The organism is Phycisphaerales bacterium (genome assembly GCA_040221175.1).
In the GTDB taxonomy this organism is placed as follows: Bacteria; Planctomycetota; Phycisphaerae; order Phycisphaerales; family UBA1924; genus JAHCJI01.
In genome coordinates, this window is record JAVJVK010000001.1 from 345,158 (window position 1) to 460,500 (window position 115,343).

The 115,343-nt window shown below is 65.2% G+C and carries 93 protein-coding genes, 3 tRNA genes and 1 pseudogene (2 of these 97 running past the window's edge); 33 read left to right on the forward strand and 64 right to left on the reverse strand.

What is annotated here, in order from left to right:
• Both RIE32_01465 and RIE32_01470 read right to left on the reverse strand, forming a co-directional pair.
• Positions 1–66, reverse strand: partial view of a cysteine dioxygenase family protein gene (locus tag RIE32_01465; GenBank protein ID MEQ9094913.1) — the 5' end (the start) only. 474 nt of this gene lie to the left of the window's left edge; the window shows 66 of its 540 coding nt (coding positions 1–66); the start codon lies at positions 64–66; its stop codon lies beyond the left edge, outside the window.
• 26 nt (positions 67–92) lie between these two features.
• Positions 93–1,448 (reverse strand): aminotransferase class V-fold PLP-dependent enzyme, encoded by a 1,356-nt coding sequence (locus RIE32_01470; GenBank protein MEQ9094914.1) that lies wholly within the window; start codon positions 1,446–1,448, stop codon positions 93–95.
• A 19-nt stretch (positions 1,449–1,467) separates the two neighbouring features.
• Between RIE32_01470 and RIE32_01475 the strand changes: the two genes are divergently transcribed.
• The gene (locus RIE32_01475) at positions 1,468–2,052 is read left to right on the forward strand and encodes a hypothetical protein (GenBank protein MEQ9094915.1); all 585 of its coding nucleotides are present in this window, start codon (positions 1,468–1,470) and stop codon (positions 2,050–2,052) included.
• Positions 2,053–2,055: 3 nt separating this feature from the next.
• On the opposite strand, the gene RIE32_01480 is transcribed toward RIE32_01475, so the two are convergent.
• The 5 genes from RIE32_01480 to RIE32_01500 are packed head-to-tail and all read right to left on the reverse strand — an operon-like array spanning position 2,056 to position 10,401.
• Complete coding sequence (locus RIE32_01480; GenBank protein MEQ9094916.1) at positions 2,056–3,402, reverse strand: amidohydrolase family protein; 1,347 nt, start codon at positions 3,400–3,402, stop codon at positions 2,056–2,058.
• Positions 3,402–6,623: an amidohydrolase family protein gene (locus RIE32_01485; GenBank protein ID MEQ9094917.1), complete on the reverse strand. Its 3,222-nt coding sequence runs from the start codon at positions 6,621–6,623 to the stop codon at positions 3,402–3,404. The genes RIE32_01480 and RIE32_01485 overlap by 1 nt, the downstream gene beginning before the upstream one ends.
• Positions 6,624–6,683: 60 nt before the next feature.
• On the reverse strand, positions 6,684–8,132 hold the full coding sequence (locus tag RIE32_01490; GenBank protein ID MEQ9094918.1) for an MFS transporter: 1,449 nt from the start codon (positions 8,130–8,132) through the stop codon (positions 6,684–6,686).
• Complete coding sequence (locus RIE32_01495) at positions 8,129–8,965, reverse strand: alpha/beta fold hydrolase (protein ID MEQ9094919.1); 837 nt, start codon at positions 8,963–8,965, stop codon at positions 8,129–8,131. The genes RIE32_01490 and RIE32_01495 overlap by 4 nt, the downstream gene beginning before the upstream one ends.
• Positions 8,965–10,401, reverse strand: a complete 1,437-nt coding sequence (locus RIE32_01500) for a UDPGP type 1 family protein (protein MEQ9094920.1) — start codon at positions 10,399–10,401, stop codon at positions 8,965–8,967. The genes RIE32_01495 and RIE32_01500 overlap by 1 nt, the downstream gene beginning before the upstream one ends.
• Before the next feature lie 83 nt (positions 10,402–10,484).
• Here RIE32_01500 and RIE32_01505 point away from each other — a divergent pair, with 83 nt between their 5' ends.
• From RIE32_01505 to RIE32_01540, 8 genes are all read left to right on the forward strand, one after another.
• Positions 10,485–11,210, forward strand: coding sequence for a ribulose-phosphate 3-epimerase (locus tag RIE32_01505; GenBank protein MEQ9094921.1), 726 nt, complete (start codon positions 10,485–10,487; stop codon positions 11,208–11,210).
• Between the two features lie 201 nt (positions 11,211–11,411).
• Positions 11,412–12,020 (forward strand): histidine phosphatase family protein, encoded by a 609-nt coding sequence (locus RIE32_01510; protein MEQ9094922.1) that lies wholly within the window; start codon positions 11,412–11,414, stop codon positions 12,018–12,020.
• A 70-nt stretch (positions 12,021–12,090) separates the two neighbouring features.
• Positions 12,091–12,942, forward strand: a complete 852-nt coding sequence (gene accD, locus RIE32_01515) for an acetyl-CoA carboxylase, carboxyltransferase subunit beta (GenBank protein MEQ9094923.1) — start codon at positions 12,091–12,093, stop codon at positions 12,940–12,942.
• Positions 12,939–14,702 (forward strand): apolipoprotein N-acyltransferase, encoded by a 1,764-nt coding sequence (gene lnt, locus RIE32_01520; GenBank protein ID MEQ9094924.1) that lies wholly within the window; start codon positions 12,939–12,941, stop codon positions 14,700–14,702. Before accD ends, lnt begins: the two co-directional genes overlap by 4 nt.
• 86 nt (positions 14,703–14,788) lie before the next feature.
• Positions 14,789–15,823, forward strand: a complete 1,035-nt coding sequence (locus RIE32_01525; GenBank protein ID MEQ9094925.1) for a HEAT repeat domain-containing protein — start codon at positions 14,789–14,791, stop codon at positions 15,821–15,823.
• A gap of 426 nt (positions 15,824–16,249) precedes the next feature.
• On the forward strand, positions 16,250–17,095 hold the full coding sequence (locus RIE32_01530; GenBank protein ID MEQ9094926.1) for a hypothetical protein: 846 nt from the start codon (positions 16,250–16,252) through the stop codon (positions 17,093–17,095).
• A gap of 23 nt (positions 17,096–17,118) precedes the next feature.
• Positions 17,119–17,319: a hypothetical protein gene (locus RIE32_01535; GenBank protein ID MEQ9094927.1), complete on the forward strand. Its 201-nt coding sequence runs from the start codon at positions 17,119–17,121 to the stop codon at positions 17,317–17,319.
• A 111-nt stretch (positions 17,320–17,430) separates the two neighbouring features.
• Positions 17,431–17,504 (forward strand) — tRNA-Asp (locus tag RIE32_01540).
• Between the two features lie 1,327 nt (positions 17,505–18,831).
• Here RIE32_01540 and RIE32_01545 read toward each other — a convergent pair.
• Genes RIE32_01545 through RIE32_01560 form a run of 4 tightly spaced genes read right to left on the reverse strand, consistent with a single transcriptional unit; the run spans position 18,832 to position 20,836 of the window.
• Positions 18,832–19,149 carry a helix-turn-helix domain-containing protein gene (locus RIE32_01545; protein ID MEQ9094928.1) on the reverse strand — a complete coding sequence of 106 codons (318 nt, stop codon included), beginning with the start codon at positions 19,147–19,149 and terminating at the stop codon, positions 18,832–18,834.
• Entirely contained in the window at positions 19,146–19,634 is a 489-nt protein-coding gene (locus tag RIE32_01550; GenBank protein ID MEQ9094929.1) for a phage N-6-adenine-methyltransferase, read from the reverse strand. The genes RIE32_01545 and RIE32_01550 overlap by 4 nt, the downstream gene beginning before the upstream one ends.
• A gap of 54 nt (positions 19,635–19,688) precedes the next feature.
• Positions 19,689–20,438 (reverse strand): ImmA/IrrE family metallo-endopeptidase, encoded by a 750-nt coding sequence (locus RIE32_01555; protein MEQ9094930.1) that lies wholly within the window; start codon positions 20,436–20,438, stop codon positions 19,689–19,691.
• Positions 20,435–20,836 (reverse strand): helix-turn-helix domain-containing protein, encoded by a 402-nt coding sequence (locus RIE32_01560; protein ID MEQ9094931.1) that lies wholly within the window; start codon positions 20,834–20,836, stop codon positions 20,435–20,437. The genes RIE32_01555 and RIE32_01560 overlap by 4 nt, the downstream gene beginning before the upstream one ends.
• 1,414 nt (positions 20,837–22,250) lie before the next feature.
• Between RIE32_01560 and RIE32_01565 the strand changes: the two genes are divergently transcribed.
• Entirely contained in the window at positions 22,251–22,880 is a 630-nt protein-coding gene (locus RIE32_01565; protein MEQ9094932.1) for a hypothetical protein, read from the forward strand.
• Between the two features lie 1,752 nt (positions 22,881–24,632).
• On the opposite strand, the gene drmC is transcribed toward RIE32_01565, so the two are convergent.
• From drmC to RIE32_01590, 5 genes are read right to left on the reverse strand one after another with little or no spacing between them, the layout of a single operon-like run.
• Positions 24,633–25,430: a DISARM system phospholipase D-like protein DrmC gene (gene drmC, locus RIE32_01570; GenBank protein ID MEQ9094933.1), complete on the reverse strand. Its 798-nt coding sequence runs from the start codon at positions 25,428–25,430 to the stop codon at positions 24,633–24,635.
• Between the two features lie 2 nt (positions 25,431–25,432).
• Entirely contained in the window at positions 25,433–27,319 is a 1,887-nt protein-coding gene (locus tag RIE32_01575; GenBank protein MEQ9094934.1) for a DUF1998 domain-containing protein, read from the reverse strand.
• An 11-nt stretch (positions 27,320–27,330) separates the two neighbouring features.
• The gene (drmA, locus tag RIE32_01580; GenBank protein ID MEQ9094935.1) at positions 27,331–30,837 is read right to left on the reverse strand and encodes a DISARM system helicase DrmA; all 3,507 of its coding nucleotides are present in this window, start codon (positions 30,835–30,837) and stop codon (positions 27,331–27,333) included.
• A gap of 9 nt (positions 30,838–30,846) precedes the next feature.
• A complete protein-coding gene (locus tag RIE32_01585) occupies positions 30,847–31,590 on the reverse strand; it encodes an MAE_28990/MAE_18760 family HEPN-like nuclease (GenBank protein MEQ9094936.1) in 744 nt (247 codons plus the stop codon).
• Positions 31,562–32,614, reverse strand: coding sequence for a DUF262 domain-containing protein (locus tag RIE32_01590; protein MEQ9094937.1), 1,053 nt, complete (start codon positions 32,612–32,614; stop codon positions 31,562–31,564). Before RIE32_01590 ends, RIE32_01585 begins: the two co-directional genes overlap by 29 nt.
• Before the next feature lie 84 nt (positions 32,615–32,698).
• On the opposite strand from RIE32_01590, the gene RIE32_01595 reads away from it, so the two are divergent.
• Positions 32,699–33,535: an HNH endonuclease gene (locus tag RIE32_01595; GenBank protein MEQ9094938.1), complete on the forward strand. Its 837-nt coding sequence runs from the start codon at positions 32,699–32,701 to the stop codon at positions 33,533–33,535.
• Between the two features lie 50 nt (positions 33,536–33,585).
• Here the strand turns inward: RIE32_01595 and RIE32_01600 are convergent, their stop codons facing one another.
• The 9 genes from RIE32_01600 to RIE32_01640 form a co-directional block, all read right to left on the reverse strand.
• Positions 33,586–34,371 carry a hypothetical protein gene (locus RIE32_01600; GenBank protein MEQ9094939.1) on the reverse strand — a complete coding sequence of 262 codons (786 nt, stop codon included), beginning with the start codon at positions 34,369–34,371 and terminating at the stop codon, positions 33,586–33,588.
• 35 nt (positions 34,372–34,406) lie between these two features.
• Positions 34,407–38,630, reverse strand: a complete 4,224-nt coding sequence (locus RIE32_01605) for a hypothetical protein (protein ID MEQ9094940.1) — start codon at positions 38,628–38,630, stop codon at positions 34,407–34,409.
• A complete protein-coding gene (drmD, locus tag RIE32_01610) occupies positions 38,623–41,760 on the reverse strand; it encodes a DISARM system SNF2-like helicase DrmD (protein ID MEQ9094941.1) in 3,138 nt (1,045 codons plus the stop codon). Before drmD ends, RIE32_01605 begins: the two co-directional genes overlap by 8 nt.
• A 59-nt stretch (positions 41,761–41,819) precedes the next feature.
• Complete coding sequence (locus RIE32_01615) at positions 41,820–42,053, reverse strand: helix-turn-helix domain-containing protein (GenBank protein ID MEQ9094942.1); 234 nt, start codon at positions 42,051–42,053, stop codon at positions 41,820–41,822.
• Between the two features lie 93 nt (positions 42,054–42,146).
• The gene (locus tag RIE32_01620; protein MEQ9094943.1) at positions 42,147–42,401 is read right to left on the reverse strand and encodes a hypothetical protein; all 255 of its coding nucleotides are present in this window, start codon (positions 42,399–42,401) and stop codon (positions 42,147–42,149) included.
• Positions 42,402–42,429: 28 nt separating this feature from the next.
• Positions 42,430–43,452 carry a hypothetical protein gene (locus RIE32_01625; protein ID MEQ9094944.1) on the reverse strand — a complete coding sequence of 341 codons (1,023 nt, stop codon included), beginning with the start codon at positions 43,450–43,452 and terminating at the stop codon, positions 42,430–42,432.
• Between the two features lie 233 nt (positions 43,453–43,685).
• Positions 43,686–47,942 carry a DUF3883 domain-containing protein gene (locus RIE32_01630; protein MEQ9094945.1) on the reverse strand — a complete coding sequence of 1,419 codons (4,257 nt, stop codon included), beginning with the start codon at positions 47,940–47,942 and terminating at the stop codon, positions 43,686–43,688.
• Between the two features lie 252 nt (positions 47,943–48,194).
• Positions 48,195–48,521, reverse strand: coding sequence for a hypothetical protein (locus tag RIE32_01635; GenBank protein MEQ9094946.1), 327 nt, complete (start codon positions 48,519–48,521; stop codon positions 48,195–48,197).
• Positions 48,522–48,595: 74 nt separating this feature from the next.
• Entirely contained in the window at positions 48,596–49,510 is a 915-nt protein-coding gene (locus tag RIE32_01640; protein ID MEQ9094947.1) for a ParA family protein, read from the reverse strand.
• Positions 49,511–51,238: 1,728 nt separating this feature from the next.
• Between RIE32_01640 and RIE32_01645 the strand changes: the two genes are divergently transcribed.
• From RIE32_01645 to RIE32_01670, 6 genes are all read left to right on the forward strand, one after another.
• Complete coding sequence (locus tag RIE32_01645; GenBank protein ID MEQ9094948.1) at positions 51,239–51,415, forward strand: hypothetical protein; 177 nt, start codon at positions 51,239–51,241, stop codon at positions 51,413–51,415.
• 435 nt (positions 51,416–51,850) lie between these two features.
• Positions 51,851–52,882: an N-acetylneuraminate synthase family protein gene (locus RIE32_01650; GenBank protein ID MEQ9094949.1), complete on the forward strand. Its 1,032-nt coding sequence runs from the start codon at positions 51,851–51,853 to the stop codon at positions 52,880–52,882.
• Positions 52,879–53,709, forward strand: a complete 831-nt coding sequence (locus tag RIE32_01655; protein ID MEQ9094950.1) for a glycosyltransferase — start codon at positions 52,879–52,881, stop codon at positions 53,707–53,709. Before RIE32_01650 ends, RIE32_01655 begins: the two co-directional genes overlap by 4 nt.
• Positions 53,710–54,084: 375 nt before the next feature.
• Positions 54,085–54,492: a galactosyltransferase-related protein gene (locus tag RIE32_01660; protein MEQ9094951.1), complete on the forward strand. Its 408-nt coding sequence runs from the start codon at positions 54,085–54,087 to the stop codon at positions 54,490–54,492.
• Complete coding sequence (locus RIE32_01665; protein MEQ9094952.1) at positions 54,489–55,268, forward strand: glycosyltransferase; 780 nt, start codon at positions 54,489–54,491, stop codon at positions 55,266–55,268. The genes RIE32_01660 and RIE32_01665 overlap by 4 nt, the downstream gene beginning before the upstream one ends.
• Positions 55,269–56,138, forward strand: coding sequence for a hypothetical protein (locus RIE32_01670; GenBank protein ID MEQ9094953.1), 870 nt, complete (start codon positions 55,269–55,271; stop codon positions 56,136–56,138).
• 1,452 nt (positions 56,139–57,590) lie between these two features.
• Here the strand turns inward: RIE32_01670 and RIE32_01675 are convergent.
• From RIE32_01675 to RIE32_01705, 7 genes are all read right to left on the reverse strand, one after another.
• Positions 57,591–58,199: a hypothetical protein gene (locus RIE32_01675; protein ID MEQ9094954.1), complete on the reverse strand. Its 609-nt coding sequence runs from the start codon at positions 58,197–58,199 to the stop codon at positions 57,591–57,593.
• A 188-nt stretch (positions 58,200–58,387) separates the two neighbouring features.
• Positions 58,388–59,608 (reverse strand): hypothetical protein, encoded by a 1,221-nt coding sequence (locus RIE32_01680; GenBank protein MEQ9094955.1) that lies wholly within the window; start codon positions 59,606–59,608, stop codon positions 58,388–58,390.
• A 698-nt stretch (positions 59,609–60,306) separates the two neighbouring features.
• A complete protein-coding gene (locus RIE32_01685) occupies positions 60,307–63,330 on the reverse strand; it encodes a TraM recognition domain-containing protein (protein MEQ9094956.1) in 3,024 nt (1,007 codons plus the stop codon).
• A gap of 40 nt (positions 63,331–63,370) precedes the next feature.
• Positions 63,371–64,099, reverse strand: a complete 729-nt coding sequence (locus RIE32_01690) for a hypothetical protein (GenBank protein ID MEQ9094957.1) — start codon at positions 64,097–64,099, stop codon at positions 63,371–63,373.
• Positions 64,099–64,635 carry a hypothetical protein gene (locus tag RIE32_01695; GenBank protein MEQ9094958.1) on the reverse strand — a complete coding sequence of 179 codons (537 nt, stop codon included), beginning with the start codon at positions 64,633–64,635 and terminating at the stop codon, positions 64,099–64,101. Before RIE32_01695 ends, RIE32_01690 begins: the two co-directional genes overlap by 1 nt.
• A gap of 963 nt (positions 64,636–65,598) precedes the next feature.
• Positions 65,599–65,844: a hypothetical protein gene (locus RIE32_01700; protein MEQ9094959.1), complete on the reverse strand. Its 246-nt coding sequence runs from the start codon at positions 65,842–65,844 to the stop codon at positions 65,599–65,601.
• 334 nt (positions 65,845–66,178) lie between these two features.
• Entirely contained in the window at positions 66,179–66,487 is a 309-nt protein-coding gene (locus RIE32_01705) for a hypothetical protein (GenBank protein MEQ9094960.1), read from the reverse strand.
• A gap of 479 nt (positions 66,488–66,966) precedes the next feature.
• Between RIE32_01705 and RIE32_01710 the strand changes: the two genes are divergently transcribed.
• From RIE32_01710 to RIE32_01720, 3 genes are all read left to right on the forward strand, one after another.
• Positions 66,967–67,035: transfer RNA gene (locus RIE32_01710), tRNA-Ser, on the forward strand.
• A gap of 98 nt (positions 67,036–67,133) precedes the next feature.
• Positions 67,134–67,718 (forward strand): exopolysaccharide biosynthesis protein, encoded by a 585-nt coding sequence (locus tag RIE32_01715; protein MEQ9094961.1) that lies wholly within the window; start codon positions 67,134–67,136, stop codon positions 67,716–67,718.
• Between the two features lie 80 nt (positions 67,719–67,798).
• Positions 67,799–69,478: a glycosyltransferase family 39 protein gene (locus tag RIE32_01720; GenBank protein ID MEQ9094962.1), complete on the forward strand. Its 1,680-nt coding sequence runs from the start codon at positions 67,799–67,801 to the stop codon at positions 69,476–69,478.
• Here the strand turns inward: RIE32_01720 and RIE32_01725 are convergent.
• From RIE32_01725 to RIE32_01740, 4 genes are all read right to left on the reverse strand, one after another.
• The gene (locus tag RIE32_01725) at positions 69,475–70,206 is read right to left on the reverse strand and encodes an alpha/beta hydrolase (GenBank protein MEQ9094963.1); all 732 of its coding nucleotides are present in this window, start codon (positions 70,204–70,206) and stop codon (positions 69,475–69,477) included. The genes RIE32_01720 and RIE32_01725 overlap by 4 nt on opposite strands.
• A gap of 6 nt (positions 70,207–70,212) precedes the next feature.
• Positions 70,213–72,090 (reverse strand): aspartate--tRNA ligase, encoded by a 1,878-nt coding sequence (gene aspS / locus RIE32_01730; protein ID MEQ9094964.1) that lies wholly within the window; start codon positions 72,088–72,090, stop codon positions 70,213–70,215.
• A gap of 376 nt (positions 72,091–72,466) precedes the next feature.
• Entirely contained in the window at positions 72,467–73,663 is a 1,197-nt protein-coding gene (locus RIE32_01735) for a hypothetical protein (GenBank protein ID MEQ9094965.1), read from the reverse strand.
• Between the two features lie 3 nt (positions 73,664–73,666).
• A complete protein-coding gene (locus RIE32_01740) occupies positions 73,667–74,695 on the reverse strand; it encodes a diacylglycerol kinase family protein (GenBank protein ID MEQ9094966.1) in 1,029 nt (342 codons plus the stop codon).
• Between the two features lie 55 nt (positions 74,696–74,750).
• Between RIE32_01740 and mntR the strand changes: the two genes are divergently transcribed.
• From mntR to RIE32_01770, 6 genes are all read left to right on the forward strand, one after another.
• Positions 74,751–75,245, forward strand: coding sequence for a manganese-binding transcriptional regulator MntR (mntR, locus tag RIE32_01745; GenBank protein ID MEQ9094967.1), 495 nt, complete (start codon positions 74,751–74,753; stop codon positions 75,243–75,245).
• A 45-nt stretch (positions 75,246–75,290) separates the two neighbouring features.
• Entirely contained in the window at positions 75,291–76,271 is a 981-nt protein-coding gene (locus tag RIE32_01750) for a zinc ABC transporter substrate-binding protein (protein MEQ9094968.1), read from the forward strand.
• Positions 76,268–77,113, forward strand: a complete 846-nt coding sequence (locus RIE32_01755; protein ID MEQ9094969.1) for a metal ABC transporter ATP-binding protein — start codon at positions 76,268–76,270, stop codon at positions 77,111–77,113. The genes RIE32_01750 and RIE32_01755 overlap by 4 nt, the downstream gene beginning before the upstream one ends.
• Complete coding sequence (locus RIE32_01760; protein MEQ9094970.1) at positions 77,114–78,442, forward strand: metal ABC transporter permease; 1,329 nt, start codon at positions 77,114–77,116, stop codon at positions 78,440–78,442.
• Entirely contained in the window at positions 78,439–79,701 is a 1,263-nt protein-coding gene (locus RIE32_01765; protein ID MEQ9094971.1) for a metal ABC transporter permease, read from the forward strand. The genes RIE32_01760 and RIE32_01765 overlap by 4 nt, the downstream gene beginning before the upstream one ends.
• Positions 79,702–79,866: 165 nt before the next feature.
• Entirely contained in the window at positions 79,867–81,624 is a 1,758-nt protein-coding gene (locus tag RIE32_01770; GenBank protein MEQ9094972.1) for an NAD(P)/FAD-dependent oxidoreductase, read from the forward strand.
• A 76-nt stretch (positions 81,625–81,700) separates the two neighbouring features.
• On the opposite strand, the gene pckA is transcribed toward RIE32_01770, so the two are convergent.
• Complete coding sequence (gene pckA / locus RIE32_01775) at positions 81,701–83,296, reverse strand: phosphoenolpyruvate carboxykinase (ATP) (protein ID MEQ9094973.1); 1,596 nt, start codon at positions 83,294–83,296, stop codon at positions 81,701–81,703.
• 176 nt (positions 83,297–83,472) lie between these two features.
• Here pckA and RIE32_01780 point away from each other — a divergent pair.
• Positions 83,473–83,546, forward strand: a tRNA-His gene (locus tag RIE32_01780).
• A gap of 39 nt (positions 83,547–83,585) precedes the next feature.
• Here the strand turns inward: RIE32_01780 and RIE32_01785 are convergent.
• From RIE32_01785 to RIE32_01835, 11 genes are all read right to left on the reverse strand, one after another.
• A complete protein-coding gene (locus RIE32_01785) occupies positions 83,586–84,452 on the reverse strand; it encodes a fructosamine kinase family protein (protein MEQ9094974.1) in 867 nt (288 codons plus the stop codon).
• A gap of 37 nt (positions 84,453–84,489) precedes the next feature.
• Positions 84,490–85,161, reverse strand: coding sequence for a response regulator (locus RIE32_01790; protein ID MEQ9094975.1), 672 nt, complete (start codon positions 85,159–85,161; stop codon positions 84,490–84,492).
• A gap of 141 nt (positions 85,162–85,302) precedes the next feature.
• A complete protein-coding gene (locus RIE32_01795; GenBank protein MEQ9094976.1) occupies positions 85,303–85,638 on the reverse strand; it encodes a PilZ domain-containing protein in 336 nt (111 codons plus the stop codon).
• A gap of 114 nt (positions 85,639–85,752) precedes the next feature.
• Complete coding sequence (locus RIE32_01800; GenBank protein MEQ9094977.1) at positions 85,753–88,437, reverse strand: DNA gyrase subunit B; 2,685 nt, start codon at positions 88,435–88,437, stop codon at positions 85,753–85,755.
• 176 nt (positions 88,438–88,613) lie between these two features.
• The gene (locus tag RIE32_01805; protein ID MEQ9094978.1) at positions 88,614–89,855 is read right to left on the reverse strand and encodes a L,D-transpeptidase family protein; all 1,242 of its coding nucleotides are present in this window, start codon (positions 89,853–89,855) and stop codon (positions 88,614–88,616) included.
• A gap of 65 nt (positions 89,856–89,920) precedes the next feature.
• Entirely contained in the window at positions 89,921–90,589 is a 669-nt protein-coding gene (locus tag RIE32_01810; protein MEQ9094979.1) for a 5-formyltetrahydrofolate cyclo-ligase, read from the reverse strand.
• A 421-nt stretch (positions 90,590–91,010) separates the two neighbouring features.
• The gene (locus RIE32_01815; protein MEQ9094980.1) at positions 91,011–92,693 is read right to left on the reverse strand and encodes a S26 family signal peptidase; all 1,683 of its coding nucleotides are present in this window, start codon (positions 92,691–92,693) and stop codon (positions 91,011–91,013) included.
• 33 nt (positions 92,694–92,726) lie between these two features.
• A complete protein-coding gene (gene ricT / locus RIE32_01820; GenBank protein ID MEQ9094981.1) occupies positions 92,727–94,034 on the reverse strand; it encodes a regulatory iron-sulfur-containing complex subunit RicT in 1,308 nt (435 codons plus the stop codon).
• Positions 94,035–94,113: 79 nt separating this feature from the next.
• The gene (locus tag RIE32_01825) at positions 94,114–94,473 is read right to left on the reverse strand and encodes a hypothetical protein (protein MEQ9094982.1); all 360 of its coding nucleotides are present in this window, start codon (positions 94,471–94,473) and stop codon (positions 94,114–94,116) included.
• A complete protein-coding gene (locus RIE32_01830) occupies positions 94,470–94,808 on the reverse strand; it encodes a hypothetical protein (GenBank protein MEQ9094983.1) in 339 nt (112 codons plus the stop codon). The genes RIE32_01825 and RIE32_01830 overlap by 4 nt, the downstream gene beginning before the upstream one ends.
• 25 nt (positions 94,809–94,833) lie before the next feature.
• The gene (locus RIE32_01835) at positions 94,834–95,100 is read right to left on the reverse strand and encodes a hypothetical protein (protein ID MEQ9094984.1); all 267 of its coding nucleotides are present in this window, start codon (positions 95,098–95,100) and stop codon (positions 94,834–94,836) included.
• A gap of 136 nt (positions 95,101–95,236) precedes the next feature.
• Here RIE32_01835 and RIE32_01840 point away from each other — a divergent pair, with 136 nt between their 5' ends.
• Positions 95,237–95,695: a hypothetical protein gene (locus RIE32_01840; GenBank protein MEQ9094985.1), complete on the forward strand. Its 459-nt coding sequence runs from the start codon at positions 95,237–95,239 to the stop codon at positions 95,693–95,695.
• On the opposite strand, the gene RIE32_01845 is transcribed toward RIE32_01840, so the two are convergent.
• The 5 genes from RIE32_01845 to RIE32_01865 form a co-directional block, all read right to left on the reverse strand.
• The gene (locus RIE32_01845) at positions 95,692–96,147 is read right to left on the reverse strand and encodes a cupin domain-containing protein (GenBank protein ID MEQ9094986.1); all 456 of its coding nucleotides are present in this window, start codon (positions 96,145–96,147) and stop codon (positions 95,692–95,694) included. The genes RIE32_01840 and RIE32_01845 overlap by 4 nt on opposite strands.
• Positions 96,148–96,259: 112 nt before the next feature.
• A complete protein-coding gene (locus RIE32_01850) occupies positions 96,260–97,060 on the reverse strand; it encodes a TIGR00266 family protein (protein ID MEQ9094987.1) in 801 nt (266 codons plus the stop codon).
• A gap of 142 nt (positions 97,061–97,202) precedes the next feature.
• Entirely contained in the window at positions 97,203–97,919 is a 717-nt protein-coding gene (locus RIE32_01855) for a hypothetical protein (GenBank protein ID MEQ9094988.1), read from the reverse strand.
• 254 nt (positions 97,920–98,173) lie between these two features.
• Positions 98,174–101,119 (reverse strand): pentapeptide repeat-containing protein, encoded by a 2,946-nt coding sequence (locus RIE32_01860; GenBank protein MEQ9094989.1) that lies wholly within the window; start codon positions 101,117–101,119, stop codon positions 98,174–98,176.
• A gap of 259 nt (positions 101,120–101,378) precedes the next feature.
• Positions 101,379–101,648, reverse strand: a complete 270-nt coding sequence (locus RIE32_01865; GenBank protein ID MEQ9094990.1) for a hypothetical protein — start codon at positions 101,646–101,648, stop codon at positions 101,379–101,381.
• Positions 101,649–101,843: 195 nt separating this feature from the next.
• Between RIE32_01865 and RIE32_01870 the strand changes: the two genes are divergently transcribed.
• On the forward strand, positions 101,844–102,239 hold the full coding sequence (locus tag RIE32_01870; protein ID MEQ9094991.1) for a hypothetical protein: 396 nt from the start codon (positions 101,844–101,846) through the stop codon (positions 102,237–102,239).
• A gap of 870 nt (positions 102,240–103,109) precedes the next feature.
• Here the strand turns inward: RIE32_01870 and RIE32_01875 are convergent.
• Both RIE32_01875 and RIE32_01880 read right to left on the reverse strand, forming a co-directional pair.
• Positions 103,110–103,517, reverse strand: a complete 408-nt coding sequence (locus tag RIE32_01875; protein MEQ9094992.1) for a VOC family protein — start codon at positions 103,515–103,517, stop codon at positions 103,110–103,112.
• 42 nt (positions 103,518–103,559) lie between these two features.
• A complete protein-coding gene (locus tag RIE32_01880; protein ID MEQ9094993.1) occupies positions 103,560–104,648 on the reverse strand; it encodes a formate/nitrite transporter family protein in 1,089 nt (362 codons plus the stop codon).
• Between RIE32_01880 and RIE32_01885 the strand changes: the two genes are divergently transcribed.
• A complete protein-coding gene (locus RIE32_01885) occupies positions 104,647–105,321 on the forward strand; it encodes an NAD(P)H-binding protein (protein ID MEQ9094994.1) in 675 nt (224 codons plus the stop codon). The genes RIE32_01880 and RIE32_01885 overlap by 2 nt on opposite strands.
• A gap of 16 nt (positions 105,322–105,337) precedes the next feature.
• Here the strand turns inward: RIE32_01885 and RIE32_01890 are convergent, their stop codons facing one another.
• From RIE32_01890 to RIE32_01910, 5 genes are read right to left on the reverse strand one after another with little or no spacing between them, the layout of a single operon-like run.
• Positions 105,338–106,099, reverse strand: coding sequence for an SDR family oxidoreductase (locus RIE32_01890; GenBank protein MEQ9094995.1), 762 nt, complete (start codon positions 106,097–106,099; stop codon positions 105,338–105,340).
• Positions 106,089–106,364 (reverse strand): hypothetical protein, encoded by a 276-nt coding sequence (locus tag RIE32_01895; protein MEQ9094996.1) that lies wholly within the window; start codon positions 106,362–106,364, stop codon positions 106,089–106,091. Before RIE32_01895 ends, RIE32_01890 begins: the two co-directional genes overlap by 11 nt.
• Positions 106,361–106,921 carry a hypothetical protein gene (locus RIE32_01900; protein ID MEQ9094997.1) on the reverse strand — a complete coding sequence of 187 codons (561 nt, stop codon included), beginning with the start codon at positions 106,919–106,921 and terminating at the stop codon, positions 106,361–106,363. Before RIE32_01900 ends, RIE32_01895 begins: the two co-directional genes overlap by 4 nt.
• Complete coding sequence (locus RIE32_01905; protein ID MEQ9094998.1) at positions 106,914–107,498, reverse strand: sigma-70 family RNA polymerase sigma factor; 585 nt, start codon at positions 107,496–107,498, stop codon at positions 106,914–106,916. The genes RIE32_01900 and RIE32_01905 overlap by 8 nt, the downstream gene beginning before the upstream one ends.
• Before the next feature lie 7 nt (positions 107,499–107,505).
• Positions 107,506–108,444 (reverse strand): hypothetical protein, encoded by a 939-nt coding sequence (locus tag RIE32_01910; GenBank protein ID MEQ9094999.1) that lies wholly within the window; start codon positions 108,442–108,444, stop codon positions 107,506–107,508.
• A gap of 236 nt (positions 108,445–108,680) precedes the next feature.
• On the opposite strand from RIE32_01910, the pseudogene prfB reads away from it, so the two are divergent.
• A pseudogene (gene prfB, locus RIE32_01915) lies at positions 108,681–109,709 on the forward strand (peptide chain release factor 2).
• An 18-nt stretch (positions 109,710–109,727) separates the two neighbouring features.
• On the opposite strand, the gene rfbB reads toward prfB, so the two are convergent.
• From rfbB to RIE32_01935, 4 genes are read right to left on the reverse strand one after another with little or no spacing between them, the layout of a single operon-like run.
• Entirely contained in the window at positions 109,728–110,786 is a 1,059-nt protein-coding gene (gene rfbB, locus RIE32_01920) for a dTDP-glucose 4,6-dehydratase (GenBank protein MEQ9095000.1), read from the reverse strand.
• Positions 110,779–111,642 carry a dTDP-4-dehydrorhamnose reductase gene (rfbD, locus tag RIE32_01925; protein ID MEQ9095001.1) on the reverse strand — a complete coding sequence of 288 codons (864 nt, stop codon included), beginning with the start codon at positions 111,640–111,642 and terminating at the stop codon, positions 110,779–110,781. Before rfbD ends, rfbB begins: the two co-directional genes overlap by 8 nt.
• On the reverse strand, positions 111,639–112,175 hold the full coding sequence (locus RIE32_01930; GenBank protein ID MEQ9095002.1) for a hypothetical protein: 537 nt from the start codon (positions 112,173–112,175) through the stop codon (positions 111,639–111,641). The genes rfbD and RIE32_01930 overlap by 4 nt, the downstream gene beginning before the upstream one ends.
• Positions 112,172–112,936 (reverse strand): sugar phosphate nucleotidyltransferase, encoded by a 765-nt coding sequence (locus tag RIE32_01935; protein MEQ9095003.1) that lies wholly within the window; start codon positions 112,934–112,936, stop codon positions 112,172–112,174. Before RIE32_01935 ends, RIE32_01930 begins: the two co-directional genes overlap by 4 nt.
• 279 nt (positions 112,937–113,215) lie before the next feature.
• On the opposite strand from RIE32_01935, the gene RIE32_01940 reads away from it, so the two are divergent.
• Both RIE32_01940 and RIE32_01945 read left to right on the forward strand, forming a co-directional pair.
• On the forward strand, positions 113,216–114,973 hold the full coding sequence (locus RIE32_01940; protein MEQ9095004.1) for an ABC transporter substrate-binding protein: 1,758 nt from the start codon (positions 113,216–113,218) through the stop codon (positions 114,971–114,973).
• A gap of 35 nt (positions 114,974–115,008) precedes the next feature.
• Positions 115,009–115,343, forward strand: the beginning of a protein-coding gene (locus tag RIE32_01945; GenBank protein MEQ9095005.1) for an ABC transporter permease subunit. It continues 1,255 nt past the right edge of the window; 335 of the gene's 1,590 nt are visible here — the first part of the coding sequence; the start codon lies at positions 115,009–115,011; its stop codon lies beyond the right edge, outside the window.

A 115,343-nucleotide genomic window follows, 5' to 3' on the forward strand; every position in this document is an offset into this window, starting at 1 on the left:
TGCCAGATAGCCCGCCAGATCGGCGAGCTTGGGCGGCACGGGGCATGTGGCTTCGGGCGTACTCATGGGTCAGACGCGTCAGTATACGGGGCTTATGCCACCGTGCGGTCCTCTGCGGCAAGCTCGGCCTTCAGTGCGTCGGCCAAGTATCCGTATTGTTCGGGGCTGTTGTAGAGCTGGGCCGAAACCCGGACGCAACGAAGCGGGCCCTGGGACGAGTTGTCGCCCGGGGGGTGGATGACGGGCACCTGTACGCGCCAATTGGCGATTAATGCGTCCTGGAGCGCGTCGGCATGCTTCGTCGGCCGCTGCGAAAGCCGCGACCATGCTTCCGAAGACAACGAGGGCAGCGAGACCATGGCGATGCACGCGGTCATCGACTCGGGAACGGGAGCCGAAGTCCCAAGTGCATCGCTCAGAAGTTGCTGGGCTTCAAGTGCGAGCGTGCGATTCCGCTTGCGAATCGTTCCCCACGCCGCATCCAGCGCGTCGGTCTCCCGGGACGTATCGAAGGGCTCGGCTGCGAAGCGCCTTGGCGGGTCCCCCTGCGCGATCCTTGCCATCACACGAAGCGCGGCGGGCACGGTCAACACGGCTGTGGGGTCGTTGGTTCCGACGTAGTCGAACTCGGTGTGCAGGTGCGGCCGTCCTTCGATGGGCTTGTTGGCCAGATTCGACAGGATCATCGGTCGGCATCGAGCTCGTTGCTCGGGATGCACCCAGAGCACGGCCGAACCCTTGGGCGAGCACACCCACTTGTGGAGGTTGGCCGCGTAGTAGCTGGGCGAGAGCGCGCCGACGTCTAGCTCGACGTGCCCGGGTGCATGGGCGCCATCGACAACGACGCGCACGCCGCGAGATTCGAGCGCCTCGACCAACTCGGCGATCGGCATCACCATCGCGCTTGCGCTGGTGATGTGGCTCAGCAGGGCGATCCGGGTCTGCGGCGTGACGGCCGCGAGCACCGCATCGATGACGCCTTGCTCGGTGGCGTCGGGGAACGGCAACGCCGCCATGACCACGCCCAGCCCGGCGGCCTTTGCCATGTGACGCACGTTGTTGAGGCACGCGGGATACTCGTGATCGGTCACCAATATCTCGCTACCCTGGGCCGCCTGCCCGCTGGCGATGAGGTTATGGATGGCCGTGGCCACCCCGGTCGTCGCGTTGGGCACGAAGACCAGGCCGTCCCCGTCGCACCGCAGGAACCGCGCAACATCGGCGCGGGCCCAATCGATCAGGCCGAACAGGTCCTCGGCGAAGAACCGCACCGCTTCGCCCTCCAGCCGGGCCCGCCACGCGGCCTGGGACTCGAGCACGGCCTGCGGGCACCCTCCGAACGAGCCATGATTGAGGAAGGTGACGCCCGGCTCGTGGATCCACCATCGAGCGGCGGGCGCTGGTGGTGGTGGGGACTCTTGGGACTGCCGTGGATCGTCGTGAGTCATACGCGGGTATCGTTGCGGCGTGAGAGGCCGTGGTCTTGCAACGTGGCTGATGATCTCCGGGGGCAGCGCCGCCTGCCTGGTAGGCTGTGCCGCGCCCGAGCAGCCGTGGAGCGAAGGGCTCTGGACCAAGGCTCCACCCGATTACCCCTTCGTGCCCAACCGCGTGCTGGTGCATCCGCTGACCCGAGCCGCGACATCGCGCAATGGCGATTGGCGACTGCGCGTCCACTTCCTCTTCCTGGATGCGTGGGACGACCAAGTAAAGGGGCTGGGCCTGGTGCAGGTCCAACTGCTCGCCTCGGGAGACGTGGACGGAGAGCGCATCTCGCCCGTGGCGTGGGAAGAGATCAACCTCAATGATCTGGCCACTAACCGGAGCCACTACGACAACGTGACCCGAACCTACGTGCTGGAGGTGCCCCAGCAGGCCATGCCCGCCTGGCTGCCGCAAGCCCTCGACGAACTCGAAGCCGCCCGGCAGGACGGCAACGTGGCCTACCGCAGCTTCGCGGGCAAGCTCACGATCCGCGTGGTCTACCGCGCCACGATGGCCGACGGGCAGGAGGTCGTGGCCAGCAACGACTTCGTGCTGGCCCCGGGCTGACGTTCAGTTGTCGTCACCGTCGATGATGCCCTCGCGGCGATACTTCTCGCGGTAACGGTCCCGCAGCACGGTCTGCTTGTTGCCAAGGTCGACCGGGGCGCCGTCGATGAACGCCGCCTCGATCGTCGTGGTCATCTCCAGCGGCGTGCCGTCGGTCAGCAGCAGCGTGGCGCTCTTGCCCACCTCGATCGTGCCATAGTCCTCGCCGATGCCCAGGATTTCGGCCGCGTCGCACGTGATCGAGGCCATGGCGTCGGCTTCGTCGAAGCCCAAGTCTCGGCCATACGCCACGGCCATCGCCGCCTCGTAGGGCAGGTTGCGGACGTTCTCGTCGACGTTGCCCGGCGCCAGGCACCACCGCAGGCCCGCGGCATCGAGCCTGGCCGGCAGCGTGAACGCTTCGTCGTAGTCGCTGTCGTTGCGACGCGGGAAGGTGTGCACGCCCTCGGCGATGACCGCCACGTCGTGCTTCTTGAGCAACTCGGCCAGCAGCGGCGCATCGCGACCACCCTGGATGATGACCTTCAGCCCGCGTCCGGCCGCCCACGAGACCGCCGACTGGATCCGCTCGACGCTATCGGCGTTGATGATCAGCGGCTTCTGGTCCTCGGCGCCGGGCAAGACGGCCTGCATCGCCTCGAGCCTCAGATCCACGGGCGTGGCCGGGTCGGCAGCCCGCGCGTCGCGGTAAGCCTCGGCCGTGTCGAACAACTCGTCGACGCGGAGGATTCGCTCGCGGATGTCGTCCTGGGAGAGATTTCGACCGCCGCCGAAGGGGCTGTGTCGATCGCGCACGCTTGGCCAGTTGAGGATGATGCCCGCGTTGGCGTTGGCGGTCATGTCCTCCCACGTCCAGCCGTCGAGCTTGATCACGCCCGCCTGCCCGCTCACCAGCCCGCCGGTGGGAAAAGTACCCGCCAGCAGGATGCCGTTGCTACGCGCGACGGGCAAGAGGGTCGAATCGGGATTGACCGCGACAACGGCACGAACCTCGGGCTTCACGCTGCCGGTCTCGTTGTAGTCTCGCATGGCGCGGACCGAGCCGATCTCGGTCAGCCCCAGCCGCGTGACGGCGGCAATCATGCCGGGGTACACGTGCTTGCCCGTGCCGTCGATGATCCGAGTCGTCGCGATGAACATGCGCTCGCCCGAACCCACGCCGGTGATCTTGCCGTCCTGGAACATCACCCAGCCGTCCTCGATCGGCGCCTCACCCTCGACCATCGTGTGAATGGTCGCACCCGTGATGGCGATGGGGTGGTCGGGCACCTCGCCGCGGGGCGTGAGGTCCTGGGCCAAGCCGGCGGCCGCCAGCGCGAGGGTCGTCAGTGTTGCGATAGCCGTGCGCATTAGCGGGCCTCCCGTTCCATCATCTCGAGGTACTCGGTGGGAATCACCCCGCACGCGCCGCACATGCTCGCGCCCGCGCCGGCGTGCCCGTTCTGGCCGTAGAACCAGGCGTAGATGCCCGGCCGGCCCGGCTCGTCTTCCTGCCGCTGGGGCTCGTCTTCCTTGGGATCCAGGCCCTCGACATCGTCATCGCCGTCGGCCTGCTTCTTCTTCAGCCTGGCCTGCTCGCGCATCAGCTTCTGGATCAGCCGCTCGCGCTCGCTGGCAATGCGCTCGCGGTGGGCCTTGTCCTTCTCGATGCTGAAGTACTCGCGCCCATCGACGAAGACACGCTCGGCCCGGCTCATGGTCGAGAGCGGATCGCCGCTCCAGATCACCAGGTCGGCATCCTTGCCCTTCTCCAGCGAACCGACGCGGTCGTCGATGGCCAACTGGATGGCCGGATTGATCGTGACGAACTTGATGGCTTCCTCGGGCGACAGCCCGCCATACTTGACGGCCTTGGCCGCCTCGACGTTCATGCGCCGCGCCAGTTCGTCGCTGTCGCTGTTGAAGCTGACGTTCACGCCCGCCTCGTGCAGGATCGGCCCCGCGTACGGAATGGCGTCCTGCACCTCGACCTTGTACGCCCACCAATCAGTAAAGATGCTCGCGCCGATGGCGTGCTCCTTCACAGCCTCGGCCACCTTGTAGCACTCCAGCCCGTGCTGGAACGTGCCGATCTTGAAGCCGAACTCCTCGGCCACGCGGCAGAGCATCAGGATCTCGTCCTGCCGGTAGCTGTGGCAGTGGATCAATCGCTCACCCTTCAGGATCTCGGCCAGCGCTTCCAGCTCGGTGTCGGTGCGGCCGCTGGCGGTCTTCATGCCGTTGTCGGCATACTCCTTCGCCGCCACGAACCGATCGCGGATGAGCGTCTCGACGCCCATGCGCGTCTGCGGGTAGCGGCTGTTGAAGTCGCTGCCCCAGTTGCTCTGCTTGACGTTTTCGCCAAGGGCGAACTTGATGCCCGGCTTGGCGCCTTCGAAGTGCATGTCGGTCGGGTGCACCGCGCCCCAGCGGACCTTTTGGATGACGTTCTGCCCGCCAATGGGATTGGCCGAGCCGTGCAACGTGTTCACGGTCGTCACCCCGCCGGCAAGCTGGCGGTACCAGTTCACCGGGTTCGGGTCGGTCGTGTCGCCCATGCGGACCTCGGCGGTCACCGCCTGGCCGCTCTCGTTCGTGCCGGCGCTCCACGTGCCGGTGTGGCTGTGGGCGTCGATGAGCCCGGGCGTGACGTGCTTGCCCTTGGCGTCGATCACCGTGGGGTTGCCACGCCTGGGCGCCAGGCCCTGGCCGACCGCCAGGATCTCGCCGCCTTCGATGGCGATCCACCCGTTCTCGATGATGCCGCGGTCGCTGGCAGTCCAGATCGTGGCGTTGGTAATGAGCACCGCGCCTTGTTCGGGAATCTCGGCCACCGAATACGCGCCAAACGGATAGCCGCCCAGGTCCTCGGGCGGCCACTCGGTTTCGTCGGCCTCGTCCTTCTTCGCTTCTTCCTCGCCGTTCTCGGCTTGGTCATCGGTCGCCAGGCGCGAACCAGAAAATTCGAACGGCCGGCCGTCGGGCCGGGCGCCTGCGCCCATGATCTCGTCGCCGCTGACCGTGCCCGTCAGCGTGAACACGCCCTCCATGCCGAAGGGTTCGTGATCGAACAGTACCGTCAGCGTGTCGACCGACCGCTCCAGCACGGCCTTGGTGCTGGGCTTGTCCTCGCCCTCGGCCACCTCGGCTCCCGGGTCGGTGATGGTGCCCTTGCCCTTGTCGTCGATGGTCAGGTCAAGCCGGAACCGGCCGGCGAGCGTCAGTTCCCACGTGCCTTCCAGCGTGTCGGCCTCGGGCAGGCTGATCTGGTGACGCCGCCCCTCGACCCACAGGTCCAAAATCTTCGAATCCTGCTCGAAGATCGGCCCGGTCGAGACGATGACGTTGGCCAGCTTCTCGGGCTCGATCGTGCCAACCTCGTCGGCAATGCCGAGCAGATCGGCAGGACGCGTGGTGATGGCGGCCAGCGCGTCTTGCTCGCTCAGCCCCATCTCGATGGCCTGGCGAAGCAGCTTGTGGAAGCCGTTGCGGCCGCCGATGCCGCCAGGAATCTTGCTGCTGGTCAGCACGATGTCGAAGCCCGCTTCCTGCAACCGACGCGGATTGGTGGGCGCCTGCTCCCACTCCATCAGCGTGTTGAGGTCGATCGCCTCGGTGTCGGCAATCGCTTTCACGGTGGGCGCCTTGGGGAACCGCAAGGGCACGACGAGCGTCAAGTCGCCTTCTTCGGCTTCATGCTTCAACGCATCGAGCCGCTGGTACTCGGTGCCGCTACCGATGATGACGGCCGGTCGGTCGAACTCTCGCGCCATCGAAATCCCGCGCAGCGCTTCGAGCTCGCCGGGCACGTCAAACCAGAGCGCCACGCCGGCATCCTCCAAGGGTGTCAGCGCGTTGGCGGGCGCATCGTCCTGTTCGGCCTGCCAACGCGCGTCCAGCAGCGTCTGCCGGACGAGCGCAATCGAGCCCATCTGGCTCGTTGGGTACGCTCGGCTGCCCCAGCCGCTGCTCTCGAAGGCCAGCACCTGACCGATGTTCTCGCGGAGCACGCTGGGCCGGTATCCGCTCGCGTCGCCCTGCGGCTCTGCCAGCGAGACTGCCGAGTTCGAGCCGCGGAAGATGCCGCGCTGCGGAGCAATGCCCACGGCGCCGAATCCCAGCTTCCGCAAGCTCTCCCGAGAGCCCGAGTCGATCCAGGGCGCATCGAGTGCCGATCGCTGGGGCGTCACCAACGAACTCCAGTGCACGCCCGGCGTGCCCGGTTCGCCCGGCGACGGAACGTCGACCTCGTAGTAGGCCTCGACGAATGCCGGATACAGGTGCAATCCCTCGGCATCCACGATCGCAAAGCCCGCGGGTGGCGCTCCGCCGTCCCGATCGACCAGCGTGATCCGCCCGTTCTCGATGTACACCGTGCCCTTGAAGGGCGCCTCGTCCGGCCGGGCATGCACTGTGCCGCCAACCAGCGCAAATCGGCCAGGCTCAGCATGCCGCGGACCGTTGGGCCGGTCGGCAAGGGGTGAGTCACTCGTGGTTTGCTGGGTCGGCTGTGCCAAGGCCGCTGCGCCGGTGGCAAGCGCCACGCCCGCGGCGACCAGGCGATGAAAGGCAAGTCGCAGGGTTCTGTTCATGCGGCCAGCATAGCAAGACCACGCACGTCCGGTGTTCCACGATTTCCCGTATACCCGTCGCTAACCCGCGACGCCCGGATCCGCCGGAAGCTCCCGGGCAAACCGCCGCTCGGCCTTGCGCGCCTGGCGAACCCCGCAGGTCTCGCTCACCCTGAGCGTGAGCAGCAGGCCGCCGGCAAAGAAGCCGGCCAGCAGCAGCAGCGACCATGCATCGCCCAGGAATCGTGCGACCAGCCCGAAGCTGACGATGCCGATGCCCCCGGCCAGCTTGTACACCATGCCCCAGAGCCCGAAGAACTCCGCCGTGCGGTGCGCCGGGGTCAGCCGCCCGACCATCGACCGCGATGCCGTCCCGATGCCGCCCAGGGCAAAACCAAGACCGTTGCCCACGACCCACAAGGGCCACTTGGGTCCGCCGTGTGGCCAGACCACCGCGATGCCGACCATGGCCAGGCAACTGACCACCCAGACGATCAGGTAGATCACCACGGTCACCTTGGCGCCCACGCGATCCTGGAACGTGCTGGTCGCGATGGCGGCAATGCCCGCCGTGACGGTAATCTGCGCCACGAACAGCACCAGGTCCACGTCGGTGAAGCCGAAGTCCCGCGCAATGATCGACGCAAAGCCGATGATCGTCTGGACGCCAAACGCGTAGACGAGGAAGGCGATCAGGAACCGCCGCAATTCGCCAAACTCGCCCGCGCCCGCCAGCGACGAGCGTACACGCCGTGCCGCCTCGCGGATCGGATCGGTCAAGTCGGACGCTGGCTGCTGGTCCTTGCGAAGGAACAACCCCGCCGGCACGATGCCAAGCAGGAACCACACCCCCGCGAACACGAAGAACGCCCGCCACGACTGCGGCTCCTTCAGCCCGGCGGCGAGCATCACGCCGAACACCACCACCAGCAGCGCCAGCGCCCCGACGTAGCCCATCGTCCACCCCAGCGCACTGATGCGGCCGATCGTCCTTCGGCTGGAGACGTCGGGCAGGAACGACGCCAGGAAGTTCTCCCCGACCTGGTAACAGATGTTCGCCGGAACGTACAGCAAAGCCGCCAGGAGCACCATGCCAGGCCCCACGAGCCCGAGCGCACACGTCAGCGTGCCGGCGATCACGCCCGTGCTCATGAGCAGCAGCTTCCGCCTGGCGCGAACGTCCCCGTAGGCGCCAATCAGCGGGCTCACCATCACCACCACGAACATCGAACCGCCGTGCATGAGCGACCACACGAACTTGCCGCGTCTCTCGGCCGCCTGCGCCTGGTCGTGGGCAGCTTGCACCTCGGGCGGAGCGTCGGCGTGGTCCAAAGAGCCCTGCTCGATCGCCTGCACGGCTTGTGTCGTCGATTCGTCAAACACCGGCTGCGGCACGACGACCCGCGTCACGTAGATGCTGAACAGCAGCGTGATAATCAGCAGCGTGAAGCTCTGATTGGCGAAATCGAACATGCCCCAAGCCCACACCTCGCGCGGGTTGGGCAGGCCATGGAACGGATTGAACTTCATTCGCCCGGGCCCAGCAGGTGCTTCTTGAAGAAGTCAACCTGGATGTTCTTGGCCTCGTGCGCGTGGCGGCCGAAGCCCAGGTGCTCCTGCGGCGCACCAGTCTCAGGCCACGTCACAAGTTCGACCAGACTCGGATCGGCGCCCCTGGCTTCATAGTGCTTCCGCAGTTGCTCGATGAATTCCCGCTGCACCGAAAAGGGCACCAACTCGTCCGCTTCGCTGTGCATCGCCATGAGCGGCAAGGGCTCGAAACCATCCAGATGCGCCATCGGGTCAACCGCTTCGACGGCCGCTTGGGAGTGATCGACCGGCCACCTTCCGCCGTTGCCTCCCTTAGGAAAGTACAGGCCTTCGAGCCACCCCGTCGTCGCCTCGACGGCCGCGCACGAGAACCCGTGTGGCTCGCACAGCCGCCGCAACGTCACCATGCCGCCGGCCGAGATCCCGCCGATGCCCAGCTTGTCGCGATCGAATACGCCGCCGTGCTCGCCATCCAGCAACGCTTCGATCGCGACGTCAACTTCCGGCTGAGCGAGCCGCAACATCTCGACGGTGCCGTCGGCGGCCTGCAGCGCCGCGTCGGGCCTGTCGCCGTGCCCGGGCAGGTCGATCGCACACACGGCAATGCCCGCCCTGATGAGCCGCAGGTACCGCCCCGAGTCAATCTCCTTGCGGCTCGTTCGCCCGTGCATCCAAAGCACGAGCGGTGCGGCCGCTTCCCAGTCTGGGTGGGCCACCAGCGCCGGAATGCTCTCGGCCAGCGTCACGCGCGTGGTGCGCTCCTCGAGCGCGCTGGCAAGCTTGAGTGCCGAGCCCGGAAACGATGCGCTCATCAGAGCACCACGGCCTGACCGGCCTGCAGCGGAGTGGCCGGGGTGTAGTCGAGCCCCGCGGCGTCCGCCCATGCCGCAGCGCCAGAGAGTTCGAGCGTGCAACCAGCCGGCACGTCGTGACCGCGCTCACGCAGCCATGCCTCGGCCCGCTTGCTCTGCATGTGCCTGGCGCTCTCCACGCTATCGACGCCGGTGGGGTTCTTCGTGGGCGCAAACTCGCGGTCGCGCTCCACCCGCAGCACCATCGACGTCTTGGCGACCGGGATGGCGTCAAAAACGAATCGCTCGAGCTTCACCGCGTTCGGCTCGCCCGGTTCGATATGTTCACCCGTCTGCACGTCGATGTGCGGCACCTTCTTGAAGGCGCGATGGAAGGGCAACGCCGCCTCGCCCGCGTCCTCGACCGAGCGGAGGAACGCCACCGAAGCCGCGTGGATCGCCACCGATCCGGCCTCGAACCGGAGCCGGCCCTGCACGTCGGTTGCGCTGGCCAGTTCCTCGGGCAGGTCGGAGTACTCGACCACACGCGTCCGACCATCGCTGCGGGCAAAGACGCCGACCTTCTCGCCTGGGTTGGCCTTGGCCACCATCTTGCTCGAAAACTCGCCCGAGCTCACGGTGCCGCCGGCGCCCGCGTGGCCGCCAAGAAACACGGGGTCGATCGGCGTGACCAGCGGGTTGTCGACCTGGAAGTAGCTCAGGTGCTCCACGCCTTCACGCTCCAAGCGGTCGAGTTCCTGGCTTCGGACCAGCGCCCGAATGACGCCGCCGTGGCCGTCCGGATTCGTCGCCAATTCGCCCTTGCCGGCAAGCAGCAGGCGGCCTGTTTGCGGGCAAAAGCTCGGCATGACGCCCTGCTGGAAGAAACGTAGCTGGTCGCGATCGAGCCCCAGCCAGTCACGATCCTCGAAGAACGAGAGCGTCTGCTGGTGGTTCTGTGGGCTGGTCATGATCAACCAGGGGATCGGCCGCCCCGACCATTCGCCGGCGGCGCGGAGCTGGTCGGCAAAGATCTCGAACAGCGTTCGGCCGCTGGCCGGCCCGATTGGCAGCGTGCCCTTGGGCCCCTCGAAGCCCAGCCGCGTGCCCTGACCGCCCGCCACCGTCAGCGCCGCAACCTTGCCGGCCTTCACCATCTCGAGCCCGGCGGCTCGAGCTTCGGCGGCGTCCAGTGCGTGGTCGCCAGAGATCCCATTCACCCCACACACCAGCGGCGGCTCGAGCCCGTCCAGCACCTCTGCCGCCCCGGCTTGTCGATACCGCTCGATGACCCCTGGGAGCGCTTCCCAGTCCACGCCGGACAGCTGACATGCAAACGCTGCCTTGCCCTCACGGCTTAACTCGCCCACGAACGTCAACAGGTGGCCCTGCCCGGCCGACTCGATGGCCGGGGCAAGGTCTTCGAGCGTGGTCTGCGCAGGCGGGGAGGTGGTCATCGCGTCGGTCTTCCTCTCTCGTCGGGGTCACTTTGCTCGGCTCGGGCGATGGTAGAGCCCCGTGGGTGGTTTACGATCTTCGCATGCCCACCCACGCCCACACGCAGACCCAGGCCACCAACCCCATCACGCATCCCTCGCGGCTGCCCCTGATCGCCCCGTCCATCCTGGCCGCCAACTACGCCAGGCTCGGGGACGAGTGCCGAAACGCCCTGGAGGCCGGCGGTGACCTGCTGCACTACGACGTCATGGATGGGCACCTGGTGCCCAATCTCGCCCTGGGCGTCGACATGCTCGCCTCGCTCAAGGCCGACCTTCCCGACGCCTTCTTCGACGTCCACCTGATGATCGAGCGTCCGGACTTGTTCGCAGAACCCTTCGCCAGGGCCGGCGCGGGTCACCTGACCTTCCACATCGAGGCCTTCGACGGCAACGAGGCGCGGGCGCTCTTCGACAAGGTCCGCGGCCTGGGCATGTCCGTCGGGCTGGCCATCGACGGGCCCACGGCGATCGAGAAGGCCGACGATTTGCTGCCGCATTGCGATCTGGTGCTGATCATGGCGATCCGGGCGGGCTTTGCCGGCCAGGCATTCGATCCCGCAGCCCTTCAGAAGATCCGCTACGTGCGTGAGCGGGTGCCCGAGGCGACCCGGATCGAGGTCGACGGCGGCGTGGGGCCGGCTCAGGCTCTGGACCTCTTGGAAGCGGGGGCCGACGTGCTCGCCGCGGCCTCAGCGGTGTTCCGGGTTTCCCCGGATCGTCGGTCGGCGGTCATTACCCAGATGCGGGAGCCAAAAGGCAAGCCGTAACGATCAAAACGACGGCCGACGAGGTTATACGGTCGTACGCACCGCATTCGGCGATCAGGAATCGCGAGGAATGCGATGCTTGAACACTGGGCCGAGCGTATTGACACGGTACAGTTTGGGTTCCCGAGGTTGCGATCGGGACCCCGCCGGGGACGGCATCGGGCGCGTGCCCGCGGCCACCACCGGCTCTGCGAGGAATGCATGGCTACGCCATCGGAAGTGCAACTGCTGCTGGTGCGGTGCTCTCGGACCGAATGGGACGAGAACGGCCGCTTGGGCGGTGATTGCGACCTGCCCGCCTGCAAGGCCTGGGGTGAGGAACTCACCGCCGCGCTGCGGGACCAGGACCTCAGCGCCATCACCGGCATCCTGACCAGCCCCGACGAGGCCTCGAGCCAGACGGCCCACCACATCGGGAAGCTGACCGACCGCAAGGTCCGCACCATCGACGACTTGCGCGAGATCGACCTGGGCCTGTGGGAAGGCCAGCGGATGGACGAGTTGAAGGACCGATTCCCGGGCGCCTTCAAGCAGTGGAAGGAAGACCCCACGTCGGTGGTCGCCCCCGAGGGCGAGTCCTTTGCTGATGCCGAGATCCGACTGCTCAACGCGCTGGCCAAGGGCCTGGACAAGCTCAACGGCAAGGGGCGCAACGTCGCGGTGGTGGTCCGGCCGATGGCCTTCCACGTGTTGCTTAACCGACTCCAGGGCCGCGACGTCGTGGAAGGGTGGGACTCGACCGCCGCCGGCCCCAAGCTGGCGTCGCTGCGGGTCAGGCGAGACGAGATCGTGCCCGCCAAGGCGGTGTAGCACGACCCGCCCGGGCACGTCCGAGAACAAAAACTGAATCTCCGGAGCCTCGATGGCCAACAATCGGTCCATGGCATCTTCCACGACCGCCAAGCCGCGCACCTGGTCTGACCTGAGACCCGAACGCCGCAGCCAGGTGCCCGAGGGCCTCTGGCTGCGCTGCCCGGGCTGCGAGCAACTGATCTATCGCAAGCAGATGGAGGCCAACCTCCATGTCTGCCCCGAGTGCGGACACCACTACCGCATCCAGGCCGGCGAGCGCATCAGCCAGCTGGCCGACCAGGGCAGCTTCGAGGCCATGTTCGAGGACCTGCTGCCCAAGGACCCATTGAAGTTCGAAGACCTCAAGCCTTATGCCGGCCGGTTGCAGGCCGAGCAGAAGCGCACGGGCCGGCACGACGCGGTGGTGGCCGGGGTTGGCTTCATCAAGGGCCGTCAGGCGGTGCTTTGCTCGCTCGACCTTGGCTTCATGATGGGCTCGATGGGCAGCGTCGTGGGCGAGACCGTGACGCGGTCGATCGAACTGGCTACCGAGCGCAAACTTCCGGTGATCGTGGTAAGCTGCTCGGGCGGCGCCCGCATGCAAGAGAGCACGCTGAGCCTGATGCAGATGGCCAAGAGCAGCGCCGCCCTGGCGCGCCACGACAAGGCGGGCGGGCTGTTCATCAGCGTGCTGGCCGACCCGACGACCGGTGGCGTCACGGCGTCGTTCGCCATGCTGGGCGACGTCATCATCGCCGAGCCGGGCGCGCTCATCGGGTTTGCCGGTCCCCGCGTCATCAGGCAGACCATCCGCCAGGAATTGCCCGAGGGCTTCCAGCGGTCGGAGTTCTGCCTGGCGCACGGGCTGATCGACAAGATCGTGCACCGGGCCGAGCTGCGCAACGAACTCGCACGCCTGATTGACTACGCCGGCCTGTGACCGCCCAGGCTCGCAGCGCCGCACTCGTGCGCCCGAGCAAGGGGTTGCACTGGGCGCTCTTTGGCGGCGCCGCCGGACTCGCGTACGCCATCTTCGGCTTGATGGCCGGCGAGCCCCTGGCATGGTGGCCGTTCGCGCTGCTCGCGCCCGTGCCGCTGATGGCCATCGCCATGTTCGCGGCCAAGGCTGGACGACGGGCCGTGTGGCGCACCGCGGCGGGCGCGTGGGTGGGCTCGCTCCCGCTCTGGGTCATCACGCACGCCTGGATGTTCCAGGTGTCGCCGGTGGGTTTCTTCCCTGGCATGCTGCTGCAAGGCGCCTGGACGGGCGTCTTCGTGCTCCTGGCGGCCATCGCCGTGCGCGGCCGAGGCGGACTGGTATGGACGTCGTTTGCGCTTGCGGTGACGTGGTCGTTCGTGGAGGTGTTCCGCGGCAGCGTGCTCTTCGGCGGCTATGCGTGGTTGCTCCTGGGCCATCCGATCATCGACGCACCATTTGTTTCGGCAAGCGGTGCGGTGGTGGGGGCCTACGGCGTGGGCTTCGCCCTTGCGCTGAGTGCCGCGGCGTTGACGCTGCTCTTGCGTTCCCGGGAAGAATGGCCCCGGCTCGCAACGGTCGCGCTCGGCCCGTGGGTGGCATTGGTGCTCCTGGCTTTCCTGGCTCCCCAACCAGGCTCGCCCCTTGACGCCCGCGTGGCCATCATCCAGACCAACGTGCCGCAGGACAATCGGATGGCCTGGTCGATGGAGGACCAGGTCCGGCTGTTCGACGAGTTCGCGGCCATGACCGCGTCGGCGCGAGACCGGGCGGACCTGGTCGTGTGGCCCGAGACCATGCTGCCCGGCCCGCCGCTCAGCCCGCAGGCCCTCGACGAGATGCGTCGCTTCGGGCTGGTGTACGTGGTTGATCTTCCCGGCCGGGACCGACTGGAGGCGACCTACTTCGCCGATGAAGCCATCGCGCTGCACAGGGCGTTGGGCGTCCCCATGATCGTGGGCGCCACCGGCATCGACAGCCTCAGGCTCTCGACGGCCCCAGATGGTTCGGTCATGCAGGAAGACGACGGTCTGTACAACAGCGCCCATCTGCTCGTCGGTGGTGGGCTCGCCGCATCACGATACGACAAGCTGCGTCTGACTATTTTCGGAGAAGTCCTGCCGCTGGTCTCGCGTTGGGACTGGCTCGAGGAGAAGCTGCTGCTCATCGGCGCCGGCGGCATGCGATTCGACCTCGATGCGGGGAAGCAGCCGACGTGGTTCGACGTACCCATGCAGGATGGCAGCCTGCGCATGGGCACGCCGATCTGCTTCGAGGTGGCGTACGCGGGCGTGTGCCGGAAGTTGGCGCGCGGCAACGGCGATCGGGTGGATGCATTGGTCAACCTGACCAACGACGGCTGGTTTGCGACCAGCGATGCCGGCCGGGCGATGCACCTCAAGCTTGCCCGGTGGAGAGCGCTCGAGAACGGCGTTCCCATCGTGCGGGCTGCCAACACGGGCATCTCGGCGATCATTGATGCCCGGGGCGGCATCGCAGACGCGCAGATCGACTACCCGGGCGGTCTCGGGCGGCATTCGGTCGCCACGGCCGGGCAGACGTTCGCGACGCGGACGCCGCAGATTGTGATCGGTCAGATGCCCGGCCGGACGGTTCGGGCCACGCCCTTTTCTGGGCTGGGGTTCCTGACGCCGTGGCTCTTGTTCCTCCTGGGGGTCGTGGTGCAGGTGCGCGGCCTGGGTTCGGGGCGTCGGCCCGCATGAACGGCTGAACCGGGTGGGGCGCCAGGCCGTAGGGTCGGGTTCGTGGACTCAAGAACGACTGCACGTGCGAAGGGACGGTGAACTCGATGGGGCGGACGGCGACGCTGGCAGCGTGTATCGGGATCTCGGTGGCCATCGGCGTGGGCGGTTGTGCCGGCGGAGGCGGTGGGCGGGCCGCAGATCAAGGCGTTGCGCCGGACTCGGTCGAGCTGTCACAGGCACGTGAGGCCGCCATCGAGCAACTCGAGCAACTTGCCGCGCATGCTGACCCCGTCATCCGAGGCAACGCCCTCGAAGCGTTATTGGATGCTCCGGGACGAGCCTCGCCCTTGCTCGAACGGGCGCTCGGCGACCCCAGCCCCGGCGTCCGGGCGACGGCGCTGACGGGCATTGGCCGTGCCCAGCGAGCTGAATTGGCCCAGTCGGCCAAGCCCCTTTTGCGGGATCAATCGCCGTGGGTTCGCCTCAGCGCGGCCTATGCGCTGGCGGCCAATGGGGACTCGAGCGGCACGCAGGAGATCGTGCGAGCGTTGATGAACTCAGACGACCCTCGCCTGCGCGCTCAGGCGGCGTTCGTGCTGGGCGAGTTGGGCAATCCGTCAGCCCTGCCCCTGCTTCGCGAAGCGGCCGCTCGCCCGATGCCCCTGGCCCCGGAGGGTCGGGTGCGATTGATGAGCCTCCAGTTGAGCGAGGCGATGGTGAAGCTGGGAGACCAAGAGCAGATCCAGCCGATCCGGGCGGCGCTCTATCCGGCTAGCGCCCAGGAACTGGAAGCCACGGCGTTGGCGGCTCGGATCCTGGGCGAAGTGGGCGACCATGCGTCGGAGACGCAGTTGGCATTCCTGACTGCCCGGCTGGACGAGCGAGGCAACATGCTCCCGCCTGAGGTTCGTCTGGCGGCGGTGTATGCCTTGGCGCAGCTCGGCAAAACGCAGGGCGACGCCATCGCCATCGCGTACCTGGATGATCCACGGGCATCGGTTCGGGGTTTGTCGGTACTCGCGCTGGGCGAGATTGGTAAGACCCGTCACCTGGACAAGATGGGGTTGCTGCTGGCAGACCCAGATCCCTCCGTGCGGGTTCATGCCGCGGCTGCTGTTGTCCGGCTGACACGACCGTGATAACCTGTGCCCTCTCCGGGCGAACCACGTGGTGAGTGCCGGGGGCATGGGTAGCGCCGGAAACGGCCCTGCCGGCCTGCTCGGATGGAGCCGCAGGCAACCTTGCAGGCCCCGGGGGCGTATCGACGCTCACCTCGGGCCTTGTGGGTGCGGAAGCGTCGGCTCGCTCGTTCGGGCGGGCCTATGAGGAATTGGTTGGCAAGACACGGGCTTGCATTCGATCTGGATCGAATCGAGAGTTGAGCGAGCAAGCGAAGGGCGTGGGATTGCGCCCGAGGGAATGGGACCGACGGAAACGGTCGCCGAAGAACGAACGTAGCGGGCGAACACGGCACGAATCTCGGTGGCCGGTCACACGGAAACGCCGGGCGAGCACATCGGCCATCACACGGGCCTACGAACGGCCAAAACACGGGTTTTCACACGATGCACACTGTCACGAAGTTCCTCGTACTCCTGGCCGCGGTTGCGGGCATCGCGCTTTCCTCGCTGACCATCGCCTTTGCGGTGAATAACCGCGGGGTGCTGGCCGACTACGACCGCCTGCAAGCCGCCAACGAGGCGTTGCAGGCACGTGAGCAGGAAGCGGCCGCCAGCGCTCAGGCTGAGGCCGATCGCTTGCGTCGCGAGCAGGACGCCCTTCGTCAGCAGATCAGTGCGAGCGAGAGCGAGTTGCTCCGCCTCCGCGGTGAGGTCGGTGAACTGCGTCGCGATAAGCTGACGGCCAACCAGCAGGTGACCACCCTGCAGAACCAGATCTCGCAGCTGAACGAGACCACCCGCATGCTCACCGAGCTGAGCGATCGCTTCGCCGAAGAGGTCAATGAGCTCCGCGGCACCGAGCTTGCCCTGCGTCAGAACGAGATCGACCTGCTGGACCGCATCGCCGACCTGCAGAGCAACAACGAGTCGCTGACGGCCACCGTTCGCGGCCTGCGTGAGCAGATTGCCCGCATGGAGAACGACGAGGGCGGCCAGGGCGAGGCTCTCGCTGGCGCCGACGTAACTACGTTCGTTACCGGCCAGATCATGGAAACCGAGCGTGACGCCTCGGGCGCCACGCTGGCCCGCGTTGACCTGGGCTCGCAAGACGGCCTGGCCCGTGGCAAGCGTCTCTTCATCATCCGCAACGAGGGCGGCAACCGTCGCCTGGTGGGTCACTTCAACGTCCAGTCGGCCGACCTCCAGTTCGCCGAGGGCGTGGTGGACACGCTGGGCCTGGGCCTGACCCCGCGTCGCGGCGACATCGTCGTGTCGGACATCCGCCGCTAACGAAACCTGCAGGGAGCACACGCATGAGTCAGTACGGAATGCAGATGCCCGGCGGGCGTTCGTCTCGCGGTCCCAGCCTTGGCGTCATCGACGCGCTACTGCTGCTTGCGGTCGTGGCGATGGGCTTTGCCATCTTCTTTATGTGGACCGCCGCAGCCGCTGTGAGCCCCGATGGCAAGCCCTGGCAAACCCACGGCGACGGCCCCATCGTCTTGCCGGAATAACCGGTAGAATTGGCCGGTGTGGGCGTTCGGGCAAGGCCTCGGTCTTGACCGCCGAAGCCTAACGGCTATTCTTGTCTCGCTCGTGAGAGCAGCGGGAAACCGCGACAATCTGGGGCGGTAGCTCAATTGGTTAGAGTACCGGACTGTCGATCCGGTGGTTGCGGGTTCGAGTCCCGTCCGCCTCGCTTGATAAGCCCTGCGTTTGCAGGGCTTTATCATTTGGTGCGTCCGGCGTCTCCGGCTCGGAACCGGAAAGTGCGTCTAAAGTGCGTCTTGACTGACCGTCCGACAGGAAGCCACTGAGCGTCTCCCGCGCGACATCGGCGTCGCGCGTCTCGGCCGCGAGGTAGAAGGCCTGCGTCGTGTCGATCTTTGAGTGGCCCATGTACTCCTTGAGCACGTGAATGGGAACCACCCTCGCCATGAACGTGCCATACGTGCGTCGCAGATCGTGGAGCGAGCCGGTCGGCCACTTGACGTCCTTCACCTCGACGCCTCGTCGGTCGGCCAGCAGCTTCCGGGCCTCACGTTGGAGGGTCCGGAACCGCTTGGCGAGGTTGTTCATCAGTTCGTAGTTCGCGCCGAGTCCGTTGCCGGTCAACTCCGCATCGATCTTCTCAAGGCGGTCCAGGGACAGGAACACGTAGGCTGACTCGTCGGCGCGAGCCTGGAGTTGGGTCAGTGTCGCGAGGGTTTCCTCCGGCACCGGAACTGTCCGCTCGCTGTACGACTTCGAGGTCCATTCGAGGATGCGGAACTCGCCGCGGTCGGGCACTGTGAAGGCCCCCGGACGCTTCGCGGCGACCCGGACAGTGCCTCGTTCGAAATCGACGTCCTGCCAAAGCAGGTTGAGCAGTTCGCCCTTGCGGAGCCCGCTGGTGACGGCGAGCTGCACGAATGAGCGGAGCCAGATGTCTGATGCACAGTCGAGCATGGCCCCGACTTCGGCCGCTGTGAACACCCTCTTGGCCCGTGACTGAGTCCTCGGCATCCGGATCTTGGCGAGGGGGTTCTCGTGCAGGAACCCATACTCGATCGCGCGGTTGAACATGGCCTTGAGTGTTCGGAGCGTCTTGGCGAGCGTCGCCGGCGCACAGCCCCGCTCTTCGATGACATACCGCTTGATTCGGCCGACCGATGCCTGATTGATCGCGGTCAGCCGAGTGTTCTCCCCAAGTGCCTTCTTCGCGTGCATGCCGGCGTGACGAATGCTCTCCAGCGTGTCCCGCTTCAGGTCGAGCGCGACAGCGTCGAGGTCGTGCTCGATGAAGGCGGCGAGCGTGATCTCCCGGGGCTTGTCTCTCGGCGTTTGCCCCGCGTTGATCTTGGCTTCCTTCTCCCGGCGCACGGACTCGGCCGCGTTTCGAGTCATCTTGCCGACGGTGCCGATCGACTCGGAGTACCGCTTGCCGTCGGTGCCATACCAACGGAGCGTCCAGTACTGGGTTCGGCCGTCCTTGTTCTCACGCGTTCGCTTCTGGAGTTGGACTCGGATCATCGCTGGTCCTCAGGCTATCGGGATCCGCCCTCCTGATCCACGTCCGAGGCGGACGGGCGGCGGTATCGCTCGGTCTGCTCGATCACGAACCGATGCAGCTCGGCACGTGCGAATCGGTTGCTTCTGCCCACGCGACAGGGTCGGATGCGGCCGGCTTTGACCAGGTACTCAAGTGACTTGAGGGCGTCGGCCATGTCGCGATCGCCCTCATCGAGCCTGAGGTAGACGACCGCCTCCTGTGCGGTCATCAATGTCGGCGCAACACGTGGCGGCTCCGTCGGCAGCCATTCGGTGGAGCCGAGGTGGGCGAGGTGTCCCCGTGCCTCGGTCATGCGGGCCACCGTTTGCTGCGTCGGAAGAAGGCGGCGCGAGACCAGTTGGTCGACCTCGGAGGCTTGCCTCGGAAGATCACGATCGCTGAGGGGAATGGTGCCGAGTTGCTCGCGTCGCCGAAGCGAAGCCTTCCACGAACGAATCTGATCTCGTCGGCATGCACGATGTCGGCGTGCCACCACGAGGTATCCGTGCGTGCTGGGATGAGGCAGACCACTGTGGCGCCGCACGCCGCGCTCTCACGCGCCTTACGGACCCACTGGCCGATCTCGCGACCATACGGCGGGTTCATCCAACACACGCCGGACCAGTCTTGATCGAGGCCGTTCTCACGTTTCGTGAAGTACGCGTTGCACTTGGCGTTCGCCTTCGTCGCGCATACGTCGAGCGTGAAGCCAAACTCCGCGTCGAGCTCTGCGAAGAGATGGTCCGGAGTGGCCCAGAGGTCGGTCTCAGAACTGAAGTGGACGGACATTCTTGCCATCGTGCTTCTCCGTGTCAGCGGACATGTGAACAGTGCTGGGAAAAAGGGGGCCGACTACGCGTCGGTGCCCGCTCGGGTGGTCCTGGGGACTGGAAGGCCGCCTCGAACAGTGAAGTCGTCGGGAGAGGTGGCGTCTGTGCGCAAAAGGCGCTGCTGGAAACGCGGCGGGAGCACCGGCCGGCCGTCGGGCAAGCGGAGCTCGGTCAATCGATGCACCATCGCGGCAAGTGACACTTCAAAGGCGGTCGTGAGCCGGGGAAGCACGCGGTGCCGCCAAAGCCATTCGGACTCGCTGCAATCCTCTGAGAGAATGACGGTGCAGACAAAGGGGTCGAGATCGAAGTAGTTCAACGCTTGAGTGACCGAGGGCATCACATGGTCCAGAGGCATCAGGAATGCCGCGGCGAACCGGTCGGCCTGCCGCTCGATCTGCAGCGGTGAGCCCGGACCGACTGTTGCCGTCTCGTGGAAGCTGGTTCGAATGCTGCCGTGCAACCTGAAGTGGCCCAGTTCGTGTGCCGCTGTGAACCGGAGACGAGCCGGTGACTTCAACAGAGTCTCGCTCACGAGGATCTCATTCGACTCGATGAACGTCGCGCCGAGCACGTCGGGTCCGTACGCCGAGAGGTCGGAGATTCCATACTGGATACCCAGCGGATGCTCGATCCAACGCTCTACCGGGACCGGAAGAGCAACGCTGTCCGCTCCGAGTTGTTCGACGCACTCTTCGATGCACTCACGAGCCGCCTGCTCGACCCGGCGAACCGTCGGACTCGGCTCAAGCTGCACATTGATGCCGCTCACCGAGCACCTCCTTGGGGCTCACCACCGTCTGCTCTTCGCTTCGCTTCGGCGATGAGCGCATCCCAGTCCTCAGCCGACAGGCTCCTGGCGGTGCGGAGGAACTCGGGGACCTTGGCCGCAGACGTCGCGTCTTGCGTTGCGATCTCACCGACGACGGCATCCGGTCGCTGCCAGCCCGCGCGGAGGATCGCCTCATCGATGCGGTAAACCTGAGCGATTCGGAGCAAGAGGGCTTCCGACGGGGTCCTTCGGCCCTTCTCGAGATCGGTGATGTAGGCTGGGGCGACGTCCAGGATCCGGGCGACATCGCGGAGTCCCAAATCGAGGACTTCGATCCGCTGTTTCCGGAGCACGTCGCCGATGGCGGGTGAGTTCTGCTGTGAGCGTTCTGCGGGCACGCGAAACTCCCTGTGTACGCTGACATGTTAACAGCCATTCTCGGTCCAGGCAAGCGTCAATCGTCTGGAATTCGAGTACGGGTCCTGATAGGATCGGCCGTCGCCTCGGGAGGGGCGATGGCGTCGTCCTGACGCCGACGCTTACAGCGTCGTCAGAACGAGGCAGCACACCCGGTAAACCAGCGCCAACTGGCTAAGGGCGAGGACTTCATCAACCTCGGCGTGCTGTTCTCGTAGAGCCGGATGCGTGGAGACGCGCTTGTCCGGTTCGACGGAGGCTCGTCAGCGTAATCCCCTCCCGCCACGGCATATGCCCGTGAGTCTGCGAGGGAGTAATCCTGGCGTTCGATCCGATGGTCGCGTCCGGTGAGGCCGGGCGACAGGGACACACGAAGGGCTGGGTATAGCAATGCGTTGCCGCTCTTCGCCGTGATGGATCGAAGCGGGTGTGAATCCCGTCCGTGGGGCTCGGTCTACGGGCGAAGGCCTAAGACCGTTCAACGCGGCTGGCGTGGGGAGCTCTCGAACTGGTGACAGTCGGGACCGCGTCCGTGACCGGACGCGGCGATCGGCCGAAACAGCCGACGGTGAAAAGCTCAACCATGAGAGGCCCGAAAGGGCTTGCCAGTGAGTCTTGACAGAGACGGTGCCGAACCGCGAAGAACCGTTGCCGACGGGTAGAGGGGAGCTTTCGGTTTCTGCCCCTCGAAATCCGAGTGTTCAACTCGGGAAACTATGCCGTTGCGGGAGCACGGACATACGGCAAGGGTCCGCCGGGTCACACCGGCTAGCGACGTGACTGTCAACACGAAGACCATCATTAACCTGGGAACCTCTGCGGCCGCCGGGGTGATGCCCGGTGCCTGACGCTCGCAAGAGTTGGTCAGTCAGGTGCTTGAAACGCCGCAGAGGGGGAGTGTGCTCCAAGTAGAAGCCGGCTCGAAGCCGGGCGGAATCCGCTGCAAGGCAGTGGCGGGTCGTTCGCGCGCTCCGGGTGGCACCGGAGGGTCTTGCGACGACGAAAGGAGCGACGAGATGACTCGTTCTGACGATCGCAGACGCTCGGGGGAGGAGACTCCCCCGGCGTCGATCGACGAGTCGGGTAATGCGGCCAGGCCTGACCGATTCGGGAGAATCGGTTGGGCGTGGCGGCGAACGGACGGCTCGTGCATCGGCAAGACTGTAAAGGGTGCTCGATGCACGGCCAGGGGTTCGACTCGCCGGCCCGCTATGGATTGGGGACGGCCTATTGGGAAACCGATAGGCCGGTACACCACCCAGTCAGCGGGCCAAGCGAGTCACACGAGAGGAGGTATTCCAGAGGTTTGCAGGCTTCGAGGGATGTGCCATGAACATCCCTCATCTTGGAGCGAGTACTCGTTCGCTGAAGCAGTGCCATTAACCCACCAGATTGGTGGGCATGTACAAGTGCGTCGCGACATCGATCGAAGGCTTCGTCCAGCAGGTGGCGTGCAGCTACCTGGTGCATGGCTATTTGTTCTATGTCCGCGGCGTTGTGCCTGGGTACAAGGATCCAATCGCTGTGGATGCCAAGCTCATTGAGAAGTACGCCGTGGATATGTCGAAGTGGGCTCGGTCCGTCGATGCCACGAATGGCGTTGCCCGGATGCAGTACATCCGGCACAAGCGGACCTTCCTACTCATGGCTACCCACGGGACGCACCGCTTCTTCGATGATGAGCGCGGCTCAATGAGAGACGCGAGGAAGTCACCCATCAAGTACGGTGGCTACAGCATCAGCTACCGGCGCGGGCAGGATGGAAAGTACCATCCGCATGTCCGTATCGAGCGGGGGCAGCTCGCTATACTCAAGCAGCACTTCCGGCAGTTGGCACTGCGGACATCAACCGATGCGATTGCTCGGGAATTCGCTGATTTGCCGTTCGAGCCATACGCACCAATTCGACGGCAGCTGTTCGAGTTGCTCAGAGCCACGAACCGGATCAGGAAGCAGCACGCCCATCCCGAGGTGCCAGCGCAAGCACTGCGCATGCGCCGCCGTGTCGTCTCGCCGTTCTCTTGAAACGCCCGTGGTTCGGCTCCAGATGCCCTGGCGCTGCGTGCGCCTATCGAGTACAATCGCTCCTCTGCCTGAGGACCTGCCACGATGACTTCGCGACCAACTCCACACAGCACCATCGGACTCTTTGCCGGCATTGGCGGCATCGAACTCGGGCTGGAACGAGCCGGTTTTCAACCGGAGCTGTTGTGCGAGTTCATGCCTGAGGCTAGATCTGTGCTTCAGCGCCGCTTTGTGGATGTCTCAATTGCGAGGGATATTCGCGAACTCGTGTCTCGTCCAAACTATCGGCTCCCGGATGCGGAGGTCGTCGCGGCCGGTTTTCCGTGCCAGGACCTCAGTCAGTGTGGTCGAACGAGGGGCATTCGCGGCGAGAAGTCTGGGCTAGTCGATTGTGTGTTGGAACTGCTCGGAAGACGCAAGCGCGGGCCGAAATGGCTGGTGATCGAGAACGTCCCGTTCATGTTGCGACTTCAGCGCGGGCAAGCGATGCGGTATCTGACGCGATCACTGGAGTCCCTGGGGTTCGACTGGGCGTATCGAGTCGTCAATGCTCGTGCCTTCGGCCTGCCGCAGCGGAGGGAACGAGTCATCTTGGTGGCCTCGCGCACCGAGGATCCTCGAGAAGTCCTGTTTGCGGACGAGGCTGGTCCGCGCCCCGATGATGTAGAATTGGACGATCGTCCCCGTGGGTTCTACTGGACGGAGGGTAACCGGGGTTTGGGATGGGCAGTGGATGCCGTGCCAACGCTCAAGGCCGGCTCCACAGTTGGCATCCCATCTCCGCCCGCGATATGGCTTCCTGCGTTCGACCTGGTAGTGACCCCGACGATCGAGGACGCCGAGGCCATGCAGGGTCTTCCGCGAGGCTGGACGTCGCTCTCGCATGTCTCGCCGCGCATTTCTCCGAGGCTGCGGTGGCGACTGGTAGGGAACGCCGTGCCCGTACCTGTAGCACAGTGGGTTGGTGAGAGACTCCGCGAGCCGGGCACTCCGTTGGAGCTAAAGCGCCATTTGTTGCGTTCTGGTGATTCTTGGCCGACTGCCGCGTGGGGTAACTCGCGCGAGCGTTGGGTCGTCGAGATCTCGAAGTGGCCGTTTCGGCGCAGGTGGCATGCTCTATCGGAGCGATATGGTGATCGCGGTGAACGCCTGATGGACCGACCGAGGCTTTCCCATCGAGCGGCCAGCGGCTTCTATCGGCGGATTCGACGTAGCTCGCTACGTACCGATGAGAGATTCGTGCCTTCGCTTGGTCGCTATGTCGCGAGTGTGGAAAGTGAGTGAAGGTCGGAGGAAGTGGTGCCACGCACTCAAGCGAAGAGTCCAGCGGCTTCATCTGCAGCAGCCCGTCGTCGCATGCAGGCGAACCGATCGCGGGACACTCAGCCGGAACTTCTCATTCGCTCCACGCTCCACCGGCGAGGCCTCAGATTCCGCGTCGATCGGCAGCCCGTCGAAGGCGTGCGCCGTCGTGCCGATCTAGTCTTTCCACGAGCTCACATCGCTGTGTTCATCGATGGTTGCTTCTGGCACGGCTGCCCGGAGCATGGGACTTGGCCAAAGTCAAACGCCACGTTCTGGCGCGAGAAGATCAAAACGAATCAGCGGCGAGATGCGGACACGGATAGGCGTCTGCGAAAGGCGGGTTGGGAGGTCATTCGTATCTGGGAGCACGAAGAGCCGTCCAAAGCCGCCGATAGGATCGAACGTCGCGTCCGGAGAGTCATGGCATCCGGGTAGTCACTCGACCGATCAGGCTGAGTCCCCAAGCCGTCGAATAACCTTGGTCTCGATGAGCCGCACGAAACGGTCCGCGAGCCACTGTGGGTGAGGGCCGTCACGGACGATGATTCCCACCTCGATGTTTCGTTCGAGAGCCGCGCCGGAGAGATTGGCGCTCGTCACGAACATGGCCCGCCCATCCACGACGATCGCCTTCGCGTGCATGAGGCCGGGATTGCCATTCGAGTCGACGTCGCGCTTGTCGATGGGCCAATGATAGAGGGTCGCAGCTTGTCGGACGGTCTCGTCGAATGCCTCGAACCCGTTGTATCGAAGCGCGCCCCCGCAATCCTGTGTCCGTTCCAAGAGGAAGTTCAGCCGGACGCCGCGATCAAGGGCCGAAGCGAGCGACTCTTGAATCCGGGCCACTGAGCCCACCGAGAAGGACGCCATCCATATCTCTTCGGATGCCTCATCGATGAGATCGACCCAGGCCCTGTCGGTGCGACGAAACGTCGACTGAGCCTGGCTAGGGCCAGACCACACGAGCTCGACTGTCTGCTGTTCTAGTGCTTGCGCCCTGGAGAGACCAGCTGCTTCGATCGCAGAGGCGAGGATTCCGAAGTCGATCGAGCCACCATCGCGACGTGCTAGCTCTATGACTCGTCGACCGGCTCCCCTAAACCCATCAGGAAGAAGCTCGACAACCGAGTCGAGGACTTCGTGTTCCGCCGTGCCTTGGCGTCGTAGGGCGAGGATGAAGCCGTCCAAGTGATCTCTTGGAGCGGCCGAGAGGTGCGAGATTGCGGTTGCGAGCTCGCGTGACATCACTAGTCCAATGCTGACTCGAAGAACGGGCGAATACCAGCCCCGATCGTCTCGACGAGAAGCGAACGATCCAAGTACTTGTTGCCGCGCTCGCAGGACGTCTCGGACACGAAGCTGCAGGCATGGCAAGCTGCGCCATGAAGATCGCGGCCTTCTCGATCCGGTTCGTGTTCGGAGCACAGCGGATCGGACGAGCACAGTCGCGCTCTCTCCAGAGCTTGCGACAGGTGCCGAACGAATAGCTCTGGGCGGGAGAGGTTCACAAGTCCTCCGAGGGTTCCCTCGCTATCTGCTGCGGCAGTCATCAGAAGGACACCGCACATCGGTTCGTGCTCACCGATGGCAGGCGAGGCATAGATGCGCTCCTGAATGCTCGCTGCAGAGTATCCACACTCGATCGCGAACTGGCGAATGAGGGTGTGTGACAGGGAATGGACGAGTGAGTATCGAGCGACATCGAATCCGTCATCAGCGGGGTCGATTCCGCGAGTCGATCGGAATGCGATGTGGCTGGCACGGAGTGCCGACTCGCGAGCGGTGACGGTCGGATCCTGGCGCCACTTCGCAAGTGCCGACTCCTTGAGCCGGATGAAGATGCCCTCGCCGCGCACTTCGAAGGCAGGTATCCAATCGGGCGGGTTCCTGCCGAGGCGAACTCGTTGGACGTCGGGAATCTCAGACAAGTCTGCGTAGTCCCCCGGCGAGTCGATTCGCGTAAACCCCGTGAGGGCTTTGACGACTCGAAGACGTTCGACCGCCACGATTTCTTCGATCCAGGTGGAGAAGGCGGTTGGAACGGTGCGGCGTTTGAGCTCGAAGTCGCCCGTGCGCGGAGCGTTATCCGGATCAGTGAGCAGATTCCACTCTTCTCGCTTGAGTTCGTGAGTGCTCTGTGGCTGTACGCCGCCAGCGCCGCTTCGTTTCGATTCCACCGCGTTCCATATGTCGGCATCGGAGAATTGCGAGAAGGCTTGCAGCTGTCCGACTCTGCGAAGGACTGCAAGCTCGGACTCATTGTGGATGTTTTGCAGCATTGACCAGTGGGCGTCGATCAGGGTGGACAAACGACCCGTGGACGACGGGATCGACAAGGCCGACACGATCATCGGAAACCACTGGTTCGATGCTCCAAGGAGCATCGCACGCGGTTCTCCATTGTCGCAGGTGTCGTCTGCAGCAACACGCCCAAGATGCGGATGCTGCCGGGGGCAGTCACCGAGATTGACTGGGCCTTCTTCACCAAAGGCCTGGGTCATCGGCCGGGACGCATTGCATTGGTCACAGCGAAGCCAGAGGTCGGCCACCTCGCTCGAAACGCCTCGCTCCTGCAGGCGATATGGCCCACAGGGAGAGCTTCGTCCGCCGCAACCCTGAGACGATGTCTGGATGTAGCGTTTCCAGGGAAAGTCGGAGATGTGTCCGTTGCGGCACGCGAACACGAATCGGACGGGATTGACCGGCGGCGATGTGCCCGACGCCTTGGAGCAGTTCTCATGCACGTAGTGAGTCTCATCCGGTCGTCGGGGGTTCGATCGCAGCTTGAACACGCCGAAGTCGAGAGGCGCCAGGAGTTCGCATCGGGGGCAGCGAGCCCAGTGCGGGAACGTCCGCACTGGGATCCCGTGTGGCTGCAGATCGTCTCCTGAGTCATCGCTGGTAACCGGAGGTCCGGTCAGCTGCTTCAGCTGCGGCCCGACGAACGTGCGAACGAGGGCGAGCAATCGTTCCTCGTCGATTGCATTAGCTGGACTCGTCGGATCCCAATCGGGCTGAGCCCAGTCCTCGAGCCCAAGCACCGTCGCCGTGAAGTGTGGAAGATCGACGGAACTGCCGATCCCGAAGGTATGCACGGCCTGGCTACGTCGGAGATCTCCAACTGGCTGTCTCATGGAAGTCTCCTTCAACCGTGTGGGCGAGTGGCATCCTCGATGAGGATCAAACGAGAGCTCGGTTCGACATCACGCAACGAGTTCAAGCAGGTGAACGGCTGCCAATCCTGTTCTTCCGGCGCTCGGAGCAGTGGAACCGAGACGTCGTCTCGGCCACGCCGTCGGTACACGAGCGTTGGCGTGTTGCTGGCCTGGCTCGCCCATTCGTGAGCCAGATTGCCAAGGCGTGCCTTCACCACTTCGGCGAGGGCTGCATCTTCGATGTTCTCGACCCTCCTGCGGATCGCCTGGATCGCCGTCTCGGCAAAGCCAGGCAGCCCATCAACCTCGCGTGCGGCCAGGTTCGGATTGAGCTGTTGCTCGCCATGTCGGACGAGAGTGACAAGCAATGCCGCTAGGCCGCGGTCGATGGCTCGCGCAGCAAACGGGGTGACCGAGAGTGCCTCGACGTGCTGGTAGAACGTGGCGTGGTAGTGCCGAAATCGCTCATAGTGCGACAAGTCGCGAGGACGGGCCCAGTTGTATACGGTACAGACGAGACCGGGATGTCTGCGGCCAACACGGCTCGTAGCTTGGATGTACTCCGATGTCGCCTTCGGTTGGCCGCCGACCACCATCAGACCCAATCGGTCGATGTCTACACCGACGGAGATCATGCTGGTCGCCAGCATGACGTCAATCGGACGCGGAATCGGCTCGAGCCCCTCCTTAGCGTTCTTCTCACGAAGACGATCTCGCTCTTGAGAGAACTTCGTCTCGAGTCGATCGAGGATGAACGGTATGTCGGCGGAGTGCTTGCGTGAGGTGAGCTCTTCGATCTTGTGGAGTATGCGCCGCGACAGCCCGCGACGATCCATGTGGCGGAGTCGATTCCGCACATCCTCGTCGATCATCCGACGCATGCCACCGAGCTCACGGAGGGAATTGAAGTACCCCACGGCCGTAAGCCATGCATCTGCATCCGTGTCGTACTTCTCGTAGAGGTGAGCACCAGCCGAGAGGAAGGCAACGAACGTGCGGATCAAGGAGGCCTTGAGGCTGCGTCCGGGCGCACAGATACCGATGTACTGTCGTCCCGGCAGCTCTGACACCTCTCGACGCTTCGAGAAGAAGTTCCCTGAGGCGTCGATACCCGGTGGAGGAAAGACACTGAGCCGGCGACAGAACAGCTCGTGAACCTGCTGTTTTGCATTGCGGACCGTTGCCGTAGAGGCCACGACTTTGGGGCGCACTCGCTGACCATCGACCTCCCATGAGCAGAGTTCGTCGATTGCCGTCTCGTAGAGGCCCACCATGCTGCCGAGAGGACCGCTGATGAGGTGCAGTTCGTCTTGGATGATGAGATCCGGTGGGCGAAGCTCGGCGTGTGGAACGGAGTTCGTTGCGGGAAGCGGGCCTCGACGATTGTGCCGGTCCTTGTCATCGGTATCCGGCGATCGGTACCCGTGACGCGGACAGAACTTGTCCACGCGCCCGAAGAGCATCTCGGTCAGTCCGTTCCAGGGCATCTGAGCGAACTTGTCGACTGTCGCAATGAGGAGCGATGGCAGACGACGATAGATCTCCTCATCGACGACGAGAACGGGAAGTCCTTCGGGCGCATGTCGCTTGGCGAATGAGCAATCGGGATCATCGCAGAACGTGAACGTACTGCCTCGTCCGCCAGCGACGGTCTCGACCTCGAGGTTTCGTGGTCGTAGCTCCGTCCCGCACCATGGGCAGTTCGTGAGCTGACGAGGCGAGCCCTTGCCGGCCACTGAGAAACGGTCGCCCTGTCGAAGGGCGTCAACGACGGACTTGCTGTCCTTCGTCCAGTTTGGCGTCGATTTGGCCCCGACCCATAGGCCGATCGAGAACGGTTGATCGGCAGTCCCCCAGCGGGTATCTCCTTCTTCGACTGTCCGGCGGCGGATCATCTCCATCGCGCAGAGCAACGCCGTAGCTCTCTGGAACTGCTGAAGCGTGAGCAGTCGGAGTGTGTACCGCATCAAGACGGTGACACCCGCGTGCCCCGCCCGTCCCTCGATCGTGCCTTGCAGTCGCCGGAGCCCCATGGCGTAGGCCGCGAGCCCAAGGTATGCCTCGGTCTTGCCGCCACCCGTCGGGAACCAGAGCAAGTCGGCGATGGCATCGGTCGGATGGCTCCGATCGGGGTGGTGGAGATCCGAAAGACTCTCCAGATTCAGGAGGATGAAGGCGAGCTGAAATGGACGCCAACTCTTGTTCCGCGGATCGGCATCGATCTGTTCGAGCGTCGCACAGTCATCAGGGTTGCGGCGCCGCCCAAGCGAGTAGATCGAATGAACCCGCTGCTGCCACATGGCTTCGTTGGCGAATCTGAAGGCATCGGCGGCCTGCGCATCGTCACGGAGCAAGTCGATGCCACGGCGGATCCTCGCGCTTGTCGCCTGGCAGTGCTGAACTGCTCTGGTGGCGACATCCTGATACTCCTGCAGCCCTTCTGATGGATCCGCGATCTGTGCTTGTAGACGAGCTATCCACTGGTCATATGCATCAACGAGAGGTGTCAACAAGCCGAGAAGCTGGTTGGCATCCGACTTCGCGAGCGTGTCCATGCGAAGCTCGAGCGTCGCGAGCCCTTCGTGCCCAGGGTCTTCTGGTGTGGGGGGCGTCTGTTGACGCACTTCGTACGATGGAATCGCCACTGTCCGAACGTCCAGGGCGCGACTCGGGTCGTTGTCGTCGACTGTCCAGTCAACTGCAATCCCATGGCCGACAGCAAACTCTTGCTCATGCCGAAAGAGCATCTCTAGCTCGCGTTCCTCGCGACGCAAGTCGTCGTCAGGATCGCCTGGGCCGCGGTGTCGAGTTCGACGTCGGAATGCTGATGTGCCATCTGGCGCAGTCACTCTCAAGTCGACCTGGAACAGCCAGAATCGATCCTTGAGCTGTGTCTCCTTCTCGACCTCCTGACGATTCACGAGGAACAGCGTGACGGTGCGCTCGCCACTACCCTCCCGGACGAGTCCCCTGACGATGACATCCGGCTCCGACGCATCTGCAACGGTGGGGCCGACGGGACCAGGCGTGACATCGATCGTCACGAGACCGCCCTTGGGCTCGCGCCTCCAAACTCGCTTTGGCGAACCGTCGTCCTTAACGATCGTCTCGCTCTCGACTCTGTCGTACTTGCCCCATGAGGCATGGACCTCGAGCTGCTCGACGCTCTCGTCAACCACGAACGTGAGGCCAATCGACGAGGGAAGGAGGGAGTCACCTCGGTTGGGGACCGGATCTGCGCTGCCATCGTCCGACGTAGTTGGGGCTCCTGACTCCTCGAAGCTCTCGTCTCTCTCCTGTCCTACAACGTGCTTCCGCGGAGCAAGCATGCCAACGAGGTACCGATCGATGACTCGTGACTCATCGAGCTCTTCATGGTTGCCGTCCTTCGGACCGAGCAACTCCGCCTGAATCAGATCGTGGAGTTCTGCACGAATCTCCGGAGGGGTCGGAACGGTATCTGGAGTTGCTGAGTCAATCATATCAGTTCGGTCCATCGATCAGTGTTAGGGTGCACCAGCCCTCGCGTAACCGTTGCCGGCTATGTGCTTCTCCACATTCTTCAGGATTCCACGGACGAAGATCTCTGCCTGACGCGCGGTTCGCACGAGATCGTCCACGGTAACCTCGCGGCCGACCTCAGAGAATGACCTGTTCCCGTGTGCGAGCGCGTTTCTCTGCCGCTTGACGATCTCCAAGTCAATGCCGCCCCGGGCCGCTCGGTGCACCCCTACGCCGACACCGTGGTTGCGGCATACTTGTCTGATATTGTCCGCGTCGAGATTGCCAGACACCGGCAAACGCGACGCTTCAAGACGAACGACTGTTTGGTCAAGCGCCGCGAGGACCATGCGTGCTGCAGATTCCCGGTACTTCTCGGGCGACGCAGTTTCTCGCGTTAGCTTTCTATGCTCGCTGACGATCCATGTGTCTCGTATCTCGGTGCTCACCGACTGCAACGACCGCCCCTCCCTGGCGATGGTCTCGTAGAGCTCGCCAAAGGCGGAACGAATCGCAGCCTCTACCAGGTTGTAGATCAACAGGTAGACCGTAGCCTTCGAGACAGTCCGCCAATCGTCTTCGACCGGCGTTGCCTTGTAGCTTGCCTTGCTTTGTGAGCGAATCACAGCGTCTGGACGATCCAGCGCCTTCAGCATTCTGAGGTACTCGGATACCTCCGTGACCCTCTGCTCAAAGTCGGCTACCACAGCCTGCATCTCGTCAATCTCCTGATCCGAGCAGACGATCACGGACGAACTCGATTCGGCCTCGAAGACGAGGGCCAGAGTTGCTGGCGTGGGTCGTTGTGTGTGTGCGGAACTCCTCCGAGTCCAGCCAGCTCTGAACGGAACGCGGCTCAAGGCCCGGTTGATCGCGAAGGGCTAGGTTCGTACCGACCGCGAGTGCCTCGAAGCGCACACGAGGCGTGGCTCGAGAAGTGTCTCCCTTTGCGAAGCCATGGGGGAAGTGCTTCTCGACAAAGGCCATCGTGGCGTCGAACTCCGAGCGCATTCGGTCCTGTTCGAAGTCATCGCGATGGTCCTTTGCAAACTTGTCTAGGAACTTATCGACGTCATGCTGGAACTTCTTGTATCGGTCTGAGTATGCGAAGAACCGAAGGACGAGCTCCTCGTCTTCTCGGCGTTGCCGCATGCGGTCGCTGATCGGACAGAGGCGGGCAAAGCGCTCGTCTTGAGCACGGTCGCGGATGAAGTCCATGAAGGGTCCGGTGAATGTGCCTCGTCTGATCTCGCTCGCCTTGGCCTTTACGCCACTCGTGTTGACGCGATCAAAGATCTCCTGCCGGAGCTCCGGGGTCGTCGAATCATCGAGAACGACGAGCCTCATGGCCTTCGTGCCGAACTTCCGCTGCTGAGCCTTCGGTAGGTCACCGTGTCGGAATCCATTCAGCGATGGCAATCGCAACAGTCCATCAAGGACCAGGTCGTTGTTCACGAACTGCTCGAGGCTCTGTATGCGCTGGGCGCCATCGACGATCTCTAGCCGGCCGTCCTCCATGTCGGCAACGAACATCATGGGAATCGGCAAGCCGAGAATCACGGACTCGATGAAGCGGCGCTTGTGCGGCTCATTCCAGATGAACTCACGCTGATAGGGCGGCACGTAGAAGAGCCCATTCTGGAACTCTTGAACGATGTAGTCGATCGTGAAGTCCCGAAGGTCGTACCGAACCTCGTGCTGCTTAGTGCGGATCTCCGCTTCGGCCGCCGACCGATCGACGTCACTGATCTCAAAGAGCTGGTCTGGTGGCATGGCCTACCTCCGCGGTCAAGCGAGTGTCGCGTATGCTACGACAGGAACGGTTCTGGAATGAAGGTCGAGTGCGGTGGACGACGAATGAGAGCGAAACACCTGGGCAGTGATGGCGAGCTTCGAGCGGACTTCGACCTGGCGTTCGAGGCGGACACTGTGCGCATCACCGTACACGCTCGTGGAGGATCTGAATCGGCAGGCAATCAGACCAACCCGGACTATGAGAGCCTGGTCCAGATTCTCCTTGAGCGACTGGCTGGGTGTGGTGCGGCACTGCTCAACGTGCGGCTTGCGAGCAAGACCGTTGCCCACCTTCCTGCGAGCCAGCGGCGCGTGCAGCTTCCGAAATACCAACTCCCGCTGCCATTGATCTCGGTTCCGCAACTGACGGATCTGCGATACGCGATTCGTAGAGCTGTTGCTGCTTCCCACACGACTTCGGCAACGGCTGGGCACGGCAACGCAACGAAGAGAATTGAGCTGATTGCGTCGCGTCCGATGCCAGCCGCCGATATGGCTGCAATCCTCGAATGGGGTGTGGCAGAGTCCCCGGATGGCGGGGACCGGACAGACGCCGACGAAGGCACTGGGTTCAGCGAAGGAAGGCTCTTGCTTCGCATTCACCTGCAGAGGGAGCGCAACCAAACGCTCGTCAGACTTGCCAAGGATGCGTTCGTCAGCCAGAACGGCCGGTTGTATTGCGAATCGTGCGGCTTTGACTTCGAAGCGGTCTATGGGAACTTGGGGGCCGGATACATCGAAGCCCACCACGAAGAGCCTCTCGGAGCACGCAGGGAGGAAGGCGTGACCCGAGTCGAAGACTTGAGAATGGTCTGCGCGAATTGCCACCGCATGCTGCACAGGAGAATGGGTGACGATCCGCTCACGGTCGAGGGGCTGCGATGCCGTCTGCGCTCGTGAGTGGGCGGTTGCTGTAGTTGGTCGAGCGCTTAGGGCAATCCGGGTGGCTGTCATGATGCGGCCTCCGGCTGCCTAGTCGCTGAGGTCACACGGCCTATGAGGTCCAGCAACTTGTCAAGGCGTTCGACGAGCTTTGCCAGATCGTCCAGATTCGAAACCAGCGGGCGGACTGGATGCATGATGCTGTGACGCTGCTCGTTGAGGCCATTGAAGGTCTCCTCCCATTGCCTTCTGCTCTCGAAGCTGAGTTTCGACCGGAGTGGCTCGTGCTTGGCAACGACGCCGCCAAGTTCGCTGAGCATGGCGCCGGCGATCGGGCCAATGTCGACGTCGTCGCGCTCGGATATCTTCCAGTAACCGACGAGCGCCGCGCGGCGATCCTTCGGCACGAGCTCAAGCCACTCCCACGGATCCTTGAAGGAGGAACCGACTAGGATGGCAAGCTCGGCCTCGAGCTCGGCGAACAGGGGGTAAAGCGCCGCTCGTACCGGATGCCGGTTCAGATCGGAGAGAGTGAAGAAGCCAAGGGCACGTCCATTCTCGTCCCGCACGATGCCGGCGGGTTGGTCGAGTGTGAAGCGGAGGAGTTCATCGACTGTCGGCTCGGCGCCGAGCACCTTGGTCCAGAGGCCGGGGGTCGAGGCGGCGAGGTGTTGGCCGTTAGCCGCGAGCTCTGCGAGCAGCGGAGTCGGGACGAAGCCGATGAGCTTCTCCTCGGCGTCCAGAACCGGAGCGCCGTCGAAGCCGTGCGAGCGGAGAGTCTGGATGAGCTCACCGTCGACCGGGCCGACCTGAGCGGGGAGGGCCCCATCCAGCGATGTGACGACCTCGCGCATCGAGACTCGTGGCATTCGGACCGGCTGCTCTTGGTTCATGTCGCAGAGCCCTTGAACAGCCCGGATTCGCCTGCGACCTTGTCTTTCTTGCTCGTTCGCTTGGCTGATTTCTTCTTGGCTTTCGAGTTGGACTTCTTGTCGTGCAGGCCGGCCTCAACTTCCTCCTTGTATCGCTGGTGGTTGAGGGCAAGGAGGCGGGCAAGAATCTCGGCACGGGCATCGGGGTGGATGGTGAAGCGTTCGCCCTGCTCCGTGGGGTAGAAGCCGTGGCGCAACTTGTCGATTAAATCGCCCCATCCATACGCCGCGACCACAGCGACATCGAGGGCGGCGTAGGCCTCGCGGAGCGACGCAACTTCCTCTACGGACTTATTGTGCAAGAGGTTTGCCAACGATGTGAGGCCGATGTTTTGCGTGGTCATGTACGCTTGACGCCCGAGGTACAACGCCTCGCCGCGTACGGCAACGTCTGGTGTGAGCTTCGGAAAAGGGAACGTCTCGAAGCAGTCCGACGGTGTGTACCGAGCGTCCATGCGGAGACTTGGGCCGTACTCCAGGCGCCATTCTTCGTGCGTGACCGCCTGCATCGCGCCGAAGAACTCCCAAGTAGAGTCGGCAAACAGCACGGAAGTGTGTGAGTAAACGATGCCGAGCGGCACCCACGCCGGCGACCATCTGCGGCCCGTTTGTGAGCACATCAACACGCGTGCCATGTCAGCGATGGTCGCATACAGGTCGGGCCGCTTCTCTGCATATTGCCACCATCGCTCGCGGTAGACGTCGCGATTGTTATTCTCCCGCTCGGGCTTCACTGTCTCCTCGACGACGCGCAAGCATTCCGGAAAGTCCGCCGCGACAGGGTCGGTGTAGTCCTGCGGCACGATCCCTGTCCGCAGCCACGCTTTGCGTTGCTTGTCATCGGCGAGGACCCATGACGCCTTCCCGCCCCCCGGCAGCATCAACACCTCGCGCTTAAGCGGCCAATCGCGAAAGTTGATCACCCACCGGCTGGGCGATTGATCCGGGCGGCTATTTAGGTCCTGACCATTCAGATAGGGCATCAGGACCTCGGCGTTCTTCGGATCTTTCTCAATCAGCTGTTGGGCTTCCTCCGGCGTCATCACGAAGCCCATGCCCAGCACGATCGAGCCCTGGAAGCTCTTCCCCTCATTCGCCTTGAGGCGGTACGGCTTGCCAACGACGCGGCCGGGAGGCGTGAGGAACGACGTGACCCCTTCGGCCGGCTTGTCGTCGATGAAGTACGGACCTCGCCATATCTCCTCAGTGGCTCGTATGCTGCGTCCATACACATGGGCCACCTCGAGCGATGCCCCGCCGGGCCACGGGCGGCTTGACACGCCCCGCATGAGCTGGATTCGGTCGGGATGCAACTCGGCCCCGAGCTGGTCGAGCCCGACCTCGCGTGTGTCCCCCTGGGCGATCGTGTTGGTGGCGATCAGGCCAAAGTGTCCGCCTGTCCGGAGGAGCGAGGCCATCCGCAGGAAGAAGTAGGCCACGAGGTCGGCGCTGCCGCGTTGGCCGTTGGCGAGGTGGTCGACCAAGTACTCCCGGTACGCGGTGCCGAAGATGCCGGTGAGCTTCTGGCCGCCCTTGAACGGCGGGTTGCCGATGACCGCGTCGAATCCGCCGCGCGACAGGATCTCTGGGAACTCAAGGCACCAATGGAACGGGCGCTTGCCGAGCAGTGCTCGCTGGGCATACTCGTGCATGTCTTCCGACGAGCCCGAAAGCGTGAGCTGGCCGGCCTTGACCGTGGCGTGGCGGAGCTGGTCCTCCCGCTCACCGGCGTTCGAGGCCGGCTGGATGTACCCCGAGATGAGCATGTCGGCGGCGAACCGCAGTCGTTCGGTACGTGCGTCGGCCTCGCCGAGCAGGCGTGCCTGGGCCTGCACATGGCCGATGGTGTCGGAGTCGAGTTGCTCGATCTGCAGACGCGTGCCCGAGGCCTGCTCGATGAGCTCGGTGATCGACATGTTGGAGAACGTGGTCTGGACCGCGCTCTCAGGGTCGAGGCTGAAGCGTTGGAGCTGGCGGATGTCGTGCAGGCCGAGGAGGGCGTCGCCGCTGCGGATGGCGTGGTCGAGGAAGGAGAACGGCTTGTCCTTGGAGAGCGTGAGGAGCCAGATGGAGAGCTTGGCCATCTCGGCGGCGACGGGGTTGATGTCGACGCCGTAGATGCATCGCTGGGCGATGAGACGGCGGGCGGTCAGGAGGCGTTCGTCCTCGTCCTTCGGCACAAGGTCGCGTTCGCCGGAGCCCTTGGACCCGTCGTAGTGGATCGTGGAGAAGGTGAGCTTGCCGGGATTGGGGCCGGCGACTTTTGTCTCGGCGATGGCCCAGGATTCGACGAGTCGGTCACCAAGGTATCGGCAGGCCTGCACGAGGAAGGCGCCGCTGCCGCAGGCCATGTCGCAGACCTTGAGATCGAGGATCTCCTTGGGCGTGAGGAGCTGCCACTCCTCGCGGGGCTTGCCCTCGGCCGGGCCGATGTACACGAGAGGTTCAAGGGAGTGCTCGACAACTGGCTCGGTCAGGCTTCGCGGTGTGTACTGCGTGCCGGTGTCGGAGCGATCTTGGCCCTGGGTGGCGAAGAGCTGGCCTTCGTGGATGATGATGGGTTGGCCAAAGTCATCGTCGCGCACCAGCGATGCAAACGGCTCGACGCGGCCCCAGAGCTCGTCAGACCCGCAGGCTCGACGGATCTGGTCAACGCGTACTGCATCGAGTTCGGAGTCGAGGAGTTTCTCGACGGACTTCTTGCTCGACTTGATCTTTAGCTTCGCGAGGCGCTCGACGAGCTTGGCTCGGCTCTGCGAGGCGAGAGACTCGAGTTCTTCGAGTTCAACCTCTGGTTCGTCACCATCCTTGCCGTAAAGGCCAAGAGTCGGTCCGTTGGCTCGGACCGCCGTATGGTCGAGCAGGCCCTCGTAGACGTGTCCGATCTGCTCGATGTCGAGCGCTCGGAAGGACAGTCGCCGAGACTCGACCTGCTGCCCGATCTTCGTCTGGAGGTACTGCAGAGACTCCAGGCAGTGGAGTACCGTGCGGTTGTCAACGGGCAGTGGATCAGCATCCGAGTCCTGCCAGGTCGTTCCCTTCGGACGCCCTTCAAGGAAGGGGAACCTGTCGGGATCGAACAGTCCGCCGCCGTATGCTGGGATTTGCAGCCGATCATGGTGTACACCAGAGTGCACGGCTCTAAATGCCGCAAGCAGACGGCACCACGCGTCCCGGCGCCGCTCAAGAACCTCCTCGCCGTGCTGTTCGGCGACTTCCCGGAGCTGCTCGCACAAGGTCGAGACGGCGTAGTACTCGTCGAAGACCGGGTCGCCCAGTAGGAGCAAGCCGCGCTCCTCGGCCGAGAACAAGAAGACGAGCCGCATCATGACGGTGACCGCGGCCTCGTAGATCTCGCCGACCTCGAGTTCTTTCAGGAGTTCGCCGCCGAGGTCCTGATCGGCCCGGTCAAGTGTGCGGACGAGCATCTCGACGGCGCGGCGCACCTGCAGCCCGAGCTGATCGGTGACTTCGTGCTGGTTCTCTCGGCTTCTCGTCAGGAGAGATTCGAGGGTCTCATCCTCACCAACCGCAAAGAACCGGTGGCGTCCTAGCAGCGAGCGGAACGCGGCGAAGGTGTTGGGTTCGTCGAGCCACAGCTGTGCATACCAAGTCGCGTATCCAACGGTCTCATCCCGAGGTGCATCGACCAGGCACCACTGCTCTCCATTGGTGACTAGGCCGAGTCGGACGCCAGTCGCTCGGCACAGCTCGGCCATACGGGATTGGGGTGAGGCGGCCCACCGCGACCCCGCGACTCCCTTCTCAAGTTTCTGCGATCGCGGATGGATGCACACGAGCAGGCGCGAGGTCCTCTCGTCTAGCTCGCCGGACTCATGGATGACCAGCTGTGGCCAGAGCATCTCCGCGTGCTCGTCGACGTGGTGTCGCAGCGTCTTCGGAACATCCTTCCAATCTGCGAATGAGGAGACGTAGCGATCCTCATGCTCAAGCAGCTCCCGGATGACAATGCCGAGCCACTCGGCGTGCCCGCCAGTCGGGTCGACCGACCATTCTTCGTACGCATTTCGGAGTCGCTGTTTAGCATCAGTCTCGACCGCGTCGAGACCATGGCCGAGCGCATCGACGAGCACGGGAAGACTCAGGAATGGTCCCGAGGTCTCGATCAGATGCAGCCAGTCGGCGTGGACCGATGCGACAGAGGGTCGTCTCCTAGCCATGACGCCAGCCCTCCGGAATGAGGATGGTCACGGCGAGTGGGAAGAGGCGAGGTTGGGGTGAGCTGTAGCGGCTCCGGATTGCCGACTGTTCCTTCTCGAGCTCGTCGGGCAGTGCGGCCAAACGGCGCTGGAGAGCATCTCGGTTGCGATTTAGTTGATCTTGCTCGTCGGGAGCAAGGCCCTCCAGGAACATCTGACCCTGTTCGATATCCTCGAAGCCCGAGCGGATGGCCTGCTCCAGCTCGTTGATGACCGTCTCGATGTCCGAGAGGTCCCTATCGAGCCTCTGCTCGAGCTCCCGCTCGATCGACCCAACGCGATCGCGCATGCGTGCTTCGAGTGCAGAGACGGCCCTGTCTTCATACTCACGAACCAGCCGCAGAAGCGAGTCCGCCGGCAATCCCTCGGGCATTGCAGAGCTCGCAGCCCTGAGCAGATCTTCCATCGCGGATTGCGAGAAGCGCTCCCAGCGACCGTCCTTCGTCGTACCGCCGGCGGTCAGCAGTTCCTCATGCAGACGCTGATGGCTTGCTCCAACAACGATCAACCGACCATGCACGACGATCGCGGGTGATGTGAGAACCGAAGCCGGGACCGGCCGTGCGGTGATGCGATGCAGCTTCTTGCGGTCCTCTGGTTGCCAGATCTCGGCCCTGAGGAGTCGGAGGCTCATCTGAACGAGACGATGATTGAGATGTGCAAGCACGACATCGGTGCGGCCATTCGCGACATCGTGGTCGAAAGTGATGGGGCGCACTCGATGGGAGACCGAATCTTCAAGACCGTCCGCGCATCGCTGCCAGCTCCCCCTTAGCGTGGGCATCTTGAAAGCGGCTCCGTCGGAGCCGGGAAGAGGCGCAGGCACGAGCTGTGGAAGGTCAGCGAGAGCAAGTGCCGTTGACACCGCGTTCTGGACATGCAGAGGATCGAGACGAAGCGTCTCCCTGGTCTCGGCCAGTCGCTCTCGAAGCCGCTGCACACGCTCTGCGACGTTTCGTTCGAACTTGAGCTGTCGGCGGACTGCGTTGGCCTCGTTCTCCGCTGCTGCCGTATCGAGGCTGCGACGCTGGCCGAGCATGGCCTCCTCGACCTGATCAGCGATGACGGGGCCGACCTTGCCAAGGTCCTGGCGAATCGTCTCGACCTTCTCGGCAGCGCGCATCAAGAACTCGAGGTCTCCCTCCAGCTCACTCGAAGGACGGCCAGCGTTCTTGGCCACTCGCTCCTTGTATCCGGAGCCAACGAAGTGGTGAATGAGAGGTGTGCGCTTCTGGCCACGACGATCGATGCGGCCATTGCGCTGTTCGAGACGGTTCGGATTCCACGGGATCTCGATGTGAACGAGCTTGTTGCAGTGGCGTTGGAGATCGATGCCCTCGCTGGCACACTCGGTGGCGATGAGGATTCGGACCGGCGTTTCCTTGGGATCATGTTGGAAGTGAGCCTTGATCCGCTCTCGCTCGTCCTCCTTCATTCCGCCGTAGATCGTCTCCAGGCGTCCCTCTTCGGCGAGACCGGCAGTCGCCAGGCGCTCGACGAGCCAGTTCTGCGTATCGCGGTACTCGGTGAAGATAAGGACGCGCTCTTCGTTCCACTCGCCGTTTGGGCGTAGCTGTCCCGTCAGCCACTCGATCAGCAAGTCGCACTTGGAGTCTGGGCGAACGCTTGCCCGCTTTGCCCAGTCCCGCAGTCCGTCGAGCAGCTTCTTGTCCTCGGAAGATGCGTCGAGGAGGGAAGCCGCCGACGTGAGTGCATCGTCGGTCGCCTCCTCGAACTCGAGCTCGGTCGAGAAGTCGTCATTGGTGCGAGCAACTCGTAACTGCAATGCTCGCTCCGACGCAGCGGCCGCACGCTGGCGCTTGGCGATGGTTGCCCTGTGCTTCTCCAAGGTCTTCAGGAACGCCAGAGGGCTCGAGAACAGCCGCTTCTTCAGCGTCTTGAGCACGAACTCCGCAGCGAATCGGTCCTTCGGAGTTGTGCATGACTTGGTCAGACGAGACGCGTACTCCGAAAGTTGGCTGTGAGCATCGCGCTCTGCCTTGGAGTAGTCGACTTCTAGAGGAACGAGCTCCCGGCGTGGAAATCGGTCCGACCCATCGGGGTTTTTGATGTCGTCCTTGAGCCGCCGCACCATCACCCGCCGCAGCTGTGCTTCGTCGGGAGGCGTGCCTCGCGCGAATCGCTGGTCGTCGAGCAACTCCAGTAGCGCCGTGAAGCTCTCCTGATAGCCATTGTGGGGCGTGGCAGAGAGGAACAGCCGATGCTCGAAGTGCGGCGCGAGTTCTCGAACTGCAGTCGTGCGCTGTGAGTCCGTTGCGTACTTGCCGCGCCCTGACGGTGCACAGTTCTGAGCCTCATCTAGCACCATGAGGTCGAACCGGCGCGGGTAGGGAGATTCACCGCGTGGCGGGAGAGCCTCTCGAAAGAGCTGCAGGGGGCGATCACGCTTCAGGTAGTCGATTGACGTGATGAGCCGAGGGAAGTGCGTCCATGGGTTCGCGTGAATGCCCCGCGTGCGACGGAGTTGCCGCATGAGCTCGGAGTCGACGATGCGGAAGTCGAGTCCGAACTTCTCGTGCATCTCGTCCTGCCACTTGAGCTGAAGACCGGCTGGGCAGACGATCAGAACCCGGTTTGCTCGGTGACGAAGCATCATCTCGAGGATGATGAGACCGGCTTCGATGGTCTTTCCGAGGCCGACGTCGTCCGCAATCAACAGATTGGCCCGCGGCATGTCGATCGATCGAACAACCGGGTCGAGCTGATAGTCGTCGATCTCGATTCCGCTGCGGAACGGTGATTGCACATTGCGGTGGTCGGCTGTCGATACGGCTGCCCATCTGACTGCGTCGAGCAACGCATCCAGTGCCTCAGGCTCATCGAGGCCAGTGGGTGCGGGCAGAGTTGAGCGTTCTAGGACGCGCGCGCCGGGTTCGAGCTCCCAGACCACCTGAAGCTCCTCGCCGAGGCCATCGTCCTCGACAGAGTTCAACGTGACCAGGTGTTGCCCGACGCGATCCGGTCCGTCACCCAACGCGTCGCCCGCCACATCAGTAACAACGAAGCGACGCTCGCGTACGGAAACCAGTTGGCCCTCTTCGGGGAGCAGTGTGGCTGAGTTCGATGCCAAATAGCAGCTCCTGTCGAGGGGAATGCACAGGCTACGTCGTGTGATTGTGCGTAAACGGGCTAGTGTGATGATGGACGCTGGGTATCAAGCTCTTTGTATGTTGTGAGCCAGTTATCGATGGCCGCCTTGCTGAACCGCCAGTGCTTCCCTACCTTCTGGCCGGGGATCTTGCCCTCTTGGGCGAGCTTGTAGAGGGTCGACTTAGCGAGTTGGAGGTACGCCGCGAGCTGCTCGACGGTCATCACGTCGGGTGGCGGGTCGGCAGCGGGCTCGGGAACGCTTGGGGTGGGCATCCCCGGATTGTACCAGTTGGTGTCAGTTCGTGAGGCGGTGAGGAGGTGGTCGAGGCCCGGTGGTGCGGCTGGACCTCGATGTGAACCGCTCGGTCAGGAGCCGTTCGGCTTGCCGTTCTTGCCTTCCTGGTGGATCCAGGTGTGGGCCATGTCGGCAACCTTGGCGACGACCGGCAGGTCGTCGCGTCCGAAGCTGTCGGATGATTTCCACTCGTCCTCGTCCTTGTAGAGACGGGAAAGGGTGACGTTGTGGCGGACGCCGTTCTGAGTCTCGTTGGCCCAGATGGCGGCCTTGATCGCTCCGAGCCGGATCTCGTGGACCGGCTTGGTCTTTCCGTTCGTGCTCATGGGCACCTCCTTCGTTTGTTGGAATCAGTCAGCACGCGAGGGCGAGCAACGAGCTCGCCTTCTCGTCCACGTCAGTCCGGTCGCCGACGTTCTTCATTCGTCCGGCGAGTCGCGTGAGCGCATCGACCACCGCGAAGATGGTCAGCCGTCCCTCCGCCTTGGCGATGCCGAGGGCGTCCTTGGCCAGCTTGCGAGTCACGCCGTGCTTGGCGAGCACCTTGAGGGCATCCTCGTGGTCCTCGCCGAGTCGCTTGCGCATCGCCTTGCGAATCACCTCCACGAATCCGTCGCGGCGGGCGTCCCGCTTCTCGACGAGTGCGTGCAGACGGCGCCGCATCTCGGGCAGCGCGTCCTCGACGCCCGCCGTGTGCTTGCGGCTGTACTCGACGACCTCCGTGGCGTCCCAGACGATGTGATTCTGGCACACGGCCTGGAACCAGAATGTCTTGATACCGACGGAGCGCTTCCCGACCTCGGAGTTCCAGAGAAAGAAGCCGGGCGCGAACGCCTCGCCGTCGATATCCACCCAGCCGGTAGGGTCGATCAGGAAGATGAACATGTCCTGCTCGCCCCGGTAGAGGCCGGTCGCCCCGCCGATGCCCTTCTGCGGCGGCTCGAAGTCCGTCGCGAACTCGCGGACCATCGATAGCAAGTCGATGTCGTGGAGCCGGGTGTAGCTGGCGGGGTGGACAGCCCGCACCGTGCGGTCGCGCGAGAGCACCTGGAGAGGTTTGCCGCCCCTCGGGAGTGTCTCGGCGAGCGCGTGTGAAGCGGTCCTAGGTGACAGCCGGTTGATCGTGTCCTTGGACACGCCAGCCAGCCGGCACACCTGGCCAAAGCTCCAGGCTGTCAACTCGTGCTGGACCCCTCCGACTCCGAGGCGCAGCCGCGTGTCGTGGCCGTCGGGAACGAGGCCGTCGGGCGGAACCCACTGCACCTGGGACTCGGACTTGGACTCCTGGCAGGCGTCGTACAGCGCCTGCATGCTCTCGAATGTCTCGTCGGGACTGCGCGCGAACAGCTCGCTGCTCGCATCGGTCAGCGTCGTCATGGTCGACTCCTTGTTGTCGTGTTGAACCTCTTGTTGAACCTTCCCGCACCACCGGGTCTCGTCGTGCGGCGCGCAGAGATAGGCCGCCCGGCTTGAGCCGGTGCTCGCTTCTGCCCTGCGTCAGTTGGTTCAATGAGCAGGCCGCGTGGCCCTCGGTCCATTACCGACAGAGATCGTCGAGAATGTCAAGCACTACCACAACGTCTCTCGGACGATTCCGCGAATGTGAGTGCTTACTCCCCATCATCGGCGTCATCATGCGGTTCTTCAACGGTGACCATCTCGAACCAATCGGCTCCGGAGCCCGCGGAGAGATCGAAGCGGGTGACCTGCCGGACAGCGTTCGAGTTCACAGGGTTGGCCAGGATTGCGACCTCAAAGCGATCGGTGTTCTCGGGGTCTCGGAAGACGCGGTAGAGGAAGTAGCGCGTTGATTCCGTCTCGGCATTTGTGAATTCATTCTCTGTGAGCTCGACTTCTCCACTGCGGCTGCTGCGGCCCTTGACCTCGATAAACCTGGCGATGTCAGAGCTGCTGACCTCCCTGTGCTCACGAGCCCGCTCGTAGGCCGAAGCGGAAGTGAGGCCGATGATGTCGCATCCGAATCCATCAGCGCCGTGAAGGTGGCTGACTCGAACGGGGAACCTACCCTCGAGCTTCTCGTATTCCTCTACTACCCTGAACGTCACATCCTCAGTGGCGAGTGGTCCGCGACGTCTCGTCCGCGTGCCACCGGCGCCCGTGGTGATCACAAGTCGCCGACGAGCGCCCGGCTTGCGTTTGGGCGCATCGACTGGCTTGAATTCAACATCATCGTCAGGTCCGTCACCGCTGTCGTCACCATTGGTGTCGGTCTCATCCGACGGCTCGTCTTCAGCGTCGTCATTGCACGGATCATCGTCGTCGCGTGGCGATGGGTCGCGGGGCTCGGGCATCGGTTGAGGTGGTGCGACATCATCCTCGATCTCGGTCTCAAACCGCTCTCGGGCCTGGAGTAGTTTCGCATCGGCGTCTTCGTCGACGAGGCCGCGGACGACGTCCTCCATCTCGGCGGCTGTTCTACATCGGAGAACATTCGCCACCTCGGCCGCGACATCGGTCCCCAACAGCTCCGCCACGAGATTCGCGACGCTCTGCCAGAAGCGGACGAGGGACGCCGCTTCGCGGTCGTAGTCGTCCACGATGTAAAGGGTTCGGTCCAAGAGCAGTCTGTCGCCCTGGCCGGTGAGCTCGATCATCTGAGTCTCACCGTTCGGGAGTGTGGCCTCGGCACGGATGCACGTGCACAGACGTAGTTCAGCCTGATGCAGGAGATTGCGTTCGCGGTTGTCCTCGTCGATCTTCTTCCCGAGTCGTATGGCATAGATGAACGGCAGCGCTCGCCGGAATGCGAGATTGGCGTCTTCGCTGGATGGAGCATACTCCGTGCCCTCGTGTTCCAGTTCGATCTGGATGTCGCGCGCGGCGAGAGGCTCGATGCCAAAGAGGTCGCGTACGAGCTTCGTGGACTTCCGCCTCGGCAGCTCAGCGATTTTGATGTGCTGCTCGATGACGCCGGGGACAGTGACATTTGCGTTGTAGCGGACATCCGAGACCGGCAGGTACTCGACAGCACCTTGGAACCGCGACCACACACGGCCGGTCTGCTGGAAACGCCGCTTCGCGAGACTGTCGTCCGTGCCAACGTTCGCCTCCACGAGCGTCCTGTAGATACCGGGTGCGTGCTTACCCTCTGGGTCATCGTGCGGGAGTCGTTCGAGGAGTTCGTAGAGCGAGTCTGTGTCGATGGCTTCGAGCGAAGAGATCGCTCCGAGGCGCGTCAGCAGACCGTTGACCGCCCTCCGCCCGCCACTGCGCTGGATGGCTGGGTCTTCCACGTGGATCGCGTGACGGAAGTAGAGGCCTCGCAGTAGGCGGCTGCCCGCTCCGCTGAGGATGATCTGGCCGGGTGTGCAGCGGTTACCCTCCTCGGTCGGCACCCACGGGGTTGAACGCAGGGCGAGCATCACGGGATTCGGGACGCGAACTGATTGATCGGCCCACAGCTTCTGCTCCCGAGCTTTGCGTGCGACGAAACAACCGTGCTCGTCGGTGTCGCTTGCCAGATAGGACTGGCCCTCCGAGAGCAGGAAAGCCACGAGCGCGGTCGGGTCCGCCTCCTCCAGTATCTCCTCGAAGTGTTCTGGAAGTGTGGAGTCATCGATACCAATGTCCTTGCACAACCTGAGCGCCGCAGCCGCGTCCTCGCATTCCTCCTCCCTGACAATCGTGGGATACTCGAGTTCCTCCAGCGCCCTTCGGGCAAGTTTGGAGCTCTGTTTGTAGTTCAGAGGAACGCTCTTGGGCTTGTCATTCACACCGAGCAACACGAGGAATCGAGCGGTGCGACTCGCATCCTCCTCGCTAAGTCCAAGCTGCTCGGGTGAGGCGACAAACTGCACCCCGTCGATGCGGGAGTAGATTCGATGGAGAAGGTCGCCGCCTGGGTAGTCAGGCCCGAGGTAGCACTCCTCGGGGCTGCAAACGTCACCGCCCGCTGTCAGCACCGGAACGGTGACTCCTGTTAGCTGGCCTGGCTCACCTCGCGTGGTCTTGAAGAGCCACTGCAGGAGCTCGGCTGTTCGCTGACTCTTGGTGGGTTGCTCGGCTCGTCGGGCGCGCGAAGCCAAGGCGCGAACGACTGTGTCGAGGCGGTATTCGTCGACCCGCGCGCCACGAGCCTCCAGCCGTCCGGCCAACGCCCGGACGCTCGACCCCGTGGCGCTTGATTGAAGTCCACGCTGGAACTCGGTGTGGACGAACTGGATATCACGCGCCCAATCCGGCACCGGGAAGGTCTCGGCACCTGGCGATAGGAAGCACTGCTGCTCAGGTTCCAGGAACGAATCGGACGACGTCAGGATGAACGATCCGAGTGGAAACTTGCCTAGGCGTTCGGTCGCCAGCAACTTGCCAACGAGTTGGCCCGCAGCTTCGGGGGCCATCTCTTCGAGCTGGGTCCTGAGGCGGCGAACGAGCGCATCCTGTTCGAACCAGCCAATGTTGAACAGACCAAGAACGCCGGTGAGTCGTTCGTCGCTCCTGACATCGAGCACGGACGAGAAGTGCTCGGGATTCAAGAGCGGATGCCACGAATCGTGTGGAGTGCGGTGAGCACCTTCAGCCGGCCCGAGGCTCCCGTCAATCCGCGGGAAGATGTAGCGATCCTTTAATGCGGAGACCGCCTGGTCCACGAATCCGAGCCTCAGGAGTTCCGGGTCCGCGTCGTCAAGACCGTCGAGCAGCCGAAGAGCGCGCTTGGGGTGCTCATTGTCAGCCTCATCCGTCACAACATCCGCGAGGTGCGCTGCAAGGGACTGGAGCACGTGCCGGTTGTCGTCTGTGTTGTGAACTCGGTTACGGTCGTCGCTTAGCTCCAGCGTGGCATGGAGCACAACCGGCAATGGCAACGCATCTTGTGTGGGGAAGAACACGCAGAGACATCGGTCTGGTGAAGCTGTGGGCTCGTCGGGTACCGCGATCGCGGTTTCGAAGTCCCGTTGCTTGCGAGTGCGGCTCTGCTCGGGTGGGGTAATACGACCTTCACGACGATAGAGGGTCCACAGGGAGTCTCCCTCTGGACTCTGAATGATGAGCCGTGTGGTGTGATCGTCCACGACCTCCCGGAGAATCTCCCAGCGCCGAACCTCTGTGCCATGAAGTTCGATCTCGTTCAGCGAGCGGCAAAACAGGAGTGCCTCGGTGGGGATCGTGTCGAGTTGCCGGAGCACGTCCTCATATACCTGCTCCCGTCGCTCGTCCTCGGGCATCCGGAGAACAACCACGGTGTCGAAGCCCTGGTCCCGATACTCCAATGCCAACTGGAGGTCCCGCTTCGCTGGAACGTACGGGAACCGCATGATGGGGACAGGGAGGTGTCCTTCGGCATCGGAAAATTCAGCGAGTCGGGCGCCAATCCGTTCCGAGTCCTTTCCGAGTGCCTCAACGACACTGTTGGCCTGTGCGCGGTCGAAACCAACGGCAAGGTGACCACTAGAGATGAGCGGGCATTCGGACCAGGTGAGCACGGACCGGAAACCGAGTCCCTTGCAACCGATGTACCTATTGCGGTCGAGCTGCTTGGGACTGCAATCACTTATGACCAATGACTCAAGACCACCGAGCGAGAATGCCGTGCCCGAGTTGGCGACGACGATAGAGTCGTCCCGGATACAAACCATCAATCGCGCTGGATCCGATCCCGCCGACGCATCGTCGGCGTTCTGAAGAAGCTCAAGGAGCTGCCGGCCCCGATATCCCTCAATCGCGGCTGTCTCTCTGTTGGCGTGACTAATCAGCTCCTTGGGTTGACGGCGGTACAGCTCCAACTGGTCTGCAGCGAGGTGTTCGACCGCCGCGGCAGCCTCTGCGTTATCACCGAACCCACGACCAGACAACGAGGAGAGCCCTCGCTGTCGGGGTTGCTCAATGCTGTGAGTGGCATCGCTCATGTCTTCAGAGTCTGGTGATCGGCCATGCCTCCATTCTATGAGGGGATCACCGCATGCCGGATTCTGTCGGCTCGCCGTCGCCGTCGGGGTTCGCCCAGAACCGCCCCGACGGCAGCGGCGAGTCGGCCGGTCACCCTTCGGCCGCAGGCCTGTCGGACGACCTGAGCCCGAGGGGTTCCGGTACTGTGGATTCGCCAAGCCCGGCGAATCCGTACGCTGCACAGTCCAAGCCTCGCCGTCGCCGGCGCGGAGCTACGCCAGGGATCGGAGCGCCTCCGAGAGCAGTCGGGTGAGCGCCTGCTCGTACCTGATTCGGTGGTCTGCGAATCGCGGCGCGTTGTTCGGCAGGAACGTCGCCTCGGCGGGAACGGCCCTGGTTGCGAGCAGCGGGAGGCTTGGTTCCACGGCGCGGAGCAGAGCGCGCACGGCATGGCTCGTCGTCAGCCTGGTGCCCGTGACCCGACGCATCGTCTCGGTGAGTTGCTGAAGCGTTGTGTCGGTTCGCTCATCGAGGACGACCTGACGCTTTCGGTACTCGGGGTCAGTTCGCGGATGTGCCGTCCTGATCGTAGACGGCATTGTCGCCGCGTCTCCGGCTTCAAGGAGGGACACGATGGCGCTGCGCGTCGGCTGGGAGGCTCGGCGGGTCGCCATTACGACGCCCTCGCCACACGCGGAGACGGCTGGATGTCTCTCCCGGAGAGGTACGACTCGAAGTCATACTCCGCGAGTTCATTCCGCCCAAACGCGCAGCAATAGTCCCGGAACGCCTCGCCATGATGGACGCGTCGTTCGACTTCGACAGCGAGTCGGAGGAACTGGCGGGCGGCGTTGTGGTGGCGGTGCACCGGATGCGTGAGCAGCGGCCGGCCAATCATCGCGCACTCATGCACGGCTGTTGCCTGGGAGATGCGTGTGACGAATCGTCGCCCGGGCAGTGAGGCGTCGATCGCCTGCGTAATCTCGCTGCGGGTCCGCGTAGCTCGTTCGTCGACGCAACAGAGCAGGACACCGAGGATCTCGAGCCCGGGGTTGCGACGCTTGCGTACTTCGGAGATGTCTCGACATGCCTCTGTCAGGCCCAACAGCGAGAGGTGATGCGGGAGCACCGTGAGCAGGAACCACTCGGCCGAGCCGTAGGCAACGAGCGTGGTCGTGTCGGCAGGGTGCGGGCTGGTGTCGAGCAGGATGAAGTCATACCGGAGAGCCTGCTCGACGACCGGGCAGAGGAGGCTGGCGGGGTCCGCGAACCGCGCGATCCTCCTGTGAAGCGTGCTGAGGTCGTGGCGGGCCGGGATCAGGGCGACGCCCGGCGGCATGCCATCGGTGATCGCTGTTGGTTCGAGTTCCGCGTCCCCGCACAGCAGTTCGAGGGCCCCCTCGTATTCGACGCCATCGATGCCCAGGTGTCGTGTTGCCCCCGCGGCCGGGTCGAGGTCGATGATCAGAACGCGTTGGCCGCGGACGCCCAGGGCGGCCGCAAGATTGATGGCCGTCGTCGTCTTCCCAACGCCGCCTTTCTGGTTGCCGATCGCGATGACGGTCGGTCGTGTTGTGTACGTGGTCATAAGCATCCCCCTCTGTGTGGCCGGCGTGCGTGCCGGCGTTCACGACTCCGGATAGCGCAGTCAGCGTCACGACGCAAGAGAAGAATGCACTCCCAGCGGACGCAGGCGTGCGGGCAGGCGGGCGTGCGGGCAAGCGCGCATGCACGCCGACGCGCTTTGCACCTTGCGCAAGCGAACAAGCATCGATAGCGTGGGAGTTGCTGTTCCGCGATGTTGGGATGGTCGAATGGGTTGCGCGGAGCGGGCATCGCTGCCCGCCCGGCGCGTGGTGGGCAATGCAAGGCCAGGCTGCCATAGGTGCGGCCGAGCCGTCAATCCCCCGCGTCGATTCCGCGAGAGACAATGGGGGGAACATGAACAGGAATCGGTCCGGCTATCGCCCGGCCCACGCGGTTGTTGCGTCGCATATCCCGGGCGGATTCGTGCCGGTACGAGCGGCAGACCTGCTTGTGGCGTGGCGCCTCTACGTCAGCGGAGAGATGCAGCTTCGCGACCTCCGCCTGTGGTTGGCCGCCCTGGAACTGCGGGCCCAGAGCAGGTTCCGTCGCCGTCGTCTTGGGGACAGCGAACTCGGAGAGCATCTCAAGAGCATCGCGGGCGACCAGCGGTCGGCGGTTCGAGCCGCAAGGCAACTCCGTCGCTTCGAGGCTCGCGTCAAAGCCGAGGACGTGCCCTCATCGACGTACCTGAAGAACCTGCGACGTCGTGTGCCGGTGCCGCGGAGGTTGGTGACTGAACTCGCGCGGTCGGGGTCACGCGCGAGCATCGCGTCCGCGGTGGGGCACCTCCTCCGTTGCATGTACTGGCGTGGTGGTTCGGTGGTCTCCGGCGGGACCGCCAAAGCCGCCCTGCTTGCCGAGTCGCTGGGTGTCAGCCTGCGGACCATCCGCCGGGGTCGTCATGAGCTCCTGTCACGGGGTTGGCTGGAGTCGGTACCGGTGAGCCAGAACGTGCTGAACCGCCACGGGTCGGTGATGCGGGTGTCCTCTGGCGCAGCCGCAACATCCCAGATGGCACGCCCCCCGGCGGTGAAACGACGCGATCTGGCACCCCCAAAGAACCGGGACCAGCTCCGCTGTCTCTTAAGAACCAGAACCGACCACGAGAGGGGCCAGGATGGCGATCGGTTGAGCTTTGCCCACGCGGACACCGTGTACCGGCGACTGACGGCTTCTGGGCGAATCCAGGCGAGCGACGCGATGAGGCTCGCTGTGCTGTCTTGTGCCGCATACGCGGCTCGGTGCGCGAGCCGGTCGCCCATAGGGCTGTTCCGCTACCTCGTGAACAAGCGACTCTGGACCCGACCCACATGCGGAGACGAGGACCGAGCGGCTGGCTGGCTACGAGGGTCCGACGAGACGGAGCGGCGTGGTCTCGAAAGCGTGGAAGACGTTGCGACTCGGGTTATCAAGCGACTGGCAACATTTCCGACACGTTTGCAGCAGAATCCGCACAACGGTGATGGGACGCGTCGGTTCGCCGTGCCCTGAGGGTCTGAGCTGGTCGCACAGACGGGCCATGAGGGGAGGGCGGACTCGCGTCCTCTTTGCCCGCATCTCCCAGAAGGAACTTAACGGCTGTACACTATACACGTGTTTGGGTCTATAACTGCGGGCTTTGACTCGCGATCGCCGGTTGGATCAAGGAGCACCCGATGGGTGAAGAAGGCATGGACGCCTTGCGCGTGAACTTCGACCGCGTACGGTCAAGCTCGAGTTCCACGCGGCGATGGTCAGCTCCGAAGCGGCCCGGGGCACGGCCGAGCAGTGGATCAAGAAGGGCAAGAAGGCGGTGAGATGGACGCGGCTACCCTTCTGCCTCTTGGACGACAACCAGGTGCGCCTGCAGCGGCTGGCGCTGCCGACGGCGGTGAAGCACTGGTCGCTGACGACGCTGCGCAAGTAGCAGATCAAGATCGGGGCGAAGGTGGTGCGGGACGCCCATTACGTTACCATCCAATTCGCGGAGGTGGCGGTGTCACAAACGCTCCATGCGGCCATTTTTGTGCGGGTTTGGCGGTTCGCGCGGCCCCGTCGAGAGATGTACCGGCATGATGGCCTCGCCTGTAGGTCAGACGGGCCCGACGGAGAGCGCCGTGGGTGACAGTGCCTCAAGATCCTGTGTTACTAGGTTGTTTGGTTTTCCGCAGCAGTGGGCGAACGGGCGTTGCGGCTTCTGCCGCGCACATCTCACCCGCACGTGGTCAGATCGGGCCTTTGCATCGCGAGATAGCGATACTCTGGTGGAGAATGGCGAGGCGGCCGGGCTGAGGTCAAATGCGAAATGTCGGTTCTACGTAAAGACAAGTGCGTGACGTCGCTTCGGGGCCCATTGGAGCGGGTGATCGTCGCTGAGATTGCGAACAATCACCTCGGCTGCTTACGCGAAGCAGAGCGTCTCATCGATGCGGTTGCCGGGGTGTCCACTCGTACAAGCACTCCAGTTGCAGTCAAGTTTCAGCTGCGTGATCTCAACGTGCTCCTCCACAGGACATTGCAGTCCGCCCATTCTCAGCGGTACGTCCGCAAGATTCGCAGCCGCTCTCTCCCACTGGACGTCTATGGCGATCTGTCGAAGCGTGCACGTGACCATGGCCTGATTGTTGCGGCCACGGTTTTTGATGAGAGTGCTATCGACGCGGCAGTCAACTTTGGCATTTCGATTCTCAAGCTTGCGAGCGCCGACCTTTGCGATTACCACTTGGCGACACACCTAGCTACCACACGCAGCAATATCGTGTTATCGACTGGAGGGGCGAGGTGGACCGATATACAGGCCGCCGTAGCACTGCTTTCTGAGTCGGCTCGCACATTGACCATCAACCACTGCGTGTCGCTCTATCCGACGCCTATCGATGCGCTTCGCCTTGGGAACATCTCGGCGCTTCGCTCGCACTTCCCACACGCCACAATCGGCTTCTCGACTCATCAACCCGACTTGGCGATCGCCAGCACCGTTCGACGCGCGTGTTGCCTCGGCGCGATGACGCTTGAACGTCACATCGCACCGACACGCTTCGGTTTCGCGCCATACAACTCGGATCCTGATCAGTTTGCGCGCTGGAGCGAGGTCTTTCGCGATGCTGTGGGGCACACCTACGACGCTCCGCAGGTCCGCTTCGCCGGGCCTACAGAAGCTGAAGCCCAATACCTGGCACCCACTCGCCGTGGACTCTATGCGAAGAAGTCGCTTCCGCCGGGTTGCCGACTAACCGTGCACAACACCTATTCGGCCATCCCATGGTTGCCTAACTGCCTGAGTGCTGCCTGCCTCAGATTGCCTCTCGTCATAACCAACCACGTAGATGCACATGGTCCTGTCTCACGTGCCTCGGTAGGCTCCGACCTCTGCGAAGAACAGGCTGTCAGATGACCGGGCTCACAGTCATCATTCCAGTCATGGATCGCCCTACTGTTGGCGAAACCGTTGCATCCGTAGCGCGTGCAGCGCCAGATGCGGCGATTCTGATCGCTGACGGCGGCACTCAATGCGCTCGCACACTCGCGTGTATACGCGACGCCGTGTCTCGATACCCACGCGTCAAGCATGAGGTGATACCCCAGCAGCCCTTCAACAAGGCACGGCTACTCAACGCTGTAGTTTCACATGCCGGTGGCAGGCAACTGCTCTTCTCGGACGCAGACATCGTCTGGGCGTCTGACGCCGTTACCTCGCTGTACAGCGCAGCAACGTCTGCTGGCTGCGATCTGGTGTTCGTGGAGCACGTAACTGAGACACAGGCCGCAGCAGGCTGCCGCACGATTTTCGTAGCCACCGCGACCCAGACTTGCGAAGGGTTCGAGGTCTCGCTTCACTCCCAGGCAGTCGGCCACACGAGACCAGGCTTTGGTCTGGTGCTGGTTGGCCGAGACGTGTTCTACTCAGTCGGCGGGTTTCGAGAGGATCTGGTCGGGTACGGGTTCGAGGATCAGGATCTTCTGCTCCGCGCTTCGTTGCTCGGCTACTCCGTCTCCTCAACGGCAGGATGCCAACACATCACCCACGCTGACACGGAACGTGGCGATCCACTCCTTCTCCGCAAGCAGCGCAACGCCAATGTGCTCAGATCGCTGTCGGCGCTAGCGCGTGGGGCGCTGCATGGCGCCCTGGCGACTAACGCTTCCCCCGTTTCGCATTGCACGCGCGTCCAGATCTGCCCAGAGTTTATGAACGAGTTGCTAGAATCCGGAGTTGGGTGAATGTCAGCTCACACTAGGACGCATGCTGTATCGCTCCTCGTGGCCTATCGGGATCGTCCCGACCATCTGCACACTTTGATTAGTCGCTTGGCTCTCGACGAGAGCATTCTCGCTGGAACACATGAGCTGGTCCTAGTAGAGGGCAGCCACGCTCCGACCGCCCAGTGGGTGGAAGAGCTGCCATGGGCGCAATACAAGTTCGTCCCTCATACTGGGCCCTTCGCACTGGCACGGCTACGCAACCAGGCGGCGTCGCTAGCTCGAGGTTCGTTCGTGGTTCCGTTTGATGTAGATCTCCTGCCAACAGACGGCGTCCTTGCACGACATTACGCTATCGCAGCGACTTCGCCGAACATTCTGGCGGGAGGATACCGCTTGCAGTTGCCAGACGATTTCTCCGCCAGCGCAGACGACTCGCTGGACCCCACCGCGCTTGGGCTGCACGCGTCCGCCCTGTGCGCCGAAGACAGCCAGAGCGCGCTCTTCAAGTACCTAGCACATGGCGAGCGCTTCGGCGTGTGCGTCCATATGCCGAGAGACCTGTTCCTTGCGGTCAATGGGTATGACGAGGCGTTTGTGGGATGGGGAGCAGAAGACGCAGACTTACTCGAACGACTGTGCATCGAGGACGGCAGGACTTTGGCACGTTGCTACGACCTGCTCTACATGCATCAGGACCACTCACTTGCCGACGATTGGAACGACCAGTCACTGACTACTGCCAACCGTGAACGCTACTATGCGAAACGGCGGGCGCGTATGCACACGGACCGGCCGCAATGACCCGCATCACCATCGTTGTTGCGGTTCGTAATGCCGAACGGGCTATCGCTCGTTGCATTCAGTCTATTCTGCAACAAGAAGGCGTTTCGTGGCGATGCGTCATCCGCGACGATGCCTCCACGGATCTGACTGAGCAGGCGATTCGTCGCGCGGTAAAATCAGACAGGCGCTTTGTCGTCAGCACTGCTGATCGGCGCGAATGGCCAGCAACTACACGATGGCGGGCCCTAGAGATCGCGAGTGCACTCCAAGGCGCATGTTCCAGCGACATCGTCGTGCTTCTAGACGGTGATGACTACCTCGCTGGCCCTGATAGCCTGGTTAGCATCAGAGACTTTCAGGACTCACATCAGCTGCTTGCGAGCCACGGCACATTCTGCGACGGGGACGGCACGACGTGCACTTGGTCGCGCGACTACACAGCCAGCACCAAGGCTCATGGCACTTTTCGCCAAGCCGAGTGGGTCGCCACTCATACCCGCGCCTTTCGACTGGGCCTCTACGAACATCTTGACGAGCGGGTCTACACCTACGCCGGCAGGCCGATTCGTGCGGCTACTGACTTCGCTCTCTTCGTGGCAGTTCTCGAATTGGCAGGGCGCCGCTCGATGCACTGCCCGACCGTGACCTACGTGTATGACGACAGGGGTGGGCGGGCTATGGCCGCACGTCGCCGTCAAGTGCAACAAGCCTGGAAAGAGCGCCTGGCACTTACACCCTCGTTCTCGTCGCTATCTGATGCGATCTGTGCCGCAATCCTGCTTGGACACACCTAGATGATAACTTTCATAACCACACCCCCACACGCCTACACGCATTCGCTGTTTGTCGAGCATTTTGGCGATCGTGTTAACCAGCCGGTTCATGTAGCAGCCGGGATTCCCAAGCAGATTACTGACCTAAGCCAGAGCACCGTAATCTGGTGTGACCTAGAGCGATATCGTGATGATGCGGTTGGCGAACTTGAGGCCGCCCAGGCGAGCGTTGGCGCCGGCATCGCTCGGCGAAGTCTCAATGCCGCAGGGCGAGCGGGCCGGAGGCACGAGGTGGCCGCAACACTGTTTGCGTCCGGTGTCAACTCCCACCGTACCCTATCGACTCGCGAGTTTGAGGATCTGGCTGCAGACAACGCGGTGCGGTACCCGGTGTTCATTCGTCGCATGTTTGAACACGATGGCGCGCAGTCCGGCTTGCTGACATCGTATGCCGAGGTACAGCACGCCTTGGAGTCTCTTGCGCTCGCTCAGGACGATATTGCCGTTGTCGAGTTTGAGGATACTCGGTGCTCCGATGGTTGGTTTCGAAAATATGGGGCGTTCTATGTGGCGGGTGAGGTCATACCCAGACACTTGTTCGTTAGCCGATGCTGGCTGAACAAGGGGGCGGATGCTGATCAGCGATTCAGTGCGGAAGAACTGGAGTATGTGAATGGCAATGCCCACAGTCGCGCAATCGCTTCTGTCTTCCAAACGTGTGGACTCGAGTACGGCCGAATCGACTATGCCACTAAAGACGACAAGCTCGTCGTATTTGAGATCAACACGAACCCGACGGTTATCGATATCGGCGATATGAATAACCGAGCACGACTTGAGGCGACCAACGCCTTCGTGCGACGTTTTGCCATGTCACTGGATGCACTGTGAGTAACTGTGGAAGCAGATAGGGTCACAATCGCCGTAGTCGATCAGTCTGCCCACGACCTGGCAGATACCTACGACTGCATACAAGCCGCTTGCAAGCGATCTGCAATCGATCTGGTCATCTGGACTGAGCCGACATCTGCAACTGTCGACGCAATTGTCGCAATGGACCCGGTTCCACTCGCGGCGATCGCACAAGGAGTCGTTGTCCTGGGCCGCAGGACGATGAATAGGGCTGAACGGCTCATGGCTGCTGCGGAATCGGGCGTACGGACTGCTCGCTGGCAGTGCGCCGTGGATGTGGCTAGCAGCAACCACGGCGACAGATCCCTTTGCGTCCTCAAGTACGATTGGTCTTTCGGACGCCGCGGTGTGTCGCTTGTCGATTTCACAGACGACTGGCAGTCGACCGTTGGCAACGGTGATGTCTTAATGGAGCGTCTTGCTGAAGACTCGCGAACGTTCAAGCTCGATTTGTTGTGCGGATCGACTGTAGGGTCTTGGGGCCTGAACACCCGACCGCTTGAAGACGTCGCATTTCGCGATCCGACGGGCGAGCCGTTCTTGTGGCATTGTCCAGATACCGTGAAGGCGGCTGCAGAGCGTCTCTCGCGAATGCTAATAGACCGCGGTGTCGGATACATGAGCGTTGACTATATGCGGACGCGCGGCGGGTATCGTGCGATCGAACTCAATACATGTAGCGCGGGGCGAATGATTCCTTGGTCACGGTGGGGAGCAGACTACGTAATGGGGTGCTACAGAGGTCTTCAGCGTCTTGCTCAACGACTGCGCACCTCATCGCCAGTCACTGTCTCGGTTCTTACAGCGGTGGAACGAGCAAGCCACGAAGAGTTGTCCGCAGCCGAGCCCGATGAGGATCGTGACCCGTGATAACTAAACGGTCGTTCAACCTACTGGCACCGCGATCCGATTCTTCTCGCTGTTGTCACCGCGGAACTCCGTCCCGCAACGCGTTGTTATCCCACTATCTCTTGCAAGCCGTGCACTGGGCGGACTTGTCAGCTACTGAACGTCGTACTGTGCGCGCCGAATCGGTGCGTCTCAATCCCCAAGAGTCCCCATGGCTTTTCACCTAGTTGTGACCTCCGGGGTCACCTCGGGAACGCCGCTTGGGTTGGTCGATGCGCTGCCATCGCTGTGAGCGTGAAATCCGTTTCTCGGTCTATTCAGAGAATAAGGGTTCTTGAGAGAATCCGACCACTATGAGGAGACCAGGACAATGAATAGGTCTAGGGTCACGGAGGAGCAGATCGTGTTCGCGTTGCCGCAGGCTGAGGGCGGGACGGCCTCGCGTGAAAGCTCCTGAACGATGGCGATCAGCGAGCAGACGCTCTGCCGGTGAAAACGAGTTCGCAGGGATGGGTGTTCCTGGCCTTGTGCCTGCAGAATCCACTATTCGTCCAAGTATGGTTCTTGTCCGAGACAGCCTGATCAAGGTGCCTCTGGAGACTTCATTTCCTCCCACTGTTCCATTGTGAATATATAGCCATCGCTGTTGATCGCCCAGCTAACGGTCTCTTCGTTCTTGTCCAGTGGGTCGTAAAACGAGGTCTTCACGATGACATGTCCGAGTTCTCGCAATGCCCTTCCGAAGTCGTCACGAATGGATCCCGCGTCATGCTCCGACCCGAAGAACAAAAAAGTGCGTGTATCGCCGTAGATTAGGTTGCTTCGGGTTCTCTGTTCATTGATGTGGTTCAATCGTTCCCCCCATGGCAATGACTGGTCGCTCGAAGCATCTGGACTCGCCGGCGCCCACGTCTGAACTCTCAAGTTCTCGATCGAAGTCTGGCCAAGGTTGATGAATCCCAATGACCAACGATGTCTTTCATTATCTCCTCCCTTGTCAAGGACTCCTCGGGACAGTCTCCCGCTGACAGGGGCGAGTCTTGGCTGGAGCAACTGCATGCTCGCTTCGCGAGCGGATTGCGCCTTGTGCTCTGCGCTGGAAGCCATCCACAGGCTGAGCGACGAAACAATTACGGCCACGACAGCGCAAGAAGCACCGACCCAATCTGTGATGCTGACCTTCTTTGTCATGATGGATCCTCAATTGGTGCATGAGATGTCGTGACTCACTTATCTTAGAGTCAAAGACATGTTCGGGCCCTCCGGATGTTCTCGGTGATGCCTTGGCAGCGCTGCGAATCGTCGTCGCCGTGCACCTGGTCACAATGGCTTACCCGCGAACTTGTCAATCACGGTGAATGGCGGTCCGCAACTGTGGGTCACGGAAGTATTGGCTCCGGCAGGGGCTTGCCTTCTTGTAGCCAGCGAGCTGCGTCCTGCGCCACCGCTGGAGTGGCTCGCACATCCCCCTGAGCAATCGCCTGCATCCGTTCGATCGAGGTCGTGTACTTCTCTTGGTTCTCAGCGCTGAGCATGAATGTACAGAAGAGGTTGTGCAGAGAGATGCCGAACGCGGCTTGGGCCTGGTTGTCGAATACCTTGTAGGCTTCGTCGATGTGGAAGGCGTCAGTTCTTTTCGTGTACCCGGTACGCTCAGCAATGCGCGGTTCAACAAGAGATTCACGGAAGAACGTATAGTCATCGAAGGCACGGCCACAGACGGACTCAAATGTGTCGTTCCTATACGTGAGGAATCCGAGGATCTTCGCGGCCATCGGGTCAGAGGCGATCGCCGCCCGGCGTTGCAGCGCTTCCTCTGCTTTCTGAAGATTGGCAAATCGTTCCTGCTCACCGCGGTGCCTGATCTCGGCGATCCGGTCCGCGTGCTCCTGAGCTCGCCTGCCACCGACTTCGTCCATCGCAGATTGAAGCGTTCCGGCGGACGGGGAGAGTCCCGAGGCGCGCTGTGTGATCGAGCGCATCGCCCGGAGTTGGTCGGTCAGTCGAGTTCGCCCGGTGTCGGCAAGCATCATCAACTCGTCGACGGCCTCGATCAGTGAATCTGGAGCATGCACGCTCGACGCCGCGGACCGCATCTCGTCGAGAGGCTGTGCGAGGGCATCAACCCGATTGCGCAGTTGCTCGACACTGATACGAACATCTGATGGGCGCAGGGCATCGTGCAGGGCAAGGAAGTCCTGGGTCAGCGATTCATCGGCCGCGATCTTTCTGCCGTCTTCGTTCTCCAACAGTTCGGCTCGGAGCATCGCCCATTCATCTACTGCGCCCTCGAACTCGGCAACGAGCGACTCAAGCCCCTTGATCTTCCCCTCCGCTTCGGCGATCGATTCCGCGGCCAGAGCGCGCGCCTCGGCATGGGCGGCGGCGAGCGTGGCGGACTCGCGGTCCGCCGGCGAAGGCATCGACCCGCCCATGTCGCTGGCCGGTATGGAGCCGCCTGCGGCGTCTCCCCGTCCCACACCAAAGGGCCGAGAGAGTGCGAACAGAAGCACCACGGCCACGACCAGCCCGCCAGCGATCAGGAGTCGGTAGTCGAGCCCGCGGAGCGGTCTTGCGTGTTCAACGGATTCATCGCCCATGCGTGGAGTTTATCGCCGTATCGGCGAAATGGGGCCGCTATGCCGTCCGAAACGCGAACATCCTGTGAGGTCGTTGGCGTGGATCGGAGTGGCGTTGGCTGAGCGATTCTCGCATCGAGTAAAATCTGGGGCATGGATTCGTAACGCTCTTTGGCAAGTGAACAGCGATCGAAGCGGCTGCACGACAGCCGCAAGGCGTTCCCCGCATCGATTGCGACATTGCTCTGGCTGTGGAGTGTCTGACAGGTCCCGCCCCACCGGCCTGGACACTCCCTTTCGCCCGACCACTATCGACGCAGTCGGCTGGGGTTTGAATCCCGTCTTTTCCGCCTAGACGTGAGAAGAACAAGGCGGCATGGCCCCCCTCCCGGGAGGTCAGGAAGCAGGCTCTTGCGAGCCTGTTTGTTGACCAACCACCAACAAAGGAGGTGACCATGAAGCGACAACAAAGCCTGTTGCAGCGCTTGAATTACAAACGTGCCAAGAACTACCCGCCCATACCACCGATGAGTATGTGGCGACCGATCCGGTTCTGGTTGTACGTGCTGATGCTCTGGGCGTGGTGGGCCTGGAACATGCTTCAAGCGTCCTAAACAAACTCGGTTCTACTCCGAGGTTTTTGCCGGTCGATCTTCGTGATCGACCGGTTTTTTTGTTGGGCGATGCACCATGACAGTGCCACAGCCAACACTTGTCGGTCAAGGCTTCTTCTTGTTGCGCTTCTTGCCCGACTTCTTCTTCGTCGTCTTCTTGGTTGTCGCCTGTTTTTGCTGCTGACGCTTGCGCTCTGCAAGAGCTTCCGCAATGCGAGTATTGGACTTGAGCTCGTTCGAGACCCCCGGATCGTCTCCATCGATGAATGGCGAACGGGCCCGTTTCGCCAAATCGTCCGGCGAGGGTGCCACGATCGTTTCCGGCCGATTGCGTGGCCACGGCTTCGCTTTCCAGCGGTCGAAGCGACGCTTCGACACGTGGTAATCCGTCCGCATGAGGATCGGATAGCCAGAGAACTGTGTGAGGCCGCTTCCACGGGTGACGTGGAGCACGCACATGTCCGGGTCATCGGTCATTGAGATGATCTCGTCGTAGCCGATCTGCCCGGCGAGCACGGTCTGAGGGGGCACCTCGCTCAGTGGTCCGCGGTCGAAGTCCAGTTCCTCGATGGCGTACCCAACCTCCGCCTCATGGAGAAAGACTTCGCCACCTGAACGTTGAATGAGGTCTTGCTGGCCAATGTCGCTCGCCGCAAAGTACTGACGCACCCGTGTGTTGGCTTGGACGGTGGCGGTCACGTCTATACCGCCGCTCTTGAGGTCGCTGATGGACTGATTCGACAGGATGCATGAGATGTTCTTGCTGCGGGCCTGCCGGAGGACGAGTTCGAGGTTGCTCGCGATGATCTGCTGAAACTCGTCGATCACCACGTAGACACGGTGTCCGGGCCCGCGGGTCCGTTCGAGTGCATCGGCGGCAGTGAGCAGGGAGAAGAGGGCGAGCTTCGCGAGTTCGCGAACGGTTGAGGTTTCCAGGGTCGACGAGAAATAGAAGTATCCGACCTGCGGGTCGGTCAGGAACGCGGTCATGTCGATGGCGTTGTCCACCGCGGTCTGACTGACGCGGCCCTTGGCGACGTCCTTCTGCGTGACGTTGATAGCATCGATTCTCGCGAGGCTCTCGATGACCGCGAACACATCGGTGGCGTCGCGTTTCTCGTCCGCGGTAAACCCGGTCTGCCCAGTCTGCAAGACTTGCTCAAGTTCACGGAACGATTCAAGTTCGCCAGTGCCGCCGCTCGCGTGCACCTGCATCGCGCGTTGCAGAACGCGCCGATTCATACGCGAGTAATGGGAGGGCCCGTACGCCTCGCCGTACTCGAGGCCGAGGCTCTGGAGAAGCACTTCAGCGAACTGGTGGGTCGAGAGTCCCTTGACGTGGCTTTGGAGGAACGGATTGAAGACGTACGTCGGCTGCCCGGTCACCGAGGTGAACCAGCGGAACGGAACGCCCGCCGCTCTCGCATCGACGCGGGTGCTGTTGAAGAAGTATGGCTCTCCCTTGAGGTCGATGACAATGACCGAGTGACCGGGATATGAGCCGGTTGCTGGGGCTGTGGCGATGAGTTGCGAGACGAGGGGCGCGAGACCACGCGATGTCTTGCCGGACCCGGTGTCGCCGAGGATATGCGCGTGTTCGTCGAGAGCTTGCCGGTGGAGCAGGATGGGGTGGTCGCCATACTTGCTGGTGCCGAGCCAAAGGTGGTCGCGGACGATCGGGCTTGGTGAAGACTGAAGCCGTCTCGCGTATTCCCTCCACTCGGGCTCATCACTCGGCCGCGACCGACTCGCGTTTGGGCCCTCAAACGTCTGTTCAAAGGTGCAGATTGGCTCGCCCGCAACGGCGTAGACGACGAGAAACAGTACTGCCAATGGGACGGTGATCGAGAGGATGAAAGACACGAGCAGCGACCAGATGAACACGGGTTCGAGCGTGGTCAATCCGACCACGGCGAGCACGAGCCAGGTCTCGGGCGTCCTCGTAACGTAGTTGGCAACGAGGTATGCGTCACGCGCATCTTGTTCGCCGCCACGGAAGTCGTCGAGATACGCGTTGCGAGCGGTTTCGCTTGGCAGTGCGTTGAGGTACGCGAGCTGAGCATCGCTGAGCGAGTCACGAACACGGGCTCTGCTTGGTCGCGTGTCCGCGGGCGTGTCCTGGACACGTTCTGGTAGCGATACCACCCAATCGACCCTCTGTGCCGCTTCGCTCCACGGCCCCGGTCCCGCCGTCATGATCCCGATGGGGAAGTAGAGTGACATGGCGGGGATAGAGAACGTCAAGACGGCGAGCACGAGGAAGAGTGTGTTGAACCTCCGTCCAACGGGCCCGGCCGGGCTGCGGAAGACGCCCGGGGCCTGGTCGCGAGACGGGATCGCTGTCAGGTAACTGGCGATTGCCCGCATAACGGCGCGTGGGTTGCAGCGTCGAGGGTCTGGCGATGCGAGGGCAAGCAGGCCACAGAAGGTGAGGATGGCGAGTGTCCCGCTCAGGACGTGGCCGGACAGACCAATGGGGATGAGCCTCATCGCCGCGATCGCGGCGAAGTAGGCAATCGCAACGAAGCCAAGCCGAATGAGGTATCGATGCCGGAGCCCGCCGAGCTCGGTCGGGTCTGACCCGCTTTGCCATCGCGTCCGCCATATCCAGAGCCATCGCTGCCGACGCTCATCGGGGACGCGCGGACTGGCCGCTGTCCACGCGAGGTAGTGGTTGGCCACCGCGTCCGCAAGGTAGACGGCAGCGCAGACCGCGACCAGGAAAGGCATGCCCGCCGCGAGCAGTGGCGTGTCGAGAAGCGTGGAGAACACGATGAGCAGCCACGCCAGGGGGCCGAGTGCGGCGGTTAGCAAGAACCGTGCGACCGGCTGCGGGCCGAGTTCGCGGAGTTCCGTCGGGAACGCCGCTCGTTTCATGGCGACGCCGACGGAGATGAGCGTAAAGACCCCGAGCGCGAAGGATGACGCTGTCCAGGGGCTCAGCAGCCGAGCTGCGAACGTGACGGCCAGGACGACGAAGGGAACGGCGAGGAACTTGGTCGTCAGCAGGGAGCGGACGAGGTAGTCGGGGCTGTCCTCAGATCGGTAGTCGATGCCCAGCCCAAGGTTCACACCGCTTTCAAGCAGCTCCGGCGCGTGCACACGCTCCACCCGCTCGTGGTTGTACACGTCGCGGGTCAGCGCAAAGTTTCCGAAGAACTGGTGGCGACTAGGCGGCATAAGGCACCATCATCCGCTCCAAGCGGGGTTCGACGCTCACGCGGAACGTGACAGGCCACTGCTCGTCGTGGCTCTCCGCCCGGTCGATCGCACGCTGCACCGCCGCCTTCTTGTCCGAGTTGGGAACGACGACAGCGATGATGAAGAGTCGGTTGGGGTCTCGCAACCGCTGCCGGAACCCGGGAAGGGCAAGCCGGCGGCGGTACACCTGACGGAATCTCCGGACAAGCCGGGCTTCATCGCGGCCGCCTGCATCGACCAAGATCAGGCCGAGTCGCTCGGTCCCATGACTATCCACGTCGAGGTAGTAGTGGGAGCGAAGGAGGTGTTCGTCATAGTGGTCGGGAAACAGATCGCGGAACTCATCGCGGGTGAAGAGGTGACGCGGCGTGGCCTGAAGGCAGCAGAACGCCAAGACGCCGAAGTGCTCGACGGCGGGGCCGAAGGTCAGCGGCTTGGCGTTGTATGGATGGAGCCCATTGGACCGGACATAGCGTTTGCTCAGGCGCCAGTACTTCGTCTGCCCGTCCGGGAGCATGCCGCCCGTGAGCAGGTCGGCCTTCGCGAGGCGAGACAGGACCTTGGTCGCCGCGTTGAGCTCGTGTTCCGGGAGGAACATGGCTTGGACCGCTTCTCTGGTGGTGATGCGATGCCGACAGACATGCTCCATGATGTCGAGGTCGCGGTCGGTGATGCGGACGCCAGGTGACTGTGCCATTACCAGATCTCGTAGGGTGCGGGAGTGCGACGGGGACCACCGGGCCGCAGCGGCTCGCCGGAGAAGAACTCGTGCTTCTTGCGGACCTCGCGCGCTCCGTAACGACCACCGAATTCGAGATAGAGGAGGGTCTGGTCGCCATCGCGTATCTCGGCGTCCGCCAGCTTCTCGAATCGCTCCAACTCTGGCGCGATGAGGTCTTCGCCAACCCAGTGGTTGGCGATCTCAGGCTCCTCTTGGCGGATCCGTATGTAGAGCTCGGTTACGTGCAGGTCGTGGGTGGCTTGCTCGAGCCTGGTGTATCGGTTGCGGCCCCGGCCACCGAACGATGCCGCGGCCTTGAAGGTCGCCGCGTAGGCGCGGGTGGGTTGCTCGTCGGCGTCGCCCCATCGGGTTTGCAAGGCGTAGGCGACGGTGTCGAAGTTGGGTGCGGGGTCACCCGGCGACCACGCGAAAACCGGGCCCTCAAGTGCAAGGACCGGAGTGCTGGGAACGGTGATGGCCCTGAGCAGGCCGGCCTCGACAAGGGCTCTCAACCTGTAGCGACAGTTCCGGAGCCCGGACGGGCCGTCGGGCCAGCCCCAGCCTCGGCGAACTTGGTCCGGGGTCGCCAGCCGGACATCCAGCGACAACGACCGGAGGAGCAGTCGGTCTCGGTCTTGCAGCTGCATGTTCCTGAGAGGAGGGTATCTGGCATTCGACACCGGTACAAGAATGAAGGCGCGAATGAACGACAAGGCGGGGTCGAAGAGCCCCGCAGACGGCGATCGAAATGCCCGTTCATTCGCCTTCAGGAGGGGTAGACGGTCCATCGCGATGGACCGTCGTTGAGTGGAGCAAGGTGCCGTCTTGAGTGCCGTCTGCGGACGCTCTGAGACCTCCCCGCCAGCGGGCCCCCAGGCCCGCGGAAGCGAGGACGGCCCCAGCCGGACGAGCGCCCGGAGAACGGCAGGGAGGGTCGGAAATGCAAGGGATGCCATGGCGTCCAGCCTGGCAGCCCTTGCTTCCGACCCGAGACCGACAGCCATGAGCGGAGAGCCGTCTTCCCGCTTTAGCGGGAACGGCGATCGCTCGGTGGGGTGGGGGCGAGACGAGCGATGTCCTTACCGTTCAAGGTGAGGAATCGCGAAGGGCTCGCACCAGGCCCCGGTCGAGGATCTCCCGGTCCGAATGGGCCGGGAGTCCGAGCCGCGGCCCCAGTGTCATTGCTGAGGAGCGGAGCGACGAAGGCGCTGTTCCACGTCGGCGGCGAAGTCGTCGGGCGGGGAGGCGGCGAGGCGGGTGCGTGGCGGCGTGGCGGCGGTGCAAGCCGAGTGCCAGGCCGTAGGGAGGGGGGCGAGCGGAGGCCTGGCACGGGCTTGCCGATGCGAGGCCGCCCGGATGCCGGGCTGGGCATCCGGTGCGGGCGAGCCGAGAGGAATGGGGAGTGCCGGCAAGGCCGGCACGACACCGCTTAGTCAGTAAATGAAGAGAGACGGCGGACGCCGTCTCTCGGGGTGCTAGTTTGCGGTCTCCGAGATGGAGACCTTCACGGGGGCAAGCTCGCGTCGGACCTCGTTGGCGAGCTCCGCGAGCGTCGGCAGGTCGCGGACGTCGAACATGCCGCTGGAGTGCCACACGCCGTCCTTGTAGTAGAGGCGTGTGAATCGGAGCGTCGTACGCGTGCGGTCTTCGTCCGCGTGCGACCAGACGGCCGCCTTGATGTTGCCGAGGCGGTACTCCTTAATGGGGCGTTGCTTTTGCATGGGTCGTTCTCCTTTCTGGTTTGCATTCCCAATGGCTCGATGCAACGCCCGCGAGGACGCGAGGTGTCAAAGGAGGAACGCAGCGTAGCGAGTAGTCCTTGACACCGAGCAACGAGCGGGCAGTCAATCGAGCGGGAATGCGGGCCAGAAAGGCGACCCATGCGGGAAGGCTCAGACCCATCGGAGACCGCGGCGACGTCAGGCGGGACGGGTCGCTGGACGAACTGGCAGGCGAAGGGCTGAACACAGCGACCAAGAGTGGCGACGACCGCGTGCAGTCGAGTGCGAGCCGGGGAGGCGTTCACGGGCGTCGAGGACTCCGGGCCCGGCAGGCTCAGAGCGTGTGCGGTGTCCGCTTGTATGCGACGAGGAGCATGTGCGCGAGGTACTCCTCGAACGCGGCGAGCGCGTCGCGGTTGTCGTTCGGCGGGCGCTGCAACTCGGCCGCGCTTGCGACCGCGAGGATTTGCGGCGTCGCGTGATGCAGCAGCCGAAGCGAGGCACGCTGGAGGTGGCTGAGCTTGACCGGTGTCCCGAGTTCGGCCGCGATGTTGGCGACCAGCTTCGTGAGTTCTGCTTCCTCTGCGGGTGTGACCAGCACACGCTTCGCCTTCGTCAATCGCACGTTCTCTTGGTCGGGCATCGTTGGGCCGCCTGTTCGCTCGCAGGTTGAAGGCCTGAGCCTCTCGCCGCCGATTCTCGGTGCCGCCAAGCGGCACACACGTTATGGCTATAATACCATGTTGCTTGGCCGTCGTGAATGCGACTCAGCCGGTTTGGTGAAGTGGCCCCGCCCCATCGGAACCGCGACGATTGCAGCTGCGTGCTCGGTCACCGCTCGCCGACTCACTCGACTGGTTCGTGGCGGCGTTGTCGCCTTGGGCCTCGGATCCTCGGACCGCACTTCGAATGAGTGTGAGGATGCTGGTTCTCACCTCTTGGGGCAGGCGTTGCCAAGAGGCGATCAGCGCGACGAGTTCCGCGGTCGTGGACGTTGGTGCTTGAGAAAGTGCGTCTAAAAGTGCGTCTAAACCACCCCCAAACTGCCCCTCAACCGCACCGCAACTGGGGGGAGTCAAACCGCGATCTTGAGCGTCGAAGGGCGGTTTTTGACCTTTCGCGGAGGGTGTCGGAACGACCGGATTGAGACTGTCGATCCGGTGGTTGCGGGTTCGAGTCCCGTCCGCCTCGCTTCGAAAGCCCTCGCGTTCCGCGGGGGCTTCTTGTTTGCGCGGATTGCTCGACGTCATCGGGTGATCCTCGTATCGCGACGGGCAACGATTGACCGCATGGCCGACCAACCCAAGAAACTCGCCGATCTGATCGATGATCTGGACGACCAGGTGAAGGGCGATGATTCGCTGGCGGTCAAGGACATGCTCGATGCGTTCGGCAGCCGGGCGTTTGGTCCGTTGCTGGCGATGCCGGGGCTGATCGGGCTCAGCCCGCTCGGGGCGGTGCCCGGCGCTCCGGCGATCATCGCCATCTTCGTCGTGCTCGTGGCCGGGCAGCATCTGCTGGGGCTCGACCACCCATGGCTGCCGTCAAAGCTCACCAGGCGATCGGTCTCCAAGGACAAGTGGGATCGGGCGCGAGATCGCGTTCGGCCCTGGATGCGCCGCCTGGACGTGCTGATCCAGCCCCGCCTGCAATGGCTCACCGGGGACGTGATGCAACGCGTGATCAGCGTCGTGGTGATCCTGCTGGCGATCTCCATGTTCCCGTTGGGGTTCATCCCGTTTGCCGTGGCCGCCCCGGCGGGCGCCATCCTTTTGTTCGGGCTGGCCATCTCGGCCCGGGATGGCCTGGCGACCCTGCTGGCGCTGCTGGCAACCGCGGGGACGGCGTATCTCCTGTGGACGTCTGTTTTCTGATCGGGGCGTCGTTCCTACGCTGGTTGCACCGGTTTTCGCCCTCACCGGATCACGCCATTCATTGCATACACGAGTGCCGATTGGACGACGCCGCGCCGAACTTCCCTGATGCAGCACCGGGCGTCGGATTGGACGCTCCGGCCGTCGTCCGCGTGACGCACGAGCGCCTTGCGTGGGTCTTTGTTGCACTCGGGTGCCTGGCGTGCACGCTTCGGTATGTCCTGGGCTTTCCGCTCATTCCCGACGAGGCGGCCCTGGCGGTGAACATCGCACGCCGCGGCTACGAGGGGCTGCTGGGCGAGCTCGACTTCGGGCAGATGGCCCCGCCGCTGTTCCTCATGGTCGAGGAGTTCGCGACGCGGACCCTCGGCTTTAACGAGTGGTCGCTGCGGGCCTTCCCGTTCGTGGGCGCGCTGGGCGCCATCGCCCTGTTTCCGCTGGTTGTCCGTCGATTGCTCGAGGGCTGGGGGTACGTGCTGGCCGTCGCGGTCTTCAGCGTCTCGTACTGGCCCATCCGCTACAGCGCCGAGGTCAAGCCCTACGCCATCGACATGCTCGTCACGGTGCTCTGGATGCTGCTGGCCCTGCGATGGCGCGAGAGCCGCCGGCCGTGGGCGTGGATGCTGGCGATGTGCCCGCTGGCGCTGGTCGGCTTCGGGGTGTCGTTCCCGTCGGTGTTCGTGGGCGGCGGGGCGGTGGCGTTCATGGCGCTCGCCGGCGTTCGCCACGGCTGGCCTACGCACCTGTTCCAGCCAGGGATCGTCGGGGCGTGCCTGCTGGCGGGGTTCCTTGGTACGTACCGCTTCCTGGTGCCCGCCAGCACCGAGACGGCCGACTGGATGGCCGACTACTGGCAGAAGGCCTTCCCGCCCACCGATTCGCTCGCCTCGGCGGCGTGGTGGTTCCTGGACGTCTTCACGGGCGAGCTCATGCCCTACCCCGTGGGCGGGGAGAACTTCGCCAGCACCGCCACGCTGCTGTGCGTGGTGGTGGGGGTGGCGCTGCTCGTGCGGCGACGGAGGCTGGGCGTGCTCGTGCTGCTGCTGGGGCCGGTCGTGCTGGCTCTGGTGGCGGGCTTCCTGCACAAGTACCCCTTCGGCACGCCCACGAGGCTGCAGCTCTACCTGGCGCCGATCTTCTGCGTGCTGGCTGGCTGCGGGCTGGCGTGGTCGATGGCCCGGCTGGGCGAGGCGGTGCGGGCTCCGGCGTGGCGCAGCCCGGTGCGCGTGGCGGCGGCGGGGCTGGCGTGCATCGCCCTCGCCTCGATGGCCCGCGACCTGATCAACCCGCAGAAGTCCTCGACCGACGCCGTGCTGCGGGACGCGACCGACGTCATCTGGGGCGCGGCGCGCTTCGATGGGCCCCGGCCGTTGTCGCTCCGCGAGGACCTTGGCGCCGCGTTCGTGCCCGAGCCCGAGGGCATGCAGAGCGAGGTCACGCGCTTCCTTGCCAACTACCACATGCGTGTGCAGCGAGAGGCCGAGGATGCCGAGCAGCGCGACGTCGACCCGGGCCAGCCGGTGGAGGTCGTGACGTTCTACGTCGATGGCTACGTCGACGAAGCGCTGCGTCAGAACTGGATCGCGACCTTCGAGCGCACGCACGGTCTTCGCCTGGCGGGCAGCGGGCTGCTGACGATTCCGCACGTCGGGAACCACGAAGACCTGATTCGCTATGACCGCATCGAGGTGCTGCGGTTCGAGCCGGTGGCGACGACGAGTACCCCGCTGGCCATCGAGGGCGATCAGCCTACGCCTTAGGGCGTCTGGCCGCCGAGCGAATCGAGGACTCGGTGCATGGCCGTGCCGAGCTGTTCGGGCTCGTCGAGCCAGATCAGGTGCCGCGCGCCGGTGATGACCTCGGCCGAGCCGGCGGGCAGGAGTTTGGCAAGTTGCAGAGTGGGCCACGCGGGCCTGATGTCGTGCTCGGCCAGGATAAAGTGCGCGGGCACGCCGAGCCGCGAGAGCCTTGCGAGCAACGCGGGCTCGGTGATGAACCGCCGCCACCAGGCGTTGCTCTCGGGATTCACGCGCTCGTCGCAGGCCAATGGCTGCTCCGGCAGTGGCTCGCCCTCCGCGTCGCGGGCCGCCTTGTAGGCGTCGCTCCAGCTCCGGTCGTTGACGATGCGCCCGCCGGCGAGCCCGATGATCGACGTCGTGTGCTTGGGTAACCGAAGTGCGTGCAGCAGGGCGAGGTCGGCCCCGGCCGAGTGACCGATGACCGTCCACTCGTCAAAGCCGTAGGCGGTGCGGATGGCGTCGAGGTCGAGGACGCTCTGCCCGAAGTCGTAGGGCGGCGTAAACGAGCTGCGCCCGCAGCCGCGTTCCTCGAAGCGGACGACGGTGTAGCGATTGGCAAGCAACTCGGCCACGGGCCCGAGATAGTCGCAGCAGCCCGGACCGCCGTTGCACAGGACGACCGGCGGTCCGTCGCCCTGGGCGCAGGTCCACAGGCTCGCGTCGCCGCTCTGGACGTACCGCTCGTCCATCGGCCGCTACGTCGGATTGGCGCTGAGCTTCTTGGCCTCGACGGGCTTCGTCTCGGCTTCCATGACGCGGACGTGCAGGTCCTTGAGCTGCGCCTCGTCGACCGCCGAGGGCGCCTCAGTCATCAGGTCGGCCCCCGTCTGGGTCTTGGGGAAGGCGATGACGTCGCGGATGTTGTCGGTGCCGGCCAGGTGCATCACCAGGCGGTCCAGCCCAAAGGCGATGCCCCCGTGCGGCGGGGCGCCGTAGCGGAGCGCGTCGAGCAGGAAGCCGAACTTGGCCTTGGCCTCGTCTTCACCCAGCCCGAGCAACTGGAAGACCTTCTGCTGCACGTCGCGGCGGTGGATGCGGATCGACCCGCCGCCGACCTCGCTGCCGTTGCACACCATGTCGTAGCCGTCGCTGAGCACGCCCAGCAGCGTCTGCTTGTCCTCGGGGCTGGCGCTGAGCAGCGTGTCGGCCTGGTCGGCCCTGGGCGCGGTGAAGGGGTGGTGCAGGGCGTAATACCGCTTCGTTTCGTCGTCGTACTCGAACATCGGGAAGTCGACGACCCAGAGGAACGCCCACTGGTCCTTGTTGATCAGTTCGAGGTCCTTGGCAACCTTCTGGCGCAGCTCGCCCAGCGCCTTGGAGCAGGTGTTGTAGGCGTCGGCGCCGAAGATCACCGTGTCGCCCGGCTCGAGCTTGAGGCGCGCGGCCAGCTCGCCGGTGATGGGCTCGATGAAGCGGGCGATGCCCGTCTCGAAGCCCACGCCGTGGTCGGTGGCGACCACCTTGGTGACGGGCGCGCCGCCCGCGCCGAACTGCTTGACGAACTCGGCGTAGCCGTCGGTGAGCTTCCGCGTCAGCTTCTCGGCCCCGCCGGGCACGCGGAAGGCCTTCACGACGCCGCCGTCGCGGGTCGAGGGATGGCCGGAGCCCGGATTCTTCTCGAGCGCCTGCGTGAAGACCTTGAAGTCGGTCCTGGCCGCCAGGTCGCTGATGTCCTCGAGCTCCAGGTCGTAGCGCAGGTCGGGCCGGTCGCTGCCGTAGGTGTCCATCGCCTCCCGCCAGGTCATCCGCGGGAACCGGGGCACCTCGACGCCCAGGACCTCCTTCCACAGCGTGCGGGCGAAGGCCTCCATCGTGTTGAGCACGTCCTCGCGCGAGACGAAGGCCATCTCCAGATCGATCTGCGTGAACTCGGCCTGCCTATCCGCCCGCGGGTCCTCGTCCCTGAAGCACCGGCAGATCTGCATGTACCGATCGGCGCCGGCCACCATCAGGATCTGCTTGAACAGCTGGGGGCTCTGCGGCAGCGCGTAGAACTCACCCGGCTGCAATCGGCTGGGCACGAGGAAGTCGCGCGCGCCCTCGGGGGTGCTCCGGCACAGGTTGGGCGTCTCGACCTCGATGAACCCCAGCGCATCGAAGAAGTCGCGCGCGATCTTGGTGACGCGGTGCCGCGTGCGCAGCACGTGCTGCATCTTGGGCCGGCGCAGGTCGAGGTAGCGGTGGCGTAACCTGAGTTCTTCGCCCGGGAGATTCTGCTCGTCGCCGGGCTGGAAGGGGGGCGTGTCGGCCTTGGCCAGCACTTCCAGCTTCTCGACGACCAGCTCGATCTCGCCGGTGGGCAGCTTGGGGTTGGGCCCGCCGTCGCGCTTGCGGACCTTGCCCTTCACGGCGACGACGTCCTCGGCGCGCAGCTTGTCGGCCGCCGCGACGATCTCCGCGGGCACGTCTTCCTTATCAAAAACAAGCTGCGTCAGCCCGGTGTGGTCGCGCAGGTCGATGAAGACCAGGCCCGTGCCGTGGTCGCGGTAGTTGTTGACCCAGCCGGCGAGGTTGGCGGGCGTGCCGGCGTGCTCGATCCGAAGCTCGCCGCAGGCGGCGGTGCGCTGAAGCATTGGGTGGCTCCCTCTTGGATGCCCCCGGCGATCCGATCTCGATCGGCCGGCGGGCGGCAACTGTAGGGAACGAACCAACGGGGCCCCTCGGAGGCCATCCATGGAGTTCCGGGTGCCTGCCACACGGCTTCGAAGGCCCGCGAAGGCGTTTCGAAGGCCTCTCAAAGGGTTTCGAAGGCTTGCGAAATAGTCTCGAAGGCCCCTCAAAGAGTTTCGAAGGCTTCCAAAACCACTTCGAAGGCCTTCGAAATGATTTCGAACAAGGGTTATGCGGACGCTTTGGCCGCGTAAGTCGTGTTACAGGCGTTGTTTAGACCGTCACGGCGTTTGTTGGGGTGTCGGGGGGGGGGGGGTTGTTCGGGTATCGCCCAGCCGCTCACTCGAAGCCGAGTTCCTCGAGCACCTCGTCGATGGGGCGGACCGTCTGGGCCGGGAGCCAGTGCTCGAACAGGGGGCGGCGCTCCTTGCCCCACTCGGGCAGGAGGGCGGCGGTCAGGGCCGGGCGGCGGCCGACGAAGCGAAGGGCCTCCCATCGCTCCTCGTCGGTGCCCTCGCGCAGGCGCTGGCGGCAGGCCTCGACCAGCTCGTCGCCCTGGAGCAGCGCGAACAGGCCCGCGTCGCGGGCCCGGGCCACCGCCTCGTCACGCGGCCGCAGCGACTTGAGCGGGGCGAGGAGGCTCGCGGGCAAGGCCGAGTGTTGCGCGATCCTTCGCAGCAGCCGGGCGGCCTCGGCTCGCACGCCCGCGTCGTCGTCGTCGAGCAGGGCGACGAAGGCCGCGCCATCGCCCTGCCCGCGTCGCAGGTGCATGAACACGGCCTGCGTCGCCGCATGGCGCACGCGCGGGTCCTGGTCCTGGGCCGCAGCGACGGCCGTTGGCAGCGTCGACGCGGGATCGTGCCGGTCGCAGGAGAGGCCCGCCGCCGTGTGCCGGGCGCCGGGATCGGGATGGATGAACAGGGGCGGCATCGCCGCGGCGACGCGGGCGCTGAAGGCCGGGTCGGTCGGCGCGTTGTCGTGCAGCGACAGGATGCGAAGGTCCAGCGGGTCGACCGCTTCGGAGCGGCCGCGTGCGTTGGCCGCCTCGATCCGACGGATCGCGCCCTCGGCCAGCGTGCGCGTATCGGCGGCGCTGTAATGGATAGTGCCGGTGGTCGAGGGGATGCCGATGCGGCCCTGCACGATGTCGCGGGCGTAGGGGTCGTCCCAGTTCGCGTGCAGGTGGGCGATGGTCGCGTCGGACAGGCGGTCGTACACGCGGCGGGTGTTGCCGAAGACCAGCGGCTCGACGAGGATGGCGATGCCAAGGAAGGCCAGCGGCAGCCACGCCGGCCGACGCTTGCGGCGGAAGAACTGCATGCGCTTGCGTGCCGCATGGCCGCACTCGGGGCAGGTGACCGGCGCGTATTGGTGGCCCTCACGCTCGACTCCGCGCAGACCCGCCATGGCGTACCCGCACGCGGGGCACGTGGGCTCGGCCGAGCGCCTGCCGCTGCGGAAGAGCAGCAAGCCCGCCACGAAGAGCAGCAGGCCGACGGACGAGACACCGACGCTGATGAGGTCGGCCAGCGCCACGGCCTACCCGCCCGCCATCGCCGGCTTGGCCCCACGGCGGCGATCGGTCCTGGCCTCCTTCGCCGCAGGCATGATGAGCGGCAGCGCGCTGGGCATCGTCTCGATGACCATGCGGCCCTGCGCATCGCACGCCACGCGTTCGATCTCGCCGTCGATCTGGAGGGTCTCGAGCATCTCGGCAGTGGGATCGTGGTCGTGCATCGTGAATTCGATGCGGGTGCCTTGCGCATAACGGGCCTGCGGGTGGCGGACGTGCAGGCCCAGGCGGGCCATCGCGGCCCAGCCGACGAGGCTCGCGGTGGTGCTGGCGGGCAGGAACATCGCGTCGAGCAGGCCATCGGTGCGGCTGGCGTTGCGCGCGAGGTCGAGCTTCAGCGGGTAGCGCGGGCCGACGGCGACGATGAGGCAGCCGCGGCGGTCCTTCGCGAGTTGCTGGCCGTCGACGGTGACGCTGAGGCGCCCGACCCTGGGGCGCAGCGCTCGCGTGAGCGTGGGCACGACGTAGTCGAGCTTGCTTGTGGTGCCCACGCGCTGCCGGGCGACGCGGTGCAGCACGGCCGCGTCCGGGCCGGTGGTCAGCATGAGGGCGAAGGGCGTGCCAGGAAGGGGCCCGTCAGCCGCCGAGGCGTCCGGATGGTGCACCAGGCCCAGATCGCTGCGCACGGTGGGGGCGCCATCGCGGAAGGCCTCGAGCGCCGCCAGCACGCGCGACACGCGCGGGGTCAGGCCGAGTTCCTTGGCCACCACGTTCTCGGTGCCCAGCGGGGCGATCAGGGTTGGCACGCCGCGGCCGTTCTTGGCCTGCGTGAGGGCGGCCAGGGCGTGGTGCACGGTGCCGTCGCCACCGACGATGACCACCGCGTCGAGCGCATCCAGGGCGCCCTCCGAGAGCGCGAGATCGAGGGGCAGATCCACGAGATCGAGCCACGCCAGCGGCTCGGCCCGAGATCGCAGGCGCGCGACGAAGTCCGGTCCCCGGCCCTTGCCCGAGAAGCGGTTGTGCACGAGGCCCACGCGGATGCGCTCTGGCATGGCCGCAAGGATAGCGGCCGCGGCCGGGCGCACGGCCCGGGGCCTACGTTGCCCCGTGGCCAACCCCAAGAAGCAGCCCGGCACCCCCACCCCGCCACGCCGCGGCCACCAGCGCACGCGCGACGACCACGCCAGCGAGACGGCCGAGGACTACGTCGAGGCCATCGCCGAGATCGTGGAGCGGCTTGGCCAGTGCCGCGTGAAGGACCTGGCCGACCGCTTCGGGGTCAGCCACGTGACGGTCGTGCGAACGGTCTCGAGGCTGGCAGAGGGCGGGCTGGTGACCACCGAGCCCTACAAGCCCATCGAGCTGACCCCCAAGGGCACGCGGCTGGCCCGGGCCTGCCGCGAGCGGCACGAGGTGGTCTACCGCTTCCTGCTGGCCATCGGCGTGCCCGAGAAGGTGGCGGCGGTCGATAGCGAGGGCCTGGAGCACCATGTCAGCAAGGCCACGCTGGCGCGGTTCAAGGCGATCGCCGAGGGGGCGGGTGGTAGGCGGCAGGCGGCGCGCGACGGCGGAGGTGGCGGTGGAGGTGGCGGGCAACCGTAGCCAAGGCTACACTTTAGGCCTCGCACGCTCGCCAAGGGAGGCGCCATGGCTCGAGGATGCTGGTTCGGATTGTGCGCAGTTCTGCTCGGCTTTCTCGCGGCCTGCGGACCGCAATCGGAACCCGCGGGCTCGTCGGCGATTGACGAGAAGCTGGCGATCGTCGCGACCACCGGCATGATCGGCGACGTGGTCGAGCGCGTGGCCGGCGAGCGCGGCGAGGTCGACGTGCTCATGGGCGCGGGCATCGACCCGCACCTGTACCAGCCCACGCGCGACGACATGGCCGCCCTCCTGGCAGCCGACGTGGTCTTCTACAACGGGCTGCTGCTCGAGGGCCGCATGACCGATGCCCTCGTACGCGCCGCCTCGGCCGATCGCGGCGTGTTCGCCGTCACCGAGTTGATCGACCCCCAGTACCTGGTGCAGCCCGAGGACATGGAGGGCAAGGACGACCCGCACGTGTGGATGGATCCCACGGCCTGGGCCAAGGCGGTCGAGGTCGTGCGCGATCGGCTCATCGAGCGCGACCCCGATGGCGAATCGGTCTACACCGCCAACGCCGCCGCGTTGCTCGACGAGATCGCCGAACTGGACGCGTACTGCCAGCGCGTGCTCGAGAGCGTGCCCGAGGCCCAGCGCGTGCTGGTGACCGCCCACGATGCCTTCGGCTACTTCGGCCGGCGGTATGGCTACGAGGTGCTGGGCATCCAGGGGCTGAGCACCGAGAGCGAGGCGGGCGTGCGCGACGTCGAGCGGCTCGTGGACGTGCTGGTCGATCGTCAGGTCGCGGCGGTGTTCGTGGAATCGACGGTCTCGGAGCGCAACATCAAGGCGCTCATTGCCGGGGCCGCGGCCCGCGGGCACACGGTCGCCATCGGGGGTGAGCTGTTCAGCGACGCCATGGGGCCGGCTGGCACGTTCGAGGGCACGTACGTGGGCATGATCGACCACAACGCCACCACGATCGCGCGCGCCCTGGGCGGCGAGGCGCCCGAGGGGGGCATGCAGGGAAAGCTGTCTCCGTGAGTACGCCGGCCGGTCAGAGCGTCGTGCATTCAGGCCGGCAGCGGTCGAGCCTGGCCGAGCTTCCCGAGCACTCGGCCGACAGCCCGCTGTCGATCCACGCCATGACGGTGGCGTACCAGCGCAAGCCCGTGCTGTGGGACGTGGACTACGACGCGCCAGCAAACGCCCTCGTGGCCATCGTGGGGCCCAACGGGGCGGGCAAGAGCACGCTGATCAAGGCGGCGCTCGGGCTGGTGCCTCGTGCCAGTGGGCTGGTGGAATTCTGGGGCGAGCCCTACAAGCGCATGCGCGACCGCGTGGCCTACGTGCCCCAGCGAGAGAGCGTGGACTGGTCGTTTCCCGTCAGCGCCCTGGATGTGGTATGCATGGGTCGGTATCGGCGCATCGGCTGGTTGCGGCCGGTGGGGCGCTCGCATAAGCGAGCCGCGCTGGAGTGCCTGGACCGCGTGGGCCTGGCGGACCTGGCGCACCGGCAGATCAGCCAGCTCTCGGGCGGGCAGCAGCAACGCGTGTTCCTCGCCCGCGCCTTGGCGCAGGAGGGTGACCTGTACGTCATGGACGAGCCCTTCGCGGGCGTCGACGCGGCGACCGAGCGCGCCATCGTCGCGCTGCTGCGAGAGCTGCGCGACGCGGGCAAGACTGCCATCGTCGTGCATCACGACCTGCAGACCGTGCCGCAGTACTTCGACCATGCCCTGCTGCTCAACATGCGCGTCGTCGCGGCCGGGCCGGTCGAGGAGGTCTTCACCGAGCCAAACCTGCACAAGACCTATGGCGGCAAGCTCACGCTGCTGAGCGAGGCGGCCGAGGCCGTGGCCCGCTCGGGCCTGAGGGTGCGATAGATGGCCCTGGCCCGGCCCGAAGCGTTGACCGCCCGCGACGTTGTGGAGGTACTCAGCTTCCAGGGCGGGTACAACACCAACGCGGTGCTCGTCGGGGCGGCGTTGCTGGGCTTGTCTGCGGGAGTGGTGGGGGTGTTCGCCCTGCTGCGCAAGCGATCGCTGGTTGCCGACGCCATCGGGCACGCGACGCTTCCGGGCATCGTGACGGCCTTCCTGTTCGCCGTTTCGCTGGGCGGGGGTGGACGGTCCTTGCCGGTGCTGCTGCTGGGCGCGGCGGCGTCGGGGGCACTGTCGGTGCTGTGCATCTTTGCGATTCTTCGTTTCACCCGGCTGCGCGAAGACGCGGCGATCGGCATCGTGCTGGGCGTGTTCTTCGGGCTGGGCGTGGTGCTGCTCAGCTACGTCCAGCGGCCCGAGAACGTCGCGGCATCGCCCGCCGGGCTGCACCACTTCATCTATGGCCAGACCGCGGCCATGCGGGCGGGTGACGCCATGCTGATGGGGGGCATCGCGCTCGTTGGGATCCTGTCCACCGTCGTGCTGTTCAAGGAACTGGCCCTGGCCAGCTTCAACGACGAATATGCGCGCGTGGCGGGGTATCCCGTCGGGCTGCTGGACGGCATCATGCTCCTGCTGGTGGTTCTGGTCACGGTGGCGGGCTTGCAGGCCGTCGGGCTGATTCTGGTCATTGCGCTGCTCATCATCCCGCCCGTCGCCGCACGAATGTGGACCGATCGCCTGGGCGTGCTGGTGTTGGTGGCGGGAGGGTTGGGCGCCGTGAGCGGCTACCTCGGAGCGGCGACGAGCGCGCTCCTGCCGCGCACGCCGGCGGGATCGGTGATCGTGCTGTGCGCGGGAGCGGTGTTCGTCGTCAGCTTGCTGGCGGCGCCGCGACACGGGGTGGTTGCCGTAGCCGGGCGGCGGGGCCTCCAGCGGCTCCGCATCGCCGGTGAGCACCTGCTCGAGGCTGCCTACGAGCACGCCGTATCGCGGCGAGGCGTGCCGACGATCTCGGCGCGCACGCTACGGGCTATGGAGAAGCTCTGGGGCTGGCCCGCGTGGCTGGGCCCGGTGGTGCTGGCGGGTCTACGGCGGCGCGGTTACATCAATCGCGTGGAACTTGGGTATGAACTGACGCCCAGCGGCGTCGCGCGCGGCGCCCGCATCGCCCGGAACCACAGGCTCTGGGAGCAGTACCTGCAGACCTATGCCGACGTGGCGCCCGGCCACGTCGACTGGTCGGCCGACACCGTCGAGCACGTGCTCAGCCCCGAGTTGGTTGCCGAACTCGAGGCGGCGATTCTCAAGGCCGAGAGGGGCAGGCCATGACGCTCTCGCCGGCGCTCGACCTCTTTCCGCTGCTTGCCGCGGTGCTCGCCGCGGTGAGTTGCGGCTTGCTTGGCAACTTCCTCGTGCTGCGCAAGCTCAGCCTGATGGGCGACGCGATGAGCCACAGCGTGCTGCCGGGCCTGGTGGTCGCCTTCATGCTCACGGGCGTGCGCACGGCTCCGGTGATGTTCCTGGGGGCAACGCTGGCGGGTATCGCCACGGTCGTGCTCGTCGAGTTGATCAAGCGGATGGGGCGTGTCGAGCCGGGCGCGGCGATGGGCGTGGTGTTCAGTGTCATGTTCGCGCTGGGCGTGCTGCTCATCGAGCGTGCGGCGCGCAACACCGATCTCGACGCGGCCTGCGTGCTGCACGGACAACTCGAGTCTCTCGCTTGGACCAGTGGCGCTCCCGCGTCGTGGTGGGGCGTCTTCGGGTCGGCGACGATCCAGGCAGCGCCGCCGCAGGTTTGGACGCTGCTCTTGACGGCCGGTCTGTCGATCGCGCTGGTCGTGGTGCTATTCAAGGAACTGCGCCTGGCCGCGTTCGATCCGGCGATGGCGACGGCCCAGGGGTTCAGCGCTACGGCGTTGCACTACCTGCTGATGATCTTCGTCGCAGGCGCCACGGTGGCCTCATTCGAGGCGGTGGGGTCCATCCTGGTCATCGCGATGCTGATCGTGCCCGCTGCCACGGCTCGGTTGCTGACCGATCGGCTGCCCTCGCAGTTGCTCGTCAGCATGGCGGTGGCCATCGGTGCTGCCGTGTTGGGGTACCTGGGCTCAATCGGTGTGCCGCAGTTCTTCGACAAGCGCGAAGTGAACGCGGCGGGCTCGATGGCCGTGGCGCTGGGCTGCCTGCTCGTGCTTGCCGCCGTGTGCGGACCACGCTATGGCGTGCTGGCAACCGCCGTCCGCCGCACACGCCTGGCTCGGAACGTGGCGCTCGAAGACCTGCTCGGGCGCTTGTACCGCGGCCAGGAGGATGAATCGGTGCCGGGCCGGGTCGATCCGCGTGTACTCCGGAGGGGGCGCCGGCGCGGCCTTGTCGAGCGCAACGCGCTGGCCCTGACCGAAGAGGGGCGGACCCGGGCAGCGATGATCGTGCGGCGGCACCGCCTGTGGGAGTCGTATCTGGTCGAGCGGGCGGGCCTGGCGGCGGACCACGTGCACGTCACCGCCGAGAACCTGGAGCACCTGCCCGAGACGCTGCCGCCCGATGTCCCGACCGACCCGCATGGGAAGCCGATCCCTCCGGCATGAGGGGAGGCCCCAGCATGCACGTGATGGATATCCGGACCGTGCAGGGCCGGGCGTCGAGAACGGGGAGACATAGGATCGCTGATCGCCGATAGGAACGGCGTTGGGCGAATGTTGCGAGAGGGGGACGGCGTGGTTGCGAACGCGAACGGGACCAGCGGAAACGGCATGCATGAAGTTGCGTGCGACGTGGCGATCATCGGCGGTGGGCCCTCGGGCAGTACGTTGGCGACCTTGCTGCGCAAGTACAACCCCGGCCTGAAGGTGCTGGTGCTCGAGAAGGAGGTCTTTCCTCGTGAGCACGTGGGCGAGAGCCAACTCCCGGCCATCAGCCCGATCCTGCACGAGATGGGCGTGTGGGACAAGGTCGAAGCGGCCAACTTTCCCGTCAAGCTCGGGGCGAGCCTGACGTGGGGCCGCGACGGCGAGCGATGGGACTTTGACTTCTACCCCGTCGAAGAATTCAAGGACGAGCCCAGGCCGGCGAAGTTCGAGGGCCAGCGCCAGCGCACGGCGTTCCAGGTCGAACGGTCGATCTACGACAAGATCCTGCTCGATCATGCCCAGGAGAACGGCGCCGAGGTGCGCCAGGGCACGCAGGTGCGCGAGGTCTTGAAGGACGGCGACAAAGTCGAGGGCTTCAAGCTCGACGACGGCACCGTCGTGCGCGCGAAGCACTACGTCGACGCGAGCGGCACGCACGCGCTCCTGCGCCGCGCCATGGGTGTGGAGAGCGATGCGCCAAAGAGCTTGCGCAACGTCGCGTTCTGGAGCTACTGGGACAACGTGCAGTGGGCCGTCGAGATCGGCGTGGGGGGCACGCGCGTGCAGGTTCGCAGCCTGCCTTACGGCTGGATCTGGTTCATCCCCCTCAGCCCAACGCGTGCAAGCGTCGGCCTGGTGTGCCCGGGCGAGTATTACAAGCAGACCGGCCTGTCACCCGAGGAGATCTACCACAAGGCCCTCAAGGAGCAGGAAGAGATCGCCGGGTTGATGGCCGAATCAAGGCAGACCGACCAGGTGCACGCGACCAAGGACTGGTCGCAGGTGGCCGACCGCGTGACGGGCGAGAATTGGTTCGTTTGCGGCGAGGCCAGCGGTTTTGCCGACCCGATCCTCGCCGCTGGCATGACACTGGCCCACGGCTCGGCCCGCGAACTGGCGTACACCATCCTGGAACTGGAACGCGGCGAACTCGACAAGGGGTGGGTCAAGCAGAGCTACGACGACAAGACCCGCAAGAACATACGCCAGCACATCCGCTTCGCGCAGTTCTGGTATGCGTCCAACGGCTGCTTCAAGGACCTGCAGGAGCACTGCCAGAACATCGCCGAGGAGGCCGGCCTGTCGCTGACGCCCCAGGAGGCCTGGCGCTGGCTGGCCCAGGGCGGCTTCAGCAACCAGACGCTCGACTCGGCCAATCTCGGTTCGTTCGACCTGGCGACCGCCAAGCAGATCGTCGGCAAGTTTGGCGACGAGGACATCGACCTGGAGAGAGAAACCCTGAGCTTCATGCAGTACAACAAGCTCACGCTGGACCTGCGCGAAGCCAAGGACGAGCAGGTTGCCGAGTATCGCGACGGACGCGTCGTGCCCGTGCAGTGCGTGACGCGCAACGGCAAGATCCTGCCGAAGATCGGGCCCTACCCGGTGCTCGTGAGTATGCTGCTGAAGAGTAATGACCCGAACCAGATCTTCGGCTACCTTCAGCAGCAGATCAATGCATCGCAGCCCAAGGACAAGGCCGCGGCACTGATGCGACAGCTCGTGCAGGCTATGGAGGTCATGGTCGTCGATGGGTGGGTGATCTGTGAGAACGATCCGAACCGACCACAGCCCAAGTGGACGCTGGGAAAGAACCGTCAGCTACGCACTACTGCAGAGGGCTTGGAGGCCTACCAGGCGTCACGCACGACGAGCAACTGACCAAGGCCGACCTTTTGCATACGACAAAACGCCCGGTTCGACCCGGGCGTTTTTCGTAGTTATTCCGTGTCTGGGATCAGCCCTTGGGGCCGCTGTCTCGCACGGCCTGTTCCATGTCGTACTTCGCGTCGTTGTCGCGGAAGCGACGGGCCAGGTCGCGGGCCTTCTCGTCGTAGGCCGAGCCATCGCTCCAGGTGTTGCGCGGGTGCAGCACCTCCTGCGGGACGCCTTCGACCACGGTGGGCATGTGCAGGCCGAGGATTTCGTGCTCGACGTAGTTGGCCTTGGCCAGGCTGCCGTTGAGGATGGCCGACACCATGGCGCGGGTGTAGCCCAGCTTGAATCGGCTTCCCACGCCGTAGGGCCCGCCAGTCCAGCCGGTGTTGAGCAGCCAGACGTTGGCATCGTGCTTCTTGATGCGGTCGACGAGCATCTGGGCGTACTCGGCCGGCGGGCGGGGCATGAAGGGCGCGCCGAAGCAGGCGCTGAAGTTGGGCTGGGGCTCGGTGACGCCGGCCTCAGTGCCGGCGAGTTTGCTCGTGTAGCCGTTGATGAAGTAGTACATCGCCTGCTCGGGCGTCAGCTTGCTGACCGGGGGCATGACGCCAAACGCGTCGGCGGTCAGGAAGATGACGTTGCGTGGGTGCTGTCCGATGGAAGGGATGACCGCGCCGGGGATGTACTCGACCGGATAGGTAACGCGGGTGTTTTCGGTGATTGACCCGTCGTCATAGTCGGGCTCGCGGCTCTGGTCGTCGATGACCACGTTCTCGAGCACGCTGCCGAACTTGATGGCGTCCCAGATCTGCGGCTCGCTCTCGCGGCTCAGCTTGATGCACTTGGCGTAGCAGCCGCCTTCGAAGTTGAAGACGCCCTTGTCGCTCCAGCCGTGCTCGTCGTCGCCGATGAGGGCGCGGTCGGGGTCGGCACTCAGGGTGGTCTTGCCGGTGCCGCTCAGGCCGAAGAACAGGGCCACGTTGCTGGCGTCGTCCTTGGCGACGTTGGCCGAGCAGTGCATGGGGAACACGCCCGCCTCGGGCATGTCGAAGTTCATGGCGTAGAAGATGCTCTTCTTGATCTCGCCGGCGTACTCGGTGCCAAGGATGACGACCGTCTTGCGCTCCAGGGACTGGGCGATGATGATCGGGCCCTTGACACCCAACTGCTCGGCCTCCTCTGCGGTCAGCTTGTGCTTGCCGGCGTTGAGGATGGTCCAGTCGTGGTTCCAGTCGGTGCTGTTGCTGGCCGCGCGGGTGCCCTGGCGGATGAACAGCGTGCTGGCGAAGAGGCTGTGCCAGGCCTGCTCGGTCACGACGCGGACACCAAGGCGGTAGGCGGGATCGGCGCCCGCGAAGCCCTCGAAGCAGAAGACCTTTTCCTGGGCGTTCAGGTGGTCGATGGCGATCCGCTCGGCCAACTCGAATCGCTCGGGTGTCAGGGGCTGGTTGACCTTGCCCCAATCGATCTTGTCGTGGATGGCCGGGGTGTCCTCGAGGTACTTGTCCGTCGGGCTGCGTCCGGTGCGGTCGCCCGTAAGGCAGACCAGGGCGCCCTCGGCGGCCAGGCGGCCCTCGTCGGCGGCCAGGGCCATCTCGACGAGCCGGGCGGGCGGCAGGTTACGAAGGGTGCGAGCGGCGGAAAGATCGAGGGTGGCGAGCGTCTGGCTTGGCATCGGCAATGCATCTCCGGCTCGCCTGCGCCCTGCAACCGAGCCCAATTTTCGAGGTAATAGCGAGGGTAGGTCGCCCCGCCTCGCGCGGCCACGACCGATCCGCACTTGCCACGGGCCAGCAGCGTGCTAGCGTTACCGCTCGGCGGGCCCGGCATGGGCCCTCCGTCCGTCAGACGGTGGCTGTAGCTCAGTTGGTTAGAGCACCAGGTTGTGGTCCTGGGGGTCGCGGGTTCGAATCCCGTCAGTCACCCTTTCCCGTCCAGATCCTTGCCAGACTCGGTGGGGCGTCTCAGGTTGCCATCGCGCGTTCCATGGCGCTGACGGCCTGGCGGCCATAACCGCCGCCGAAGAGAATCGCGTGGACCAGCAGCGGGTAAGCTCGGTACATCCCCTGCCGACGCTCGAAGAAACCCGGCTGGATCGGGCGCAGCTCGTGGTATCGCTCAAAGAACGGGCGACCAACGCAGCCAAACAGGCCCATGAAGGCAAGTTCGATCTCGCGGTCCGCGTAGTAAATGGCAGGATCGATAAGCCCGGTGATGCGGCCGCGATCGCTCAGCACGTTTCCCGACCAGAGGTCTCCGTGGATGAGCGCGGGCGGCTCATCGGCGGCGAGGAATCGGGACGGCTCTCGCTCCAGGGCGTCGGACAGGCGGTGTGCGACTTCCGCACCGCCGGGGGGCAGGGCAGACCGCTGCTCTGCAAGCGTGGCGAAGTGCACCAGCCGATGGCGCCCGAAGAAGCGAGCCCAACTCTGTTCAGCCGGGTTGGGCTGGGTCAGTGGCCCGATGAGTGTGTCCCGCTGGTAACCAAAGGACTGGCCCTGCACCCCGTGCGCTTCGGCGAGGAGTTCGGCCAGGTGCCGCTGGGCGGTCGCATCAGCGCCCGTTGAACCGTGAAGTCGTTCCATGACCAGCAGGTCGCGTTCGGCGTGCCACACGGTTGGGATGGGCAGGGCCGTCAGCCGGTGCAGGTCTTCGAGCATCGCCGCCTCGATGCGGAGATCGCTGGAGCCATCGCCGATCTTGGCGACGAACTCGCCCATGCCCTGAGCCAAGCCGCCCACGACGCGGGCGATGCAGCCGCCCTGGAGCTCGCGCACGTTGGTCACCGGGGTGGACAGGGCGCTCTGGAGGTTGTCTTCGATGGAAGCCACGCCGCATTGTCGGCGCGTCGCCCGTTGAGGGAAAGACTCAGGCCGCGCGGACCATCTTGCACATGCTCGTGAGGGTGTTAATCGCTTCCTGGGCGCTCTCGATGGAACCGCCTTCGGCGTCGAGCATGGAAAGGACGCGGCCCGCGGCGTCGGCGACCGAGGCGTGGCCCAGCAGCGGACCCGTGCCACGGATGCGGGCGCAGATGTACCGCAGGTTCTTCTCATCGCCAGACTTGCATGCGGTGGCGATCTCGTCGGCGAACTTTGCCAGGTCTTGGGCAAACAGATCGGCCAGGGCCTTCAGCGATGGATCGGTCTCTTGTTGGGTCGAGGCAGCCGGCAGATCGTCTCCCGCGCCACGGCCGAGGAGGATGAACTCGGCCAGGGCTCGCAGCAGAGCGGCCTTCGTAATCGGCTTGCGCACCATCGCGCTGACGCGAGAGCCGCGGATGGTTTCTCTGCTCGGCTCGGACAGGTCGCCGGCGAGGGCAATGACGGGCACGGCATAGCCGGCGGACCGAATCCCGCGAACAGCTTCGCAGGCGGTGGCGACGTCCTTATCAAAATCGCAGAGGATGGCGTCGACCGGTTCGGCCAGGGCGCCGATCACCTCGTCGTATCCCTGCACGTGGATCATGCGGATCGACGTATCCGAGAGGTAGGCTTCGACCAGCTTCCGGTCGATGTCGTTGGCCGTGACCAGCAGCACGCGACCTTCGAGCTTGCTTGCTTCGACGGTTTCCAGAGAGAAGTTGTCACCCAGCGGATCGAGCCGGACAAAGTCGTTGACGTCGATCTCCTTCTCGAACCGAAGCCCTACATCGTGAATGCGTCCGGTTACGTGACGACACTAAACGACGGTGGCATTGATCCACATCGGCCCGTCGGAATGGTGCTCGAGTCTGACGCGGCACTTGGTTCCGACGTGCATGTACGAACTGTGCACGAGGCTCAGGCCACCCCGCGAGAGGTTCCGGCAGGCCACGCAGAACTGCACGCTGCCACCGCTGGGCTGGAAGATCTCGACCTCGACGGCATGCAGGCGAAAGCTCACTCGAGCGTGCGTGCGGCGCGTGCGACCACCCTCGCCCGCCTCGTCGAGTTGGTCCATGATGACGCTCAGCTGTTCGGCCGAGAGGTTGAGCGTGTTGTGTCGGCCAGAGGGGCCGGGCGATCGCGTGCCCATTCGCATCTCCCACGGATCCTGGGTCTCTTCCGGAGATGTATCGGATCATCGCGTGGGCGACTTTCGTCGGGCAGAGCCGAGAATTGCGCAAGACGTGCGATATCGGACCGAGGCCTAGACGTCCAGGTTCTTGGCTTCCAAGGCGTGCTCTTCGATGAACTTGCGGCGAGGCTCGACCTGCTCGCCCATGAGCGTGGTGAACAGGGTCTCGGCCTTGGCGGCCTGGTCCATGGTGACCCGCATGAGCGTGCGGACCTCCGGATCCATCGTGGTCTCCCACAGCTGATCGGCGTCCATCTCACCAAGGCCCTTGAACCGCTTGACCTCGATACCCTTGCGTCCGATATCGTGCAGCGCCGGCACGATCGAGGCAAGGTTCGGGGCTTCGGCGATGCGCACCTTGGCGGCTTCTTCGCCGTCGGACTTGCCCGGCTGGGCAACTTCCCACGCGAATCGTGCCGGCAGTTTCTCGCCGGTCACGGCCTCTTCCTGCCGCAGGTCCCAGTCGGCAACGTCCAGCCCGAGATCGCTGAGCTGGTTGAAGATCGAATCCAGCTCACGATTTTCGTGGAGCTCACGGATGGTCGCCACCGGGCGCGCCGTCATGGCACTCTCGGGAACAATGCTTGACGCCGCGTCGGTCTGCGACTGGCCGTTGTCTGCGACGCTGCCGCTCTCAGCGGACTCGGGATCTTCGGACTCTTCGAGCCGAAGGTCGTTCTTTTCGACGATCGCCAGGGCTTCTTCCTCGCTCCAGGCCCACTCGGCCCCGCCCCGCCAAGCCACCCGGTGGGTTGGCAGGCCACCGGCGCCGGGTGCCGCCTGGTGCCGAGAGCCAATGAGGTCGACGAATTTCACGCCGCGCCGCTCGGCCACGACGCTCAATTCGCCGAGACGTTCCAGCAGCTTCACGGCCTTGACGACGTCGTCGCCTTCGATGCGTCGCTCCAGGGGCGCCTCGCCGCTCGGGGGCAGGTCGCCCTCCTCGAAGGTCTTGCGGACGAGCAGGCTTGCGTTCTGGATGGCCTCGGCGGTGAGCATGTTGCTCAGCTCGCGCTCGTTGATGACGTAGCGGTGGTTCTTCCCGCGCGAAATCTGGAACAGCGGCGGCTGGGCCACGAAGATGCGGCCGCGCCGGATCAACTCGGGCATCTGACGGAAGAAGAACGTGAGCAGCAGCGTGCGGATATGGCTGCCGTCCACGTCGGCGTCGGTCATGATGACGATGCGGCCGTAGCGAAGCTTGCTGTGGTCGAAGTCCGGACCGATGCCGCACTTGAGGGCGGCGACCATGGTGCGGATTTCCTCGAAGCCCAGTACCTTGTCGATGCGCGCCTTCTCGACGTTGAGGATCTTGCCCTTGAGCGGCAGCACGGCCTGAGTCTCGACGTCTCGGCACTGCTTGGCGCTGCCGCCGGCCGAGTCGCCCTCCACCAGGTACAGTTCGCTTCGCTCGACGTCCTTGGTCTTGCAGTCGCTCAGCTTGTGCGGCATCGAGCCCGAATCCAGGGCGCTCTTGCGGCGCGTGAGCTCGCGGGCCTTGCGGGCGGCCTCGCGAGCCTGGGCCGCCATGATGCCTTTCATGCACACTCGCTTGGCTTCGGCGGGGTGCTCTTCGAGCCAGGTGCCCAGCGCCTCGCCCACGGCCTGTGCGACAAAGGGCTCGATCTCGGGGTTGAGCAGCTTTTCCTTGGGCTGATTGTTGAAGGCCGGGTCGGGAAGCTTCACCGAGACGATGGCGATGAGCCCCTCGCGCAGGTCGTCGCCGCTGGGGGTTGGGTCCTTCTCGCGAATGATGCCGACCTTGCGGGCGTAGTTGTTGAGCGTGCGTGTGAGGGCGACCTTGAAGCCCTGGCCGTGCGTGCCGCCGTCGACGTTGTTGATGTTGTTGGCGAAGGTCAGCAGCGTTTCGTTGTACCCGTCGTGGTACTGCAGAGCGACCTCGCAGACCATCGACTTCTCTTCGTCGTCCTTGCGAATGTGCACGGGCACGCACACGGCGGTCTTGCCGCTCATCAGGTGCTGGACGTAGGCGAGCAGTCCCTCTTCGGCCTTGAAGATCTCGTCTCGCGGCTTGCCGTCGGCGCCCACGCGCTCGTCGCGCAGGCGGATGACGACGCCCGGATTAAGGAACGCCAGTTCCCGCAGTCGGTTTGCGAGGGTGTCGTAGCTGAATTCGGTGACCGGGAAGATGTCGGCGTCGGGGGTGAACGTCACGCTCGTGCCCGTCGTGCGCGTGCTGCTCTCGGGCACCTTGCCCACGACGCGGAGCGGTTCGGCCACGTGGCCGCGCGAGAAGGTCATGCTGTGGACCTGCCCATCGCGATAGACCTCGACCTCCAGCATGCTCGAGAGGGCGTTGACGCAGCTCACGCCCACGCCGTGCAGGCCGCCGCTGACCTTGTACGCGCTGCCCTCCTGGCCGAACTTGCCGCCCGCGTGGAGCTTGGTCATGACGACCTCGACGGCGCTCTTGCCGTTGAGAGCGGGGTCGTCGTTCTTGACCGGATCGACCGGAATGCCGCGGCCATCATCGACCACGCGGATGGAGCCGTCGGCCTGGATGGTGACCTGAACGATGGTCGCGTAGCCGGCCATGGCTTCATCGATGGAGTTGTCGACGACTTCGTAGACCAGGTGATGCAGGGCGCCCACGCCGGTGCCGCCGATGTACATGCCCGGCCGCTTTCGGACGGCCTCGAGGCCTTCGAGCACGCTGATCTGCTCGGCTCCGTAGTTGCCCTTCTTGGAGGCGTTGGCGTCGGTGGTCGGGGGGGTGGGGGCGTCGTCTTGGGCCATAGGTCCTCGCGGCGTGGCGGGGGGTCCGGTGAGCCCGGAAGAACCCCGAAAATGCTGGCCCTCATTATAGGATGGAACCGCGATTCCAGCCGGATTTACGGGCCCGAAATGGCCCCGCCGCGAGACGAAAAAACCCGGGCGCGGGCCCGGGCTGGGTGAGTCGGTTGGAAAGAGCCTTATTCGACGATGTGGACCTGGCTGATGTCTTCGGTCAGCAGTTCGTAGACCAGTGCGACGTCGTCGGGCAGCATGCGGACGCAGCCCATGGACATCTCCTTGCCGATGCTGCCCGGGTCGATGGTGCCGTGGATGCCATAGCCGCTGTACGTCTCGGCCTGGCCCAGGCCTCGCAGGCCGATCCAATGGTCGCCGATGGGGTTCTCGGGGTCGCTGGCGGCGAACTCTTCGCCCGTGCGAGGGTTGCGCCAGAAGGGGTCGATGAGTTTGCTGTGGCGGCGGACGGTAAAGGCGCCCACGGGCGTGCCGTCGTACTCGCCCAGCCCGACGGGGAAGGAGCGGACGAACACCCATTGATCCGTCTCGCCGGGAGGACCAACGTACACGTCCATGCGGAATGCGGTCTTACTCACTACTGCGTGGAACGGGCCGCGGACGAGCTTGAGCTTCTGGCCCTTGTAGATGTTGTTCGGGTTGCTCATACGGTTGACGCGCTGGATGAGCAGGTACTCGGTGGCCACGCCTTCGCGCTGGGCGATCTTGGCCAGCGAATCCCCGCCCTGCACCTCGTACACGGTCGAGAACGGGTCTCCGGGGTACACGCGGGGAGAGAAGATCAGGTCCTCGTTGAGAGCCTGCATCTGCGACCGGATGGTCGCGCGGTCGCTCGCCGAGGCGCGCTCGCTCATGAGCGCTTGGTTGTAGAGCTCTCGCGCGGCGACGGGGTCGTTGGCCTTCACCGCTTGCTCGGCTCGCTGCATCAGCGTGGCTACGGCGGCGCTGGGACTGACGACGGTCGAAGGGCCGGGCGTCACGGTCTCGGTCTGCGTGGGCGTGGCCAATACGCCGCTGGCCTGCCGGGGCTCGGCCGGCTGGGTGGCGGGCGACTGTGTGGACGGCGTTGCCACGGAACGGCCCTGGGGCTGCTCGATCTGCTCACGCTGCGGAGGCGGCGCGGCGCTCACGAGTCGGCTCTCGGCCTGTGCCGGCTCGGGGCGCGAGGTTGTCCTCGACGCCGTCGGCTCGGTCGCGCCGCGGGCCAACTCGGCTCCAGCGATCGATTCGTCCGCCTGCGAGGCTTCGGGGCCGGGCTTGAAGGCCCAGACCAGCCCGCCGCCGATCGCAATGACCACGATGGCGGCGATCAACTTGCGTCCGCCGCCGCCCCCCCCGCGCCCACGACGCGAACGGCCACGCGTGGCTCCGCCGAATCCGATTCCGCCTTGCGATGGCAGCGACATGCGACCTCCCTGCGTGCTGCGTGGGGGCTTCGTGCCCGCCACCGATCCGAACAGTTCGTTCCAGGTTATTGCGGCCCCCGGCGGGCCTCGGCTTCGAGCACCGCGGCGATCCGCGGGCCGTTGAACTCCAGCAGACGTCGCTCGGTGGCCAGGGCGTCCAGCCTGGCGTCGTGCGGCTCGGTTGGCACCCGCGAGGCTAGTTGGGCCTCGAATCCGAACCCCAGCGACAGCCCCGTGCGGCGCTTGTCGGCCAGCAGCCGATCGTAGAACCCTGCGCCGCGTCCGAGGCGGAATCCGCGAAGATCAAAGGCCATGGCGGGCACGAGGATGACGTCGATCGTGTCCAGGGGCACGCCCGGCGCCGACGGGGCCGGTTCGGGCACACCAAGGTTTCCTTCGACGACGTCGGACATCGGGTCGGCGATCAAGGCCGGCGTGATGGTGCGGGTGTCCCACTCCACGCGGGGGCCGGCAACCTCGACGCCAGCCTCGAGCAAGCGCTCGATCAGGGCGCCCGTGCCGGCTTCGCCCGACATGGAGAGGTACACCATGACACGCGTTGCGCTGGCCATGGGAGCCCACGCCAGTACGCGTTCGGCCAGAGCCTTTTCCTTCGTGCGCGCTTCGGCGGGCGCCATGCTCTCCATGGCGTGGCGCATCTTCTTCCGCAACGCGGATTTCTCGAGCGACAACTCGTTGCCGGCGTCGGGCTTGCGTGTGGGCTCGTCGCGCATGCGGTGGATCGTCGCAGAGGGATCAGAGTTGGACGCCGGGGCAATGGTGCTCACACCAAGCCTATCGGAACAGTACACGGGGTGACTGAAGCATCTCTTGGACGTGCCACGCAAAGTTCGCGACGGTCGCAAGCGACGCAAACCGCGTCGAGACGACAGGAACCGACGCGTTATGCACGAGGTTGCTGGAGAGAGACCGCCAACGAAAGACCCCCGGCAGGCTCCTCCGCCCGTCGGGGGTCCATCCCATCCCGTCTTGGCCCGTGGGCCGCAGGGTGGCTCTCTCTCCGCGGTTCAAACGGTAGCAGGCAAAATCCACGCAAATCGCGGTGGATTGCGTGAATTGGTCAAATATTCACAACGATCGATGCCATGTGAAGCTGGGTAAGACCGGTGCCGGGGGCCCGACGTCAGCGGTCGGCTACCAGATGAACCGCAGCCGACCAAACCCCGGCACTGGAACGGGCCCGGCACGCTCGACGGCGGGAAAGTACACAAAGAATGCACGACCGAGCATGAGCTCGCTCGGAACGATGCCAGCGGGGGCGCCGAGTGGGGAAACCCATGGGCTCGGGGCCCCCAGCAGCCGGCTGTCCTGGCTGCTGGCCGAGTTGTCGCCGCACACGAAGAACTGGCCTTGATCCAGCACGGCGAGGTCGAGGGCGGGATGGCTGCCGCGGACGGGGAGTTGGCTGTCGCCGCGGGTGGTCTGATAATAGAGGTCGCGATCGAGCCCCAGCCGGTGGAGCTTCACCGGGCCCACCAGCGCGATAGCCGGCCGAGCCGATCGGTAGGCCGACGGCGGAGGCACGATCGGCGCGCGGGCGTCGAGCGGCTGGTTCGTGGCCAGTTCGAAGCGTTCCATGGGCCCCCAGTCATAGGTGGCGTAGGCCACGCGCTTGCCGCCAACGAACAGCCACAGGGCCTGGTCGACGTGCCAGAACTCGACGTCGGTAACCTGGCCCGCCGGCAGTTGGCGGACTTGCGCTTCGTCGAGCAGTTCCCACGCAGAATCGTCGGCTTCCAGCGGCCGCATCTCGATGCGGGCGGTTCCATCGACGAGCAAGGCCCGGAACGCGTGCTCGCGCGCGTCGATGCGGATCGCAAGGCGTTCAAGGCTCTGGTCGACCGGCTCGACGCCCATGCGGATTCGTATATCGCCCACGCCGAAGGTGGGGGGCACCAGCGGTCGCAGGGTGTCGCCCGCGCGGCGGTATCGCTCGTTATACGGGTAGTAATCGACGATGGGCCAGGCCTCGGTGTTCCACTCCAGGCGGGTCGTACCAGGCAGGGTGTGCTCGGGCGTGGGGGTATCCAGGCCTTCCCAGCCCGGCAGGGCCCGTCCCTCGGGCGAGACGGGCACCCACGGCGGGTTGTACCAGTCGTATCCGTCGCGGATGGGCGCCACCGGTGCGCGGGCGGTGTCGTGCACGGTCATCCACACGGCGCGCTGGGCGTGCTCGGGCTTGCGGGCGATGGACCAGCCGTCCATGGCCCACGTGCCCCCGGGCTGGTCGAGGTCTTCGTCGCCGGGGGCGACCAGCACGCCGTTGCGCTCGGGCAACGGCCGGGTGAAGACGTCGCCGTCGACGATGGCCAGCTGCTCGCCGGGCAGGCCGGTTAATCGCTTGATGTAGTTGACCGTGGGCTCGGTGGGGTTCTTGAAGACCACCACGTCGAAGCGTTTGGGCTCGAACAGCAGGGGCAGGTACTTCAGCACCAGGATGCGATCGCCGGCACGGAGTCGCTCGACCTCCGTGTCGATCTGGTAGGCCTGGCTTCGCGCGGCACTGACGCCCTGATCGACCAGCGCGGGCGGGTTGCTGGCGGTCATCGGGTCGTGCACGGTGTAGCGGCTGACGGCCTGGTTGCCGTCGGTCCAGGGCCCGACCTGCCATCGGGCGCCGGTCTGATCGCTCACGATCTCGACGTGCTGGCCCAGAAGGGTGGGGGCCATCGACCCCGTGGGGATCACGAAGGCCTCGATGACGAAGGCGCGGAAGATGAACGCCATCGCGAAGGCGATGATGATGCTGCTGAAGGTCTCGCGGATGGAGAACTTGCCGGTTTCCTTGTCGGCGGGCCTGGCCCGGGTGTCTGCCATGGCCGGAGGGTAGGTGGAACGCCCGCCCGGGGCTCAGTCGTCTGTGGAAGGGCCCGATCGTCCAGCGGGGCCACCCTCGCCGCCGCCGGGCTTCTTTCGCTGGCGCTTGCGTCGCTTCTTCTTACGCGGGGCGCCGTCCGCTTGCGGCGCTTCGGGCGAATCGCTCCGTGGCGGCGCGGCTTCCGGCGAGCCGGTGGGCTTCTTCTTGCGACGTCGCTTCTTTTTCTTCCGCACGGGAGCGTCGGTGTCGGCCCGGTCTGTGGCGTCGGGCGAGCGGGCGGGCCGCTGCTGTGCGGCGGCCCGGGCGGCGGGATCGGGCGCCTCGCTCGGGTCGATCAGTTCCTCAAGCGGGACGGCGATCTCACGGCCGTCGAATTCGAGCTTCACGAGCACGAGCTGGGTCAGGATCTGCGTATCCATGACCAGCCCCACGCCCTCGGTGGTGCCCACGCGGGTCTTGCGATGCGGCAGACGGGCGGCAAGTTCTCGATAGCTCTCGTCCTCATAGCGCAGGCAGCACATGAGCCGGCCGCAGCGGCCGGAGATCTTGAGCGGGTCGAGCGTGGCCTTCTGCTGCTTGGCGGCGCGCATCGGCACGGGCTTCAAGACCTTCAGGAAGTTCTTGCAGCAGCAGTGCTGGCCGCATCGCTCGTAGTCGGCGGTCAGGCGCGCCTCGTCGCGGGCGCCGACGGGGCGGACCTCGACGCGGGCGCCGTCTGGGGCTTCCTTCTGGAGCGCGTCGCGCAGGTCGCCGGCCTGCAGGCGCGGGTCCCGGCCGCGATGGTTGTGGTTGCCGCCCTTCTGCTGGCCGGGCGGGCCCTCGCCTGCTTCGGCCAGGTAGTAGTACGTCAGCGTCTCGCCTCCCAGGATGCCCTCGGCCTGGACGATGCGGATGCCCACGCCGATCTCGTCGGCCACGGTGCGCGCGCGGAGCTTGAGCTCGTGGGCCGATTGCTCGAGTTTGGCCTGGGCGTCCATGTCCTCACGCGTGGCGACGCGGAGGATGCGGCCCTTGTCGTAGAAGGGGTAGTCGCGACCGCCCGAGTGCTCGATGTACTCGAGCATTTCCTTGCGGCTGATGCTCTTGCCGCAGCCGCTGTTGGGGCAGGTGCTGGTGAGCATCTCGCCCATCTCGGTGCCGCGGAAGGTGCGCGCCACGAGCTTGCTGCCGCAGCCGGGCGTGACGTCGAGCGTGTAGCGGAACTCGCCGATGAGCTTCATGGCCCCGAAGCGGCAGACGACCGTCTTGGGCGGCGTGAGCTTTTCACGCGCCAGGCGGTCCTGCTCGTCGGTGTACTCGGCGAGGTCCTTCTCGAATTGTGGAAGCGGCACGATGGGCATCGGGAGACGGTCGCTCCATGTCACGCGAGCGCGGGCGTGCGGCCTCCTGAGAGAAGAAGCCGCGAAGGAGCGTTGAAGACTACCTGCCCCCGCCGCCGGCCGCGGCTCGGGCCTGGGTGAATACCTGGGCGAGGTCCTCGCTGCGCTGGAAGACCAGCGAGCGGCCGTTCTCGACGCGATAGACCATGAGCCGTTCGGCGCGCTGGTCGAGCACGTAGAGCAGTTCTTCGCTCGAACTCTGGCCCTGGGTGGTCATGGCCGCGTATCCGCCGCCAACGACGGCCATCTCGGCCAGCGCCGCGGCGGGCGACACGGGCGAAGACTGTCCGGCGCGGCCCGCCTGGAGCAGCACGAGGGCCGCCAGCACGAGCGCGCTGGCGAGCAGCGGGAAGACGCCCGGGCGCGAGGCCGCAGCATCGGTGTTGGTGCGCGTGTTCATCGGCGACCTCCTTGCTGCGTGCCGGCCTGCGCGTCCTCGCGCAGGTTGCGGAAGCCGATGCCCTCGAACGCCTGGCGCGACTGGTCCCACTTGAGCGTGACCATTTCCTGGTTGGACGTGTCGATGACGTGCACGCCGCTGCTGGGCGAGCCGGTCATCTGGCCGCCCAGCAGCAGGTACTCGCCGCGCGGGCGCTGGGCCTGCTGGGCGGTTGCGGCGGGGGCGAGCGTTACGACGCCCAGGGCCAGCAGGAGGCCGGCGTTGACGGCAAGCAGCGCGACGCGCGGGTCGGCAAGCCGGGCCGGGCGCAACGGACGGGTGCGGGTGGATTGCATGGGAACTCCCTGGTGCGGGGTTGGTTCAGTCCTGGTGGCCGCGCTTGGCGGGGATCACCGTGGCCGCCACGATGCCGATGACCACGACGCCGGCGACCAGGAAGTTGGTGATGACCGGGGGCTTGGCCGGCTGGGTCGGGCGCGGCGGCCGCAGGGCCTCGCCCTGGGTCTGGCTGGCGGCCTGGGCGCTCGCCGCCTGGGGAACGGCCAGCGTGAGCGAACCGGCGAGCACGGCGGCGGCCAGGCCCGTGCGGAGCTGGTTGCGAAGAAGGTTGGCATGCGGTCGGGTCATCGGGCGGGCTCCCTGGTGGGTGTCCTCGTGGTCGGCCTGGTGGGTGTCCAAGGGGCAGTACCGCGGCACGGCCCGGATCGTTGCAGAGTGTACGGGGCCCGGGCGGCCGGGGATGCCTCTGAAGGTATCATCTGCGATGCGCACCGTGTCCCGCTCCCGCCGCGTCCTGTTCACCCCTCTGGCCCTTGCGGCGCTGCTTCTCCTGGGCGGGCTCACCGGCTGCACGGGTCCGGGTTCGACCGGCCACGCGGGTCAGCAGCGGCCGGTCACGGCCGGCGTTGCGCCCGAGTCCCTGGTCGGCCGGTGGCGCATCGACCTGCGCCCCACGCCCGATGCCGAGCCCTACGAGCAGGAACTCGTGGTCGATTCGGTGGCGGGGGGCCGCTTTACCGGCACGTTCTACGGCTCGCCGGTGCGCGAGGCCAGGCTCAACGGCGACTGGGGCGCGCTGCGGTTCTCGTTCGTGACCGAGGACGGCTCGGGCCCGTACCTGCACGCGGGCGTGCTGCGCGATGGCCGGCTCGAGGGCATGTCCAACGCCACCGGCCGCGACTTCCTCATGGTCTGGCGCGGCCGCCGAGCGGGCGGGCCCTAAGCCACGCTCATGCCGTGGCGTTCGATGAGGCTCACCAGGCGCACCGGGTCGATGTTCGCCCCGCCGGGGAAGGCCGCGTCGCACGCCTCGAAGAAGCGCTCCAGCCCGCCGGGAGCGGTGTGGACCAGGGCGGTCACCGGTCGATCCGTGCGGTTGGCGAAGCCGTGGATGACGCGGCGCGGGCCGTGGGCGGCCTGGCCGGGGCCGACCGTGACGGGGATCGAGCCCACGGTGATCTCCAGTTCGCCCTCGAGCACGAAGAAGGTCTCGTCCTCGAACCAGTGCACGTGGGGCGGGTTGGTGAACCCCGGCGGCACGGTGATGCGGAACGAGCTGCACGCCCCCTGGGTCTCTTGGGCGCTCAGGAGAATCTCGGTGGCAACGCCCATGACGTTCAGGGCGCGCCTGGACGACCCGTTGGTGGAATCGGCGGACGCTTCGGCGGTGACCATGGCGCGACGGCCTCCATGCCGGCCCGGGTCGGTCGCCGGCGGCCGGAACCCCCCGGCGCGCGGGTCCCTCCCGTCGGCGCAGCATGGATGATGCGCCGGCCGCACCGCGCCGTCAACTCCCCCCGATCAGGTCCCCCAGCCCGCCCAGCACGCTGCCCTCGCCCTTGCGGCTGCCGCCCTGCGATGGCGCGGCGGCGATGACGCGGTCGGCCAGGCGGCTGAAGGGCAGGGTCTGCAGCCACACCGTGCCCGGCCCGGTGAGGCTGGCGTAGAAGAGCCCCTCGCCGCCGAAGATCTTGTTGCGGATGCCCTTGACGAACTCGATGGTGTAGTCGACGCTGCTGTCCAGCGCCACCAGGCAGCCCGTGTCGACGCGGAGCTTCTCGCCGGGCGCGAGCTCTTTGACCAGCGTGGTGCCGCCGGCGTGCAGGAAGCACTGGCCGCGGCCGGTGTCGCTGGAGAGCTTCTGCATGATGAAGCCCTCGCCACCGAAGAAGCCCACGCCGATGCGCCGCTGGAAGGCGATGTCGACGTTGATGCCTCGGGCGGCGCACAGGAAGGCGTCCTTCTGGCAGATGAGCCTTCCCCCGTGGTCGCCCAGCTCGATGGGCACGACGTGGCCGGGATACGGCGCGGCGAACGCGCAGTCGCGCCGCTGGCTGCCGTGGTTATGGAAGTAGGTAATGAAGAAGCTCTCGCCCGTGACGGTGCGCTTGCCGGCCTCGAAGAGCTTGCCCAGCAGCCCGCCGCCTTCCTTCATCGAGAGCTGGGTGGCCATCTCGATGTCGGGCTCGAGGTACATCATCGCCCCGGCCTCGGCGACCATGGCCTCGCCGGGGTCGAGGGTGACGATGACGGCCTGCATGTCGTCGCCGATGATGGTGTAGTCGATGATGTCCGGGTCTGTTGGCATGGGGTCCTCCTGCGGGCGTTGTTGGGAGGGTACACGGGTGGTTTTCGGGAGGCACGGCAGGCCGGAGCGTCGATGCCAACGACAACGCCCGGGCCTTTGCAAGCCCGGGCGCCATCGACTCGTGGGGGTTTGGTTGGAGCGCTTATCCCGCGCTCTTTTGGTCCTCGGCCTTCACCGGCACGATGCTGCCGGCGGTGATCTGGGTCTGCGGGCTGCCCTGGGTGCCGAAGCTGAAGCTCACGGCGTTGCTCCACGGGCTGACGGCGCCGGTGCTGAGCTGGGCGCTGACGCGGTACTCGACCTGCGAGAGGCCAACCGGCACGCCCTGGTCCTCGAAGGTCTTGTCGGTGAGCACGCCCACCACGGTCCACGGGCCGGTGGCGCCCGCCAGCGTGGTGTCGCGACGCTGGAGCTGGTACTGGGCCCCGCCGCCGCTGACCACGGTGAAGCTGCCGCGGATGAAGCCCGCTCCGGTCTGGACGAGCTCGCCGAAGACCGGCGCGGGCGGCGCCTCGCGGCCGCTGGGGTCCTTGGGCGCGGGGATCTGGGCGAGCACCCAGACGTTGGGGTCCCTGGTGGCCTTGGCGAAGGCGTCGATGGTGTCGATGTCGCCGCCGATGACCGCCTGCAGGGTCGCCATGGCGTTGTCCTTGGCTTCAGTCGCCGCCTTGCTCGCATCACGCGCCGCCAGGGCCGCGGCGTAGGCCGCCTCTGCGGCGTCAACGGCATCGCTCGTTTCCTGCAACTGCAAACTTGACAACCCGATCACGGGGGGCCCTGCCTGCCCGCCGCTCCAGATGGTGTAGTGCTGGCGGGCGAAGGCGATGTACGCCTGTTCCGTTGTTGGGGTCCTGCTCATCTCGATGCTCCCAGGTGGGTTGACCGGTCGGTCAAAGATTCGCGACCCGGCCGCCGGCCCCGTGCCGATCGTGCCGCCCGCAGGGGGTGTATCGAGCGGATTGGAAGGGCACTTCACTCCGTGAGTGAGGTTTGGGGTGAAAAAGTGGGGGTGGCGGGGGAAATCGGACCTGGGGGGGCGTGAGGGGGGTTTTTATTGGGCCACGTGGATCATGATCCGCTAGAGCAAGGAGGCAGCGGGCATCCACGTTCCAGCTATCGATAGAGGCCCGACGGCGACAAGTCGAAGATCGCCGCAATGACGAAGGGCCAGAGGATCCAACTAAACACGGTCACGGTCTTCGCGAGCAAGTCAAAGGTGAATTGACGGCTGAACCAATTTGAGTCGCTTCGTTGCCAGTCTTTCTTCCACATCGCCATCAATGGCCGGTCGCTAGCCCGCAATTCACGGCCAACGAGCGAAACCGGTGGCACAACATGTCGTATCGCGAGGAAGGCCCGGTCGGCCACTAGCCATGGCATGCGACTCTTGCCTCGGGTGTCAGTGTCAAGAGACTCCTTATTCTCGGCCGCGTCGCGCGAAAGATTGAAGACTAGAAAGAGGCCGAAGAACATGAAGATAAGCGTCCAAAACATCCTCCCCAATGCTGTGCCATACCCATAGAAGGCGAGGATCGGGTGCCACCACGCGTGGTCCTTCCTCTCCTCGTGCGCCAGGTACACGCTGTGAGATTCTGGCACGAGTCCGTCGCGCCGAAGCGCTTGCTCGACGGTCCTGTAGTTGTCGCGCATGCGCTCGTCCTTGGGCATGCGCTCGAGCAATGGCATGAACCGCTCCCTGTCGTGGGAGCTGTTGACGATCGCGATCCGGCCGAAGGAGCTGTCGACGAGGTTGATCGCACTATCGCCACCAGGGGGCAACGCCCATTCCAGGAGCGACGCGTTCGATCGCCGGATCTCGATCGCGCCGCTCGCCTCTCCACCGGGGAGGAACAATTCGCCGGCCCTTCCGCCCTCCATCTTGAACTCGTCGAAATCTTGTTTGGAGAGATCGATGACGCCCTGGCCGCGAATGCCATTTGCAACGATCGAACCAAGAGTCCCTCGCCGGACGCGCAGCCGACCTTCCAGTCGCATGTCGGTCAAGTCGACGAGGCCAAGTGTGGCACCCGATATGGTCACGTCGTTCGCGAACTGCCCGTCCGTGAGCTCGACGATCCAGCGGCTCGGTGGCTCGTCGCAATCGGCCTGAGGCATGGCGTCGAGTCGCACCCGATCTTCGAGCGCCGCTGAAGCCATGCTGATGCGCGTCTCGCGTGAGCGATTGAGCTTCAGATCGACCGGGCCCGATACGCGTGCCCCATCCAAGGTGATGGTGAGGGCCTGTTCTTCCTCGGGCTTCGTCGAGTCCAACACTGTTAAGCGAACACCGATGATTGCTTGCTGCAGTTGCACCGAATCGGGAAGCCCGGATCCCAACAAGACATCGTCTGCCAGCAGTTGGGGTGCGATCAGTGCTTCAACTCTCGACAGCTTGAGGCCAATGAGTGTGCCGAGCTTCGCACGTCGCAGCACGATCTCTTTCGCTTGGATCGCCGCGAGCCTGGCTTCTCCGATGTCCGCGTTGCTTGCATCCAGAGTGGTGCACTTCAGTGCGATGGCTGTAGAAGAGTTGTTGCCGTCGGGATTGACCTGCAAGAGTTCAAGGGATGCGTCTTGCAGCAGCACAGCGCCCGCTGCGTCTACCTTCATGATGTTTGCCTCGAACGCGTTCGCCCGGGTCATGTTGAGGCTATGCCCGTCTCCGTTCCTTCCGATCACCGCGTCACGGATGAAGAAGTCTCGATCCAACCGAGCATTGCTGATGTTGACGCCGCGCGCCACTCGGATCCCTTCTATGGACATCCGCTGGGCCGTGTTCACGGGCGCGTGGACTCCCCCCTCAACATCAGTGTTGCGCATCACCATTGCGCCGCTCACGCGATTCCCAAAGGCGCTAAGCGTGCCTCCCACAAAGTCGCGCACTTGATCAGAGCTAAAGCCGTTGCCCGTGGGAATGTTCGCGATATTGGCCTGCAGAGTGCGCAGGTCGATCATGGGGCGATCGGCCCTCGGGACAACGCCGATGGTCAGATCACCTCCAACCTGGTTCGCGAGGATTATGCAATGGCCCTCCACCAAGCAGTTCTCGATCCTGAGGTCGCCGTCGATCGAACCGTTCGTCATCGCTAGCGAGGCGGACTCCCGGCCCGGGTTCGCCGGGAGCAATAAAGTCAGATCGCGGCTGCGGATCCGATGCATCACCTTGTCACGGTTGGTTACACCCAGGATGCGGACGCTTTGCAGACGCGCCGTTCCGCACTCAAACCACAACATCGAGAGCGAACCCTCGACGGTAAGTGGCCCGAGACGGATCTCGGTCCCGACGCTAATGTCGTCGAGCACAACAGTCTGGCCTTCGAGCGATTCCGAAGGGCTGGCTCCAAGAGCTTGATGGTGCGCCGGCGATTTGCGGACGACAACCCCAGTGATCACCAACTGTCCGCCGATCTCGGCACCGGAGGCCAGGATTGGTCCGGTGTGCGTGTGGTCGCGTGTCGCGTCCGATGAGCCGCTCAATTGGCGCGTATTCAGCGAGACGCCTCGTATCTGGACATAGCCTGACGTGCGTAGATTGGTAAGGTCAAGAAAGCCCTCATTGAGCAGGGCGAAGATCGTCAGGTTCCCGTTGATCGAGCACGAGCGGAGGTCGAGGCCAGAGATAGCCTCGTCCAGATTGGCGTCGGCGTTGTTTGCCTCCGGCCATCGCACCTCGCAGTACTCGAACCCGACGCGATCGGAGAACGTTGTGCCATGGAACGAGACGCCCTGCTTGAACTCGCAGTTGCGGAAGTACACGCGGCCGAGTTGGCACGATATGAACTCGACAGGCTCGGTGAAGACACAGTCATTGAAGATGATGTCAGCGGGGTGCTCCAAGCCGCCAAACCTGATGGATTCCGTCACGCGGCGCTTGGCTCCCACCTCGTGGGCTCGGACCCAGGTCATCGTGTTGGGCCGCCTCAGCATTTCCCGGACGCTCAAGTCGGGATCCGCGGCGGCCTGCCATGCCGAGGCTGAATGTCCCGTAGTGGCAACGCAGCCGGAGAGAAAGACTGCGAGCGACACGCAGATGGCTAGGACCACCTCTTGTCGGAACATGCGACCCCCGATGCGTACGAGATTAGGCGGACTCAGGTGCGCATTGCGCCACCTTTGCATGAGAGCGTAAACCGAGGAGCGCCCACGCAGAACCCGCGTTTAATTTAGGCAACATGGGAGGACGAAGGAGCGCACTGCCACACTGCGTTCGCCTAATGAACGGCGTTGCGATGCGTGCCCGCCGGCTGCCCGCAAGTCGTAGTGTCGGATAGCTCGGGTCCGATCACAAAAACCGCCCTGGCGCCCCCAAGAAGCGTTCCTACCCGTGTCGGAGGAGTTCTTGACGCTGCAAGAGCTCCTCTTGACGCGTCAAGAACTCCTCCCGACGCTGCAAGAACTCCTCCCGACGCGTCAAGAACTGCTCCTGACGCGTCAAGAGCTCCTCCTGACGCTGCAAGAACTGCTCCTGACACGTCAAGAACTGCTCCTGACGCTGCACGAACTCCTCCTGACACGTCAAGAGCTTCTCCTGACGCGTCAGGAGCCCCTCCCGACGCGTCAGGAGTTCCTCTCCGCACGCCCGGGGCACGCCCCATGGCGGGGCGCGGCGGGTCGCGTTGGGGCGGGGGCGCTGGCCGGGTTGACACGCCGCGGCGCGGCGCGAGAATCGCGCGGAGGGCCGGTGGCTGGATGAGCCCGGCCCGACGGACACCCCCCGGAGGAATCGCACCCCCACCCAGCCCACAAGGACCCAATCCCCACCCAATCCAGAAGGAGGCCCGCCATGCGCATCGCCAGCACCGACATCCCCGTTCGCATCGACGCGCCCGGCGCCACGGCGCGGCAGCAGACCGGCTTCGGCGACGTCAGCGGCTACACCACCATGGGGGCCGAACGCTTCAGCTTCGACGCGGGGGCGGACATCACGGCGCTGCTCGAGGGCCTCGATGGCGACTGCTGCCACTGCCCGCACTGGGGCTACGTGATCAAGGGCGCCATCACGGCCATGTACACCGAGGGTGAGCTCAAGGGAACCGAAGAAACGTGCCGCCAGGGCGACATCTTCTACTGGCCCCCCGGTCACAGCGTGCGGGCCGAGGAAGACACCGACATCGTCATGTTCAGCCCAGAGCACGAGCACGGCCAGGTGATGGACCACATCCAGGAGAAGCTGGGCTAGGCGCGCGGTGCGCCGTGCTTGGGGGGTGCACGGTGGGTTGGGCGCGCCGTGCTTTCTGTGTGCACGGTGGCTTGGGCGCACCGTGCTTTGGCGGTGCGCCGAAGGTCGACGCCCCGGCGGAGCGCCCCTCAAGACAGGGTCGCTGCGCCGGGGCTCGCTCAATGTTGGTGTTCTTGAGGCGCTCGCGTTGCTCGCTTGACGGGCTGCGCCCGGGCGGCCGCCTCGCCTCCGCATGCGCTTTCGCTCGAAGACTCGCTCGGCGGATGCTGCGGCGCCATCGTGCTGTGAGAAGTGCACGGTGTGTTGGGCGCCCCGTGCTTTGGCGGTGCGCCGATGTTCGACGCCCCGGCGGAGCGCCCCTGAAGACAGGGTCGCTGCGCCGGGGCTCGCTCAATGTTGGTGTTCTTGAGGCGCTCGCTTCGCTCGCTTGCGGGCTAACGCCCGGGCGGCCGGGGGGCCGCCTCGCCTCCGCATGCGCTGCGCTCGCGGACTCGCTGCGCGGATGCTGCGGCGCGGGGGCAGGGCGCGCGTGGGCGTGCACGGTGGGTTGGAAGCGCCGTGCTTCAACGGTGCGCGGTGGCGCCGGAGCATCCGCCGAGCCGGTCTGCCGGCGACAGCGCATGCGCAGGCGAGGCCCGCCAGGGCCCGGCCGAAGGCCGCCAAGCGAGCAACGCGAGCGCCTCAAGAACCCCCATTTTGGTCGAGCCGAAGCGCAGCGGACCGTCTTGTCTGGTGGGGGGCGGGCCGCTCCGCGCAGGCGTCACCCGTCGGCGCACCTGCGAAGCCAACGCACACGCCCCACCGTGCACCCCCGACGCGCAACGCCCCCCGCGCCGGGCGCAGCCCGCGCCCGGCCCCGCTGGCGAAGCGTCAAGTTGAACTCTTCTGGTAGATCATCACCAGGTTCCCGCACGTGTCGTCAAGGGTCGCCATGATCGTGCCGGCCATCTCCGCCGGCTCGCCCCTGAACGCAACGCCCAGCTTCTTCAGGCGCTCGTACTCGGCCTTGCAGTCGTCGACCTCGAAGGCGGTGATGGGGATGCCCTCGGCGACCAGCGCGGCCTTGTAGGCCTTGGTTGCCGGGTGCTCGCCGGCGGGTTCGAGCATGAGTTCGGTGGGGCTCGCCTCGTCGGCATCCTCGGGGCTGACGACGGTGAGGAAGCGGGCCTCGCCGCCCATCGGGATGTCCTGCTTCTTGACGAAGCCGAGCTTTTCCGTGTAGAACCGCAGGGCGTGGTCCTGGTCGCTGACCGGGACGCTCTCGAGCTTGATGCGCATGGCGTGGTCCCCCAAGGCGTACGCGTACGCGTACGCGGGACGCTAGGGCCTCGATGCGTCGCCGTCCTCGCCCTTGCGCGTGTGGCGGATCGAGCCGTAGTTCAGCAGGGCCACGAAGATCGACCCGCCCAGGAGGTTGCCCACGATGGCGATGGCCAGCGAGCCCACGGCGTGGCCGAGCGAGAGGTCGGCGCCGGTGAACGCGGCGGCCAGCACCTCGGCCGTGCCCGCGATCGAGTGGTGCAGCCCGCCCAGGCCGATGAGGAACGTGACGAAGTAGATCAGCAGCACGGTCGCCGGACCGGGTGGCGTGCTGAGCACCAGCCAGCCGCCCAGGGCCATGAGCCAGCCCGCCAGTACCGCGCTGGCCAGCGTCGCGGCCGCGGTGGGCTTCAGGAAATGCTCGGCCGCCCACGCGTAGCCCGGGGCGGCGCCGGTCACGCCCTCGGCCGCGGCCAGCAGCAGCGCCCCCAGCAGGCAGCCGAGCATGTTGCCCAGCAGCACCGTGCCCCACAGGCGGCCGAGGGCGCGGGCCCGCAGCCGCTTGTCGAGCACGGGGTAGACCGCCAGGGCCGTGTGCTCGGTGAAGAGCTGCGTGCCGCTCATGAGGCACAGGACGAAGCCCAGCGGGTAGACCAGCGCGACCAGCACGGTGCGCAGCATCGCGGGCTGGACCGATTCGGTGGCGGTCGCCAGCACGCCCACGGCCAGGGCGGTGAAGGCCATGGTGCCGCCCGCGCCGATCGAGGACAGCAAGAGCGAGAGCCAGCGGCGGTCGGCCTGCTCGACGCCTTCCTCGATGGCCAGTTGCAGCGTGTCGTCGGGGTGGCGCAGGGCGATGTCGGTGCGCTTGAGGATGACCGGCTGGTAGTCGCGGTCCTCGCTGGAGCGCCGCGTCTGGCGGATCGTGTCGGGGGCGGTGTCGGGGGTGGGGCCAGTTCGGCCGTCTTGATCAGGTGGGTCGGCGATGCGGCACCCCTTTCGGGCAATCCGGCGGGCAATCCGATGGGCAATCCAAGGCGCGCTGGGATGCCCGCGCGCGCATGAAACTTTCTTCGCGCAGGAAACGCACGCCCGCGGTGGCCCTAGGAAGCCTCCGGAGGCACACGCCCGAGAAAGGAAGGTTCGCATGCGCACGCTCGTCATCGGGGCCAACGGGGATACGGGGTTCAAGGTTGTTCAGCAGCTCAAGGCCGGCGGACGGCACGAGCCGGTGGCGATGATCCGCGACGAGGGCCAGCAGCCCCGCTTCGCCGGGGCGGGCGTCGAGACCGTCATGGGCGACCTGCTGCATCCGATCGATGACGCGATGCAGGGCTGCGAGGCGGTCGTCTTTGCCGCGGGCTCGGGCGGCAAGACCGGCAAGGACATGACGGTGCTGATCGACCAGCTGGGCGCCATCCGCGCGGCCGTGGCGGCGCTCAATGCGGGCGCGAAGCGCTTCGTGCTGCTCAGCGGCCTGAACACCGACCGCGACGCGACGCAGGACCCCATCCCGCACTGGCGGCGGGCCAAGGGCCGGGCCGACGACTTCGTGCGCACGATGCCCGAGGCCTTCGATGGCAAGGGCCTCAACTACACCATCGTCTGCCCGGGCGCGCTGCACGACGACGACGAGGAGCCCACGGGCGTCAAGCTCGTCTCACCCGACGGCAAGGGCCTGAGCAAGCCGCGCACCAGCCGGGCCAACACGGCGGCGGTGATGGTGGCCAGCCTGGACGAGGACGCGGCCACGCGGCAGACCATCGGGGTGATCGATGGGGATGCGCAGGCGGGTGCGGCGGTCAGGAACTGGAAGGGCTGAGTTCGTCGGGCCGGGCTCAGGCCAGCCAGCGGCCGCCATCGAGGCGGATGACCTCGCCGTTGACGTAGGTGTGGTCCAACGCCAGCGCGGCGACGAGCTTCGCGGCGTCTTCGGGCGTGCCGGCGCGGTGGAGGGGGACGCGCTTGAGGTAGGCCTGCTGGGCGTCTTCGTCGCTCTCGTAGCCGCTCTCGGGCCAGGCGACGACGCCCGGGGCGACGGCGTTGGCGCGTGCCCCTGGCGCCAAAGCGCGGGCGAGGGTGCGGACAAGCTCGGTCAGGGCGGCCTTGGACATGCTGTAGGCCGCGAAGTCCTTCCGTGGGCGGCCCATGGCGTGGATGTCGGCCATCGCGACGACGGCCCCGCCCCCGGGCAGCGCCGAGGCGCGCAGCCGGTCGGCCAGCGCGGCGGTGATCAGCAGCGGGCTGGCGGCGTTGATCGCGTAGAGCCGCTGCGTGGTGGCCCAGTCGAGGTCGCCGTCCAGGGGCGTTGGGAAGTAGGCCGAGGCGTTGTGGACCAGCACGTCGAGCCGGCCGGCATCGCGCACCGCGTCGGTGCACGCCCTGGCCGCGGCATCGGGATCGGCCAGGTCGCACGCGAAGGTCTTTACGCGCACGCCGTGGTCGCGCTCGAGCTTCTTCGAGAGCGTGCCCGCCTCGTCGCCGCTGGTGTTGTAGGTGATCAAGAGATCGAGTCCGCGGCGGGCGAACTCGGTGGCGATGGCCGCGCCCACGCGCCTGGCGCCGCCGGTGATGAGGGCGACGGGTCGGTTACCGCTCATGATCGTCCTCGCCCAGCAGGTCGCTTGCGCTCGGGTCGGGCACGGCCCGCTTGCCCGATTCGGTCCACGCGTCGACGTGGGGCGTCCTGGTTGGCGACTGGCCGCGGCGCGTGCGGCGGAGGCTGGCCAGCACGAGGAGCCCGACCGTCAGCACGATGGCGGCCAGCGCCAGGCCCAGCAGCAAGAACCAGCCGCGGGCGAGCGGGCTGGTCGGACCGGGGCCGGGGCTGGCCTGGGCGAGCAGGGTGAAGAACGCGTCGATCACATCGGACGGTATGGCCCAAGGGCGGCCAGGGTTGCGGATGCGTCGGGCTCCATGCCGCTGGGGCCAAGGTCCGTCTCGGGCCGCTCGTGGTACACCAGCGTGACGCGGCCGCCGATGCGGATGATGCCCGCGGGGGTGCCGGCTTCTTTCAGTAGGGCGAGCGCCTGCTGGTCGGTCAGCCGGTCGGCCATGTCGATGGGGGTGGTTTCGACGCGTGCGACCGTGGGCGTGGGGGCGATGGCTGCGATGCGCTGCGCCGAGCCTGCGGGCTCGGCGGCGAGCGTGGCGGCCAGGCCGGGCGTGGTGGCCACGCGGGTGACGATAATCGTCGGCTCGGCCGCGTCGCCCGGGCCGGTGGCGACGGGCAGGGTCGACGGCGCGATGCGGACCGGCGCGAGCGCGTAGGCCAGCACGGTGGCGCCCGCGGCCAGCAGCACCATGGCCGCGGCGTGCCGGCGGGCGCGGCGACGCGCGCCACGATGCGCGACGGCCTGCTGGCCCAGACGCAGGATCTCGGCCTTGCGGGCGGCGATGGCGGGCATGGGCAGGTCAGTCATGGGTGTCTCCCTTCGGTTCGGCTCGCATGCTGGCGGTCAGCGTGGCCAGGCCGCGGCGGACCAGGCCGTGCGCGGCGTGGCGGCTGAGGTCCATCGCGCGCCCGACGGCCGAGAGCGACAGGCCCGCGCCCATGTGCAGTCGCAGGGCGCGCCACTGCTGGTCGTCGAGCTGGGCGATGGAGCGTGCCATGAGGTCGGCGAAGTCCGACTCGGCCTGGGTGTGGGCACCGGGCGACCGGTACCGGGCTTCGCGCCGTTCGCGGGCGGCCTCGGCGCGGATCCGGTCGACGGCGCTGCTGGCGATGGCGGTCTTGAGCCAACTCCGGCAGGCGCCCCACGAGTCCATGGGCGGCAGCCGCTTCGCCGCTCGCACGTACGCGTCCTGCACGGCGTCGAGGCAGAAGCTTTCGTCCTTGCCGGTCAGCCGTCGCGCGTCGGCGAGCGCATCGTCGAACGTGGCCTCGTAGAACACGGCGAATGCGTCCTGGTCTCCCCTGGCGAAGCGCGTGGTGATGGCCCGGGCGTCGGGGAGTTCGCCCGGGCCATCGAGTTGGTGCAGCGGGGCCGCTGGGGGCACGGCCGGCTCAGTTGCCGCCCCGGTCGCGCTCGTCGGCGCGTCGGCGGTCGAGTTCGGCCTGCAGGTTGATGATGTGGGTTTGCAGTTCGGCGATGGTGCGTTGCAGTTCGAGCACGCGGTTGCGCATCTCGTCGGCTTCCTGGATCCGCTTGACGAGTTCTCCGGTGTTCTTGACCCCGGTCATCTGGTAGATGTTCTCGACCTGGGACTTGGACTCGCCGCGCAGCCGAGCCTCCATCGAGCGGCGCAGGTTCACCAGCGTCTGCTCGATGACGCCGCCCTGATCGTGCGTGACGCGGGCGAAGACAAGGCCGGTCTCTTCGTGGTAGCGGATCTCGGCTTCTTCGGCGGCACCCGCGATAGAGAGGGCGGCTTGGATGGCGCTCAGCACGGCGTCGGCGGACATCGCACCGCCGCCGGTGGTGAGTTCGGTGATGGAATGCACGGCGGTGATGCGGTCGGACTGGCCCACGAGCATCTGGCCCCTGGGCGTGGAGATGTACTGCGGCGAGTTGTCGAGCGTCACGGCGTAGACGCCGTCGCCGACCGGGGCGATTTCCCACCGCACCGTGCGGCCGGCGCTGAGCGTCGTGGGGCTGCCCGCCGAGGTGTAGGCGAGGCTCTGCAGCGTCGATCGCAGTTCCGCGTCGGCGACCTCGAAGGGCGGGATGGGGATGTTGGCCGCCTCGGAGCTGTAGAGGATGTTGACCGGACGCTGGGGCGAGGCGGCCTTCAGGGCGTCGACCAGATCGGCCAGCGTGCCGCCTTCGAAGTCGATGGTGATGAGGTGGGGCTGTTCGGCTGGCCGGGCGCCGCTCGACGCCTGGCTCCGCTGGGTCTGGGGTTGGGTCCGCTGAGTTTCGGATTGGGTTCGCTGAGCCAGCACCGGCTGGGCGTGCGCGGTGACGAGCAGGGCGGCGGCGGTCAAGGCTGCAATGCGTCGCATGTCGTTCTCCTTCGGCTTCGGTTCGGGGCGTTTCTCTCTCCACATGGATGAACGGAGCCGACGCCCCCGCGCGGCGCGGGTGGAACAGATTTTTCCGCCCGGCCCGCTACCATCCCCCTTCCCCAGTCTCCGACACGTGATTATCGCAGGATGGACCACCATGCACTTTGACGCCCACCAGCCGGTCATTGACGACCTCGAGGCGCGGATCTTGACAATCCGCGACTCTCTTTAACTACGACAGCAAGCACGAGAAGCTCACCGAGCTCGAAAACAAGATGGGCGAGGCGACGTTCTGGGATGATCCCGACACTGCCCAGAAGACCGTGGCGGAGTTGAAGGTCATCAAGGCCCAGATCGCCCCGCTCGACAAGGTCGTGGAAGCCTTCGAGGAGGCCCAGGTCGCCTACGAGATGGCCCGCGAGGGCGACGACAAGGACCTGCTGGCCGAAGCCGACCAGGCGCTGTACGAGCTCCAGGAGTCGATGGACAAGGTCGAGATGCAGAGCCTGCTCAGCGGCAAGCACGACCACCGGAATTGCTATTTCACCATCCACGCGGGCGACGGCGGCACCGAGGCCAACGACTGGGCCGAGATGCTCTTTCGCATGTACCTCTACTATTTCGAGAACATGGGCTTCAAGGTCGAGGAAGTCTCCAAGGGCTACGGCGTGGAGACCGGCATCGACCACATCACCCTGCACATCAAGGGGCCGTTCGCCTTTGGCTACCTGAACTGTGAGCGCGGCACGCACCGGCTGGCACGGGTGAGCCCCTTTAACGCCCAGGGCAAGCGGCAGACCAGCTTTGCCACCGTCGACGTCACGCCCGAGTTCGAGGACATGGACGTGCAGATTCCCGACAAGGACCTGGAGATCACGTTCTTCGCGCGGTCGAGTGGGCCGGGCGGGCAGAACGTCAACAAGGTCGCCAGCGCCTGCCGCGTGGTGCACAAGCCGACGGGGCTGATGTACGTCGCATCGAGCCATCGCGACCAGCCGCAGAACAAGGCCCAGGCGCTCACGCTGCTCCAGGCCAAGCTCGAGCAGATGGAAGAGGAGAAGCGCAACGCCGAGATCAAGGAGGCCGCCGGCGGCGATCTGAATCGCGGTTGGGGCACGCAGATTCGCAGCTACGTGCTCTACGACAACCGCGTGAAGGATCACCGAACGAACGTCGAGGGCAACCCCACCGACGTGCTCAACGGCAAGATCGACAAGTTCATCGACGCCGAGCTGAAGCGGCGGCGGTCGCAGAAGAACTGATCGTTCAGCGGCCCCGAGTCAAGACGAAGCCGCGCCGTACATCTTCTCGTAGTAGTCGCGGTACGCCCCGCTGCGGACGCGCTGCCACCACTGGGCGTTGTCCTGGTACCACGTAATGGTGTCTTCCAGGCCCTTGGGCCAAGCGCTGCGCGTGGGTTGCCAGCCCAGCTCGCTCTTCATCTTGCTTGCGTCGATGGCGTAGCGGCGGTCGTGGCCCAGCCGATCGGCCACGGGGCGGATCATCTCCTTGCCCTTGCCCATGACATCGAGGATGGCGTGGGTGAGCTCGAGGTTGCTGCGCTCGTTGTTGCCGCCGATGTTGTAGACCTCGCCCGCGCGGCCTCCCTCGAGCACGGCCAGGATGGCCTCGCAATGGTCGACCACGTGCAGCCAGTCGCGCACGTTCTTGCCGTCGCCGTACAGCGGCACCTGTTCGCCCTGCATCAGGTTGGTGACGAACAGCGGGATGACCTTCTCGGGGAACTGGTACGGCCCGTAGTTGTTGCTGCACCGCGTGACCAGCACGTCCATGCCGAAGGTGCGGTGGAATGCCATCGCAAGCATGTCGGCGGCGGCCTTGGAAGCCGAGTAGGGGCTGGACGGATCGAGTGGTGTCGATTCGGTGAAGAGTTCCTCGGGCTCGTCTATGGGCAGCGAGCCGTAGACCTCGTCGGTGCCCACTTGGAGGAAGCGGCCGGCCTTGCCGTCCTCGCTCCACGTGTTGCGGCAGGCTTGCAGCAGCACCTGCGTGCCCAGCACGTTGCTGGTGATGAAGGGCGACGCATCCTGGATCGACCGATCGACATGGCTCTCGGCGGCGAAGTTGACCACCGCGTCGCAGTCGCTCACCAGCGATTGCACCAGCGGGCCATCGGTGATGTCGCCCTTGACGAAGGTGTATCGCTCGTGTCCCTCGATGTCGGCGAGGTTCTCAAGGTTGCCCGAGTAGGTGAGGGCGTCGAGGTTGGTGATGCGAACGCCGGGCCGCCACTCGAGCACCGAGCGCACGAAGTTCGAGCCGATGAAGCCGCAGCCGCCGGTGACGAGCAGGTGCTTGAAGGTCTTCTTTTCAGGCATTGGTGGTTCCTTCCGGCACGCGACGCAGCACGTCGGCCAGGTTGTCCTTCCAGTGGGGCATGGGGCCCAGTTCGGCTTCGGTCTGGCTGATGTCCAGCACGCTGTAGGCTGGCCGTTTGGCGGGGCGTGGGAATTGATCGCTGGTGCAGGGCTCGATGGTGGCGGGGGCGCCGGTGAGGCGCTTGATTTCCTGGGCGAACTCGTACCAGGCGCACTCGCCGCCGTCGGTGGCGTGCCAGTGGCCGCGGGCGCCGTTGATCGCGAGGTTGATGGCGCACCGTGCCAGGTGCTCGGCGGACGTGGGCCGGCCGCGCTGGTCGTCGACGATCGACAGCGAGGGTTTCTCGGCAAGGAGCTTGCGCATCGTCAGCACGAAGTTCCTGCCCCAAGGTGCGTATAGCCAACTCGTGCGCAGGTGCAGCCAACGGCTTTCGTCTGCGGCCTCCATGGCCTCTTCGCCGACGGCCTTGGAGCGGCCGTAAGCATTCAAGGGCGCGCGGTCGTGGTCAACGGGGTAGGGCTCTTGTCCCCGACCATCGAATACGTAATCGGTGCCGAAGGTCACGAGTACGTCGGCCTTGCCGGCCTCCAGGACCTGTCCGATCGCGTGGCCGTTTGCCTGGGTCGCCTCGGCCTCGTGCGATTCGGCCCCATCAACGTCGGTCCATGCGGCACAATTGAACAGGACGTCGCACGCCTGCATGCTCGCGATGCTGTCGGGGTTGGACAGATCGACGTCATCGCGCGAAAGCGCCGTAAAGGGCGTGCCTTGCGCAGCAAGTTCGCTCATGACGGCTCGGCCGAGCATGCCCGTGCCTCCGAGCACCAAAATCGACTTGCCGCCCAGTTCGCTCATCCGTGCTGCACGCTCCACGGGAATTGCTCGACGGCATCGTGGGCCATGCGAAATTCATCCGGCGTGCTCGGGTCGTACTGGTGCGTGACGTAGTACAAAAGGCCCGCGGGCTCGTGGCCGACGGTGGCGCAGCCGTGCCAGAGTGGCGGGGGGATGATCACCACGCCCGGGCGACGCTCGCCGACGACGGCCATCCAGCGGCGGCCGTCGCTCTCGCGGAAGACGCCGGTCTTGACGTGGCCGTTGATGCACAGCCAGAAGTCGGTCTGCTTGGTGTGACGGTGCCAGGCCTTGATGACGCTGGGGTACATCACCGAGTAGTTGATCTGTCCCGCCGGCCCGAGGACGCCCTGCATGAGGTTCATGACCGACCAGCCGCGATCGTCGGCAAAGATCGACGCGGGGATCAGCAGCGGCTCGAGTTCTTCCTTGGCCATTTCGAAGGCCTCGGCGGGCGAAAGCTGGACCGTGCGGATGGGCTCGGGCTTGCGCGCCTCGGCGGCGGTGGGCATGTCGGCGATCGAACTGGTCATGCGTTCGCTCCGGCGGGCAGGCGCACGTGGTTGGCCCCGCCCTCTTTGACGAGGTTGGACGCGCGGTGCAGGCTCTCGAAGGTACCCGCGTCCGTCCACCAGCCCTCGAGCGTCTCGTAGGTCAGGTCGCCGCGCTTGAGGTAGAAGTTGTTCACGTCGGTGATCTCGAGTTCGCCTCGCGCGCTGGGCTCGAGGCCGTCGCACATCTCAAACACGTCGGCGTCGTAGAAGTAGATGCCCGTGACGGCGCTGTTGCTGGGCGGGTCGCTGGGCTTCTCGATGATCTCGGCGACCTTCTGGTCTTCGCCTTCGCCCTCGAAGCGGACCACGCCGAAGCGTTCGGGGTCGTCGACGGTCTTGAGCAGCAGTTTGGCGCCGCTTTGCTGGGTGAAGAAGTCGCCGGCGGCCTTCTTGATATTGCCCTCGATGATGTTGTCGCCCAGCACCACGCAGATCTTCTCGCCGTCGGCGAAGTCTTTGGCCAGGCGCAGCGCGTCGGCGATGCCGCCCTCGCCCTCCTGATAGGCGTAGGCCAATCGCTTCACGCCAAGATCATGCCCGTTCTTGAGCAGCTTGAGGAAGTCCCCGGCGTGCTCGCCACCGGTGACGATGAGGATCTCGGTGATGCCGGCGTTGAGCAGGCACTGGATGGGGTAGTAGATCATGGGCCGGTCGTAGACCGGCAGCAGGTGCTTGTTCGTCACCAGGGTCAGCGGCCGGAGCCTCGTCCCGAGCCCGCCCGCCAAGATCACACCCTTCACTGCCCACCTCCTCGTGGTTGGTCCCGGTCCCGTTATCGACCATCAATTGGATCGACTCGCGTCGGGCCGAAGACGGGATATCCCCACGCCATGCGCATCGGCGGATGCGGTATTGTTGACCGGGCGTGAGCCTAAACCCGTTTTGAGTTCCGAAGTTGGCGCGGACGGGGCGGGCCGGTATCCTGCATCCCCAGGAACTGGACCATGCCCGGGTGGGCCCGACCGACCCCCCTTCCGAAAAGGAGGCCAGCGGTGAGTGCAAACAGAATCCTATCGACTGTGACGGTGGTGACCGCGATGCTGCTGGCGTCGCTCGCCCCGGCCCAGCAGACCGTCCTGCGCCTGCCCATGAGGACGGCCGGCCCCAACACGCTCGACCCAGCCCAGGGCTCGACCACCTACGAGAACATGGCCGTGTCGCAGGTCTACGAGACCCTGCTGCAGCCAAAGTACACCGACCCCAACGAACTCGAGCCGCTGCTGCTTGCCGAGATGCCCACCAGCTACACCGACGACCAGGGCCGCAAGGTCTGGAAGTTCAAGCTGCGTGAGGACGCCAAGTTCCACGACAACGCGTGCTTCCCCGATGGGGAGGGGCGTCAGGTGACGACCGACGACGTGTTCTACTCCTGGAAGCGTCTGGCCGACCAGCGCGCCAGCGAGGGCAAGAACTGGTGGCTGCTCAAGGACACCATCGTCGGCTTCGACGAATACAAGGCCCGCCAGGACCAGGCGCCCGAGTTCGACTACGACGCACCGGTCGAGGGCCTGCGCAAGCTCAGCGACACCGAATTCGAGGTCGTGCTCCAGCAGCCGGTGTACCGCTTCATCTGGGTCCTCCAGATGTTCCAGACCTCCATCGTGCCACGCGAGGCCGTCGAGCACTACAACGCCAACGGCCAGAACGGCTTCTCGGCCAACCCCGTGGGCACGGGACCGTTCATGTTCCGCGAGTGGCGGCCCAAGCAGTCGTACGTGGTGGTCAAGAACCCCGAATATCGCGAGGTCTACTACCCCAGCGAGGGCTGGTCGGCCGAGGACGTCGAGCGCGGCCTGGCCGATGCCGGCGGCAAGCGAATTCCGATGGTCGACCGCCTCGAGTTCGCGATGTACGTCGAGAACAACCCGCTGTGGCTCGACTTCGAGAACGAGAAGCTGGGCTACATCGAGCTGCCCTATGACTTCTTCGAGAAGGCCTTCAACGCCCGCACCAAGCGCATCGACCGTGGCCTCAGGCGCAAGGGCGTGACCTACGTCGTCGAGCCGCAGCTGGACTTCATCTTCCGCTCGTTCAACATGGAAGACGAACTCGTGGGCGGGTACACGCCCGAGAAGGTTGCACTTCGCCGCGCCATCAGCCTGGCCAGCGACCTCAACGAGATCAACGAGTCGTTCTACGCCGGTCTGTGCACCATCTACGACGGTCCCATTCCGCCGGGCCTGGACGGCCACCCCGAGGGGCACAAGGTCGAGGACAGCTGGATGGGGCCCAACCTCGAAGCCGCTCGCGAGCAGCTCGAGCTGGCAGGCTATCCCAACGGCCAGGGCCTGCCGCCCATCGAGTACGTCACCAGCCGCGGCGGCCAGAACAAGGAAATGACCGACATGCTGGTCCGCCAGCTCTCGCAGGTCGGAATCCGCCTTGAGCCCGTGCTGGTCGACTTCCCTGATCTCATCGCTCGCGTCAACCGCCGCGAGGTTCCGTTCTTCGGCTTCGCCTGGGCCAGCGACTACCCCGATGCGGAGAACAACCTGGCGCTCTTCTACTCGCCCAATGCCTCGCCGGGCAGCAACCACGGCAACTACAGCCGGCCCGAGTACGACGCGATGTACGAGAAGGCTCGGCTCATGGAGCCCGGGCCGGAGCGCACGGCGATGTACGAAGAGATGCGTGACATGATCATCGCCGACGCGCCGTTCGTCGGAGCGCTCGCGCGGAACCGCTACTTCCTGATCAACGACCACATGAAGAACGCCAAGCCCACCCAGCGGTTCTGGTCGTGGTTCAAGTACTGCGACACCGACCAGACCCGCTAAGACCGGTCACGAGCACGAAAGGCGGCTGAACCGGCATGTGGGCGTACGTCCTCCGACGCATCCTGTACAACATCCCCGTGTACATGGGGGTGATCCTTTTTCTCATGATCCTGCTGCGCCTCACCGATCCCGTGACGGCGTACCTGGGCAAGTATCCGACCTACGACCAGTACACCACCAAGCGTTCGGACTTCGGACTGGACAAGCCGCTTCTGGGCGACTGGCAGATCGGTGGCCGAACGTGGGAGTCGCGTGAAGGCGGTCTCGGCGGGAGCTACCTGGAGAAGGGCCGCGGCACCGGCAAGGCCCACGTGCAGTGGACCTTCGACCTGCCCGCGGGCACGTACAAGGTGCAGGCCACCTGGCCATC

Excerpts from the sequence above, each read along its gene's own strand:
- RIE32_01470 (MEQ9094914.1), bottom strand. The coding sequence starts at position 1,448 with ATGACTCACGACGATCCACGGCAGTCCCAAGAGTCCCCACCACCACCA.
- RIE32_01840 (MEQ9094985.1), top strand. The coding sequence starts at position 95,237 with ATGCGCACCGTGTCCCGCTCCCGCCGCGTCCTGTTCACCCCTCTGGCC.
- RIE32_01770 (MEQ9094972.1), top strand. The coding sequence starts at position 79,867 with ATGCATGAAGTTGCGTGCGACGTGGCGATCATCGGCGGTGGGCCCTCG.
- RIE32_01525 (MEQ9094925.1), top strand. The coding sequence starts at position 14,789 with ATGGGGCGGACGGCGACGCTGGCAGCGTGTATCGGGATCTCGGTGGCC.
- aspS (MEQ9094964.1), bottom strand. The coding sequence starts at position 72,090 with ATGCTTCAGCGCACCGCCGCCTGCGGCGAGCTTCGGATCGAGCACGCC.
- RIE32_01590 (MEQ9094937.1), bottom strand. The coding sequence starts at position 32,614 with ATGCCACCAGACCAGCTCTTTGAGATCAGTGACGTCGATCGGTCGGCG.
- RIE32_01815 (MEQ9094980.1), bottom strand. The coding sequence starts at position 92,693 with ATGGCAGACACCCGGGCCAGGCCCGCCGACAAGGAAACCGGCAAGTTC.
- RIE32_01600 (MEQ9094939.1), bottom strand. The coding sequence starts at position 34,371 with ATGCGCGAGGTCGTCACATCGCTGGATGGGGCCCTCCCCGCTCAGGTC.
- RIE32_01680 (MEQ9094955.1), bottom strand. The coding sequence starts at position 59,608 with ATGGGCGATGAATCCGTTGAACACGCAAGACCGCTCCGCGGGCTCGAC.
- RIE32_01625 (MEQ9094944.1), bottom strand. The coding sequence starts at position 43,452 with ATGACGACGCTGACCGATGCGAGCAGCGAGCTGTTCGCGCGCAGTCCC.
- RIE32_01830 (MEQ9094983.1), bottom strand. The coding sequence starts at position 94,808 with ATGCAATCCACCCGCACCCGTCCGTTGCGCCCGGCCCGGCTTGCCGAC.
- RIE32_01655 (MEQ9094950.1), top strand. The coding sequence starts at position 52,879 with ATGACCGGGCTCACAGTCATCATTCCAGTCATGGATCGCCCTACTGTT.
- RIE32_01635 (MEQ9094946.1), bottom strand. The coding sequence starts at position 48,521 with ATGCCGTCTACGATCAGGACGGCACATCCGCGAACTGACCCCGAGTAC.
- RIE32_01875 (MEQ9094992.1), bottom strand. The coding sequence starts at position 103,517 with ATGCGCATCAAGCTCGAGAGCGTCCCGGTCAGCGACCAGGACCACGCC.
- RIE32_01510 (MEQ9094922.1), top strand. The coding sequence starts at position 11,412 with ATGGCTACGCCATCGGAAGTGCAACTGCTGCTGGTGCGGTGCTCTCGG.
- accD (MEQ9094923.1), top strand. The coding sequence starts at position 12,091 with ATGGCATCTTCCACGACCGCCAAGCCGCGCACCTGGTCTGACCTGAGA.
- RIE32_01700 (MEQ9094959.1), bottom strand. The coding sequence starts at position 65,844 with ATGCAAAAGCAACGCCCCATTAAGGAGTACCGCCTCGGCAACATCAAG.
- RIE32_01480 (MEQ9094916.1), bottom strand. The coding sequence starts at position 3,402 with ATGCGCACGGCTATCGCAACACTGACGACCCTCGCGCTGGCGGCCGCC.
- RIE32_01885 (MEQ9094994.1), top strand. The coding sequence starts at position 104,647 with ATGCGCACGCTCGTCATCGGGGCCAACGGGGATACGGGGTTCAAGGTT.
- RIE32_01850 (MEQ9094987.1), bottom strand. The coding sequence starts at position 97,060 with ATGCCAACAGACCCGGACATCATCGACTACACCATCATCGGCGACGAC.
- ricT (MEQ9094981.1), bottom strand. The coding sequence starts at position 94,034 with ATGCCCATCGTGCCGCTTCCACAATTCGAGAAGGACCTCGCCGAGTAC.
- rfbB (MEQ9095000.1), bottom strand. The coding sequence starts at position 110,786 with ATGCCTGAAAAGAAGACCTTCAAGCACCTGCTCGTCACCGGCGGCTGC.
- RIE32_01495 (MEQ9094919.1), bottom strand. The coding sequence starts at position 8,965 with ATGAGCGCATCGTTTCCGGGCTCGGCACTCAAGCTTGCCAGCGCGCTC.
- RIE32_01500 (MEQ9094920.1), bottom strand. The coding sequence starts at position 10,401 with ATGACCACCTCCCCGCCTGCGCAGACCACGCTCGAAGACCTTGCCCCG.
- RIE32_01715 (MEQ9094961.1), top strand. The coding sequence starts at position 67,134 with ATGGCCGACCAACCCAAGAAACTCGCCGATCTGATCGATGATCTGGAC.
- RIE32_01595 (MEQ9094938.1), top strand. The coding sequence starts at position 32,699 with ATGAGAGCGAAACACCTGGGCAGTGATGGCGAGCTTCGAGCGGACTTC.
- RIE32_01795 (MEQ9094976.1), bottom strand. The coding sequence starts at position 85,638 with ATGGGCACGCGATCGCCCGGCCCCTCTGGCCGACACAACACGCTCAAC.
- drmC (MEQ9094933.1), bottom strand. The coding sequence starts at position 25,430 with ATGTCACGCGAGCTCGCAACCGCAATCTCGCACCTCTCGGCCGCTCCA.
- RIE32_01605 (MEQ9094940.1), bottom strand. The coding sequence starts at position 38,630 with ATGGCTAGGAGACGACCCTCTGTCGCATCGGTCCACGCCGACTGGCTG.
- drmA (MEQ9094935.1), bottom strand. The coding sequence starts at position 30,837 with ATGGACCGAACTGATATGATTGACTCAGCAACTCCAGATACCGTTCCG.
- RIE32_01810 (MEQ9094979.1), bottom strand. The coding sequence starts at position 90,589 with ATGCGCGACGAGCCCACACGCAAGCCCGACGCCGGCAACGAGTTGTCG.
- RIE32_01545 (MEQ9094928.1), bottom strand. The coding sequence starts at position 19,149 with ATGACCGAGGCACGGGGACACCTCGCCCACCTCGGCTCCACCGAATGG.
- RIE32_01910 (MEQ9094999.1), bottom strand. The coding sequence starts at position 108,444 with ATGCGACGCATTGCAGCCTTGACCGCCGCCGCCCTGCTCGTCACCGCG.
- RIE32_01670 (MEQ9094953.1), top strand. The coding sequence starts at position 55,269 with ATGATAACTTTCATAACCACACCCCCACACGCCTACACGCATTCGCTG.
- RIE32_01615 (MEQ9094942.1), bottom strand. The coding sequence starts at position 42,053 with ATGCCCACCCCAAGCGTTCCCGAGCCCGCTGCCGACCCGCCACCCGAC.
- pckA (MEQ9094973.1), bottom strand. The coding sequence starts at position 83,296 with ATGCCAAGCCAGACGCTCGCCACCCTCGATCTTTCCGCCGCTCGCACC.
- RIE32_01535 (MEQ9094927.1), top strand. The coding sequence starts at position 17,119 with ATGAGTCAGTACGGAATGCAGATGCCCGGCGGGCGTTCGTCTCGCGGT.
- RIE32_01835 (MEQ9094984.1), bottom strand. The coding sequence starts at position 95,100 with ATGACCCGACCGCATGCCAACCTTCTTCGCAACCAGCTCCGCACGGGC.
- RIE32_01870 (MEQ9094991.1), top strand. The coding sequence starts at position 101,844 with ATGCGCATCGCCAGCACCGACATCCCCGTTCGCATCGACGCGCCCGGC.
- RIE32_01490 (MEQ9094918.1), bottom strand. The coding sequence starts at position 8,132 with ATGAAGTTCAATCCGTTCCATGGCCTGCCCAACCCGCGCGAGGTGTGG.
- RIE32_01530 (MEQ9094926.1), top strand. The coding sequence starts at position 16,250 with ATGCACACTGTCACGAAGTTCCTCGTACTCCTGGCCGCGGTTGCGGGC.
- RIE32_01675 (MEQ9094954.1), bottom strand. The coding sequence starts at position 58,199 with ATGACAAAGAAGGTCAGCATCACAGATTGGGTCGGTGCTTCTTGCGCT.
- RIE32_01640 (MEQ9094947.1), bottom strand. The coding sequence starts at position 49,510 with ATGACCACGTACACAACACGACCGACCGTCATCGCGATCGGCAACCAG.
- RIE32_01800 (MEQ9094977.1), bottom strand. The coding sequence starts at position 88,437 with ATGGCCCAAGACGACGCCCCCACCCCCCCGACCACCGACGCCAACGCC.
- RIE32_01505 (MEQ9094921.1), top strand. The coding sequence starts at position 10,485 with ATGCCCACCCACGCCCACACGCAGACCCAGGCCACCAACCCCATCACG.
- rfbD (MEQ9095001.1), bottom strand. The coding sequence starts at position 111,642 with ATGAGCGAACTGGGCGGCAAGTCGATTTTGGTGCTCGGAGGCACGGGC.
- RIE32_01805 (MEQ9094978.1), bottom strand. The coding sequence starts at position 89,855 with ATGTCGCTGCCATCGCAAGGCGGAATCGGATTCGGCGGAGCCACGCGT.
- RIE32_01760 (MEQ9094970.1), top strand. The coding sequence starts at position 77,114 with ATGGCCCTGGCCCGGCCCGAAGCGTTGACCGCCCGCGACGTTGTGGAG.
- RIE32_01845 (MEQ9094986.1), bottom strand. The coding sequence starts at position 96,147 with ATGGTCACCGCCGAAGCGTCCGCCGATTCCACCAACGGGTCGTCCAGG.
- RIE32_01690 (MEQ9094957.1), bottom strand. The coding sequence starts at position 64,099 with ATGGCACAGTCACCTGGCGTCCGCATCACCGACCGCGACCTCGACATC.
- RIE32_01645 (MEQ9094948.1), top strand. The coding sequence starts at position 51,239 with ATGGTCAGCTCCGAAGCGGCCCGGGGCACGGCCGAGCAGTGGATCAAG.
- RIE32_01860 (MEQ9094989.1), bottom strand. The coding sequence starts at position 101,119 with ATGTTCCGACAAGAGGTGGTCCTAGCCATCTGCGTGTCGCTCGCAGTC.
- RIE32_01855 (MEQ9094988.1), bottom strand. The coding sequence starts at position 97,919 with ATGAGCAGGACCCCAACAACGGAACAGGCGTACATCGCCTTCGCCCGC.
- RIE32_01550 (MEQ9094929.1), bottom strand. The coding sequence starts at position 19,634 with ATGGCAAGAATGTCCGTCCACTTCAGTTCTGAGACCGACCTCTGGGCC.
- RIE32_01725 (MEQ9094963.1), bottom strand. The coding sequence starts at position 70,206 with ATGGACGAGCGGTACGTCCAGAGCGGCGACGCGAGCCTGTGGACCTGC.
- RIE32_01630 (MEQ9094945.1), bottom strand. The coding sequence starts at position 47,942 with ATGAGCGATGCCACTCACAGCATTGAGCAACCCCGACAGCGAGGGCTC.
- RIE32_01620 (MEQ9094943.1), bottom strand. The coding sequence starts at position 42,401 with ATGAGCACGAACGGAAAGACCAAGCCGGTCCACGAGATCCGGCTCGGA.
- RIE32_01750 (MEQ9094968.1), top strand. The coding sequence starts at position 75,291 with ATGGCTCGAGGATGCTGGTTCGGATTGTGCGCAGTTCTGCTCGGCTTT.
- RIE32_01890 (MEQ9094995.1), bottom strand. The coding sequence starts at position 106,099 with ATGAGCGGTAACCGACCCGTCGCCCTCATCACCGGCGGCGCCAGGCGC.
- RIE32_01880 (MEQ9094993.1), bottom strand. The coding sequence starts at position 104,648 with ATGCGAACCTTCCTTTCTCGGGCGTGTGCCTCCGGAGGCTTCCTAGGG.
- RIE32_01900 (MEQ9094997.1), bottom strand. The coding sequence starts at position 106,921 with ATGACTGACCTGCCCATGCCCGCCATCGCCGCCCGCAAGGCCGAGATC.
- RIE32_01485 (MEQ9094917.1), bottom strand. The coding sequence starts at position 6,623 with ATGAACAGAACCCTGCGACTTGCCTTTCATCGCCTGGTCGCCGCGGGC.
- RIE32_01665 (MEQ9094952.1), top strand. The coding sequence starts at position 54,489 with ATGACCCGCATCACCATCGTTGTTGCGGTTCGTAATGCCGAACGGGCT.
- RIE32_01930 (MEQ9095002.1), bottom strand. The coding sequence starts at position 112,175 with ATGACCAGTTCGATCGCCGACATGCCCACCGCCGCCGAGGCGCGCAAG.
- RIE32_01740 (MEQ9094966.1), bottom strand. The coding sequence starts at position 74,695 with ATGCCAGAGCGCATCCGCGTGGGCCTCGTGCACAACCGCTTCTCGGGC.
- RIE32_01765 (MEQ9094971.1), top strand. The coding sequence starts at position 78,439 with ATGACGCTCTCGCCGGCGCTCGACCTCTTTCCGCTGCTTGCCGCGGTG.
- RIE32_01575 (MEQ9094934.1), bottom strand. The coding sequence starts at position 27,319 with ATGAGACAGCCAGTTGGAGATCTCCGACGTAGCCAGGCCGTGCATACC.
- RIE32_01705 (MEQ9094960.1), bottom strand. The coding sequence starts at position 66,487 with ATGCCCGACCAAGAGAACGTGCGATTGACGAAGGCGAAGCGTGTGCTG.
- RIE32_01825 (MEQ9094982.1), bottom strand. The coding sequence starts at position 94,473 with ATGAACACGCGCACCAACACCGATGCTGCGGCCTCGCGCCCGGGCGTC.